We start from the raw sequence: 102,069 nt of genomic DNA, 5'->3' as shown, positions 1-102,069 counted from the left end.
ATTAACCAGTAAGGCTCTGGTTTATAAGTGCCTTGGCTTTTCAGCATCATCGACTGAAAAGAGCGAACCAGATGGAAACCGATAGCGCATGACGGGGTAACTTGGCATGTGATTAAGCAGAAGTCAGCAGACGGCATAGTAGCCCAACGCCCATCGTAATGGTTGGGACATGGTGAAGGCCTGAACATTTAGAAGAAGGAGGAGTCTTGTCAAACTTGTCGATACCCACTACGTCGCCAGACGATTACTATCAGCAGCGTATTGATATGCAACCGGCCTTCAACAGCGATTTATTCCAACAACTGCTCGAACCTGAAAATCTACACCGAGCTTGGCGTCAAGTTAAAGCCAATAAAGGCGCGGCGGGCATCGATGGCATGACCATCGAAGCCTTCCCGCTCTGGATGCAACAAGGCGGCTGGCAACGGTGTAAATCTCAATTAGAGCGAGGTGAATACCAACCCTCAGCGGTCAGGCGCGTAGAGATCGACAAACCCGATGGCGGTAAACGCAAATTGGGGATCCCTAACGTCATTGACCGTGTGATACAGCAAGCTATTGCTCAAATACTCACGCCACTGTTTGATCCATTCTTCTCGACTAACAGCTTTGGCTTTAGGCCGAACAGAAATGCCAAACAAGCGGTACTGCAAGTAAGGGATATCATCAAACAGAAACGCAAATTTGCCGTCGATGTTGATCTGTCTAAGTTCTTTGACCGAGTTAATCATGATCTCTTGATGACTCAACTTAGAAATAAGGTGCAGGATAAGCGTCTGTTGGCGCTTATTGGTAAGTACCTTCGAGCAGGTGTGATGGTCAATGGCCAATTTGAAGCAAGCTTTGAAGGTGTGCCTCAAGGTGGCCCACTCTCGCCATTACTCTCTAACATTATGTTGGATAGTCTGGATAAAGAGTTGGAAAGCCGAGGGCATAAATTCGCCCGCTACGCGGACGACTTCATCATTTTGGTAAAGTCTATTCGAGCAGGAGAGCGGGTACTCAAGAGCATTACTCAATATCTGGCCACTAAGCTAAAACTGGCCGTTAATGAACAGAAAAGCCAAGTGGTTAAGGTAGGTCAAAGCAAGTTTCTTGGGTTTACATTTAACCGAGGCAAGATCCAGTGGCATGCTAAAACATTGCACATTTTCAAACAAAAGATGAGACGATTAACGAACCGAAACTGGGGCGTGAGTATGAGTTATCAGCTGTTTAAAGTGCGGCAATACATGCAAGGCTGGATCAACTACTTTGGCATTGCCAATGCTTATCAAGGATGTGTCGATTTAGACCACTGGATCCGACGTCGTATTCGTATGTGCTACTGGCGTCAGTGGCGAAAGCCACGGACCAAGGTACAAAACTTACTAAAACGTGGCGTCAGGATCCAAGCCGCTGTTGCTTGTGGGATCACAAGTAAAGGCCCTTGGCGTAGCTCTAAAACACCTGGGATACAGCAAGCGCTAAGTAATGAGTACCTTAAGAGAGCAGGATTATATTCATTGAGAGACGGATGGATCGCAGTTCAATATCCTAACCAGAAAGCTAGTTAGGTGTTCTAAATGAACCGCCCTGTGCGGAGCCGCATGCAGGGTGGTGTGGGGGCTGGAGGCTAGATACCTCCGGCTACCCGATTAGGTGACCGGCTTAAATGTAGCTAAACATAAATTATCAGCCGCCTGATCAAACCACCACCAACTAACTAATTCACCAGTAGATAGACACTTGAAAGCAAAAATAGATGCGCCATCATAGTGGCTATGGTTAATATCAACTAGTTCATATAGGCACCCAGAATCAATTTTTCCATTATTAGTAAAATCAGGATTATCCGCTTGAGAGATATATTGATTACCAATAACAAATGGATGATCTCGCCACGTAGAACCACTCATCGACATAATTACACCTAACAGCTTATTAGAGGGCCAAATAAATTTAAAGCCGGCCATTTAAGTTATTGATTAATATCATCCTACATTTACTATCTTATTGATGTAAAGCAGTTTTATTTAACTCCACTGACAAATAAAAGCGAGGTTGCGCGTTAAAAGTGGACTCAATATTCGACAGGAAATAAAAACACATTTATTTCAATACATTACAAAATAAACAAATTATTTATCGTACTACTTTAGTTTACTTATTAGCCGATTTAACTTAAAAACACGCCAAAACCATTACAACTATTTTTATACACAGTACACACTACATAAAGGTGGGCGACATAGCTGATACTGAATATTTATCCGACATTTGTAAGCCAGTTACAGATGAAGTTTAAAGCGGGGCGATCCCCATCGAAAATTATGCGTTTTTCAGCATTTTTCATCTGACATTATTGGCCACTGGCCATATCCAAAAAACTTAATTGGGTCAGGGTAAACTTTTATAAAAAGATAAGTTCTAAGTCATTATTGTCCAAACGCGTAGTTTGTTTGCTTTAAACATCCAAATTCAACTCTTAACTTGAGGGTGTTGAAGACTCTTTATAAAAGAACGCGTGAGCCTGACAAGACGTCAGGCTAGCTTTCGGTGGCCATGGATGGCCTATCGGAAGCGGTAGCATTTTCGAATAAGACCGAGGCGGTCTACAAGAGAGGTCAAAAGCTGGATCAATCCCCATGGCGACCTTTTCGCAGCTGTTGTTTTGTAAAAAGCGAAAATGTTACAGGGCAGCTGGGCTAATTCTTTTATAAAGAGTAAATAGGGAACAGCAGTAGGTTTGCTCTTACTCTGCTATGAGCAAAGCACCACGACGTTAGTGGCCGTAGGCCATAAAAAAGCTGGATTCCGGCTCAAAAAATAATGCCGGAATGACAGCAACATTGGCTCTACTCTATTGGTAAAGCTGCATCTCCGCCCCACACAGCCCAAGAACCATCGTATAAAACCGCTTGATGGTGTCCGGCTACATAGGAAGCTAAAATCAAAATACATGCGGTAATGCCTGAACCGCAACTAAACACTCGTTGAGCATTATTACTGGTATCTAAGGTCGCGAAAATGGTATGCAATTCACGAATCGATTTCATTTTAAAACCATTTAATACCCGCGCAAAAGGCAAGTTGAGCGAACCGGGAATATGACCACTGCGCATGCCCACTCTAGGCTCTGGTGAGGTACCATTAAAACGCCCTGCTGCACGTGCATCAATCACATCAACATTGGCATGACCAAGATGGGTTAACACAAACTCAGTGTCACACATTTTGTGTTGTTGCAAACGACCTTTGAAATCGCCTGAGTGAGTAGCAGATGAGAATTGGCGGATGGTATCTCGTCCTTCTGCTTGCCATTGTGGTAAACCACCATCGAGTACAAATACCTTATCAAAACCCATAGCTTTGAAAGTCCACCACGCTCGCGGGGCAGAATAAATACCTTGATTGTCGTAAATCACTACTGTGCTGTTATGGGTTATTCCCAATGACTGCGCAGCATCAGTAAACTGCTCAGCCGTTGGCATTGCATGAGTTTGTGATGATCGATGATCAAAAAAAAGCTTGTCCATTTGGCATGATAACGCGCCAGGGATAACGAAAAGTTCATCGTATACTAATGGCTCTTTTCCCAGCACAATTTCCATACTAGCATCAAGTAACACAAGCTCAGGATCATCAAGATGTAATGCTAACCAATCAGTTGTCACTAAAGGATTATTCACGATTAACCTCACTGCAATTTGTTTATAAAACAACAATATTGCACTGTCATAACGCAATAGCAAGTCATTCAGCTATTGATAGCAATTAACCTCATTGTGCTCGATTAATATCCATATCTTTATTCGCTGGATAAATGAAATCCTACACCTTAAATTGTGACACTAGCTGGTTTAACTGCTCAGCTAAACGGGCTATTTCAGCACTTGAACTGCGGGTTTGAGTTGAAGCTTGTGAGTTTTCTTCGGCGATACGTTTAACATTAATAATATTCTCATTAATGCTCTCAGCCACTGAACTTTGTTCTTCTGCGGCGCTGGCTATTTGCATGTTCATGTCATTGATCAAATTTACAGCATTCGTAATTGATTTTAGTGCAGTATTGGCTTTACTGGCTTGCGCTACACAATGTTCAGCTTGTGTTTTTCCTTGGCTCATCACAGAGACAGCATTTTCTGTTCCGGCCTGAAGTTGTTCAATAATGGTCTGGATTTCAGACGTTGACCTTTGAGTTCTCTCAGCAAGAGTGCGAACTTCATCAGCCACAACGGCAAAACCTCGCCCTTGCTCTCCTGCTCTTGCGGCCTCAATAGCAGCATTTAACGCGAGTAAATTGGTTTGCTCTGCAATACTTCGAATAACACCTAAAATGGAACTGATGTTTAGGACTTCTTTTTGCACTTCGTGTAATTTCTCTGAGGAATCATTCACACTCGATGACAGAGAATTGATAGAGGTTATTGTTTGGTCCACAACTTGTGAACCTGATAATGATTCAATATTTGCCTGATTAGCGGCATCGGCCGCTTTTGCCGCACTATCTGCAACATCATGAACGGTTGCAGCCATTTCATTCATTGCGGTGGCAACCATATCCGTTTCAGATTCTTGTCGAGAAATCCCATTGGACGTTTGTTCTGTGACAACAGCGAGCTCTTCAGATGCTGATGCTAACTCAATACTGGCGGCATTAATTGTGGTGAGCATCAGTTTTAATTTAGTTGACGTGTCTTGAATAGCATTGAGCAACATACCCGTTTCATCTTTACTGCTACTCTCTAACCGAACCGTTAAATCGCCTAAAGCCAATTGATTTGCCGCATTAACAGCGGTTTGGATGGGCCGAGTAATACTGATGGTAAGAAGATATGCAATAACGAGCCCTATGGCGATTGCAGCAATAGACATGATCAATGTGAACTGAATACTGTCTGCAATGGTGACATCAAGCTCAGAGCCTAATGCTTTTTGCTCATTCATTACTGAGAGTTTGATGTCTTCTGTGGCATGAGCGATTTTAGGGCCATGCACATCTAAAACATTTTTAATTAAGTTATTTCTGCTGACAATAGAATCATGTACCTGATTCATTGATGCTAAGTAAATTTTATGATTTTTTTCAAACTCGAGCATTAAACTTCTTTGCTCGCTTTGATTAAGGTTTTTATCGAGTTGATCGAGCTTAGTGGCCATCAGATTAGTCATTTTCTCAAGGGCTAAGCCAAAATCACTTTCTTGATTAGTTTGCAAATACTTCACCATAAATAAACGCCCCATTAGCAGGGTGTCTTTAACATAACTGGCATAATAAACCGCTTGATTATCTTCATTATCATTTGACGATTGAATAAGACTTTCTATGATGGCAAGCATTCTCTCTCCGCTTGGTACCAGCTGAGTGTCATTGATTTTATGTCTTTGTCGAATCAACTCAACAACCTGCTCAAATGATTGTTGGTAAGTGCGAAATGATTCTTCAACAAAGGTAATCTGTGCAGCTCGCTCAGGCGCCTTGATTTGCTTTTTCGCTTCCTCAAGGTAAGTTTTCATTTTGGTCACATCACTGTTGTACTCGACTAAATCTTCATCAGACTGACTGATGAGATAATCTTTCACCTTAATACGCACCAATAACATATTAGCCTGAAGTCTTCCGGCGATATTCGTGTCTTGTGCTAGTGATTTATAATGAAGAAAACTCGAACCAGATGAGTTAAGTGCGCTAATGCTAGTCACCACAACAATTGCAAGTAGTATGAGCACCAAACCAAAACCGCCACTGATTTTTGCACCGAGCTTTAGATTGTTAAACATGAGTCACCTCAAATAATATCAACTAGCAAAATTATGATTAGCTGAATGTCGCCATCAACAGCTAAAAGGATATAACCAGCAAATATTATTACCAACATCTTGCCAACATATCAATTTAAATAATTGATTTGAAATGCTAAAAACCATATTTATCAACCAATAATAAAACTAAAGGTTTACATAAAAATTGATTGTTAATACTTAAAGCTAGTGTTAAATAAAGAGTAAATAAGAAATACAAAGGTAACTAAACAACAATGAAAACTGAGAAAGTGGCAGGAAACTACTAGGACAATAGTCGCTGGATGAACCATATTTGGCGGCAGTACTCACCACATAAGGGGGGCTAGAAAGGTGTTACTTTTAGCAATATGCTTTTGCATCTATGCTGATATGTTAATCATAAATAAACCGTGAGATCATCCTGCAATCAATTTATCATCTGACTAATTTTGAATCATTTATACACTGTGGTTTAGGGCGAGTAATCACATTCTTTAGCTTGAATACCTACTAATAAAAAGCCCTTTATTAGCAAATAAAGGGCTTTTCAAATCTAAAACCTTAGTGACTATAGAGCAATCCAAGTCGCTTTAAGTTCAGTGTACTTATCAAACGCATGTAATGACTTGTCGCGGCCATTACCAGACTGCTTATAACCCCCAAATGGAGCCGTCATGTCACCACCGTCATAATGGTTTATCCACACCATACCGCTGCGTAGCGCTTTAGCCGTTTTATGGGCTTTACTTAAGTTTGAGGTCCACACACCAGCAGCTAGGCCATAGATAGTGTCGTTGGCAATCTTAATGGCTTCTTCCATGCCATCAAATTCGATAACCGATAACACAGGACCAAAAATCTCTTCACTGGCAATTTTCATGTCATTTTTAACATTACTGAAAATAGTCGGTTGCACAAACATGCCGCCGGTTTCTACCATCACTTGTTTGCCGCCATCAACTAAGGTAGCACCTTGTTCGCTGCCGCTTTTAATATAGTTCAATACATTAGTGAGCTGTTGTTGATCGACCATAGCACCACAAGTGGTTTTAGGATCAAGTGGATGCCCTGGTTGCCAGCCCTGCATTTGTTCAACTATCAACTTGATTAACTCATCTTTAACGCCTGACTCAACCAATAAGCGAGAACCAGCAGTACACACTTCGCCTTGGTTAAACGCAATCGCTACCGCAGCGGCTTCTGCTGCCGCTTTCAAATCTGGTGCATCGTTAAACACAATGTTTGGGCTCTTACCACCAGCTTCCAACCATACGCGCTTCATGTTCGACTCACCCGCATAAATCATTAACTGTTTGGCAATTTTTGTTGAACCGGTAAATACCAAAGTATCAATGTCCATGTGCAACGCCAGCGCTTTACCCACTGTATGACCAAAACCAGGTAATACGTTTAATACGCCGGCTGGAATACCAGCTTCAATGGCTAACTGGGCCATACGAATAGCGGTTAATGGTGATTTTTCTGATGGCTTTAAAATCACACTATTACCTGTCGCTAATGATGGCCCTAGCTTCCAGCACGCCATAATCATCGGGAAGTTCCACGGTACAATCGCGGCAACCACACCAACGGCTTCACGAGTGATCATGCCAATTTCGTTATGGGCTGTTGGCGCTATTTCATCATAAATTTTATCGATTGCTTCACCAGACCAACGGATAGCACGGGCAGCACCGACAACATCAACCCCTTTAGAATGCTGAATGGGCTTCCCCATATCTAGGGTTTCGAGTAACGCCATTTCATCGGCATTGGCTTCAAGTAAATCGGCAAACTTAATCATGACTTCTTTACGTTTTACTGGTGGTAAATTAGCCCAGGTACCCGCTTCGAATACTTCACGCGCATTGGCAACAGCAAGGTTTGCATCGGCTAAATCACAGCTCGCGACTTTGGCAAGAACTTTGCCATCAATTGGGCTGATACAGTCGAAAGTGTCACCAGACACAGCACTTTGATATTGACCATTGATAAATGCACTGCCATTGATTTGTAAACTTGCTGCCAGTGCTTCCCAATCGCTACGACTTGTTGGAGTACTCATTGTGACCTCGAAATAATAAATGGATTGATAAACACCAAAACTAAGAAATAAAGCAGGTGCCAAGACTAATTTGTGCCGTCTAAAATGGATTACTGACACATTTATGTTAATCAATATTGTCACCTGATTATGCTGAACAGCAAGAAATTTTCAATATATTTTACAAAATAGGCACATTTAGTTTAAATAAATGCACAAAACACTTTTATGTTCATTATTTTTGACATAGCATAGCGAATATTCGTCACTCATTATTTAATCAGTTTAAGATGAATCCCTAATAATTGTAGCTATCAATGTAGAGTCAATTTATGAGCGAATATAAGCAAAATGGAATCAGCGATTCATCACAATCTTGGCCAAATATGGCGCACTTTTGGATGCCATTTACCGCCAACAAGCAGTTTAAAGCCAATCCACGTCTCCTTGTTTCGGCACAAGGAATGTATTACACCGATATTGAAGGCAATAAAGTACTCGATGCTACCGCAGGTCTATGGTGTTGTAATGCGGGACACGGAAGGCAAGAGATCTCAGAAGCGGTAAGTAAACAAATTAGCCAAATGGATTATGCGCCGTCGTTTCAAATGGGTCATCCACTTGCATTTGAATTAGCGCATAAACTCAGTCAGCTCAGTCCAGATGGATTAGATAAGGTATTTTTTACCAATTCAGGCTCAGAATCGGTTGATACTGCACTTAAAATGGCACTTTGTTATCACAGAGCCAATGGTCAGGCATCTCGAACGCGCTTTATCGGCCGTGAGCTTGGCTATCATGGTGTCGGTTTTGGTGGCATCTCAGTGGGTGGCATTAGTAATAACCGTAAAACATTCAGCCAACAATTACTGCAAGGTGTTGATCATCTGCCTCACACTCTCGACATTGCCAATAATGCTTTCAGTCATGGTTTACCTCCACATGGCTTAGATAAAGCCGAAGTGCTTGAGCAACTGATTACGTTACATGGCGCGGAAAATATTGCCGCGGTCATTGTCGAGCCGATGTCAGGATCAGCAGGGGTTATTCTGCCACCAGACGGTTACTTAGCGCGCCTGCGTGAAATCACTCAAAAACACGGTATTTTGCTTATTTTTGATGAAGTGATCACCGGCTTTGGCCGTGTTGGTGCTGCTTTTGCCAGTGAACGCTGGCAAGTGACGCCAGACATGATTACCACAGCGAAAGCGATTAATAACGGTGCAATTCCGATGGGCGCTGTATTTGTCAGTAATACCATTCACGATACATGTATGAATGGCCCTAATGAGTTAATTGAATTCTTCCATGGTTACACTTATTCAGGCCATCCGGTTGCCGCAGCGTCAGCACTTGCAACTTTATCAATATATGAAGATGAGCAGTTATTTGAACGCGCTAAGGGACTTGAGGCTTACTTTGAACAAGCCGTTCACAGCCTTAAAGGACTGCCAAACGTCATTGATATTCGCAATACCGGTTTAGTGGCAGGTATCCAACTGGCACCGAGCGATAAAGGTGTGGGTAAGCGAGGTTACGCCATTTTTGATCACTGCTTTAGGCAAGGTGCCTTAGTGCGAGCAACCGCTGACATCATCGCGTTATCACCGCCATTGATTGTAGAAAAATCACAAATCGACGACATGGTTAATCACATAAGCGATGCGATTAACGCGGTTGGTTAATCGTTTTTAAATACCCATTTCTTGAATACCTATTTTGCTTAAAAGGATCCAGTTCATGCTTAACATTACTCATTTTGTCGATGGGCAACACACACCAGCGAGTCAGCGTAATCAAACAATCTATGATCCTGCTACGGGTGAAACCCGTGGCCAAGTATCACTGGCGAGTCATGAAGAAGTGAGCTTAGCGATTAGTGCGGCCAAAAAAGCTTACCAAACCTGGTCACAAGTCACGCCACTCAACCGTGCTCGGGTATTATTTAAATTTAAAGCCTTAGTCGAGCAACATGTTGATAAATTGGCACAATTAATCACTCTTGAACACGGCAAAGTATTAGATGATGCTAAAGGTGAAATCACCCGAGGGCTAGAGGTCGTTGAGTTTGCTTGTGGCATTCCACATTTGCTCAAAGGCGAACATACTCAGCAAGTCGGTGGCGGTGTTGACTCATGGTCAGTTAACCAATCATTAGGTGTGGTGGCGGGTATTTCTCCGTTTAACTTTCCAGTGATGGTGCCAATGTGGATGTTCCCTATCGCGATAGCCTGCGGTAATGCTTTTATCATGAAGCCATCTGAAAAAGATCCAAGTGCAGTAATGTTTATTGCCGAATTGCTTAAACAAGCCGGTCTACCTGATGGTGTATTTAACGTTATCAATGGTGATAAAGAAGCGGTTGATACCTTGTTAACTCACCCTGATATTCACGCTGTCAGCTTTGTTGGCTCAACCCCTATTGCTGAATATATTTACAGTACAGCTTCTGCTCACGGTAAACGTGTACAGGCGTTGGGCGGTGCTAAAAATCATATGTTATTGATGCCAGACGCTGACTTAGATCAAGCAGTCAATGCGTTAATGGGGGCGGCATACGGTAGTGCCGGTGAGCGCTGTATGGCGATTTCAGTCGTATTGGCGGTTGGTGATGTGGCTGACAAATTGGTGGAAGCATTACTGCCACAAATTAGTGCCTTAAAAGTGGGTAGCGGTGTGACGCCAGAAATGGACATGGGGCCGTTAATTTCGGCGCAACACTTAGCCAAAGTACGTGATTACGTTGATGCTGGCGTGAATGAAGGCGCGACGTTAGTGGTTGATGGCCGTGATATCAGCATTAGCGACCACCAGCAAGGTTACTTTTTGGGAGCATGCTTATTTGATCATGTCATGCCAAACATGAGCATTTACCAACAAGAAATCTTTGGCCCTGTATTAGCAATAGTGCGAGTCGATACCTATGCCGAAGCCTTGGCGTTAATTAACCAACATGAATTTGGCAATGGCACCGCCATTTTCACTCAAAGCGGCCAAGTTGCACGCCATTTTTGTCACCATGTTGAAGTGGGTATGGTCGGAGTGAATGTGCCCATTCCGGTACCAATGGCATTTCATAGTTTTGGGGGGTGGAAACGCTCACTATTTGGGCCTCTGCATATGCACGGACCTGATGGAGTGCGTTTTTATACTAAGCGAAAAGCCATTACCGCTCGCTGGCCACAAGCTAAAAGCGACAGTAACGAACCTTCAGCATTTATCATGCCTACGATGAAATAAGTGAATATGATGAACAAAAACATTAGCGATATTACCGTGTTTAGTCGCCAATCAACTGCGGTTGAGTCTTATCACTTGGCCAATGAAAAACTGATAACAGGTAATCCATTACAGTCAGTACAAAATCATTTTGAAAGCCCATGTAAGCAATTTAATGTCGGTATTTGGCAAAGTGAGTCTGGCAGTTGGAACATTAATTATAGCGAATATGAATATTGCGACATTCTCGAAGGCACTAGCATCATCACTGACAGTCAAGGCCAACGCTTAACCGTCAGTACGGGTGATAAATTTGTTATTCCAGCTGGATTTACCGGCACATGGGAAGTGGTTAATCACTGTAAAAAAATCTACGTTATGTTTGAACAACAGTAACGTTTAACCGCCATGCGGTACAGACGAAACCATGACGGTTTTGCTTCTGATAAGTGGCATACGCAGTAGCTAGATAGCTCAATATCAGTCACTGTATTTTATGTAAATGGAGATAATATCGTGTCGAAAACATTTAAAAGAACGCGAATTGCACTGTTAAGCGGATTAACGTTATCAGCTACTCTTCTGGCTCCGTTAGCCACGGCAGAAGTATCTGGTGCGGTCACTGTAACCAACGATTATCGTTTCCGTGGAATATCACAAACCGCTGGGGATCCAGCGCTACAAGCTAATATCGATTGGAGCCATGAAAGTGGTTTTTTTGTCGGTGCTTGGGGCAGTAATGTCGATTTCGATGAGCCAGATTACAATGGCCCTGACGTCGAAATAGACTTGTATGCTGGTTACTATGGTGAACTTAACGACGATACCAGTTATGACTTAACCTTATATCGTTACAACTACCCAGGCGAAAGCGACCTCGATTATTTAGAGATTAGCGCAGGTATCGACTTCAGTGGTTTCAGAGCAGCCTATTGGTATACGAATGACTACGGTGGAAGCGATCTTGATCTGCACTATACCGAAATCAATTATGGCTGGGAGTTTGCCGAAAACTGGAGTTTAGACCTGCATTATGGCTACAACTTTGGTGACGCCATTGATGATGGTGAAGGTTTTGACAGCTATTCAGATTACTCTGTGGGCGTATCAACCGAAGTCTCTGGTTTTGGCTTATCTTTAGCTTATTTAGACACCGACATGAGTGGTGATTACAAAGTAAGCTCTGGGCTATATAAAAACTCAGGCACAGTACTAGCCAGCGTTAGTTACGCATTTTAACCCCTAGGGGTTAATTGCTACGCAACAGCGCTGATCATTGTTTATCGTATTATCACTAGCCCATTGTGGCTCACTATGTACAAGTTGCAATGTGACATGAGTGTTGGCGATTAAACGGTTATCAGCCGGTGTTAAAAACAAAAAACCGCATAATGCGGTTTTTTTTATGGTTAAACCATAAACTAAGATTGGATATTCATTATAAAGGTCATAAAGCAGAAGTTATTTGGTCGACAATCCATTTAGCGATTGCCCTTGGGCTTGCTTTTTAACGCATTGCCAGCCGTCAGCAATATGTTGTAATTGTTCGCGTCGCTGCGGGAATTTATCAGCTAAATCGAGCATTAAAGATGTTTGGATTTCACAGATTTCGGCCCAACGACTAGCATTAGAGAGTGACATATTTAGTCCTTAAATAAGTTATACATCCATTTACATGCACCTGCATCGTCATTAAATGTAGCACATATTCATCGTTTATAAAGCCATTTCGATAACTAAACCAGCCTAAAGATCACCCCCTCAGATATCCATTATGCCCTAGGTTAAATGACAGCAAATTTGCTTTAGGCAGCACTCAAATGACAAAATCATCTTGGATTAATCAATAAGGTCTTAACCATAGAATTTAACTTGGATCTAGCGCATATATTTTAATAAATTAGCATTGCATCCAGAGCGTAGCATAGTATCTTATGGTAATAGCCATCGTATAAATATACGGTTTAAAGGAGCAAACTATGGTTGATACCATCATCAAAGTACTGATTATTGCAGTATTATTTTTTCTGGCCTACAAACTGATTTTTAGTGGTAGCCGTGGATTAACCCTTTTTGAAATGCATTTCAAAGATGGCAAACTCAACAGACATAAAGGCAAAATACCAGAGAAGTTTGAGCGAGACTGCCGTGCAATCGCTAAATCAAACAAACTCACTTGCACTGTTAGAGCGGAAAAGTCAGGTGACGTGCGTTTACATGTTTCGGCCAATATAGGCGATAACCTAGTACAACAGATCCGCAATCAGTTTCCATTTGAGTATTACGATAAAAAACATGTTGATGCGTCTAAGCTTAAAGGCTAATACAGCTTAATGACGAACATAAAAAATGGACTCTAAAGAGTCCATTTTTTATGTTCGCAGAGCACCAGCCTATAGCTTGGTCCGCTAATTAATCAGCTTGCTTAGCAATAACTAAAGTGACCTGAGCAACGGTAACACCAAACTTAATGATGTCACTTTTATTGATAATGGTTTGGTCATCGACTAAAAACATCCAATCATCAAAATGCACTTGATACTCACTGCCATCTACAGCTAATTGCATATCATAGCGCCAGCGTAATGCGCTGCCGCGCGACTCACCCTCTGCAATACCTAATATATCATTGGCTGTGCCTTGGTAAATACCATTACCTTTGTCAGTAATTTTCCATACTCGAGTTTGTTTTTCGCCATCATCGTAAACAAACCATTCGTTAATCACACCTTGCTTACCTTGTGGCGTGTCGGTCCAGTGCGCTTCCATAGTCACGGTAAATTTACGCGTCACCTTGCCAGAAAAATCTTGTACTATGCCTGCCGCCGTTAGCTTACCGTCAAAAAATGTGGCTAAGTCTAACTTAGGCGTCGTTTGTTGATAATCTTCAATCGAGGCTGATGAACATGACATCACACCTAAAAGTAATCCGCTAAACAAACACACATGAGCAAACTTTTTAATCATGCCGCGCGCTGAGACAGATATCTTTTGAGGTATGGATAATAGACTGGTGCGCATTAGTTGACTCCAATTAATTGTTTACGTAATTCGGGGTGACTGGTTTTTTCTGACAACCAGATATCGAGAAAAGCTTCAGGGAACTGACTGTTATTAACTTGATAATATGGCTTATCATTAAGTAAAAATGCTGCATCTTCAGGCGTGTTAACTCTAAACGTGAGTCTATCGCCCTCTTTAACATCAGGCCATGCTTTGACTATCTGTTGACGATAAAGCTCAATATTATCTTTAGTTAACCCCAAATGTTGCCATTGCTCAATTGTCGCATCAACCAAATCACTGGCATCAATATCGCGGTGATATTGGATGTCGAGAGTCATTGGAAATCGATTAGCTTGATATTTACCGTCGATGGAAAATAATTTAGCGCTATATATATCCAGCCACAGAAGACTCATGTCGGCTGTGCCAACTTCAATCAGTGGCACATCAGCTGTGTCGGCTTTAACCAAGGGGGCTGTTGTCGCAATATGTGAAACACTGTCACCATCATTAGCAAAAGCATCACTGACACTCAACATGACAATAAGTGCTAATACCAGTGCGCCCACCACACCAAAGATTAATTCTGCTAACCAGTGCATCGATTGGGGTATCTGCCAATGTGGCTGCGATTTAGCAGCCTTGGTTAAGGTTTTCATCTAGGATTCTCCAAAACGAGAGCCACCGTTGTAATACGGGAGTTTTTTGCTACTGATTATTAACAGTACGGGAAATAAGCCACTCCAGATCAGTGCCAATATCAGTGCACTCCAAGCATCTCCCAATGGCAGCTCAACTGCATCAAATTTAGCGCCAGCAAGATAACTTAAACAACCAAATACCCCACCCAATACTGACTGTAACCACAGAGGGAGCTTTCTGAACACAGATAAGCTGTAGTCTAAACAAAGTGCAAAATAAAGCCATAATAGTCCCAACCAATAAGGGATATTAGCGAATTCAAATACGCCAAACCACACCAATAGACTATCAACCGCGATGCCAATTGCCCCACAAACAACCATAACTAATGCATCATGACGCGCTGATGGTGACAATAAAAAGTGACTAATGATCAATAAAATAGACAGTAATAAGAGTTGATTTTGAGCCAGTACTCCCGCCCACCAAACTAATTGGAAGCACACGGCGTTAATTAAGATAAATAACGTTGGCGGAATACCGTAAGAAGACATAACACCTCACACACAGGATGAGACGTCCCGGTAATATATTACCGGGGATGTAAATAGCCAGAAAACACTATCATTGATTAAGATCGGTATTGAGGACGCACGGCAACTAAATGCACTGTACTTGTAGTACGTTCTAAAAAACCTCCTTCGCAGTAGCTCAGATAAAACTTCCACATACGAATAAAGTCATCGCCATAATTTAAGGCTTTTATTTTGTCGTAAGCGGCATCAAAATTCTCATGCCAATGCTTTAAAGTACGTGCATAGTCTTTACCCATATCATCAATAGACCAGGTGACCATGTCGGTTTTCTTGGCGATGTGACGAGTCATTTCACTCACCGACGGTAAGCAACCGCCGGGGAATATATAGCGCTGTATAAAGTCGACACTCTTGCGATAGCTATTGTAACGTTGGTCGGCAATAGTAATCGCCTGGATAAGCATGCGCCCGTCTGGTTTAAGCATATGCTGAAGTTTTTCGAAAAAACCGCCTAAATATTCGTGGCCGACAGCTTCAATCATTTCAATCGATACGACTCGGTCATATTCACCCGTCAATAAACGATAATCTTGTTTCAACAAGGTAATACTATTTTCAAGCCCTTCTTGCTTCACTCGCGCTAGTGCATAATCGTACTGAGCATCGGAAATGGTCGTGGTAGTAACATGCACGCCATAATGTTTCGCCGCATAAATGGCCAAAGCGCCCCAACCGGTACCAACTTCAAGCAAGGTTTGACCTGGACTTAAATCTAAACGCTCACAAATGGTGTGCAACTTATGCAATTGTGCTTCATTTAGACTGCTATCATCTGCCGGATAAAGTGCACTTGAATACATCATTTCTGGGTCAAGAAACTCTTTATACATGTCATTACCTAAATCGTAATGCGCCAGAATATTTCGCTTAGAGCCGGTTTCAGAATTACGATTAAATACATGTTTAATACGATTGATACCATTGCTCAACCATGAAAAATAACGCTCTATATTGTCTAGCAAGGCTAAGTTTTTAGCAAAAATCTGCACCACTTTGGTCAAATCAGGGCTACACCAATGGCCTTGAATATAAGCTTCACCAGCGCCAATTGAACCGCCAAACACCACTTGACGGTAAAAGTTAGCATGCTGAACCTGCATTGTGGCGTGCACATCGCTTTTAGGATCGCCAAATTCTGAAGTTTGATTACCATCAACAATCGTTAAATGACCTTCAGCAAGATGCGCTAATGCGCGAAGAAGAATTTTCCTTGCCAGGCTGTCAGATAAACTCGCTTGAGTCATGCTACTTTCTGTCACCATATTTTCCATGTCATTTCTCCAGTTCATACACTGTCTTATTCGATCGCTTTATTGGCGTAATGCAACTGTAATACGTGATAACCACTTATTTGGTTTACATTTTTCAATAATGATTAATTCAACTTAACGGTCTGCTTGCCAACAAATGGGATCCGTTTAATAAATAACTTCATAGCTTGCCAATAAATACCCAACATAATTTTGAGCGTCATCAATGGGTAACCCAACATAAATTGGCGTATCGAACTTGAGGTAATCAGTTGGCGTTTTAACACTAAACCAGCATCAAATAGCTTATCGTTGTTGGCATTTCTATTTTCAATAGTCACTTTCAAATGTTTAGCTGGGGGCGTAATACGCCACAAGTAATGCATATCTAAGTTCATAAAAGGCGACACATGAAACACTTTGTCTGTTTGAGTAGTATTGGCAATATCCACCAGATAACAATGACGCTCATTCCAAGGAGTATTACTCACCTCAGCGAGCATATAGATTAGCTCATCTTGATGATAACAAAAGTAAAAATTGACCGGACTAAAATAAAAACCAAAATGGCGTATCTGCCCAGAAAATATCACTTTATCGCATATTTGTGTAGCACCTAAATGCTCAATGGTTGCCAACACGCGATGTTTCAATGCCACAGCATCAGAGCCTACACAAGCTTGGCTTAACGCAAGTTTCTCACCAAATTGCTGCTCAAGCGCATTGAGATAATCGCTAGGCTTAAATTTAAGTGGGGTAAACTTGTCTGTTGAAAACAACTTACTCACCGCCGTTAATGCTGGCAGTTCATCTAAATCAATTGCCATCATCGCAATGTTATAACCGAAACTGTGCACCTTAGGCGTATGACGGCGATGGTTAACCTTGCCACAATAAATGCCACTGTTTAATTGATCATGTTTCATTACCGATGTGGGTTGATTCATAAACTAATCCCAAAAAGATCGCATACTTCAACCGCACTCCGAACGCCGTCTTCATGAAATCCGTTGTGCCAGTAAGCTCCCGCAAAGTAGGTATTGTGTTTACCATTGATAAGCGATCTTTTTGCTTGAGACTTCATGCTGGCATCATTAAATACTGGGTGAGCATAATTAAACTTACGCAAAATTTTACGTTCGTCAATTAACGCCGTTTGATTGAGGGTGACACAGAATGTTGGCGCACTGGCTGGTAAACACTGCAAAATATTCATGTTATAAGTCACACTGGCAGGACGCTGGGCAATATCTTGCTGATTTTTACCATCTAAACGATAATTCCAACTTGCCCATGCCGCTTTGCGTTTAGGCAGCAGATTAATGTCGGTATGTAATACCACTTCATTATTCTGGTATTCCATTGCACCTAACACGTCAATCTCGTCTTGAGTAGCATCAGTTAACATCGCTAATGCCTGATCGCTATGGCAACTTAATACCACATCATCAAAACGCTGCCATTCCCCTTTAGCCACTTGAACATATACGCCATCATCGCTGCGCTTAATACCTGTAACGGGAGAATTAAGCTGAATGCGATCTTTGAAAGGTGCCGTTAAAGCAGGAATATAACTGCGCGAACCGCCTTCAAGTACATACCACTGCGGGCGATCATTAATATTTAATAATCCATGATGTTGGAAAAAACGAATGAAAAATCGCAGTGAAAAACCGCGCATATCATCAATACTGGCAGACCAAATAGCGGCGCCCATGGGTAAAATGTAATGCTCACAGAAAAAGGCAGAAAAACCTTGCTGGTCAAGATATTCACCTAGTGAAGCCGTAGGGTATTTATCTGCCTCATAAATCACTTTACAACCATTGTTAAACCGAACTATCTCGCCTAAAAACTTGTAAAAACTTGGACGAAATAAATTACGGCGCTGGGCAAATAAACTCCACAAATTATGGCCATTATATTCAAGCCCCGTGAGTGCATTGTTAACACTAAAGCTCATTTCAGTGGGTATCGATTTAATCTTAAGTTGCGCCATTAATGTTTCAAAAAGCGGATAAGTACGATCGTTAAACACAATAAAGCCTGAGTCGATTGCGTATTGCTGGCCAGCAACTTCTACATCTATGGTAGCTGTATGACCACCAATATAATCATTAGCCTCAAACACAGTTACCGTGTGTTCCCGGCTGAGTAAGTGGGCACTCGTTAGGCCTGCAATTCCACTACCTATTACAGCAATATTTTTCATTTCGTTAATCCCTGACACTAATACTTTATTGTTGATTGACTTGAGCAAGCTATTTAGGAGCCAATAAAGACACTAATAATTTTTCTGGCAATAAAGAGGCTAATTTAAGTAACCAAGTGAATTTGGTTGGAAAATGGATCTCACATTTCTGGCGTTGCATACCGTTATAAATGGCCACAGCGGCTTGCTGAGGCGAGATTTGCATTGGCATAGCAAAGTCATTTTTAGCGGTTAAGGGGGTTTTCACAAAACCTGGGCAAATCACGCTAACCCCAATCCCATGTTTGGCAAGATCAACTCGTAAACTGCGACCTAAATAAGTAATGGCCGCTTTTGATGCGCCATAGGCTTCGGCACGCGGAAACGGCAGATAGGTGGCGCTTGAACTCATCAGCCCCAGCTGAGCACCACGGCCTAAAAGCGGTAAAAAATGTTCTAGACAATAACCCATAGCAACCACATTGGTATTGATCACTCGCGCAAATAAAGCTGAGTCAAAATGCAATGCATCATCAATGTATTCGCAGCTTCCGGCATTCAATACAACTTGCTGTAGCTGCCAACCATTATGCTGCAATAGTTGCTTAAGCTTAGCGGCGGCGGCTTGTACCTGCTCATTATCAGTAATATCAAATTCTAACGGTGTGGCGCCGGTAATCGCCTCTAATGCTTGAGCATTTCGGCCACAAGCTATTACAGCAATACCTTTTTCAAGGTAATATTCAGCTAAAGCTAACCCAATACCTGAGCTGGCTCCAGTAATTAATACGGCCTTGGAACTCGCGTTAACAGTTGCCATTACTTCGCCACCCTATTTTTAAGTAAGCCGATGAGACCTCCTAAAAAAGGCACTTGCTCATAGAGCATTTGTCCTAGGTCAAAGTAGTCTCTATGAGAAAATATCTTATCGGAAAATTTAAGTTGCGACATGCCTTCAACATTTATTAGCTGGCCTTTACTTAATTTAGGATGTGTATAACTCATGGTCCAATACAAAGCGGCTTGCTGATTATCAGCACTGATGACCACTTCTTTGATATCAAATTCAATGTGGGTGACGTTTTGATACATGTTGGCAAAATAATGCGTTAATGCTTCCATGCCCTGGACATGATGCATCGGATCTCTAAAGCAAATATCATCGCGATAGACTTGACTGAGTAGAAACAAATTATCTTTATTGAGCTGTTGATACATATTAATAAAGGCATCAACAATAGCCGGATGACCACTCACAGACGCAGAATTGTCCGTATTTAATGGTACTGATTGAGTATCAACTATCGATTGTGCACCTTGCATTAACAGACTCCTACCACGCGACCCTAAAAACTCACGGAACATAAATATAACAATGCCTTATGTGACAATCAGATAAAAGCATTTAATGACCGTGAAACAAATAAAAACTTATGGGGGTTGATACGACATACTCGCAAAAGTAGATCAACATGTTAAATGAGCCACACAGCAAAACGCCTAAGCAAAGCTTAGGCGTTAATAAAGTCAGTAATAGTGTGTTTTATTCAGAAACTGAGTAACCTGTTTTGGCCACTGGATGCCAGTATTTATCAACTTCCTGTTGAATAAATGCGTGTTTCGCCTTCATCGCGTCGGCTTCAACAAAGCCAATAGCAGCGTGGGCTTTTTCTTTGGTACTGTAATCTGGGTACTCAACTTCAGTAACTGACATTTGACTTAATATGCGGGCCAATGCTTGACGGGCATAAATAACCTGTTCAGTCGATTTATCCAGTAGTTCAATCCCCTCTTTAGGGTTATGAGCATACATACCATGCGATGCAGTGGCAAAATCCCAACGCCATTGTGAATGACGAATAGCCATAATCGCATCATTCATTTGCGCCCATGTAGCCCCCGCATCCCACGCAGCTTTGGCTTCGTAATGCGCCTTAATCAGCAATGACTCTACATGTCGTGCTTTGGCATCAATAGTAGCTTTGGTTTTATCAAGCTTTTTGGTGATGGCCGCTTTACTGCTATGACAATTTACACAACTACGATCAAAATTGTCTAATGCACCACCAACCTTATGGTCAGTAAATGTAGCGCCTTTTTCATCGGTCGCAGGCGGCATATGACAGGTTATACAGGTCACGCCTTGCTTAGCGTGAGCCGAACGACTCCAATGTTCAAACTCTGGATGACGCGCTTTTAATATTGGGGTTTTAGAAATAGGGTGGATCCATTCGTAAAAGCGACGTGTGTCGTAATACTTTTCAATTTCATCGGCAGTGCTGCCAAAAATCCATGGAATATTAACCTTGTTATTATTTTCAGGCTGGAAATAATAACTCACATGACATTGACCACAAACCTGTGCCCCTTGCATTGTGTGGTTTTGCCTATCAAAAGGCAGTTTAATTTTTGCCATCGCATCTTGTGCATGTGGTCGAGGTAATGCGAGTTTAGCACTGCCATCAACATGACAATCACTGCAGTAAACAACGGATTTGATTTCACGGCCTAAATCGACAAAATTGGCACCTGAAAAACCTTGAATACCCATTTCTTTAATCAATCTAGGGGCATCGGGTGTTTTACAGGTCCAGCAACTGGCTGATAAACCTTTGTCACCTTCAGCTATTGCAACACCAGTTCGCAAGGTATGTGTCACGTCAGCTACAGCAAACTGATGCCCGCGAGGGCTATGATATTCTTTGGCAAATGATGAACCAGCCCATAAAATGATATTGGCAGGATATTGCGCCAGTATATCGTCTCGCTCTACTTGGTCTTCGGTTGCTTGCCAAGAGTCATATTGCTGTGGAAACTTTAGTTGATTAGGATCCACCTCAGCACCTTTGAGCGACCAAGAGGTTAGACTCAACAGAGCTATTGCCCCAAGAATAACACTTAAGCCTATCTTGCTTCGCATCGGCTGCGTAGCCTTCATTATCACCTCGATAAGTAGATCCATCATATTGCTAACCTTTGTTTATTCATCACGTTAATTAATCTTTGAGGAACTAAGCCTAAAGTACTGCTTATCTATAAATGGGTTCACTGGTTATGACACCGTCTGTTTAACTACCTAACCGGGTTATTGCTTAAGTAACTTAATATAAAAGATACAGTGGCCAGATTATCCCGGACGACCATCAAGACGCGGTCGCATTAATATCGGCGCGTAAAACCACACAAATAATCCAAAGCCCATAAACCAACAAACCCCTGCTGCCCATAACCAAATTTGCGTGTATTCAGGCATCAACAAAGGCATAACGGCACGTAACACTGCAGCAAGCGGCACACATAAAAATGCCCAGGTCATGTTAGGTCCTTGGTAGATATTACGACTAGTATGCCCAAGTGAAACTCTTGAAATCATTGATAAACATAATGAAGCGATCCCGCCAATGGCAAACAGATGCAGCAAGGTACGATAGGCATATTCGTTATCAATATTTACAGCCATTAATAACAGTGTGATAGGCAACGAAAAATACGATATATGTAACGACCATAACATCGGCTCTTTTAGAGTTTTATGTGCTTGCCATCGGGCAAAACGGAGTAAATGTAATATGCCTGCAACAACAAGCAGCAGTTGCTCTGCCCCCTTAGGAAGCCAATGAGTGATGGCTTGAATAAACAGTAAACCCATTGCCAATATTAACGTGTTCTCGAGTGCGATAATGGGATCGGGTTTGGGTTGTTTAATTCTCATTGCGGTAAAAAATGGGATCACGCGGCCACCGACTATAGTGATCACCATGGCGAACCACCAAATCATCCCTTGCCATAATTGAGTTGATAACGAGAAGTTACGTTCAGACAGAGCATAGTAACTGACTAAGTTGACCACCAAGGCCACCAGCAATAGCAGCGGAAACCCAATATTTCGCCATTGCTTAACGGGATAAATACAACGCCACAATGCATAAGCGCTCAAGCCTAAAAATAAGCTGTCGAATATTGCCGGTAAAAATAAAGGAATATTCATTGGTAACAGCAGCATCAAGCGAGCAATAAACCAACACCCAAAGATAAGCATTAATGCGCGCCCTTTAATGGTCGGTTGGTTAGTCCACGCCTGAACGGCTGTGAGTAAAAAGCCACATACTATCGCCATGGCAAAGCCGAATAACATTTCGTGAGGATGCCACCATAACGGCACCACGTTAGCCCAAAATTCACTGTTAAATAGGCTAAATTGTGGCGTAAACCAACCCATTAACCACAATGGAATATATAAGGCTGCGATACTCGCCCCACCCAAAAAAAACGGTCTAAAGCCTAAACGCCATATAGCAGGAGTGTTATCAGTTTCCGCAGGATCATCAATATTTAACATAAACAGTTCACTCATTTAGTGGCATAACAGCAACAAGATTTAAACATGCATAAATTTTAAACCTTTAATAAGTCATTCTATGCCGTTAATTGAACTGCTTCAATCAATACTCACCAATCGACCGCTTAGCCAAGCCCATAGTGTGATCTAAGCCCAAAAAAAAGGCCGCTATTATCATAAGAGATAATAGCGGCCTTAAACTGTATTCACCGATTTGCGAACTTAAGCAGTCAAGTTAATCAACTCAATAGCTCGTCAGAAGTGACAATAAATAGGATTAACCACGCTTTAGCGCACTTAACACTTCTATTGCCCGGAGGCGGGCCATCTTGTGTTCAACAATAGGTTTTGGATAACTGTCGTCTTGTGGTGAGGCAAATAAGTCATTAACGTTAACCGTTTTAGGTTCATGGATATCTTTTAACGACCAGCGGGCAACCTCTGGAACGTAACGTTTAATAAAACTGCCATCAGGGTCAAACTTACTACTTTGGGTCATAGGGTTAAATACCCTAAAATAAGGCTGCGCATCGCATCCGGTGCCAGCAGACCATTGCCAACCACCATTATTGGCCGCTAAGTCTCCATCAATCAATTGCTGTCTAAAGTAACGTTCACCCCAGCGCCAATCGACCAATAAGTGCTTGGTTAAAAAACTGGCGACCACCATACGTAAGCGGTTATGCATCCAACCCGTTTGATTTAATTGGCGCATGGCAGCATCAATAATCGGATAACCCGTCTGCCCATCGCACCAGGCGGTAAACTCCTGAGCATTATTTCGCCAAACAATCCCTTTACCCAGCTCATTAAAATTTTGCGCCATTGATAAATGCGGGAATGCCACGAGCAGATGTCGATAAAATTCACGCCAAATAAGCTCATTTAACCAGGTTTTCGCCGCGCAAGTATCATCAACTAATGCTTCTGGGTATCGCGCTAATATTGCCGCAACACATTGACGAGAACTCACCACTCCTATAGCTAAAAAGGGTGATAAGCGACTCGTGCCTTCAAGGGCGGGGAAATCTCGTTCTGCTTGATAATCTGCAACCTGACTTGCTAAAAATTGTTCAAGTATTCGCTTTGCTGCACCTTCGCCAGCAGCCCATTGTTCGCTGTTACGCGAAGGGCAAGTAAACTCAATAGCGACAGGTGATGGCAAGGCTGCCGCAACTGGAGCTGGCACTGCGAGGGGAACTATCGCTTTTTGACTGGCAATGCTTTTCCATTTTTTCGAAAATGGGGTAAACACCTTATACATATCACCAGACAAATTTTGCACTTGCCCACTTGCCAATACACAGTCTTGATCAATTAACGTCAGGGGTAACCCTTGCTCAATTAAGCCACTGTCGCGGCGGCGTTCGTTAATTTCCGGCTCGCTACTGGCAAACACGGCATCAATATTATGCTGCTGCAGGTAATCATTTAACGCGGCCTGAGTATCACTAAACCACTCAAGATGCAGTACGTCCAACGGTATGCCTAACGCGGCAAGTGACTGGGCTAATAAATTGACGTGCCGCTGAATAAAGTTAATTTGTATTGGCGCGACATCATGCTGCGCCCATTGCGACGGAGTCACAATATACACAGCCCTAACCTTACTTTGATGTTGCTTGGCAAATTGACAAGCCGCAACTAATGCTGGGTTATCGGCAACACGTAAGTCTTGCCTGAACCACATCAAGCTATTCATAGAAGTCATTAACACTCGACCTAATAGGCGTAACGAAGCTTTAACGCTTCAGGGTGCGGATTTAAATACACTTGCTCTTCAATATAGGGTGTCGGAAACTCACGCACATAATGATTTATCAAGGTAATAGGAACCAGTAAAGGTAATAGTCCTTGACGATATTTTAAAATCGATTCGCTTAATTCTTCTTTCTGGGCAGCCGTCAGTTTTTTCTTAAAATAGCCCTGAATATGCTGCAAAGTACTGGTGTGATTTTTACGGGTGGCAATAATTTTAAGCGCGGTCATAAAGCCCTCAAAGTATACCTGCGCCGACTGCTCAACATCTTGAATATCAGCCAGAATAGGGCCTAGCTCGCGATACCATTGGGGACTATGTGCCATAAGTAAGTACTTATAACGCGAATGAAACTGCATTAACTTATGCTTAGTTAACCCCGACTGGGTCATTTTACGCCAATCGTTATAGGCAAACACTCGAGTAAAGAAATTCTCTCTCAATGGCAAATCATGTAAACGGCCTTCTTCTTCCACTGGTAATAGTGGATAACGTTCCATTAATTTCTTGGCAAACACGCCGACACCAGTCTTGGTTCCATTATTGGTGCCAATTTTGTACTCGGTTACCCTTTCCATACCGCACGTTGGCGATTTAGCACATAAAATATAACCACCAAGGTAGTCTAACTCTTCTACTTTAGCTTGGGAGTATTCATTCAATTTATCTGTCACGTCTAACGAGCCATCGGCACTGCGGATATGGACAATATCGCCATCTCGCACTTGGCGAATACTTTTACGTGGTGCACCCATGCCAATAGCCATTTCAGGACACACTGTGGTGTATTCAAAAAACGGTTCAATTTCTTGTCTGCAGTAATAGGAGTTTTTGTGGCCGCCGTCAAAACGAACTTGGTTACCCAGCAAACAGCTGCTGATCCCAATCTGGATTTTTTCTGGCACAAATATATCGATATCTGGCATGTTATGCACTCCTGTGGCAAAAGTAATATTCCCAAGGTGGGATTAAAAAAGATAGCATAGTTAACGCATATGTAATTAGACCAAATATACGAATAAAACAAAATTAAGTTCATTGTTTATAGGGATATTTGTGGTTTTGTGCAATATAAGATTAGGGCGGTTAAAGTTTGTTCGCAGCAAACGGTTTTCAATCGCAGTATAAGATGTGCCACTTAGTCATGCTAAACAAAACCTGATAACAAACTCATTGTATCAAGATAACCAAGACCCTTTAGCCGCCCATTTGGATAGCATCCGAGGCCACCTTCTAATGCGTTATTGGCTTGTTATCGAACAACCATTTGCGGCAAAACATAATCAAACATAACACCAACATAAGCTTACTTAAAAATAGCGATAAAAAAACAGAACCTAAGTTCTGCATTTTATTCATATGCAACTTATGGCGTTAACTCAACGCCACAGATTGAAATGTTATATGAGTTTTACGCTCGATTACCCACGCGCTCTAGACCCCAAACCAAACCAATGCCAATCAGCAGACACACTATAGCGACGATCATTTGTGATGACTCACCGGTAATTTGCTCAAACTGAAACGGAGATAAATTTTGCTCAACCAATGGCACTAACTCGCCTTTAGAGTTTTCACGCCAGCTAATCACTTGTTTCCATGGCCAGATTTTACCGAGCGTGCCTAACATCAACCCAGTTAAAAAGAGTAAAGTCGCATCGTGGAATTTACGCAACAATGCTGATAACACATGGCTAAAACTCAATAGTCCCGCAACAGCACCTAAAGCAAAACAGGCTAAATAAACAATATCAAACCCTTTTGCAGCAGCTAACACCGCAGGATACATCCCTAAGAGCAGTAAAATAAAACTGCCCGAAATGCCTGGTAATATCATGGCGCAAATAGCAATGGCACCACAGAAAAAGAAGTTAAGGTAACTCACCTGCATTTCAATAGGGTGCAACACTGTGATTGCCCACGCAAATACGACACCGACAATAAACATAACAACCCGAACAACAGTGAATTTATCCACTTGCTTGAGCATGTGAGCCACAGAAAACAAAATTAAGCCAAAAAAGAACGACCACACAGGAATAGGATGCGTCGCTAATAGCCAAGAAATTAATTTAGCTAAGGTAAAAATACTGGTTAAAATTCCGCCAAACACACACACTAAAAAAGGACCGTTAATGTGTAAAAAAGCACCTTTAATCCCTTTTTGCTTAATCACCCCCACTAACGAAAAATTAATTTTGCGAATACCATCCAACAGCGGGTCTAAAATACCGGTAATAAATGCAATTGTGCCGCCAGACACGCCAGGGACAACATCTGCCGCCCCCATAGCCATACCTTTAAAATAATTTAATATCAGTGAGTCAGTTTTCAAAATTCATCCTTAAAGTGTCTAATCAAGTAAATTATACCTGTGGCCAGTGTAATGAGCGATGGAAAATATTGATCATGACTTCACCGCAGGTTACAACAATGCTAACCTCATCCGACCAGACAACTTACTTACACAATAACCAGAGTCTTTCCAATGGCCCAAACTAAATCTAATAAAGTCATGTCACTATATCAAAAAGTGACCGCGTACCCTTTTGGTAAGCATATATTCTCTAAAATGGTAGCGCGTATGGCGCCCTATTTTGGCACAGTACATCCTTACATAAGCGATTTACGTGTAAACCGTTGTGAATGTTTAATCAAAAAGCGTAAAAAAGTCCAAAATCATATTGGCACTGTGCATGTTATTGCTATTTGTAATGGTTTAGAAATGGCTATGGGCACTATGGCTGAAGCATCGATTCCGGCGCATTTACGTTGGATACCAAAAGGAATGTCGGTCGATTACACCGCAAAAGCGGCGAGTGATATTTTATGTGTTGCAGAGGTAAAACCAGAGCAGTGGCAAGTGGGCGATATGTTAGTCGATGTTAAAGCCTATGATACCAATGGTGTGGTGGTCGTCCAAGGGCACATTAAACTGTGGATTTCACAGAAACCTCAAAAATAATTAACTAAAGGTTGTCTATATCTACAGTTTTTATTGAGTTTTTTATTCAATTGATTGAAAGGCATAATGTTAATAATGCTGTGCGCAAGCCAAAATAAATCATCATAATTGCTATGTTCTATGATGGCTGTAAAGTTCATAGTTAAGGTATATTAGACGAGATTAGTCAGTTTGAATGGCAGAACTTAGTCAAGCATCCTGTTGATTAATAGACAATTATATTTTCATCAGCTCAGAGATTGTTCGAGTCGGAGCTTTAAAAGGCGTCATATAACATGACGCCTTTTTCATTGGTTACACGCTAAGAGTGTGACTTGTCGAATTCCTTTTTAGCCTCATCTTTAGCCATACCATATTTCTCTTGCATCTTACCTTGGAATTTCTCAAGTTTTCCATCGATTTCCTGTAAATCATCGTCGGTTAATTTACCCCAACGCGCTTTTAGTGAACCAGATGCCTGCTTCCATTTACCTTTAATAATGTCGTTATTCATAGTTAAATACTCCTCCATGTGAGAAAAATTCTGGGTCGCCGCAGTAGACATATCCATCTTAAATAATGACATCTTGGACAAAACCCACAGCCGATGATGCGTATTGATGATGTGGCTCGGTATTAAATACACATCAGCGACAGCTATAATTTAGATATATCCCTAATCCGTAGTCCGGCTTTAGAGATTATAACCAAGCATTCAAATACCCCGCCGCAGGGCATTTACACAATGAACCAGTACTAGTTTTTCTGTAACTGTTGCAGAGTTTTCATTTCGTCGTGCATCGATTGCACATCCGCTCGAATATTGGTCAGTATAAGCAATGCCTGACCCTGTTGATTTTTATCGATCGCATCATCCAGCACTTCAAGCACCTTATCTTCAACTTCTTCAAGTTGCTTAATATAGGTGTAGTCTTCATCACTTGAGAACACTGCCACAAATTTGGTGTATATTTTGCGCGACTCTACCGCAAAAGAACTCCCATCTTCAATATCACCTTGCTCAGCAATGGCAAGTGGTTGTAATGCTTGAATCGCTGTGGCTTTTTTCGTGGCCATTTTGGTGAAAGTACTTTTGAGCGCTGGGTTACTGACCTTCTCAATTGCGTCTTGGTAAAACTCGACACCAGCTCTCATAACTTGGATGACATCTGTTACATTCTCTACACTTGTTTTTTGATTTAACATATTCACTCCTGTTTTGACTGTACTACTAACCATTGTTAGCTTACTTTCTTAGATGCAATAAACACCCCAACAATAAAATAAACTTATCAACCTGATTTTATTGAAAAATAAAATCAACCTTGATCTGCTTAATCTATAAAAGATGAATAATTTACAAGGAATATGAAGTTTTTACACACACGGTTGTGGTTTAATTTACTCCCCAATAGAGAACATAAACTTGTCTGATATCTACATGATTGACTCAAGTCATTTAACCAAGCCTTGTGGAGTATTAATGTTTATACCGGAGTGAATAACAGATTAAATAGCGAATTAAGTCGTCAATGTTTATGCAGGTTTGTGGCAGCGCAAAAAGCTCACCTACTTAACTCACTTCAACTCGAGTTAAGTGGTGGGATATGTAAGGAAAAAGACAATATTAGTGGGTACACTTATTACCGCTGGTTTCTTAAACTCTAAGGTACAAGCAAAAACATATAATCCAGAAGTAGATGGCTGCTAACTATGGTTATTTACGAGTAGACGGCGACGAAGAATGTGATGACGACAAAGATGCATATCAAGTATTTGCAGGTTATGGATTTAATCAATACATTGCAGTTGAAGATGGTTACATTGACTTTGGTAACTAGGGCAACGATTTAGCCAATACAGATACTAATGGCTATTCCCTAAATTTAAAATTAGGTTTGCCAGTGTCAGACAACATCAGTCTTTGTGTCCATGGTGGTCAATTGTGCCACAAGACTGATTATTCGGTTCTTGGCGCTCGCGACAGCACTGATGATGAAGGTTTATTTGCTAGTGTTGGTGGTAGTTATCATATCAACGAAAGCTGGACCGCTGAGGTCGACTACACACTATATGACAGTGACTTAAACCTTGATAGTGCAACCGATGATTGTGCAACCGATGACATTGATGATGCTAATTTCTCAACCGATTTAAAATAGGCCTCGGTCGGGTTTGAATATAAATTTTAATCGTAGTGATTCGGGATAAATAGCCCCCATGTTTTTATCCAAAGGTGATTATCAATGGCTTCAACACTAAAATGTGTTGGAGCCTTTTTTAGATAACGATTCAGCCCGTAATATACTTTACGGCCAGTAAGCACATATCTAAATAATCTCTTATACCGTTTTATACAACCATAAAATGAAACAAAGGCGCTGGCCTAACTAAGTGTATTGTAGGTAAGTATTACAGCGCTAATGTAACTATTACACCTTCATTATTAAACACGACTATATTAGCTGTGCCCTGTTGGGCTGTTAGGTAAGAAGAATTGATAGGATAATCGATTAATTTGCTTTAGGGCTAGCGCTGATGCAGTGCATCGGCAAGCTATCCCTATGGCTATGAAGAAAATTTACGTTAATAAAATATGAATTAAACAAACTAATTTAATGACTTACGCTACTTTATTCCCGCTACTTAGTTGGCATAAGGGTTATTTCACGTATATCACATCGCGGATTAGCAGAAATAGCATATATAACAGCATCTGCTATATCGCTAGGGTCTAGTTTGTCAGGTTTAGCCTCATCGAAAAATGGCGTGTTAACCATGCCGGGGCATATCGTGGTACACCGTCCGTTCCATTCAGCCATTTCGGCTGCCAAATTCTGTCCAAACCCGTAAGCAAACCATTTTGAAGCGCCATAAACAGAGCCTTTAAGCGTTATCTTGCCAGCAATTGAACTGGTAATAATAAAGTGCCCCTGCGTTTCTTTTAGCGAAGGTAAACTGGCTTTTGCGGTAAATAATAAAGCGTTAATATTGACGTCGAGCATCGTTTTCCATTCATCTGGATCGCCATTTTCAATGCCAGCAGCATTAACACCAGTACCGGCATTAGCAAAGACAACATCAATTCGACCAAATTTCTCTTTCGCCTTGGCAACGACATTGTTAATCTCATCCAGTTTGGATACATCTGCCGTTACCGCCAAGACCTTGTCTTCGCCCCAACGTTTAGCTATTTCATTAAGTTTATCAGTGCTTCTTGCCGTGATCACGGCTTTGTGTCCGGCTTCTAGTACCTTATCTACGGTTGCGGCACCTATGCCACTAGAGGCACCGGTAATCAATATTATTTTTTCATTTGTCATGAGATTTATCCTTAATTCAAGCATTACTTAACTTGTTGGTTTTTTCTGTGAAATGGTATCGATAAAAACAACAGTAATGCGATATCGCTGCTAGGTATGGTTATAGCTATGCAATACAGATACCACTTTACTCAGTACAAAACTCAACGTTGGGCCTATATAATGGTTTTTTCAAGCTTAAACGCATTATCTAGTTGCATTACAACAGGTGGTTGGTAATCTCTAACAGCGCCTCTTTAATGAATAAAGAGGGTTCATAAATAGCTAATAGCAAAAGGAATTCGGTTATTAACGTTACAACTGACATGGATGAGCAAACTGCTCCGAGTAAACCGATACGTTTGGCTAATCTTGACGCGATTAGAGGGCTTGGCGTATTAGGTATTTTCTTCCTTAATATCTATTTTATGGGCAATAGCTTTTTCGGGTATGCTCCCCATGAAGTTCAACCCAGCTCAGATATTGGCATACTCATTTTTAGCAATTTCTTTTTAGAAGGTCGTTTCTTTAGCCTATTTGCGATGATTTTCGGTGTAGGAATGTTAATCCAATACCAACGCCAGCAAATGGAAATGGATACAGCCACCACTACCCAGAACAATAAACACATAAAAAGCCGCCAATATTGGCTAATTGCCTTTGGCGTAATACACGCCATATTCATCTTTCCCGGCGATATATTATTATCATATGGTGTCGCAGGACTATTAGCTTTTCGCTACATCAGACTCAGTGCCGATGAGCTAATTAGCAAGGCTAAATGGTTTATCTTTTTATCACTAATCCCCATCGCGCTTATTTCACTGATGCCTGACGATCAAGTTTACTCACGCGAATCAGCTTTTTTCACTGAGCAACTGTCGGCTTGGACCGGCAGCTATTGGCAACAACTGAAGCTGCATTTAAGCTTGTTTGCTTACATGTTAGCGGTGATCCCATTAACGTTAATGTGGTATATCGCAGGCTTAATGCTATTGGGTATGGCGTTATATAAACGTAATATATTTATTGATGGGCTGGACAATAAAACCCTGTGGCAATGTGTGTTTTGGGCCGTGGTATTGTCATCATTAGATTCACTGCTGAGTCTTAGCGGTAATCCAATGTGGGAAGCGATATCAGATCTATTATTATGGTTCAGCGCGCTTGCTACTGCTTTGATTTATATCCATATTATTGTAAAGCTATGCAAAAATACTCCCCATAGATTAACTCTGCTGCAGAACGTTGGTAAGCTGGCATTTAGTTTATACATTCTGCAATCAATTGTCGGTATATTGCTACTACGTTATATCGCACCAGAGTGGCTTTACTCGCTAGATAGAATAGGTTACTTATCAATTGCAATTATCTACAGCCTGTTACAGCTGGTGTTAGCCGATGTCTATTTACGTATATTTAATCAAGGTCCGCTAGAAAAGCTTTGGCGTATGCTAGTCTCACGTACCAGCTAATGAATAATCAATACTTATGAGAAAATCGTCTGTAACAGACATTCTGTGCAATATTGCTCTATCTCATCAGATAGATGAACTTACTCTTACTGGGCTGACGCTAGCATGAATAAATTTGCTTGGTTAATGTTACTGCTTATCGGTGCTATTTGGGCTGCAGTCCAGCCTTGGCTTGCTGGAGTATATGGCATAATTAATCTGCTCACATTTACCTTGTACTACCGCGACAAATCGGCGGCTAAACGAGGGAAATGGCGCATAAAAGAAAGTACCTTACAATTTTTTGCCTTAATTGGCGGCTGGCCTGCAGCGCTACTTGGGCAATATCACTTACGCCATAAAACCCAAAAATCATCTTTTAAATGGGTGTTGTGGTGTTGTATCGCACTCAACTCAGCAGGGCTAAGCTTATTGTGTTACCAGCTGTGGCATCCGTTATTAGACGCATACCGTTAACCTCTTAGCTCAATGTTACCTTTAGCTACGTTGAGAAGTATTAGCCCAGCAGTTTTTGCGTTAAACTAGTCGCACTATCTACCCAACAATTCGAGATCAATTATGCGTATGATTTTGGCCGTACTGGTCATTGCGGGCGTTATTTTTTATTTTTTTACTCAATCTAACAATTCTAAAGCCGCGAAAGAAAATATTGAGAAAGGTAAGGTTTTTTTAGCTGAAAATGCTAAACGCGAAGGCGTGATACAAACCTTATCGGGCTTACAATATGAAGTATTAGTCAAAAGCGAAAACACTGAACATCCGAGCGCAAAAAGTAAAGTCACCGTGCATTATCACGGTACACTGATTGACGGTACAGTATTCGACAGTTCTGTTGATCGCGGCGAAACGATCAGCTTTGGCTTAAACCAAGTCATAGCTGGTTGGACCGAAGGTGTACAACTAATGAGTATTGGCGATAAATTCCGTTTTTATATTCCTAGCCAATTGGCTTACGGCAATCGCTCCACCGGCAAAATTGAAGGTGGTTCTGTACTCATATTTGACGTTGAGTTATTTGAGATTAACTAATCAGCACTGAGTATCAGTTTAAACTGAAAATAAAAAAGCCTCCTTGTTGGAGGCTTTTTGTTATGGGTTATTGACTCATTAGGCTTCACTCGATAACAATTTGATTATCATGCTAGATAAAACGGATCATCGATAGACTTCGCCGGCGGTGTAAACCATTTAGGCCCTTGCGCTGTCATATAGAAATGGTCTTCATGACGAATACCAAACTCGCCTGGTACGCATAACATTGGCTCGTTACTAAAGCACATACCAACCGCCAGCGGGGTAATATCATTACCCACCAAATATGGCCATTCATGAATGTCTAAACCAATACCGTGGCCTGTACGATGAGGTAAGCCCGGAACTGCGTAACCGGGACCAAAACCAGCAGCTTCAAGTACTTTGCGCGCAGCAGCATCTACCTCGCCACACGGTGTACCAATTTGCGCCGCCTCAAATGCGGCAATTTGCGCATCTTGTTCAAGTTGCCATAACTGACGTTGACGAGCGTTGGGTTCACCAAATACATAAGTACGGGTGATATCTGAATTATATCCCTGTAACTGACACCCTGTATCAATCAGGACAGTATCATTTAGCGCTAATGCTTTAGGCGATTTAACCCCATGCGGATAAGCAGTATCTTCGCCAAATAGTACGATGCAAAAATACGATCCTTTAGGCGCACCAACGGCAACATGAGCTTGGTGAATAAAGTTTTCAACCTCTATGGTAGTAATACCCTCGTATAATATGCTGGCCGCCGCTTTATGTACTTCAAGGGTCATATCTTTAGCACGTTGCATTAAGGCAATTTCAGCAACCGACTTCATCATCCGACATCCAGCTGTAACCGTTGTGGCGCTGACAAATCGATGCTGTGGAGCGGCTTGGGCTATGCCATCACTGATGAAAAAGGCGGTTGACTCATCAATACCAATTTTGGCTTGGCTCACGCCAATGTTATCTAACACGTCGGCAAATAGCTGAAATGGACTTTCATCCTCATGCCACGTATTCACTTGGCCCTTAATGGTCATATATCCCTGTAACGTATCGAGCTCAAAAGCTGGCGCAATATACTGCACCTCACCCACAGCAGGGATAATCGCACCAACCATACGCTCACTCGCAAACCAACGAGTGCCAGTAAAATAGTACAAGTTAGTGCCAGCATTAACATAAATCGCATCTAAACCGTGTTGTGCCATCAATCGTTGTGCATGTTGAATTCGTCGATTAAATTCATCATCACTTATCAACCCTATGCCATGAGTCATATTAGTGAGTGTGGCTAATGCTTGTTGCGGGCTAACGCCGCCGACACCGATTGTCATAGGTTTTCCTTTAGTTATTTTTATTGTTATTTATCTAGCAATAGAATGATTGAATCAAATCGTCTTATCTTGTCCAAATATACAAGATAGTTACTACCGATAAGAATACCGTCTGCATCGCTTTGTTACCATTGTATACAATATAAGTTTACAATTTTTGTCTGATTGATAAACATTATGTCAGCGACTTCACTTGCCAGTTTGCCGTCACACTTGCGATAATCAGCCTTCATTCTACAGAGCTGAGTTCATCAGTCGCCTCCAATGGAGAAACCATGTCCAATATTATTGCTACGCGCCTTAGCGCCATTCGCCAGCAGCTTGAAGTAAATCAAATAGATGCATTCATCATTCCCCGCGCTGACGAATATTTAGGTGAATACGTACCTGCCCGTAATGAACGTTTACATTGGGCCACTGGCTTTACCGGTTCTGCTGGCATGGCTATTGTGCTAAAAGACCGCGCGGCAATATTTACTGACGGCCGTTACACAGTGCAAGTGCGTCAACAAGTAGACGGTAACTTGTTTGAATATTTAAGTCTGTATGACGATCCACAAATTGACTGGTTAATTGAGACGTTACCTGCTGGCGCGAGTGTCGGTATCGATAGCCGTTTACACACCCTAGCTTGGTATCAACAAACTAAAGCACAATTTGATAAAGCCGACATCAATCTCGTCGACGTAGATAACAACCCAATCGATATAAGTTGGTTAGATCGCCCTGCACCGTCAGCATCAACCATGACGCTATTCAGTCATCAAGGAGCAGGACGTAATAGCGTTGAGAAACGTCAACAAATTGGTGTGCTGGTTAAAAAACAAGGTGCCGACGTCGCTCTAATTGCAGCATTAGACTCATGCTGTTGGTTACTCAATATCCGTGGTAATGATGTACCACGCTTCCCCGTCATTCTTGGTTGTGGATTATTATCAACCAATGGCGACATGACCTTTTTTACCGATTTAGCCAAAGTGCCGCAAAATATTGCCGCGCACGTTGGTACTGGCGTGAGTTTTAAAGATGAAGCAGAGCTGGCTTCTGTGTTGGCACAAATGAAGGGGGTTAAGTTATTAGCTGACCCACATTCTGCTAACGCATACTCGCAACTACTCGCACAAAAAGCTGGCGCAAAGCTGATTGTAGGTAGTGACCCTGTTGCATTACCTAAAGCTCAAAAAAATAGCGCCGAATTAGCCGGTATGCGTGCATGTCATATCCGTGATGGCGCAGCAGTGAGCCGCTTTTTAGCCTGGTTAGACAACCAAGTTGAGCAACACATCATGCATGATGAAGCCCAACTGGCTGACAAATTAGAAAGCTTTAGATTACAAGACCCGCTGTATCGCGAACCAAGCTTTGACACCATTTCAGCTACCGGCGCCAATGCCGCTATGTGCCATTACAACCACAATAATGGCACGCCAAGCACCATGACCATGAACAGCATTTATTTGGTCGATTCTGGCGCGCAATATTTAGATGGCACCACAGACGTCACTCGCACCATCGCCATTGGCAAGGTGACCGATGAGCAGAAGAAAATGGTCACGCTGGTATTAAAAGGTCATATTGCCCTTGATACTGCCCGTTTCCCTAAAGGCACTTCAGGTCAACAACTCGATGCGTTTGCTCGTCAGTATTTATGGCAGCATGGTTTTGATTATGACCATGGTACTGGCCATGGTGTCGGTCACTTTTTAAGTGTTCACGAAGGCCCGCAGCGTATTGGCAAAAACGTCAATGGCGTGGCATTACTGCCGGGCATGGTATTGTCCAATGAGCCTGGTTATTATCGCGCCGACGGTTTTGGTATTCGTATCGAAAACCTGGTTACAGTGCAGCATTGCCAAGCCCTAACGGGTGCAGAGCGTGAAATGTATGAGTTTGATGTGTTAACTCATATTCCAATGGATGCACGCTTAATTGATAAGTCATTATTAACTGATTTTGAAGTCAATTGGTTTAATCAATATCAGCAAAAAGTGCATCAAACCTTAGCGCCATTAATGCAAGGTGATGAGTTAACTTGGCTCAATAAAGTAACTGCTGCGATTTAAGCGTTAACCAATACAACATAACGCGCGAGCACTGAATATAGGGCTTTAGACGAATAACTCGTCTAAAGCCCTTTTAGTGAAATACCATTAAGTTCAAACTAGGTCATAGCACGCTAAGGCACGACATCAGCGGCAATATTTCCCCCATCATCACAAGCATATTTATCGTCAGATTTACCATGAGTTAACCTGTATACATGTATTAACCCGTTTGGATCGTAAAACGTCACTGTCATCTCTACACCGATAATGCGCAATAACAGCATAATGTTGCCAACGTCGACCTTGAACTCACGTCGGTTAATTTGCCTATTCTTGGCAAACGCCACTATTACTAAATAATGGTATTAAATTGCATACCATTATTTAGTAATAGTGGTATTAAATTGCATACCAAGGGCGGCGATCCGTTATTAGTGATAAATGCTCAAAGGGTTATAACTGCAGCGAGTGAATTTTATTGTGAGGTATACAAAACAATCTGTTTTTAGTGCGTTTTTGCCTATATAACAAAAAATGTTAGCCTCTTCCTATTTCCGCATTGTCGATTGTTGTAAACTCCGCGCCAACAAAGGCTATGTTGGTAAGAGTAAATTTTACCAGACATGTGTATAACAAAGATGTTTAGCACAATACTCGCAGGTCACTAACGCTATATGCGCCAAGTGGATCTCTCACCTAAGTGTTTCTTGTTTAGGGCTCTACCTGCCATAGCCGTGTCGCCAATGAATGACCATTGGTTAACTCATAATTTAAGAGATCAAAAGGTATAATCACTATGAAGTCTGAACAGACTCTCTCTAGCTCGACCGCCGCTTCTGATTCATTTTTGGATCGTTATTTCAATATATCTGCCCGAGGTAGTACCTTAAAACGTGAAGTCATTGCTGGCTTAACGACGTTTTTAGCGATGGTTTATTCGGTGATTGTGGTACCAAACATGCTCGGCGCGGCAGGGTTTGATCCTGCTGCGGTATTTATCGCCACTTGTTTAATTGCCGCGTTTGGTTCATTACTCATGGGGCTATGGGCTAATTTACCTATGGCTATAGGGTGTGCAATATCACTCACCGCATTTACTGCATTTAGCATGGTGCTGGGACAGGGAATATCGATTCCAGTGACTCTTGGTGCTATTTTCTTGATGGGTATCGTATTTACACTTGTGAGTGTCACAGGGATCCGTCAATGGGTGCTCACTAACCTGCCAACCGGCATCGCTCACGGTACGGGAATTGGTATTGGTCTGTTTTTACTCCTTATCGCAACCAATAGCGTTAAATTGATTGTATCAAACGATGCCGGTTTACCCGTAAAGCTTGGTGATATTAATAGTTTACCGGTTATCGCAACGATTATTGGTCTTGCTATGACCATAGGGCTTGAGCGCCGGGGCACACCAGGTGGCATATTATTGGTAATAGTCGGACTATCGATTTTTGGGTTAATATTTGATCCAAGCGTGACTTATCAAGGGCTATTTGCTTTGCCGGACTTAATGTCTGATACATCGCTGATTGGTCAACTCGATATTATGGGCGCACTGAATCCAGTAGTACTGCCGATTGTATTAGCATTGGTGATGACCGCCATTTTCGATGCCACAGGCACGATTAGAGCAGTTGCCGGACAAGCGGAACTTCTCGATGATAACGACAATATTGTCGGCGGTGGTAAAGCACTGACATCAGACTCAGTCAGCAGTATTTTTGCTGGCGTGGTCGGCGGCGCTCCTGCAGCGGTTTATATTGAATCCGCAGCTGGAACCGCAGCAGGTGGCAAAACCGGCCTAACGGCAACCATCGTTGGCTTGTTATTTTTGATGATGATATTCTTAGCGCCGTTAAGCTTTTTGGTACCTGCTTATGCGACAGCTCCTGCGCTTATGTATGTTGGCTTACTGATGCTAAGCAACGTCACCAAGCTTGATTTTGACGATAAAGTCGATGCAATGGCGGGCCTAACCTGCGCGGTATTTATCATTTTAAGCTGTAATATCGTTACTGGGATTATGCTTGGCTTTGTTACCTTGGTTATTGGCCGCATATGTAGCGGCGAGTGGCGTAAACTGCGACTTGGGGTCATCTTAATCACCCTAGGTTTAGTCGCTTTCTACATGGGTGGCTGGGCGATTTAACCCAATTGTAAACTCAATTATAAATTCAATATTAAGGCCAGCCATAGAGGCTTAATGCTATTCGGATAAGCATTACTGTTTATATCTAAGTGGATAGCGGCTGGGTACAGAGCACCGAACGTGGATACGTTCGGTGCTTTCTTTTATCAGGAAGGATAAAGTATTTTATATCGGCTCGCATTTGTTTCAGTTTAGCCGGCGATTTTCCATCTGGTGATAAAGCAAGGCACCTAAATTGTGTGTCTATTAAGCTTGTTGCAGCGGTAAAACTGATACGGGTAGGCGCAACTTTTGCTTCTTTTGCTATCGCTGTCATTTCTAAACGAACCAAATTATAAGCACGCCCCACAATTCTTGTTTAACCCCTTCAACAAATTTACTTCGTAATGTCACCTTACTTTGCAGTTGGGTTTGCTGAAGTTCGCCGTATCCTTCTTCTATTTCCCAGCGCTGGTAGCTTGCCCAGCGGATACTTTACGGGGTCGACGAATGAGATAACGAAGCCTTTTATTTCACCTTTAGGCTCTTGATAAGCGATAAAGCGGGCAAGTCATGTGTCAGGAAGCGCGGGATTTTTCTTTCTCGCTTGCGGGGAGACGGGCATATCAATGAGCAAGTCATTATTCGCAAATTCTTCGACGACATCAAAGCGCATCGTTGACTTTATGGGTGTCAGTCAATGTCGCTGTACTCCAGAGCGTTGCCAGTTTACTAACTAGTCAGCAAATAAATAGATGTATTAATGCCCTTGAACGTGACGGTAAAGCTGGACTATTTAGCGGCGCTGATGAAGTCTAGATTGCTATTGATGAAAGAGTTTTTTGTTAAAAGTACGTTGATGTATTGATGTAGGTAATAACGCGATTGGCATTAATCGACTTACATCAAGCCATTAAACAATAATTCATACCTCGATAAACAACAACAGCGTTAGGCGCCAGTCAAAATAAAAAATAAACTGCATTGGATCTTAGATGTAGCATTTAAGAAAGATATTTGCCGTATTAGGGACAGAAAAATGCGAAAAAACAGTTCTAATTATAACGTATGACATTGAACCGATTAGAACAACATCCTCCCAAGTTGGTAAGCAGATAAAAGCTATAAAATAATGATTTTAGTGCTTAATTACTTATTACTCCCAAATTTAATAAATTGAAGTTTCCTCCCAGAATACACCCCAATGGATAATTTATTTAAATACATTCATCTGATATTCTTCAGAAATTATATAGTGAAAATAATATATTAAGTATTTTTACTAATATCTAAATAATTTCACACCAAAATAAATACGTATATTTAGACGACTCACTGTTAAAGGAAAGTTTATGAGAAAAATGCCAAACTGGGATATATTGAAAAAAAACTACCCAGCATTTCCTGCCCCAGCGGTTTTTAAACAGATTGGAGGTAAAGTTGAACTGAATTTTGATATTGGTGTGTTTGGAAATGCATGTGCAACGAGAGTATCTAAAGCTCTTAACGGTTCAGGTGGTTTACATAAGATCCCTTTTTACAAAGCCGTTGGCCCAAACGGAAAACTTGAGGGACAAGTGTCCTCTGGCAGAAATAAAGACTGGTACATTTTTAGAGTAAAAATACTAAAAAATATTTAGCTGAAAACTATGGTGATCCAGAAGCATTCACACCAGAGGAATATGAAAATAAAATTAGAAACCGTAAGGGTATCATTATATATGAAGTAAATGGGTGGTCTGATGCGACCGGGCATGCGGATCTTTGGGATGGCTCAAACTGCGTTTACCAAGGTTATGGGGATGTATCACACAAAATTTATTTTTGGGAAGCATCTAATGATTAAATATAAATTAGCATCACTCCTAATTTGTAGTGCATTAATTTTATTTGGATGTTCTGAAGTAATAAAAAATAAATATCATGCTGATGACTTACTCGATTTCGCTGAGTCTAATTGTATATTTTGGTATTTTAAATCAAAAGATTATGATTTATCTGACATCAAAAAAATAACTTCAGGCATTGTAGAGTTGAGTAACTATTCGGCTGATAAATTTCAACAAACAGCGATATTAGTCAAAGAATACGATCCTGAAGTATCGAGCAAAGAAAATATAGATATTGAGCTTTTGAAGTGTTTTATTCTTAAAAAAGATCAACAGTTCCTGAATAAGCTCGATGATATAAGAAAATTATAGTCAATTGAAATGGCCGACAGCGATGGCACTTTGATATCAGAGGCCATCGCTGTTTAAATTCACTATACTCTCCCAGTTATAACGCTAAAGAACATTCCTTATTACCACAGTGATCCCGGTGATTCTTTGAGGAGATTAGCTTCAAGCAAACTATTATTCCTTAGCCCGGACACAAACTCTAACAATCTCAATAAAATAAATTTAAATGCAAAATCTTCTCTTTTGACACAGATAAAGTTCAGGATTTAAACAAAAGTTTGTTATACTCCGCGGCCGCTTATCGATGGCACTCAATTGGGTGTATCATTCAAGCTTAATGTTTTTCAGCTATCCGAAGACGTTAATCAACCCAGTTAAGCATGAGTTCAGCCATAAATAAGGCTATCGGCCCCAATATTCCAGATTGATGTTGTACAGATAATATTAACTTATCGCAACTAAATCGCTTTGTTTTGATGTACATACAGGAACCGCACCATGAAATTCGAATCTTTTAGCTTCGCCCCAGAAATATTACGCGCGATCGCTGAGTGCGGTTATCAATCTATGACGCCAATTCAACAACAAGCGATCCCGGCAATCCGCCGTGGTGAAGACGTGTTGGCCAGCGCACAAACAGGAACAGGTAAAACTGCGGCTTTCGCACTGCCTATTCTGCAAAGAATGTGTGATAACCCAAAAGAAACGATGCCGTCTAACACTCGCGCCTTAATTCTTACACCAACTCGTGAGCTTGCCGCACAGGTTGCAGATAACATTACCGCTTACAGTAAACACCTCAACTTAACCGTATTAACCATTTATGGTGGCGTTAAGATAGATACTCAGTCACAAAAACTGAAACGCGGCGCCGACGTGATTGTTGCAACGCCTGGTCGTTTACTTGAACACATAGTGGCGTGTAACTTAAGTTTATCTAATGTTGAGTTTTTAGTACTTGATGAAGCCGACCGTATGCTTGATATGGGCTTTAGTGCCGATATTAAAAAGATCCTCCAAGCAGTAAATAAAAATCGCCAAAACATGTTGTTCTCTGCCACCTTCTCTACCGAAGTGAAAAAGCTAGCGAATGAAATGCTTGAAAAACCAAAAGTAATTACTGTGGATAAACAAAACACCACAGCAGCTACCGTAAGCCAAGTTATCTACCCTGTTGAACAACGTCGCAAGCGTGAATTATTATCTGAGCTTATCGGCACGAAGAACTGGCGCCAAGTGTTAGTATTTACCGCGACCCGTGATGCGGCAGACAAGTTAGTTAAAGAATTAAATCTAGATGGTATTCCATCTGGCGTGGTTCATGGCGAAAAAGCCCAGGGTAGTCGTCGTCGCGCGCTACGTGAATTTGTTGAAGGCAAAATTCGTGTATTAGTGGCCACCGAAGTTGCTGCCCGTGGTCTTGATATTCAAAACCTTGAATACGTTGTTAATTACGATTTACCGTTTTTAGCCGAAGATTATGTCCACCGTATTGGCCGTACTGGCCGTGCAGGTAAAACTGGTGTGGCAATTTCGTTTGTAAGCCGTGAAGAAGAACGCACATTAGCTGACATTGAAAAATTAATTGGCCAACAAATTCGCCGTGTTACGGTACCAGGTTATGAAGTGGGTAGCCGTGAAATGCTGCTTAAGCAAATTGAAAAACGTCGTAGTTTTGCCAAAAAGCAACAACGCGGTGATAACGCTGGCGCACAGATGATTGCCGAGAAAAACATGGATGGCCGTCGTGTTAAAGTCGGTAAAGTGAGCAGTACCGTGAAGTACAAAAAAATTAAGTAATCTTTTTGATGCAAACAAAAAGGCGCCTCGGCGCCTTTTTTGCGTATTAATCAAAGTCATTAGCGTGTCATCTGGCGCATTGCTACCAGCAATATCCTTTGTTATCACTAAGGAGCATTCTCAGGATATGACGTCACAACTCGCCTAAGCATAAAGCCGAGCAATAATCGCAAAGAATGTAAATCCTGTCGTGCCATGACTCATAGCTACAACGCATGTAAAATCTAGACTTGTCGTCAAAAAACACAATCTTTCATCACAAAAAACGGTCATATTTGTACTATTTTCGCCATAAAGTGACTTTTATATTGGATTTTTAATAGCGCATCTCGTTACACTGTTCGGCATATAAAAATATCCCTACACAGAGGCTGTACATCATCATGGCGATTCCTACTACATTTGGCACAGCAAATACTCCAGGCACGATTAAGGCGATGCTATTAGGCTGCGGTGAACTCGGCAAAGAAGTGGCTATTGAGCTGCAACGTTATGGTATTGAGGTGATTGGGGTTGATCGCTACCCTAATGCGCCTGCTATGCAAATTGCTCATCGTTTTCATGTAATTAACATGTTGGATGCTGAGGCATTAAAAGCGGTTATTGAGCTTGAAAAGCCTGATTTAGTCATTCCAGAAATTGAAGCCATTGCCACCCAAACCTTAGTGGAACTAGAGCAACAAGGTCTGCATGTCGTGCCGACAGCCAATGCGGCCAAACTGACTATGGATCGTGAAGGAATTCGCCGTCTCGCGGCAGAAACCTTAGCGATTCCAACTTCAAAGTATTTTTTCTGTGACACCCAAGCAGAATTTGAACAAGCCGTAGCCGATATTGGTATTCCTTGTGTGGTTAAGCCGGTGATGAGCTCATCTGGTAAAGGTCAGAGTGTGATTAAATCAGCAGACACTGTTCAGCACGCATGGGCTTACGCTCAAGAAGGCGGCCGCGCAGGCAAAGGCCGAGTGATTGTTGAAGCCTTTATTCCATTTGATTACGAAATTACCTTGCTAACCATTAGCGCTGTTAATGGCATTCACTTTTGTGACCCAATTGGTCACAGACAAGAAGATGGTGATTATCGTGAATCATGGCAACCACAAGCCATGCCAGCTGATGTACTACAAAAAGCTCAAGCTATGAGCCAACGTGTGGTTGAAGCTCTGGGTGGATATGGCTTATTTGGGGTTGAACTATTTATTCGCGGTGATGAAGTGTACTTTTCTGAAGTATCACCAAGGCCACACGACACAGGTTTAGTCACTTTAATCAGCCAAGATTTATCTGAATTTGCTTTGCATGTTCGAGCGATTTTGGGCTTACCAATCAGCAATATTGCCCAACATGGACCCAGTGCTTCTGCAGTGATTTTAGCAACAGGCACCTCGACCAATATTCGTTATCAAGGCATCGCGGCTGCGTTAGCCCCGGCTAACACTCAATTACGTTTGTTTGGTAAACCAGATATTGATGGTCGCCGTCGTTTAGGCGTTGCATTAGCCCGTGATAGCTCGGTGGAAGCAGCGGTCGAAAAAGCTAAAATAGTGGCGAGTAATATCAAGGTTATATTTTAAATAACGCTTATCTCAGTTAAGCAATAACAGCTCAACAAAATGACTTGATAGACAAAATTAAGCCGCCGAATCTGTTACACGTTTCAGCGGCTTATTTTTTGCTTTTTGCTTTTTGTGTTTAAGTGAATGTATACCTTAGCTTGATAACTTAGTTTTTTGCTTTTGGCAGTGACTTACTGGCTAAATGAAAGTGGACTAACATCATTAGACGAAATAGCGCTTTGAGTTTACGTTCCTGATCAAACTTACCCACATTGATCAATTTTCGTAATACGGTGATTTTCATATACAGGTTTTTCACCAACACATCACTTGGCTCATCTAGATATTTATCAAACTCTTTATAACCCTCAATGGTTTTAGCGCTCAATCTAGCTTGCCGAATACGTAAACCTGAGCTCATGGCATGTTCAAACGCTTTGGTTTCTAACCCTTTAATAATTTCAGCGGCGCTGATTTCCTGCGCTAAGCCATCAACGATAAAATGAATATTTGATTCAATCTCAAATTGCAGCGCATGGGTATCATGACGCACGTTATCAAACTTTGTCCGTTCTTTATCAACAAAATCAAACAAGATTTTCCATAGTGACATAAGCGAATATCCGTATTACTGGTGGTAATTAAAAAGCCATTAGCCATTAACCTGATTCAACACTTTACCCTGTTGAAACTGGTGTACATTTTCAACCGCGATGTTGAGTAGATTTTGTCTAGCCTGCAATGTTGCCCAGGCAATATGCGGCGTAATGGTAATATTGGCAGCACTAAGGAGCGGATTATCATGACTTGGCGGCTCAGTTGATAGCACGTCAACGCCAGCAAATCCATGAGCATGGTTAAGCCATTGGGCTAAATCAATTTCATTAATCAAGTCGCCGCGAGCAGTATTAACCAATAAACAACCCGGTTTAAGTAAGCGTAAACTGTCACTGTTTATCATATATTTGGTTGCCGCATTAAGCGGACAATGTAGCGATATAATATCGGCTTGCTTAAGTAAATGGTCACGTTGACACCATTGAATGGCTGCTGGTAAATTCGTTTTCGGTTGCGTAGTGGTTATCAATACATTCATACCGAATGCCACACCTAAATTGGCAACTTGCTGACCAATATCGCCATACCCCACCACCCCTAAAGTTAATCCTTTTAACGAGGTTAATGGACTCAAACTAAAACAAAAATCCCGATTAGCAGCCCATTGTCCAGCTTTAACAGCGTGATCGTGTAAAGCCACCTGCTGATGGTGATGCAAAATATGGGCAAACACCATTTGCGCCACGGCATCTGGGCCATAAGCAGGAATATTGGTGACCACAATCCCCTGCGCGGTTGCGGCATCCATGGCAACAACATTGGTGCCTGTGGCAAGAACCCCAATATAAATTAATCCGGGCAGTTGCTTTAAGGTTGCGGCACTCAACTGGGTTTTATTCGTCAGCACAATTTGCGCACCTTGGCAGCGACTGACGATTTGATCGAGTGGTGTATGGTCGTAAATATCGCACTCGCCTAATGCCTCAAGCGCCTGCCAATTCAAATCACCAGGATTCAGAGTGTAACCATCTAATACCACTATTTTCATCGATTTTTGGCCCTATTAATAACAGCGTGCACAGGCATTGAGCCTATTACTAACGCATTCCACGTGAAGTTTTAATTCGCTCGTAAGCAGCTTGAATATCTTGCGCTTTAGTGTTGGCAAGCTCCATCATTTCTTCTGGTAAGCCTTTTGCAACAAGCTTATCAGGATGATGTTCGTTCATCAGTTTGCGGTAAGTACGCTTAACGTCTTGATCGCTTGCAGACTCTGATACGCCGAGGAGTACATAAGCATCAGTCAGCGGCATTTTATTACCTTGCGGCGACTGATGATGACTGAATTCAGCTTGCCAACGAGCCAGTAACACATCAAGTTGTGCAGCAAGACCAAGCTTATTGGCAATAGCGGATAAAATTTGCTTCTCATTGGCATGTAACTCACCATCAGATAATGCAGTTTGAATTTGGATCTCTAAAAACATCTGCGCTAACTCAGCTCGGCCTTGAGTGGCTTGTCGAAACAACTCAAGCTGCTGTAACAGATCAAAATCAGCTTGGCGCCCTTGGCGAAAAGCTGTTTGCGCATCAATACGCGATTGTCCCGATAACTTCATTTGATCCATTAACATGGCCGCAATACGGATGTCGGTTTCAGTCACTCGCCCAGAGGCTTTAGCTACATGGCCCATGACGGCAAATGTAGCATTGAAAAACATCGCCTGACGCTCACCGCCTTTACGCATTAACGCGCTTAAGCCTTGGCGTCTGTCATAAGCATGGCCTAACCATAAGCCTAAAATAGCCCCAAAGAAACGCCCAAACATAAACCCAATGATAAACCCAAAAACTTTACCCCAAATTCGCATGTTGTTTTCCACTACGGTTAAATAATTAATATGTCGCGCTTTGCATTTAGGCGCGCTCGCATGCCTTAATCTTGAGCCAGTAATCGACTCTGCAGTTGTTCTAGTCGCTCAATCGTCCCGACATCGCACCAATAAGCCTTAAAATGCACACCTTGTATCCGCTGCTGGCTCATTGATTGCTTCAGCACAGGTCCCAAGGCTTGCTTACCTTCGGGTAAGTTTATAAATAATCGAGGATGGTAAATGCCCAAGCCAGCAAAGGTTAACTTTGGCTCATCATCAACCGTTAATTGGCCATTCACATCAATAGCAAAATCCCCCTGCGGATGATGCGCTGGATTATCAACTAACCATAAAAACGCGTCCGCTTCAGCTTGGATAACCTTTCGATAAGCTAACGAGACATCGGGCAAGTAATCGATAAATATATCACCGTTGATGACTAAAAAGGGCTCATCACCTAATAATGGTAATGCGTGCTTGATACCGCCAGCCGTTTCTAACGCCGTGGTTTCATCGCTATAACGGATCTGTACTCCCCAACGACTTCCATCGCCTAATATTTCAGGTAATTTATGCCCTAACCACGCCTGATTGATCACTATGTCACTCACCCCTAGCAAGGCAAGTTTCTCTATGTGATATTCTATTAATGGTTTACCGGCAACGCTCACTAACGGTTTAGGTAAGGTGTCAGTTAAAGGTCGTAAACGCTCTCCACGCCCCGCAGCCAAAATCATTGCTTTCATGCTTCGCTTACCGCCTCATCAATACTTTTACGGTTTACTCGCGGTAAAATCACCTTATTAACCCATTGACTAAATTCAGCAATTTGTGAGTACTGCATACCAATATCAGCAACGTATTGTAAGGTTAATGGAATATCAGCCAAATAACCGCGCTTGGCATCACGATGGTATAAACGTGCAAAAATACCTGCGGCTTTAATGTGGCGTTGTATTCCCATTAAATCAAACCATTGTTGATAAGTTGAAAACGTTACATCGTCACTCATCAATTGATGATCAATTGCCAGTTGATAATGATATCTCATCAACGGATTAACGATATCGTCAGGCCAGCGCACGTAACAGTCACGTAGCAGAGAGACAGCATCATAAGTGACTGCGCCATAGACGGCATCTTGAAAGTCGATCACCGCTAACGCTTGATTATTTATCAGTAAATTACGGCTATGATAATCACGATGCATACCGACTTGAGGCTGTGCAAGGACATTTTCGGTTAACGCATTAAAGGTCGACTCAATCATTGCCTGTTCATTGTCCGTCAACGAGTAATCTAAATGCTCTTTCAGAAGCCAATCGACAAAAATCGCTAACTCTCGCATCACAAAAGCAGCGTCATAATCGGCCAGCGGACCATCTTGGGTCTCAGTCACGGATGCAATAATGGGTAATAAGTTTAATGCGCGCTGATAATAGTCACTCACATTAGCTTTATTCAGCACCGACAAGAGTTGTAATTCGCCCACATCAGTTTGCAAAACAAAGCCATAGTCATCGCAGGTGGCAAGTACTTCGGGTACTAATAACCCAGCATGATGATAAGCTTTTGCAATCGCTACAAAAGGCGCGATAGGCACTAAATCAATGGGCGAATCAGAGACAATATAATGCTTACCTTGATACTGAATACGAAAATAACGTCGAAAACTGGCATCACCACAGATCAAAATAATGGCAACGTTATCGCCGAAATATTGGTTTAACCAGTTACTTAACGCAACAAATCTTGGGTCAGATAAAATCATCTCAATGGCTCTTAACTAAAAATTGCTTTATTATAGCCAGCATAACATTTGGAAACAGCTAAAGAATGGAATGTTTCATCTAGCTGAGTATCTTTTTCTCTCCAAAACTTTCCGGAATCAGAATTCATAAATTATTGACAACAATGCAGATCCGTTATTTTCTGGCACTAAGCCTACTCCCAAATATCGTGTTGGCTGATGAGCCAACAACGACCGAAGCGCCTGCGCTACAATGCGTTGTTGCGCCACCTGTTTCTCGTTCATTCGAAGATCGTGCAGCATTAACCGGTATTTCTGACGATCAGATTGTTATCATTAGTGATCACTCTGCTGTTTCTTATAACGAGCAAGCCGAATTTTCAGGCGATGTTAGTTTCAGCCAAGGGTTTCGTCATATTGCGGCTGACAATGCCGTATTAGATCAAAAGCAACAACGCTTAAATGCTAACGGTAACCTAATATTTAAAGATGAGTTATTTACCGTTACTGCCGATACACTAGAAGCTCAAATGAGTACCAATAACGCCACCTTAAAAGGCGCACAGTATTGGTTGCATGGCCAACAAGTTCATGGCGATGCTGAAAAGTTACAGATTACGTCAGACAATAATTTATTACTGACCAAAACCAACTTTTCAACCTGTCCTCCAGGTGATGAATCATGGCTGCTTGAAGCGGACATGATCAAAATTGACAGTAAAGAAGAATGGGGTGAGATTTGGAATGCCAAACTGCGTATCGCAGACATTCCAGTGCTATATATTCCATATATGACAGTACCGGTATCTGATAAACGTAAAACAGGCTTTTTATTCCCAAGCTTCAGTACCAGTACCACGAATGGTGTGGAAGTCAGCACCCCTTATTATTGGAATATTGCGCCAGAGTTTGATCTTACTTTCACTCCGGATTTCATGTCCTCACGTGGGCTGTATACCAAAACTCAATTTCGCTATCTTGCCGGTGAGCAACAAAACGGCCAGTTCAATGTCGAATACTTAAGTAATGATAGTAAGCTAACCTCAAACGCTGACCGATATTTGTATCATTGGAGTCATCAAGGGGCCATCAATAAAAACTGGCGTGTCAGATCAGACTATACCGATGTGTCTGATAACAATTATTTCAACGATTTAAATTCCGACGTTAACCGTTCAACCGACAACCAGTTATCACGCATTGGTGAAGCCAGTTATTTTGAACGTAACTGGGATTTCAATATGCGCGTACAAGACATTAAAGTACTTGGTGAAGACGAAAAACCCTATCAAGTGATGCCACAGTTAAACTTTAACTATCGTGCTGCCGATATTTTTAACTCTATCGACTTTAAGTTTAACTCTGAACTGACCAACTTTCGTCATCAAGATAATGACTACAATACCGCGACTCGCTTACACTTAGTGCCTAGCTTAATCTGGCCAATTCAAGGGCCTGCGGGCTCGTTTACCAGTGAAGTTAAATTACTGCAAACCCAGTATTGGCAGCAAAATATCGATCCCGATTCAACCTTAGATAACAGCGTAAGCCGCACTATTCCGCAAGCGCGTTTACATGGTCAGGTTAATTTCGAGCGGGCTACCCAAATGTTTGACGAACAATACCGTCAAACCCTAGAACCGCAAATTCAATACCTTTATGTCGGCTATGAAGACCAATCCAATATTGGTATTTATGACACCGCGCAACTACAAGAAGACTATTATGGCTTGTTCCGCGATCGCCAATATTCAGGCTTAGATCGTGTAGCAGATGCTAACCAGTTCACTTTGGGCTTCACCACCCGTTTATTTGACCAAGCTAACCGCGAAAAAATGAAGTTTAGCGTAGGTCAAATCATGTATCTACAAGACTCAAAAGTCAGCATTGATGATACCTATGAAGAAACAACGCAGTCGACGTCGGTATTAGCAGCAGAACTCGATGCTCAGTTATATAATGACTGGTTTATCAGTGGTTCGGTTCAGCACGACACTCAAACAGGTGAGAATAAAAAGAATGAAGTCACCTTGGATTATCGTCCAAGTAATGACAAATTATTACAGTTAAGCTATCGCTTTGTTCCAGACTTACTCAATACCAATACCAATGATAAAGTTGATATTTCTCAAGCAGGCGTAAGAACATCTTGGCCTCTTAGTGACAACTTATATTTTGTTGGTAACTACTATTATGACCTTAATGAATCTCGTAGTATTGAAACTTATACAGGCGTGCAGTATGAGTCATGTTGCTGGGCATTGCGTCTGAGTTATCATTACCGAATTAAAACAAACTACGATGATGATTTGTCAGCCGCCATTGACGGACGTGAAGAGTTTGAGAGCGGTGTTTATCTAAACTTTGTCATTAAAGGCTTAGGCGGATCGGGTCCATTAGGAGTCGACGACATGTTAAATGAAGGCTTATTTAACTACCGTAAACCACTTTACTTGAGGAATTAACAATCTTTTGTGATAGATTGCTGAACCTAGCGATAAACTCATAGTCCAATAACAACAAACATGCTGTTGAGTATGATGTAGTAACCTTATTTTGGCGATCTATTGCCAGTTTATATTGAATCGAATGTGCCAAGGATTTTGTGGATGAAACACAGTAAAAAAATAATTTTTGCATTACTAGCACTGGCTATAAGCAACACCAGTATTGCTGCGCCAATACCATTAGATCGCGTAGCGGTACAAGTTAATGACGGTATCATTCTTGAAAGTGAAATCAGCAACATGATTACCACAGTCAAAGCCAATGCCAAATCGGCTAATCAAACGCTGCCTTCTGATGACGCCTTGCGTACTCAGGTTATAGAACGCCTCATTTTAACCCATTTGCAAATGCAAACAGCTCAACGTATCGGTTTGCAAATTGGCGATTTACAATTAGACCAAACAATTGACAATATTGCTAAAGAGCAGAAAATATCGGTTGCACAGATGCGCCAATCGATTGAGAGCGAAGGCACTAGCTTTAGTCAATATCGGGAACAGTTACGTCAAGAAGTCACCCTAGGTGAAATTCAGCGTATTCAAGTACAACGCCGAATTCAGGTGTCACCGCAAGAAATTACTGGCTTAGTGAAACTGATTCAGGAACAAGGCTTAAAAGATGTTGAGTTTCAAATTGGTCACATCCTGATTGAAGTACCAAGTAACCCAACCAGTGAACAACTTGAAAGTGCTAGTCGCCGTGCAGATATCGTGCTTAAACGCTTAAATGACGGTGATGATTTCCGTAGCACAGCTATTGCATCGTCTTCGGGTCCAAAAGCGCTAGAAGGCGGGATCTGGGACTTTATGAACATCAATGAAATGCCAACCTTATTTGCTGAAGTGGTTAGTACAGCTAAAAAAGGTGACATTATTGGTCCGATTAAATCGGGGTCAGGTTTTCATATTATCAAAGTAGTCGATACTCGTGGCTTACAAACTCAAGAAGTTGAAGAAGTAAAATCACGCCATATCCTATTAAAGCCCTCACCGATTTTATCGGAAGAGCGTGCTAAAGCGATGTTAGCCAACTTTTTAACTCAAGTGCGTGCCGGTGATGCTGATTTCGCTAAATTAGCCAGTCAGTACTCTGAAGATCCTGGTTCTGCAGCTAAAGGCGGTGAATTAGGCTGGGCAGACCCAAGCATGTATGTGCCAGAGTTTTCTCAAACTCTAGCAAGCCTTGAAGAAGGTCAGTACAGTGAACCGTTCCGTTCAACGCATGGCTGGCATATAGTCCAACTTGAAGCTCGCCGTAAAACAGACGCAACAGAACAATTTAATAGCAACCGTGCTCATCAATTAATCTTCCGTCGTAAGTTTAATGAAGAGCTACAAACCTGGTTAGACGAAATGCGTTCAGAAGCGTATATCGAAATCGTTGAGCCAGAAAGCAAACGAGGCTAAGCATAATTAATGACTAAACGTATTGCCATAACACCAGGCGAACCAGCAAGTATTGGTCCAGACTTAGTCATCAAACTCGCTCAACAGGCTTGGCCTGTTGAGTTAGTTGTTTGCGCCGATCCTGATTTGCTCATGACGCGAGCAAAAATGCTTGGATTACCCTTGCAACTTATGCCTTACCAATCATCACAACCACCAAAACCTCAAGCCGCAGGAACATTAACCATTGCGCCTTTTGCATTAGCTGAAGAAGCTAAATGTGGTGTGTTGAATGAAGCAAACAGTGCATATGTAGTAGAAACCTTGCGTTACGCCGGTGAGAGAAATATGTCGAATGAATTCGACGCCGTCGTCACTGGGCCAGTGCATAAAGGCATTATTAACCAAGCGGGCATTCCGTTTAGTGGTCATACCGAATTTTTTGCATTGCAAGCTAACTGTGCTGATGTTGTCATGATGCTTGCCGCTCCAGGCTTGCAAGTGGCATTGATGACGACTCACATTCCTTTAGCGTATGTCGCTAAAGCGATTACCCGTGATAGACTGCATCATATTATTACCATTTTACATCGCGAGTTAGTCAGTAAGTTTGGTTTAGGCTCACCTAAAATTTATGTGTGCGGACTCAATCCACATGCAGGAGAAGATGGCCATTTAGGCCGTGAAGAAATTGATACCATCATACCTGCGCTCAACGAGCTACGGGAACAAGGTATGGATATTGTTGGCCCCTTACCGGCCGATACGCTATTCCAACCTAAGTATCTCGAACAAGCTGACGTGGTATTAGCCATGTATCATGACCAAGGATTACCTGTGCTTAAATCATTAGGATTTGGCAAGTCGGTCAATATCACCTTAGGTTTACCTTATATCCGTACTTCAGTCGATCACGGCACCGCGCTAGAATTAGCCGGCAGTGGCCAAGCGGATAGCGGCAGTTTTACCTGTGCATTAAACAAAGCCATCGAATTGGCCTCAAAAAGTAAGTAACCCATTTTAATGAGTAATAAAGTACATTTAGGCCATACGGCCAGAAAGCGTTTTGGACAAAACTTCTTAACTGATCAAGGCGTGATTAGTAGCATAGTAGGGGCTATTGCACCTGATAATAATCATGTGATGGTCGAAATTGGACCTGGCCTAGGTGCCTTAACTGAACCTGTTGCAGACATGATTGATAACCTCACGGTTGTTGAATTAGATCGCGACTTAGTTAAGCGCCTACAATATCATCCAACACTAAAAGACAAACTGACCATTCACCAAGGTGATGCATTGCAGTTTGATTTTAACCAATTGCAACAAGCTGGCAAAAAAATGAAAGTGTTTGGAAATCTTCCTTACAACATTTCAACGCCCTTGATGTTTCATTTGTTTGAGTTTGCTGAACAAATAGAAACCATGCATTTTATGTTGCAAAAAGAAGTCGTATTACGTTTATCGGCTAGCCCTGGTAACAAGGCATATGGCCGCTTAACGGTAATGGCACAATATTATTGCCAAGTGGTTCCTGTACTAGAAGTGCCGCCAACCAGCTTCACTCCTGCCCCTAAAGTGGATTCTGCAGTCGTCAGATTATTGCCTTATGCAGTCAAGCCTTGGCCATGTCAAAATGTTGATGTATTAAGGCACTTAGTGACAACCGCATTTAATATGCGCCGTAAGACATTACGTAATAATTTAAAAACATTATTGTCAGACGACGATTTTGCTACGTTACAAGTTGATGCTAGTTTGCGGCCCGAACAAATTAGCGTCGAGCAATACGTCACAATGGCTAATTTTCTGTGTGACAAAAAAGATTAAATATAAGGGCATGCGTATTGAGCATGCCCTTTTGCTTTAGGATCTAATATGAGCCAAGTTGAATCACCGATAAAAATTAAAGTCGACACCCAATATTTAGAACAACAATCTGATGTTGCCGATAATAAATACCTCTTTAGCTACACGATAACCATTATCAATCTGAGTGATAACAAAGTAACTCTAAAAGACCGTCATTGGATTATCACCGACGCTGACGGCGATAAAAATGAAGTCAAAGGCCCTGGTGTTGTGGGCGAAACGCCGACCATTGCTCCGAATACCGCATATCAATATACCAGTGGTACTGTAATGGAAACGCCAGTCGGTTTTATGCAAGGTTTTTATGGTATGGAAGATCATAAAGGAGAGCGCTTTTTAGTCGCAATCCCACCTTTTCGTCTAGCGGTTCCTGGGATATTTCAATAACTTATGGCTAACTATTTTGTTGGCGATATTCAAGGTTGTTATTCAGAATTACAACTACTGCTGCAAAAAGTGGCTTTTAATCCGTCTAAAGACCAACTCTGGGCCGTAGGTGATCTTATTGCCAGAGGAACTGAGTCACTTGCAACCCTGCGTTTCTTTCAGTCTTTACAAGATTCTGCAAAAGTGGTGCTCGGTAATCACGATTTACATCTGCTGGCTTTGCACGGAAAATTAAAGCGACCTAATCCCAACGATCATCTTGACGAACTCCTCAATGCACCTGATATTGATAATTTGGTCACTTGGGTTCGTCAACAACCCTTGATTCGAACCCTACCCGAACACAATATCATCATGACGCATGCAGGTGTTCCCCCTCAATGGGACTTGGCCATAGTTGAGCGTGAAGCAAAACAAGTGAGCATAGCTTTACAGCAAGATGATTATTTAAGCGAATTAATTGGCCAAATGTATAGCGACGATACCGAACAATGGTCGCCAGCACTGGCTGGTATAGCTAGGCTACGTTACTGTATCAATGCCTTAACTCGAATGAGATTCTTGCACTTAGATGGAAGTCTTGATTTTAAGTGTAAATTACCGCCCAGCAAACAACACTCATCAGATTTACGCCCATGGTTTGATTTCCCATCGAAAATAGTGCCACAAAACACCTTAGTTTTCGGACATTGGGCAGCATTAATGGGGCAAACAAATAACCAGAAAATTCTGGCATTAGATACTGGTTGTTGCTGGGGAGAGCACCTCACATTATGGCATCTTGAAAAGAATGAAAATATTACCCAAAAAAGGTTAGTTTAACGTTAAACTAAAGTAGCATTTAGCCGATAACTAAATGTAGAATTTGTTACGCTTGCCTGAGAAACAATCACCCTCTAATAAATTCGATATGATGACATGCAACAGCACACACCAGAAAAATCAGGATCAAATAATAATAGCCGGAGTACTGTATGAAAATTAATGTAGCGACCAGAGTCATTGGCGGTTTTACCGTGGTGACGCTGTTATTGATAGTACTCGGTGGTGTAACCATGCTGAGTAATGACAGAATTAAAGATGGAGCGACGATTCTTAACACTATCAGTTTACCTGCGCTTGAAAGAACGAGCATTTTAAGTGAAAACTTAAGCTCGCAACAAATTGAAGCACTACTGGCTTATTACAGTACTCGTTCATCCCAAATTCCTGCCATAAAAAAACAGTTATCAGATTTAGATAACACCTTTAAACAAGACCTCAGTAGCTTAAACAACTTAGTCAGTAAACAGACGCAGCTTTCAGCCCCCTTAGCGGCATTAAATAAAAGCTATACTTTGTATGGTTCCAATGCCACAAAGATGCTTCTTGAACGTCTAAGTGCGCTTACTTTACAAGAACAGTTACTTAAGATGCGCAGTAATCTTGAAAACGCAGCGGATGACTCCTCATCGATTCTGTTAGATATTATCGATCTAGAAACTAGCGAGGACGAAACTGAACGCAGTTTAGCCGCAACCGCCAGTGTAATCGATAGTACATTCATCAATATCATTACCACAATTTATGATTTAGTGGCGACAACTGAACAAAGCAAATATGACTTAATCATTAAAGAACTCGATTACATGGTCAGCGAAGCATCGACCAAATTAGACTTTATCAACACTAGAGGCAACGGTGTTGTAAACAGTTCAACTTTAGAAGATTTAACCGCTGAAAGCGCAAAAGTATTTACTTTGCTAAAGGGTAATGACTCAATTATCGCTTTGAAACAGCAGCAATTAAGTCATGAGTTTGCCGCGGCTAAACAGCTTGTAGAAACTCAAAGTTCCGCCAAAGACGTCAACAAGAAGATGACTGTTTTGGCAAAATCAATCGATACTTTCGCAAGTGACATCAGTAATTCGGCGTTAGATATTATTGATTCCGCAGCGATTAAAACCCTAATAGTGGTATTAATGGCAATTGTCGTCGCTATTATCGTTAGTATTGCGGTTGTTAAACCACTGACTAATTCGTTAGAAAAAGTTAATAAAGCCCTTAATGTATTGGCATCAGGTGACTTAACTCATAAATTAGATGACACAGGTCACGATGAGTTTGCCGAATTGGCTAAAAACTGTAATCGCTTAGTCGACAGCCTACGCAGTCTTATTATTGGTATTGTCGATCGCTCGAACCAATTAGCGGCTGCAGCTGAAGAGACCTCTGCCATTACCTCGCAAACAACGATAGGTATTCAAGAACAAAAAAGCCAAGTCGATCAAGTTGCTGCTGCGACGACTGAGTTGAGCTCAAGTGCACAGCAAGTTTCAATGAGCGCAGATCAAGCACTCAATGAGATTAAGCAAGCTGACAATGAAACCCAGCACATGCGTACCCTTGCAGAAGAAAGCAAAAATACCATTATTGCCCTTGCAGAAGAAGTCGCTAGAGCCGGAGTTGTTATTAATAAGGTTCATTCAGACAGTGCATCGATTGGTTCTATCTTAGACGTAATCCGTGGGATTGCCGATCAAACCAACTTACTGGCGCTAAATGCCGCGATTGAAGCAGCAAGAGCGGGTGAACAAGGTCGAGGTTTTGCGGTTGTTGCTGATGAGGTTCGTAACTTAGCATCACGTACGCAACATTCAACCAGTGAAATTCAGCAAATGATTGAAGTTTTACAAGTCGGCACTCAGGAAGCGGTTGCCGTAATGGAGCAAAGTCGAGGTCAAGCCAACAGTTGCGTTGAAAAGAACGAGCAATCTAATATTGCCCTCGAAACTATCAGTAAGTCGGTTCACCGAGCCTATGATTCGGGTAATCATATTGCCCATGCTGCGCAAGAGCAAAATATCGTTAGCCAACAAGTTTCCGAAAAACTTGAACATATCGCATCGATTTCAGAAGAAACCTCAATCGGTGCCGATCAAACTGCACAATCAAGTCATCAAGTTGCAATGCTTGCTGAAGAGCTACAAGCCTCTGTACGCGAGTTTAAGGTCTAATTGATAACCATTATGCTCAAATTAATAAAAGGTCCCTCTGGGGCCTTTTTTATTGCTATCAATATCAAATGCAAGGTTAACCCTAATCGATGGTAGCGCTGGTTTATCACATTGATTAACCCACTATAGTCGGACATATAACAGTTAAAAATAACCGCAACTGAAGTATAGGGAGCGAGTCAGTAAAGCTTAATAGCAACATTTGGCCTAGCTCTTATCAAACTAATACTCAATGTAGCCTATTGCAAATCAATGCAGCTGGCGAGACTGAGAAGAGTTAGATATATGTTTATATTCCCAACCAAGGTTAAATAGCACACTAAAATGAGCTTTAATCGAAATAACACTCTTAAACTTGCTCATAAATTACCGACATAAAAAATGCCGATAATTACTTATCGGCATTTCTGGTTCGCTTTATGTTACTGCATATTCGGATGATTAATCATCTGACTCAGCACCACCACCAAGACGGTCTTTGATCGCTGTTGTTATTTCGCTTGCATCGTAACCATTGGCAGAAGCCCAATCTAAAATAGCTTTACCGTCAGCTTCTGGAGCAGCAAGATCTGATGATGGCATACGTTTAGCAATAAATTCACCCACATTACCCGCGTTCGACTTGTAGGCAGTACGCAATAAACTGCTGCCATCACAAGAAATACTGGAGTATACGTTACGTAATTTAACACGGCTCTCTTTCATTTTTTTACGTAAGCGGTTTTTATCATCTGATTTCACATAATCACAAATATTTGCAACTAATTGATCTGTATCGGCAATAGCAGGTACTGATACAAAAGATGATCCAATCAGGGCTGCGATAGCTACAGGCAATAGACGCATCTGACACTCCTTTATTTTTTTATAGTTATATAGCTATGTATAGAGATCATATTTTAGATCGCTGTCAAACTAATTCAGGGTTAAACACGCCTAATTTAACACTTTTTATGTAAAGTGTTAAAGCTATATTGCAATCCTTTGTCGTTTGTTGCATTTACTGAATTCTGTAATTGCCAAGATCCATCATCCCAATCAGGAAACAAGGTATCACCATCAACATCAAGATCGATTAACGTAAGATATAAAATATCAGCTTTGGGTAATAATTGTTGGTAAAGCTGACCACCACCAATGACGACTATTTCGTCACAATCGCCAGCGGCAGCAACAGCATCATCAAAGCTTTGAACACAGGTCACGCCATCAATACTCAGCTGGCTGTTACGACTTATGACGATATTATGTCGACCAGGTAATGGCCGCCCAATGGATTCAAATGTTTTACGACCCATTACCACAGGTTTAGACAAGGTCATCGCCTTAAAATGACGTAAATCTTCCGGTAAATGCCATGGCATTTTATTGTCTTTGCCGATAACTCTGTTGTTGGCCATTGCGGCAATCATTGCAATACGCATTGAGGCAGAATCCTTGTGGTTAGATAATCGATCTGGTGCGATAGTAGAGTAAGCTTGGTAACGCGAGCCCAACGGCAAGCGCACCTAAAATAAATACCGTTTTTAAGCCGTTTAAAATGACTTGTGCAGTGAGTTCAGGGCTGACTTGACTTTGGGCGGTCAGTTGAATCAGAGCAATCACGGTATTAAATGCATAAGTACCTGGCACCATAGGGATAATAGCTGCGACAGCATACATTAATGGTGGGGCTAAATGTTGCTTTGCAAACTGAATCGTCACGACGCCCACAATTGCAGCGGCAGCAAATGTCGCCCATTCTATCGGCATTGAAAATTGCATTAGTAAGGTTCGAGAACTGTGACCTATCGCACCAGCAAGGGCGCAATAGAGTAAATATCGTTTAGGAACGTTAAACACCATGGCAAAACCAATTGCGGGTATCGCGGAAAAAAAAGCGTCATGCAATAACAAACTAATCAGCTCAAGCATTAGAAAATCCCCCCCAATTGCATGGCGATGGTGATACCGATAACAGAAGCTAATGTTAATAACGTTGCATGACCCCAGCGAGAAATGCCTACGTTCATATGACCTTTAACCATATCTGAAATAGCATTAATCAACGGAAATCCAGGCACCAGCATTAATACGCTTGCGGCCATTGCCACTTGGGGAGTATGGGTAATTGGCCACATATAACCGGCTTGGGCAACAACAGTAATAATGAATGCTGTAATCGAAAAGTTAACCAATAAATTGAAATGGCGCGATGCTAGAAAAAGCCGCACCATCATGCCAATCGACGAGGCAAAAAATGTGATTAAACATGCCATCATGTCGCCATCGAATAAATGACAGAAACTGGCACATGACAAACCAATCATAGGGACTACGGCGATTGCAGGATAAGTTTTAGGGGTAATATGAGCGAGGCGGCGGCGAACTTCATTGGCACCATAAATGCCTTTTTCTGCCAATATACAAATTCGCTGTAATTCACAAATCACCGTCATATTAATGCCATGAGCACGAATACGACGAGTGGTCGTGACACAGCGACCGTGTACTAAGCTGGTCAGTACTAATGCATTAGATGAAATTGATATCTCAATGCTAGCAAGACCGAGTGCTTTACCTAGGCGCTGGCTAATCTCTTCAACAAGATCAGACTCAGCACCATAAGCCAACAGTAGTTGCGCACAACGCACTACAAGGCGGGTAATTTCATTTTGGCTATCTTCGTACACGATATCCTCAAATGAGTCTATTAACGTTGATAGATCACTTCTACATCATAATCGTCATCATCAAAATCATCGTCAAAATCATCATTATAATCTTCATTAACGACTTCATCTTCAGCGCTATGGTAATTATCCCATTTAAATTCAACATCAGCATCTGGCGTTATTTCTTCGACAATAGCCGGTAAACTTCTGATGTAGTCGAGCATCTTAATGCTTAACTCTTCAGTACCGGTTCGATTGTAAGCAGACATAGTATAAACATCTCCTTGCCAATCTAGCTCTTTAACGATGCGATCGATTTTACCCTGTAACTCTTCGTCAAGCAGCAAATCGGTTTTATTGAAGACTAACCAACGCGGTTTTGCCGCAAGCTTTGGAGAGTACTTCTCAAGTTCACCAACAATAGCGCGAGCTGAATAGACAGGGTCAACACCATCGATAGGTTCAATATCAATAATGTGTAATAACATGCGACAACGTTCAAGATGCTTTAAGAAACGAATACCTAAACCAGCACCTTCTGCAGCGCCTTCAATCAAACCAGGAATATCTGCAATAACAAAGCTTTGACCTGGACGCGGATTCACCACACCAAGGTTTGGTACTAAAGTTGTGAACGGATAATCAGCCACTTTAGGCGTTGCACGTGAAACTGAGCGTATGAAAGTCGATTTACCAGCATTTGGCATACCGAGCAAACCTACATCAGCAAGCAATAAAAGTTCAAGCTTGATTGAACGAACTTCACCTGGAGTACCTAAGGTCTTTTGACGCGGAGCACGGTTAGTACTGCTCTTAAAACGAGTGTTACCTAGACCGTGGAAACCACCTTTAGCAACGAGAAGCTTTTGTCCATGCGAAGTAAGATCGCCAAGTGACTCTTCTGTTTCTTGGTCAATAGCACGAGTACCTACAGGTACTTGAAGAACTAAATCACTGCCGCCATGACCGGTACAATCACGACCACGACCATTGGTTCCGCGCTCAGCCATATGAAAACGAGTAAAACGGTAATCAATTAGCGTATTAAGGTTTTCATTAGCTTGTAGGTATACACTACCGCCATCACCACCGTCACCGCCGTCAGGGCCACCATCTGGGACATACTTTTCGCGTCTAAAACTCACGCAACCGCTTCCGCCGTCACCTGCTTCTACGCGAATATTCGCTTCATCAACAAACTTCATACTGACTCCTGACGCCACTTAATCTGTAATTATAAACCCAAATAACTGAGTTTTGCAGGAAAGCGCTGAAGATAGCATTCATCACGATATCGCCTACTGCATATAAACAAAATCATCAAACTATCCTATAACAGTTTAATGATATAAAAAACACAAAAGCCCCACCATAGGCAGGGCTTTCGAGATCTAGCTTAGAAAGAATTAAGCTTCGATGCTAATAAACTTACGATTATTAGGACCTTTAACTTGAAACTTTACTTTACCGTCTGTTAATGCAAACAAAGTATGGTCACGACCAATACCTACGTTTACACCAGCGTGGAACTTAGTACCACGTTGACGAACGATAATGTTACCAGCTAGAACTGATTCACCGCCAAAGCGTTTAACACCAAGACGTTTACTTTCTGAATCGCGGCCGTTACGAGTAGAACCGCCAGCTTTTTTATGTGCCATGAGTTAGACTCCTAAATTATGCGCTGATCGCAGTGATTTTAACTTCGGTGAACCATTGACGATGGCCCATCTTCTTGTCGTGATGCTTACGACGACGGAACTTGATAATAGTTACCTTGTCGCCGCGACCGTGGCCAACTACTTCAGCTACGACTTTACCGCCAGCAACTAAAGGAGCACCAACATGCACTGTTTCACCATCAGCGATCAATAAAACTTGATCGAATTCTATGGTTTCACCAGTAGCAACTTCTAATTTTTCTAAACGAACTGTATGACCTTCAGCAACACGGTGTTGCTTTCCGCCACTTTGAAAAACAGCATACATGGCTATTTTACTCCAAATGACTAACACACTAACTCATATTATTGACGAGACTAGGTGCTAAAAAACTTTTAATGACAATGGGCGCGGATTCTACGCGAAGAATTATCATCCGGCAAGTGCTAATTCACTATCAAATAAAAAAGACCCTATTACTGCACACTATTCATTAATAGCTAATGTGCCTTCTTTAAAATTTAGTTAACATGTTTGAGTTAATCTATGCCTAAATTTTATAGGTAAATTGGCAATAATCCAGCAAACTATCGCGAAATCAGGATAATGTAAGCGCAATTGTGTAAATACATACTTTGAAAAATAGCACTAATATCCTGTAAGATATGCGCTCTAATTCGATATGACTAATTAAGGGTGCAAAGCCTGTCGCCCAACAACCAGAGACTATTATGGATTTAAACGCCATTCGTCAACTGGCTGACACTGATATGCAAGCAGTCAATCAGCTGATATATAAACAACTTGAATCTGATGTAGCCCTAATTAATCAATTAGGCTTTTACATAATCAATGGCGGTGGTAAACGTTTACGTCCGTTATTATCTGTATTGGCCGCCCGAGCTGTTGGCTATCAAGGCGAACATCACTTAAAACTCGCTGCGATTATCGAATTTATTCATACCGCGTCTTTATTGCATGACGATGTTGTTGATGAGTCAACACTGCGTCGCGGCCGTGAAACTGCCAATGCGTTATTCGGTAATAGTGCAAGCGTGCTGGTTGGCGACTTTTTATATACTCGCTCATTTCAAATGATGACCGAGCTTGACAGCATGAAAGTGCTTAAAGTCTTAGCCCATACGACTAATGTACTTGCTGAAGGCGAAGTATTACAGTTAATGAACTGTAATGATCCCGATACGACCGAAGCAAACTATATGCGGGTTATCTACTGTAAAACCGCTAAATTATTTGAAGCGGCAACTCAATTAGCCGGCGTATTAGCAAATGTCAGCCCGGAACAAGAACAGGCATTAGCCAATTACGGCAAATACCTAGGTACGGCGTTTCAGTTAACCGATGATTTACTTGATTACACGGCTAACTCCGACGAACTCGGCAAAAACATCGGTGATGACCTCGCCGAAGGTAAACCGACGTTACCGCTGATATATGCTATGGAAAATGGGTCTGATACTGCTAAAAAGCTGATTAGAGAGGCGATTGAACAAAGCGACGGTACTAAAGCTATTGATGAGATATTAGTGGCATTGGGCGAGTCTGGTGCATTAGTTTACACCCAAGAAAAGGCGCAAGCTGAAGCACAAAAAGCCATTGATGCACTCGGGGTTTTTCCTGATAATGACTACAAACAGGCATTAATTTCATTGGCTCACTTATCGGTTAATCGCAGTAGTTAGCAATCATCAAGAGCTCAACAATTACCATAAACAGTGGTTTTCTGATGACAAGATTTTATGACTAACGGTATTGAGAAAGGTGTGAATATAAATTCACACCTTTTTTGTTATCACACTTGCCAATTTATCGGTTTATTACCCTGGTTAATTAATAATTGATTGATACTTGAAAAATGATGACAACCAAAAAAACCCCGATAAGCAGATAAGGGCGATGGATGTGGGCCGTTCATTACATGATGATGAGGTGCGGTAATCAATCGACCTTTTTTAATCGCGTGATTGCCCCAACACACAAATATGATTGGTGATGCTTGTTGATCTAAGCACTTCAGCACACTATCGGTAAATGTCTCCCAGCCCGCTTTAGCATGTGAATGAGCTAACCCCTGCTCTACTGTCAACACAGTATTGAGTAACAACACCCCTTGCTTAGCCCAAGCGCTTAAATCACCATGTTCTGGGATCACAAAACCGTCAATGTCATTGGTTAACTCTTTATAGATATTAGCCAATGAAGGCGGTGGTTTTATGCCCTTCTTAACCGAAAAAGACAGCCCGTGAGCTTGATTTGGGCCATGATAAGGGTCTTGCCCTAGTATCACGACTTTAACCGCTGACAAGGGCGTTAAATTAAAAGCAGCAAACACTTCATCATCCGGTGGATAAACAACCTTATTAGCGGCCCTTTGTGAGGCAATAAAGTGCATCAAATCTTGATAATATGGCTGTGATTGTTGTTGTTCAAACAAGGTTTGCCAATGGGAAGTCATCTAATGTATTCCTTCAAAAAATTAGCGATAAATTAGCGAACAGCTCAGTCTTTAGTTTACTATCAACAGATTAATCACTTTTATGCCTAATATGATGCCATTACATAATAACAAAAACACCCCTAAAAATGGTTTTACCCTTATTGAACTCGTCGTTGTTATCATCATACTTGGGATTATCGCAATGATTGCCTTACCAAAATTTGTTGATATCGGCAGAGATGCTAAAATCGCTACGGTAAAAGTCACTGGTGGGGCATTTTCGTCAGCAATAACCCTAGCGCACATGAAATGGGCAGCCATGGGGTATTCTGGCCCGGCAGATAATTTAGCGATTTTCAGTCAAGCTGGAACCGATGGCCAACTTGATATCAACCAATGGGGTTATCCAGCACAGAATTACCCACCTTACGAGGCTTCGCCAAGACTGGATAATAATAATGACTGTCTCTCAGTCTGGCCTACGCTATTACAAGATGGCCCAAGTGTTTCAATTAGTGCAGATAAGGATATATCGGAATATAGAGCTGAATATATCAATCCAGATCAGTGCCGTTATTACTACAATTTACTACCACTGGTGTCCATATACTATGATTCGCGTAACGGCGAGGTCTTGATAGATTCAAATCCTGATAGCTAATTTTTTACCTGAAATTTTCAAACAAAGACGTTACACTCATTGGAAAATTAACTCACCAACAAAGTGGATATGATGTCTGAAGCCAAAACAGAATTAACAATGTATCAAATAGCTGACCAATTTATTGCCTTAGCCAATCAACTTAGCCAACAAGAAAATGATATTGGCAAAGTCGGTACCGCAATGAGATTTGCCTCTGCTCGTTTTAATGCGTTTGAAGCATCGATTAAATCAGCTAATCTTGCTGCGGAAAAAGATCATGCACTCGCTTGGTTTTCTGATGAATTTAAAGCAATGTTAAAAGAGAATTTAGAAGACCACATCGCTAATCCTCCTATTGCTGCAGAGCAACAAGAGCCCGAAAGCGATGACAGCGTGCAAATGTTTAAAGGCGTTTAACCAACATATGACGCATTATAACAATAATGCCTAACAGATTATTGCTAGGCATTATTGTTCATAACTGACTCATTTTGCACCGTCAGCAATACGGTTCATCCTAGCCGATATCATGATGACTATTTATAGTCGCAAAATTCAGATATTACAGCAGAGTATAAATCACCCTCATTGCGAGTAAAATTAACACCACACCTGAAAGCCTATCAATTAATTTGGCCTGATTTCGTAACTTAGGCAACACGGCAGAATGAGACAACAAAAACGCAATAATGGTGTACCATAATCCATCAACGATTAATGGCGTAAACACAATTAAACCTTGGCCAATAGCAGTCTGAGCTGCTAATACAAATTGACTAAATAAAGCCAAAAAGAACAGGAGTATTTTGGGATTAAATAATGAAATAGCCATACCATCTCTTGCTGCAATCCACAGACTTGTGGGTTGACCCGCCGCCAATTTTTGCTGCATTCCGCCTTTAGACCTAAGTGCTTGCATCCCCATCCAAGCTAAGTAAATCGCTCCAGTTACCGCGATGGTATTAAAAATAACCGGCGATGCTTTTAATATTGCTGCCAAACCCAATAGAGTTACCAGAGCATAGACACCAATACCGATTGAATGTGCCCAAGCACAGACGATACCGTGTAATCGGCCACCACCAAGGGTATGCCGCACCACCATGGCTAAACTGGGGCCTGGGGACATCGCCCCCAAACAACATATCGCCAATAATCCCAGCCAAGTACTTAACGTCATAACACTCCTTTACTTGTAGTCACCTAATTTGTGCAAAATGCATTTTAACAACCAGTTAAGCATGCGCTGCTAGTGTAGCGCCGCTGATAAGGATGGGTATGATAACGTATTTACAGGGGAAACCTATGGCGACATTAATGATGATATTACTCTTGGTTATTTTTAGTGCCGTGGTGTTACTCATCAGGGCTAAAATTAAAGGTAAATCGATTCCGACCTTGATTATTGTCATGCTCATTTTTATGGGGATCTGTTTTGCTGGTGTGCTCGCTTTTATTAATAAAGGTGAAAACTATCAAGCTTACCAAATGCTTCGTTGGCAGCCGCTACAGCCCGAAAAAATTGCCTCTTATGTTGCACAGGGCAATATTGTGTTTGTTGATATCACAGCTGATTGGTGTGTGCCCTGCCAGACCAATAAAGCCAATGTGCTTCACCGTGAACAAGTCGTAAACCAATTAAACCAACAGCATATTATCCTCATGCAAGGTAACTGGACCCATGCCGATGCGGTCATAGAGCAATACATGGGGCAACAGGCTGTTGCTGGTACGCCGTTTAATAAAGTGTATGGCCCTAGCTACCCAAAAGGGATTGAGTTGCCTAAAGCGCTCATTATCGATGACCTTTATCAAGCGTTATCTCTAGTCGCCCAGTAAATTATCATCCTTGTGATACTTGAAATAAAAAAGACTGCCGAAGCAGTCTTTTTCGTTATTGTGCCATTAACAACAATGGCAGTTAACTTATATTAGAAGCGATAGTTAACACGGCCGTAATAGAAGCCACCGTTGTAATCGAATGGACCACTTTCGTAGTACACTCCACCTAACTCACCTAATGTGCCATCTTTTAGCTTCTGCGCTTCTTGATCGAAGATGTTATTAGCACCTACAGATACCGTTAAGTTATCAAGTACCGCATAACTCACTTCAAGATCGATAGTCACTGCAGCATCAGCAACCTCAGAACCCCAATCAGAAGTATCATCAGCATGTGTTGCGTAATATTCACCAAAATAGTTAGCACGCACAGACATGCTTAAATCATCCCAGCTTTGGCCCCACGTTAGAGTGGCACGATGTGCTGGAATACCATCTTCTAAACGACGAACTTTACCTGCATCAGTTGTTTCTGGATCATACTTATCAACACTAGTATCAGTCCAACCATAGGCTAAGCTAAACTTGGCATCGCCAGAAAGCATTTCAGTAGTATACGAACCGACAATATCAACACCTTGAGTGGTGGTATCAAAGTCATTGGTATAGAAGGTTACCGCTGAAATCAGTTCAGGGAATTCAACACCAGCAGCTCTTAATGCATCATAATCACTTGCTTTAACCGAAATTTGGCTTGACTGAGCAATACGACCGGTGACTTCAATGTTGTAGTAATCAACTGTTAAGAACAAGTTTTCATATTGATACACCAAACCAGCTGCATAGCTAACAGACTCTTCAGGCTCAAGCACTTCACCGCCATAGAAAGCCGCTAATGGATTTGTTGGTGGCGCAATAAAGGTCTGAATCAAATCACCATTCACAATCGATGTTTGCGTATTAACTACGTTTTCTTGACCGACTGTAGGTGCACGGAAACCGGTGCTGTGTGAAGCACGGAACGATAATTCATCCGTTGCAACATACTGCGCGGTTAACTTGTAGTTTAATGTGTCACCAAAAGTAGAGAAATCTTCGTAACGAAGTGCGACACCTAGTAAGAAGTCTTCGGTTAAATACGCTTCAACGTCAGTATAAATACCAATGTTGCTACGGTCGTTTTTACCAGCTGATTCTGGACCAAAACCTTTAAATCCATGTGAGCCGATGTTGAAACCTTGGTCTGCGTAAGGGCCAGCAATCCAAGAGGCTTCATCACCTTGACCAATTTCAAATGACTCTTTACGCCATTCAGCACCCGCAGCAAAGCTAATGTCTTCAATGCCACCTAAAGTCACAAAACGCGAGAAATCAAGGTTTACCGTTGTTTCAACTTGCTCGTAAGAGCCGGTGTCAAAGTCTGTTGGCGTATCTAAGCCCAACGATGGGTTAAGAGAGTTTTTTAAACCAAAGCTGGCTTTGTTACTACCAGTACCTGCACTGGCATCGTACATCCATTCACCTAACTCGCCTTTAACACCGGCAAAGAAAGACATGTCTTCAATTTTACCGGTAAATTGTGGCGTATACCCACCTGGGCGAATTTGGTTCATCGCAAAACAATTTGGATCGGCGACCATAGCTTGATACTCATCAGTCGCTAGCACATTTGGTACATTGGCAGACACATTACCTACCCACGAACATGATGCTACACCATTTTCAGCTAAACCAACGTCACCTACTAATAGGGTTTCACCACCATCGTTGGAATACACGTTACCGCGGTTATGTGGGTTGCGATAGTAGAAACCACCTGTTGCTTCACGCGAAGATACGTTACCAAAAGCATACAAATGAGTGTCATCATTAATATCAAAACCTGAGTTTATGAAAACGGTATAGTCATCATTAATCTCTGGATTACCCCAAGTTTGAGCAGGGTCTTGAATGTAAGGGTTGCCATCAGTTCCATCTGTACCGTAAGCAATAGCAGCTGCATCTGGACGCTGTACACTGCGACTAGTCGCATCAGCGGTTTTATATTGCGCACTGATGTTAACAAAGCCATCATCAGTTAACGGTAAACCGATGTTACCATCGATAGTAGTTGCTGCGCCGTCACCTTCGTAGTATTCACCTTGACTGACGGTGATAGAGCCACCTTCAGAGGCGTCTTTTAATACAAAGTTCATGACGCCCGCAATCGCATCAGAACCATACTGAGCTGCAGCACCATCGCGTAATACTTCAACTTGCTTTAATGCTACACCTGGAATAACTGAAATATCTGGACCTTGAGCACCATCGTTAATGCCACCACCTTGGAAAGCAATAACTGACGCACGGTGACGGCGTTTGCCGTTAACCAAAATAAGCGTACTGTCAGACGGTAAACCACGTAAGTTAACCGGACGAACTAGCGTTGCTGCGTCACTAATAGGTTGCGCACGAGAGTTAAAAGAAGGCACAGATGTCACTAACATGTCGATCATGTCAGTTGAACCATTTTTCTTTAAATCATCACTGCTGATGATGTCAATTGGAACCGGTGAATCACCAATTGAACGCGGTGCAGCACGTGAACCAACTACTGCGATTTTTTCAACATTTTCTTTGTTTACAGCTTCTTCATCTTCAGCAAAAGCTTGAGAGCTAATTACCGTTCCGGCAAGTGCAAATGAAATGGCTAAGCTTAAAGAGCTAATACCAAATTTAGATTTTTTTGATTGCATCATCATTATTATGTTCTCAACTGCTTATTATTGTTGTTTGTCGACTATGTCTTTTACAAAAATTGCTAAAAAACACGTCACACTATCGAAATAATCCCTATCCCGACTACATTTCTATAACAATTGAATTACAATTGCTAACACTTTTTGGGATAAATAAGCACTTGCTAAAGATTAACCAACACAATAATGATCTAAGCTTTTGATTTTTAGTGACATACATCACAAAACGAATTATTTTCAATAAGTAAATATTTTAAACATAATCACTACAAACCTTAAGTGTAATTATAATTTTACACTTTAAGCTGCATTTTTATCCTAGAAGTTTTTAGAGGATTAACCGAAATAAACAAGCTAATTTCAAATCAATATCAGTGAGGCTTTGCCAATTGATATTGACCCGTGTAGGTTAGTCAACATAATCTAAACGGACGTTTGATTTCTATAATAATAACTCAAACATAAAAGGAGATAGCATGCCTTATGATGCTGATTCAACACTCGACCTAGATCAATACTCATCCATTGTTGATTTAATCGAAACAGCGTGTGAAAAGTTCGCTGGCAATACTGCGTATGCTTGTCTTGGTAAAAGCACCACCTTTAGTGAAATAGAACGTGATTCACGCTATTTTGCCAGCTACTTACAGCATTGCACCTCATTGCAAGCGGGTGACAGAGTCGCAATCCAACTGCCTAATATTACTCAGTTTGTCATTGCGGCGTATGGGGTTATTCGCGCTGGGATGGTGCTCGTGAATACAAATCCTATGTACACAGAACGTGAACTAATTCATCAATTTAATGACTCAGGGGCTAAAGCCTTAATTGTATTATCTGATCTATTACCAACGTTAACTAAGGTTATCGATAACACCGCTATCGAGTTAGTTATTTCAACGCATGCAATGGACCTTATTCAGCCACAAGGCCAGCCAGAAACATCATTTAGTAAAGTAGAATTTATGGCCGTGCTTGCTGAAGGTGCCAAACATCCATATAACCCAATAAAGCCCAACCATGATGACTTAATTGCGCTGCAATACACTGGTGGCACAACCGGTTTGTCCAAAGGTGCTATGCTCAATCATGGCAACCTTTTAGCCAACTCAGGCCAAGTGAAATCGCGAATTGCCAGCACCATGAACGAAGGGCATGATGTATTTGTCGCGCCATTACCGATTTATCATATCTATGCTTTTATGGTTAATTTAGTCCTGTATTTTGAATCAGGTGGTTGCTCAGTATTAATCCCTAATCCTCGCGACATTGCAGGGTTGATCAATACTATGAAAGCTCATCCCTTTACTGGGTTTGCAGGCTTAAACACATTATTTGTCGGTTTATGTCATCAACCCGAATTTAAAGCCTTAGATTTCAGCAGAATGAAAATAACCATTTCAGGTGGTACCGCCTTAACCAGCGCCGCGGCTAATTTGTGGCAACAAACTACTGGTTGTATGATTTCAGAAGGCTATGGTTTGTCTGAAACATCACCTGTCGTCAGCCTTAATGCACCTGGTCATCAGCGTCTTGGCACTATTGGCAAACCCGTTTTGGGCACTGAAGTGCGAGTGCTTGATATGGATGACAATGAAGTGGCTATCGGTCAAGCAGGAGAACTTGCTGTTCGCGGACCTCAGGTGATGCAAGGGTATTGGCATAAAGCCGAAGAAACCGCTAACGTCATGACTAAAGACGGCTTTTTCAAAACCGGCGATATTGGTATTGCCAGTGTTGATGGTTATCACACCATTGTCGATCGTAAAAAAGACATGATTATTGTCTCAGGCTTTAACGTCTATCCTAATGAAGTTGAAGACGTACTTGCAAGCCATGAGCTAGTGCTAGAGTGTGCGGTCGTCGGGGTGGAAGATGAACGTTCTGGCGAAGCGGTAAAAGCAGTGATTGTATTAAAACAGCCGCCAACGGATATTGAGGCAGTAAAACAGACAATTAATGATTATTGTCGAAGCCAACTCACGGCTTATAAAGTCCCACGTATTATTGAATTTACCGAACAACTGCCAAAAAGCACAGTAGGTAAAGTTTTACGTCGTGAATTACGCAAGTCTGCTTGATTAGCAATCGATGGTTTGGAACATTCTCCCTAAGGTGAATGCTTGTCGATAATACCGTGTCCCGTTCATCAATAAACAAGATGCTAAGGCATATAGTTTATTGATGAACGATTAACATACCGAATTAGCCAATCAATTCTGAGCTGATTAAATTGCGGGCTCATCGTTATCCATTAATAACTGTAAGCTAGCAAACTCACGATATAATTCGTTACTGGTCATCAATTCGCTATGGGTTCCGCTGGCAACTAATTGCCCCTTATCGATGACAAAAATCCGATCGGCATTAATCACTGTCGCTAAACGATGGGCAATAATCACTGTGGTACGTTGAGCCATTAGAGAATCAAGCGCCTGCTTAACTTTTATCTCGCTAACTGCATCTAACGCACTAGTGGCCTCATCAAGTAACAGTAATGGCCTATCGGCTAAAATCGCTCTAGCAATCGCTATCCGCTGCTTTTGACCACCAGATAAGCGCACGCCACGTTCACCTAAATAAGTTGCATAGCCTTGGGTAAACTCGCTAATAAACTCGTCGGCTTTAGCCGCAATACAAGCCTGCTTAACTTCTTCATCACTGGCATCTAAGCGACCATATCGCACGTTATCAAGTACGTTCATAGCAAAAATTACCGACTCTTGCGGTACCAGTGCATATTGTTGGCGTAAATCAGCCAATGATAGCGTCGAAATATCAATACCATCTAATAAAATTCGCCCTTGTTTGGGCTGATAAAAGCGCATCATCAATTCGAATAAGGTACTTTTCCCTGCACCACTTGGACCCACTAATGCCACCCGCTCACCAGGAGCAATCGTCAACGACAGCTGGCGGATCACGTCTTGCCCATGATCCGATGGATAAGCAAAGCTCACATTATCAAAACTGAGCAAACCATTAACAGGCAGCACCAATTGCGCTGGTACAGCTTGCTGAGGTATGTCTATTGGGGTGTTAACTAATTCCACTAACCGTTCAGCCGCCCCAGAAGCCCGCTGAATTTCACTGAAGACTTCGCTAATAGTCGCTACAGCACCTGCGACCATCACAGCGTAAAACATAAACGCAGACAACTCCCCGCCAGTGATGCTGCCAGACATAACGTCTTTGGCTCCAATCCAAGTCACAAAGGCAATGGCGGCAATACTTAAGAACATCACGGTTGATATAAGTAGTGCACGATACTTGATACGGCCTTTCGCCACATCCATTACCGCCTCAACACGGTCGGAAAAAAGTTGACGGTCTTTAGCTTCATGGGTATACGCTTGAACGGTATGAATCTCATGTAACGTTTCATCGATATAAGCACCTAGATCGCCTACTCTATCTTGGCTTTTACGCGACAAAGCCCTTACTTTTCGTCCAAAAAAGCTCACAGGACCTAGTACCAAGGGAACCGCTAATAAGACTAATGCAGTCAATTTAACACTGGTAAACGCCATCATAACAATGCCACCAATCACAGTGACACTTGAACGTAATGCCATTGATAAACTCGACCCAACAACGCTTTGTAATAAAGTACTGTCTGCGGTAAATCGTGAAATCACCTCACCAGTTCGCTGGGTGGCAAAAAAAGCTGGCGATAACGCGATTAAATGACTGTAAACCTGTAATCGAATATCAGCACTAACCCGCTCGCCGAGCCATGTCATAAGATAGAATCGGCAAAAAACCGCTGTGCCGCTGACCGCTGTTATCGCAATAATAAACAACATAATCTCATTTAAACGCCCTGCGTTATCGGCAACAAAGCCCTCATCCACCATCAGTCGCACACCTTGCCCAAGCGACAGCCATGCTAGCGATCCAATAAACAAAAAGATTATTGCTGCCACTACCTTCAAACGATAAGGCGATAGAAACTGTAAAATCCAAGGCAGAACAGGATGCGGTGAAGAAGATTTAGTAGGAGAAATTGCCGCGGTTGCAGTAGTCGTTGAATTCGTCACAGTATTAACCAGCATAAATAACTAAGATATTCTGATAGTACCAACAAAACATTGTAGATGCTTTAACTACAAGCACCCAAAACACCTGATTATTGTTCCGCAAAAATAATGCTAAGCGGGTACTGAACCTTGTTGGTTGAAATTTGTTAGTTAACATTCGTTCGGCACGAACAACTTAATGGTTTATTTAGGGATACGACATAAGCCATTACCCTAAAACAAACTAATTTGATGAAAATGCAAGCCGTGTAGCCGCCCACTTGGGCTGCGTTTGTGGCTTCTTGCTGCAGTATTAAAAGCCTTATGCATATAAAATATTGCCACATACTGCGCCAATATTGTTATTGCAAGCTCCCCGCCCTGCTTTTGACTAACAATAATATGAGGAAAAATATAATGAAGAATAGCTTAAGCGCGTCAAGCGGTTTTACATTAATAGAATTGGTTGTCGTGATCATAATTTTGGCCATATTAGCTGTTGTGGCTACAAGTAAATTTATTGATTTACGTACTGATGCAATCGTGTCGACTATGGATGGTATGGAAAAAGCAATGCAGTCAGCGGCAACGTTAACCTATTCCAAAGCCGCTATTGCTGGCGTAGAAAGACTTGCGTCAACGACACTTAATGTTGATGGTGTTGATATTAAGCTGGCGTATGGTTACCCAGATGGAAGTGCTGAGGGGATTGATCTATTAATAAACCCACCACAAGGTGATTGGAACAAACACCCCAGCGTGTTTGCTGGAGCCTGGATATATTGGCATGGTGTTATTGTTGAAGATGCTGGCACCGCAGCATGTTATTTACGTTACCGTCAGGCAACTTCAACCGGTGTTCGTCCCATTATAAATGTTCAAACTAGCGGCTGTTAATCGTCAAATATCATTTAACACACGCATTTATTGCAATCCACAAACATGATTAAGACTCAGGATAGCGTTTTTCAATCGCTTTCAAAGAGCGTAAAAATAAGCCTAAACCACCCACACTAAGTACCAAAATAACAATTAAATCAAATGCACTCATGTAAGAGAATCGAAAATTAATCGAGCTTATTACGCCAAAAATTAATGCCACTAATGAGCCAAATGTCAGTAACCAGCCAAGTATGTTTCTGCCATTATAAAACATAATGCCCACGCCAAACATAAACGGGATCATCACCATACCACTGGTAAGCCCAAAACCACCCAGCTGATATAAATGGCTACTAAAGCCAAATGAACTGGTCACTTTAATGGCATTTAATAACATATAAAAGCCACCACACATCATCACTAATCCAATAAAGAACTGACCTATTCCGCCAGACGTTCCACCAGCACCTTTCATCATTATCCCTTGAAAACCATTATTTTAAGTCAATAGATTGATGTTACTTAACCGTACAATTAATAGCAATCATCGGTATAACATGAACATTTTTACCCAATAATGCTTGATTGCCCTAGCGAGGTACTCTTAGCATCTTGTTTTATAAAAAATCTCCCTTGGCATTTAAATATCAATATCGCCTTAGCGAGAATAGCTGACGGATAAAATAGTAAAACTGAACTCATATTTTTCTTATCAACTTGTTTAAGCCTAAGCCTCGCGCTACTAGGTGTTATCTGAGATAATATTGGGCTATTTTATTGATATTCTTTTTTATTAGGTAACACAGTCATGACAACCCAATTTGCTTGTTCAGGTATAGAGCTTGAGCTTTTTCGTTATCCAAGCCAACAAGCATCCAACTTACAAGCATGGGACGCGGCTGATGAATACCTAATCAAATACCTCATTGATGCAGAAATAACCCCAGGCACAACCGCAATTCTTAATGATAATTTTGGTGCGCTGACATGTGCATTAGCAGCACAAGCTCCAAGCAGTGAGTTAATCGTTGAAACCGACGCAAAAACCAGTTTACTAGGATGTCAGCAAAATTTATTAGGCAACAAACTGGCGCCGACTAATATTCAATGGTTTAACAGTCGCGATACTCTGCCAGACAATATTCAATTAGTGTTGATGAAATTACCGAAGAATCTTCATTACTTTGGCCAGCAACTGGCGCGTTTATCAACCGTGCTTCCAGCGGGAACCCAAATACTGATCGGTGCTAAAGCCAAGTCAATCAACCCCGCATTGCTCGCCAGTATTGAAAAGAATCTAGGTCCTGCATCAGCCAGTTTAGCGTGGAAAAAAACACGGGTAATCAGCTGTATTAGCGATGGTAAACCACGCTCATTAGCGCAAGCGGTGAGTTGGAACGTCGATGAACTGAAACTGACGATGAGCAATCTTGCCAATGTATTTGCTGCCAATAAGCTCGATATTGGCGCAAGGATTATGCTCGATAACATGCCCAAAGGTGAATTCAACCACATCATAGACTTAGGCTGTGGTAACGGTATTTTAGGCTTACATGCAAAGCAATGTTATCCACATGCGCAGATCCACTTTGTCGATGATTCTGATATGGCTATCGCCTCGGCAAAGCATAATTGGCATGCTAACGCCCTAGACGCTCAGTCCCAAGAACTACAGACAGAACAAACGCCACAAGCTTTTTTCCATTGGGACGATTGCCTGAGTAACTTGCCCGCAGATGTTGAACCAGACTTAGTGCTATGTAACCCTCCGTTTCATCAAGGGGAAGCTATTACCGACCACATCGCTTGGCAAATGTTTGTCGACGCACATAAACGCTTAAAGAAAGGCGGTTTATTACATATTGTCGGTAATCGACATTTAGCCTACCACGTTAAAATAAAGCGCATTTTTAAAAACTGCACTACTGTGGCATCCAATGGTAAATTTGTCATTTTACAAGCGATAAAATAAATTGATTGGCCGCTATATAAAAATTTGACAATAATCATAATGGACGAGTTTATTTAATGGACAATCAAGCAAAAGACTATTTAGCGATCAATAAACACGCATGGAACCAGCGAACTCAAATCCATCTTGACTCAACATTTTACGCCTTAGACGCATTTATCCAAGGCAAGTCATCATTAAACCCCATTGAACTTGAACAAGTCGGCGATGTACACAATAAAAGTCTGTTGCATCTACAATGTCACTTTGGGCAAGACAGTTTATCGTGGGCAAGACTTGGCGCTAATGTCACTGGCGTAGACTTATCTAGCGAGTCGATTAAAACAGCCAAAAAGCTGGCCGCTCAATTACACTTACCAGCAACATTTATCAATAATGACATCTATCAGTTTGGTGACCACAATACCGAGCAATATGACATCGTATTCAGCTCTTATGGGGTGTTAGCTTGGTTACCCGATTTAACTCGCTGGGCCCAAACCATTGCGGGCGCATTACGTCCTGGCGGTGAGTTTCATTTAGTTGAGTTCCACCCGTTTAATGATGTGTTGTCTGGTTATGGCTATTTTGCGCAGTTACAAGCGGATATTGAAGCTGAAGTCACCTACACCGAAAACCATAATGACCAAATCGAAACCGTAGTCACTTGGCCACATCCGATAAGTGAAGTGATTAGCGCACTCATTGCGGCGGGCCTAAGCATTGAAGCGTTTAACGAGCACCCTTACAGTCCTTATAACTGTGTCGAGGGTTTGGAGTTTGTGGCAGGCAAAGGATATCAGCTAAAGCATCAAGGCCATCTCATCCCACTTATCTACTCTATTAAAGCTAGCAAAGTGGGATAAAATGAGCCTAAAGCCTATTTAACTAAGCTTAAGCATCCGTTTTAGTTGATGACTGTTGATGTGTTGCAGGCGGTGCAAACAATATCCGCCAACGTTGTTTTAGAGATAATTGGGCTTGGGTAACATCACCCCACATCTCGCGCCATTCACTAAAGGTCACCACTAACGGATTAAAGCTGTTTACCGGTTTAGTAATACCGTAAATCACAGTTTCATTTTCAGGCTCGAATGTACCAAAGAGTTTGTCCCATATAATCAGAACCCCCGCATAATTTTTGTCTATGTATTGTGGGTTACGCCCATGATGAACTCGGTGATGGGACGGTGTATTAAAAATCCATTCCAATGGCCCTAACGACTTAATCGCTTGGGTGTGAACAAAGAACTGCAGCCCTAGATTGAGCAACACCGCAAATACCACCCAGTTAGGATCAAAACCAATCACCACCAGCGGTAACCAAAACAGCCACATTCCTGCCAATGGGTACATCAAGCTTTGTCTAAAAGCTGTGCTGAAATTCATGTTCTCTGAACTGTGATGCACCACATGCGCCGCCCACATCCAACGAATACGATGGCTAGCGCGATGAAACCAGTAATAACAAAAGTCTTGAGCTATGAGCAATAAACCAAAAGTGAATAAGCTCATTTCCATATCAAATAAACGCCAGCCGAAAAAGTGTAAATAGATTTTCGCAATAAATAAGCCTGCAATGATATCCGCCACTTGATGCATACCAGCTAATATAAAATTACACAGCACTTCGGCAGGGCGATATTGAGCATTACTCGGTAATCGCTGGGCGCGAACGCCAAACCACCACTCCAATAAAATGCAGCCGAAAAAGATCGGTGCTAACACCAATAATAACCACTCAGGGTGAGCAATCAGTAAATCCATGTCCATATTGTTATCCATTTCTATTTATTATTATTTTAACAAGGTTTGTACTAGCGCTTCGCTACGCCTAATGCCTAATCAACGCTTTGTTGCGCCAAAGCCATTTTAGTCAACCGCTTCCAATAAGCGCTTTTTAGTTATCCTTTGTTAGTAAACAGTTTTTAGTCATCCGTAAGCCTTAGGCTAAAAAAGCACTCACCTCTTAGATACCATTAGTGTTTATCACCATTTGGCAAAATGGTCTTCAGTTAAGCCAAGCTGATTAGTTAACTTATATTGGTTACCATTTTTATCGCAAATCACGCCACTAAAATAGCCAATATATTGTCTAAAGTTGTTTTTTAACCAAATTAAATTGAGCTTTTCGCTGCGCTGATTTAATGGTCTAAAATGCAAGTCGACATTGCCATCATTAGTCGTGATATGCCATCCATCTTGTTGTGAGTGACGATTAAAATCAAACTGTGCACCACCCAATAAATGACGTTGACCATTAATCCACATTACATTTTCAGTCTGACCAGTTTCGTTAACCCCGGCGGCCAAATTAAGCCCAATAACACCATCGTCGGTTTGAGCATTGATTGAAGCCCAACGCCAACTGGTTTCGCGGCGCATAAATCCAGCTGAAAAGTCATAACCCGCCAATGCATATTGCAAAGGCTGTGGTTCATGATGAATGGTTAATTGTCCAGTGACGGCTAAGCCATTGTGCTTTTGAGTATAGGTCCAACCGTTATAACCCGTTGGGGTACACAAGCAGATGGGTAAGCTTAATGGTGCTGGCTGAATACGCAGATTGGCTTGTATGTCTGCAAGATTAATCTCGACTTGCCATTGGCCGTCGACAATATCAATAACAATTCCTTTGCTTTTCCGGCCAATCTCAGCGCGCCCATGCTTAGGTGAGTCACTTAATTTACAGCCAAGCCCTAATGGGGTTAGCCATTGTGTTTGCGTTAGCTTATTAGCTTTGATGTCATAGAGGTAACAAAAGCCATTAGCAACATAACGAATATCCGCAATCGCAAGTGCAACGATATAATGAGGAGTGATAATACTCACAAATTGGAACTGCTTAAAATCAAAATGCTTAGCCACTGCTGATGCAGGTTTGTCCATTACCGTAGAGTAAGCAAACTGATCAACGTTGAGTGAATCAACAAGCCCATCAAACATGCCAAATACAGGCTGGCCATTGGCATTAATCAATTTATCTGGCGCCAATTGTGGCTGTTTATGTTGCATTGCATTACCTACATAATGTTGTTTATCAAACTTAAGTTGCATAATACTAACCTGAATTGATCAGTGATTAATGTCAACAACCCCGTAAGATTGTTGTCGGCATCTAAATTGAACCTCTGAAACAAGTTATTGATTATTGACTTAGCTATATACCTCGAGGCGTTCATTACCGAATTTATCTTTATAACAACATAACCTTAGCGATGCTGGAAACCCAGACAAATTCTGGTATCATTTATCTACCTTTTGCTTGTTATTGTTGCCTCATGAAGTTATTGATCCCTATTTTACTGTCTACATTATTGCTATCAGGTTGTGCGAGTTATGAGCCAACTCATGTTGGTCTCAATCCCACATTAGGGCCCGTCAAGTTACAAACTGAAGCTGATTATCCGGTAATGGTTGACACCATAGACACCCGCGAAGCCAGTTTTGTGGTACGTTTCAACGAAAAAGGCAAAACGCCGAGATTAGTGAGTGCCAGTGAACCTATCCGCCAACAACTGGACAAATTATTTCGTAATGGGATGATCAAAGCTGGTTATGTCATAGACCCCGCCGCACGAAATTCAGTGCAATTTCAGTTGAATTATTTATTAGCAGATGTCACTGATACCACCTTCAGTTTTGAATCTAAAACACGTTTAGTGATTAATGTACTAGCTAAAAATTCACAGCAAGAATTTACTAAAACATATAATGCTAACGGCTACTTAAAGGGTCCATTGAGCCCTGATTTTGCCACGCTTGAATTAGATATCACCAAGCTAGTGGATAAACTCACGACTGAAATTCTTAACGATGAAGAGTTACACCAATTTATTCAACGTTAATTGACCACGGCTTAGCAGCGATGAGTCACGAAAGATGCCAATAAAAGGATTGCATATTATGTTTAAATGGCTTGCCACTTGTTTATTGTTATTGGCCAGCGTAAGCGCCAATGCTGAAGTCGATATTCAAAAAGACACCCTATATCCACAAGTAGAGTTAGACACGTCTATGGGGAAAATTGTGGTTGAGTTAGATCGAACCCGTGCACCACTTACGGTCGATAACTTTTTAACTTATGTGGTTAAGGGTGAATACGACAATACAATTTTTCATCGGGTAATCGCCGAATTTGTGGTTCAAGGTGGTGGCTTAACCCCTAAACTAGAAGAACGTCCTTCGCTAAAGCCGGTGGTAAATGAGTCGGGCAATGGTTTATCGAACGCTCTTGGCACAATAGCCATGGCTCGAGATAATGACCCCCATTCAGCCACACGACAGTTTTACTTCAACATGGGTGACAATAAGAAATTAGATCCGTCTAAACGCCGCTGGGGCTACACCGTTTTTGGTGAAGTCACGAAAGGGATGGATGTGCTAGAAGCCATTTCATTGATGCCGACTGAACATAATAGCACCCTAAACTGGCCCGATTTTCCGGTAAAAACCGTAATACTAAAAAAAGCCACTTTACTGCCTCGCTAATTTCCCACGACTGATCTATACCTATCGATGGTAATAAGCGCATTACCATCGATATTGTCTTAATGCTTAGTCTCAAAAATTCTTAGTTTCAAAAATATCTGGACCAGCACAAATACCAGTGCATTATGATGTTAACCAACACCAAGGGATGTTTAACATAATCATGCGACTACCTAGCCCCCTACATTTTTACTAGCTTATAAATCAATGAAATAGCACTATAGAATGACAAATATGACTCTTTTTTTAATGCTTATCACGTTAATCGCCAGATTAACGTCTATAATCTAGTTTACTCTTTCAGACAATTAGCTGCGCAACTCTTGGCACCGTACTTCTAATATTCAAGGACGTAAATATTATGACGGCTAATGATTTCATTGAAACCAAAGCCCCACAACTTGCCTATTACGGCAAAGCTTTTTTAGACAATCAATTAGATTACAAAGAAATACAACTGTACATGTGGGATGTATTAGAAGAGTGGCAATTTATATCAAACAATCCCAAGCAATTAACTGAGCAACCCAGTGATACTGAAAAAGTGTTTTGGCACTTATTGTATTGTTTTGATCATTGGTCTGGTTGGGCCATTAAAGGCAATCAATATTTACGCCAACAAGTGCATGACTGTTGCGACTACATCAATATTGGTGGCAATGTGCCACAAAGCTGTATAGGTATCAGACCTTAAGTCAATTATCTGAATTATGGCCTGCATTCTAGTTTAACCTCAAACTGGCTGAATAATCTTTTAGAATGGCTTGAACCTAAACCTCTTGCAACATAAGCTAGAGCCATTCTCCATTATCCAGTTGTCTTATGTCGGTTTTTTTGGCTCGTACCCGTGAAGCATTATCGGTTTATTACCACAAACGAGTATTAATCTTACTCTTGCTGGGATTTTCTGCCGGCTTACCATTAATGCTGGTCTTTTCGACGCTGAGCTTTTGGTTACGTGAGGCCGGCGTTGACCGAGCCGCCATTGGTTACTTTAGCTGGATAGCACTCACCTATGCTTTTAAATGGGCATGGTCACCATTAGTCGACCGTATGTCTCTGCCCTTATTTACGCGTTTTTTAGGCAGAAGACGAGGTTGGATGCTGTTTGCACAATTGTGCTTAGTTGGCGCCATACTTGGTATGTCGATCAGCGATCCTGTGGTTAATCTTGAACGTTTGGCTTTGTGCGCGCTACTACTCGCCTTCGCATCAGCGACTCAAGATATTGTCATTGATGCTTTTCGAATTGAATCTGCTCCAGAAAAAATGCAAGCAGCACTCGCAGCAGCCTATCAGGTCGGTTATCGAGGGGCGATGATCATTGCCACCGCAGGTGCCTTAACCATAGCAGCTTGGGTATCACCAGGTGATGATGCTTACAATCTACAAGCTTGGCAAACAGCGTACTTTGCCATGGCAATGTTAATGGGCATTGGCATTATTACCACCCTATGCAGCAAAGAACCTCAGGTTGATACTAAATACGCTGACGATAAAGAACGGCAACTAAGAGCCGATTTTGCAGCCAAGTATCCAGCCAAAATCGCCGGAACGTTAGCCTGGTTATACAGTGCTAGCGTATTGCCTTTTATTGACTTTTTTAAACGTCACGGCAAAAGTGCCATTCTGATTTTGTTGCTCATTTCATGCTATCGCATCTCCGATATTGTCATGGGCATCATGGCAAATGTGTTTTATGTCGATATCGGTTTCAGCAAAGAGGAAATCGCTTTTATCAGTAAAGTCTATGGTTTAATCATGACCTTAGTCGGCGCCGCTTTTGGCGGAGTATTGCTGATGCGTTATGGCACCATGAAAATTCTATTCTTGGGCGCATTATTAGTTGCGGTAACTAACTTGTTGTTTGCTTGGCAGGCCTATATTGGCTATAACGTGCCATTTTTAACCTTGGCTATCTCGGTGGATAATTTTAGTGCTGGTATCGCGACTGCGGCATTTATTGCCTACTTATCGAGTTTAACCAGTACGGGTTATAGCGCAACACAATATGCCTTGTTATCCTCAATCATGTTGTTGTTTCCAAAATTTATCGCCGGATTTTCAGGCTTATATGTCAATGCTTTTGGTTATATCAACTTTTTCATTGCTGCGAGTTTGATTGGTTTTCCTGTGCTGTTATTAGTGGTGTTGGTTAATCGATCGCAGCTACAAGTGATGGCACAGGCTCAATCATTAGATGGTTCGATTGATGTATCAACAGATGTGGCTAAACCACCTCTTTAGCAACGCTATGATCAATTTTACCTCAACTCGGTAATACTTAGTTGAGGTCATTCTGGTAGCGTTTCTGAGTCAGAATCTGCCTTTATCCTTTTGGGCTGTTAGGTGTTAGCAAACTTCAGTTGGATTTTGGTGACAAGGTTCTGCGCTGGCTAAAGAGAATGGCAAGTCTGATTAATCTCGCCTAATTAACATTGCTTAAGTACACCATGACGTGATTGAAACTAACCGCCTGGTGCAGGCCTAGTGCAGATGATTAAGCGAGACGCCAGCGGTAAATTTTTTACGGTAAGCATCCATGTGGGCGGCGCCAAAATGTCGCGGTTTGAGATGCTCGCCGATTCATCTACACGGGAAATTTCTCTCTTCAATTTAACGTCATGCTTGTCTGCCGCTAAGAGCTCAATAGAAAATCTAATCAAATCTAAGCAACGGACTTACTTTTGGACGAAATGTGTTGTCGTTAACGCCGCAGCTCCTTTAGCTCACCGCTGTGATATTCAAAATGAATAAGCCACTAGGTTGTGGATGGACCACGACGGCATAGCGTTATCGAAGCGTTTAGTGATGTTGAAGGTATTCAACTCGGCATAAAATTACCATGAAATCCTAGGGGCAGATGGTATGGTAGCCATGCTCTTGCAATGGGACCTGAAGATAAATCATTCACTGCAAAGATATTCAAACAAGTACGCTTTGTCGGTACATGTAGCGCGGTACCGATTAAGTAGCCGGTATTTTCGATAGCTTTTGGGCAAACACTAATGTGCTCTTCAACCAAGTAATCTTCCCCAAAATGGTAATGCTGTTCTGCGCCAGTGTCGGTGTTGAGAGATGATAATGTATCACTCCATAGGCTATTGGTTTTAGCTGACAGATGATATAAATAGTGGTTTTTTAAACCGACCACATGATCACACACGCGTGGGAACTCGCTCGTACCTGGCATTATTTGCATACTGTAATGGCCCTCTGTGTGCAGAGTAATCAGCGCTGTTTTTGCTTTTGTACTGGCCTGTTCAATCTTGCCTTGCATAACATTAGACAGCTTATGCAATACATTCACGTCGGGATACAAGCTCGCATCAAAATGAATAGTGCCATTTATTTCTTCCCATGCATTTCCATAATGAAATACAAACCCCGCTGGAAGTTCGTAGTGCTTGATAACAGTTAATGACTGCTTACTAATCACTAACACCCTCATTGGAATGTCAGTATTGTATTTAATTTGTTCAAAATGTCCTTCAATAGATTTATCAGTAAACAGTGATGGCAGAATGATCAGCAGGTGCTTGTCTGTGATGAGGAAATCATGCAGCATTGCGCCACGATATTGAGTGTTAATTACCCCTGCATTTTTGACGTTACCGTTCGCGGCCAAATGGTAGAGCACAATATTACCTGATGGATGCAAACCAAAATTCCAAATATCACCACTAGGATCCACTTTTGGATGAGCAGAAAAAGGCAGCCCTTGTAAAGTGTTGGCGTATTTTGACTCTGCTCCTAAATGAACTTGCTGTTGAAATTGCATTGAATCACGATCTATTTTTGTCGGAGACCCCGCCTCCCAAAGCGCCCAAAGATCATCACCAACAGCAATGATATTGGTATTGGCGGTATTGACTGTGTCAGGAGTCACCACCGGTAGCGCATGGGCAATTTTGGTCTCAGGGCCAGAATAAACAAATTGCTGGGCTTGTTGCTCTTGGCTAAATTTTGGTGTGTTAATAAACTGGCCGCGATGGACGATATTCTGATTTTTTATTTCAAAACGTTGCAACATGCCATCACCTTCAAAGGCATGTTGATATCGGATGGCCCCACGTTCATGTTTTGCTGGGCCATTGCGATAAAATACCCCATGTAAATCTGCTGGAATACGCCCTTCAAGTGAAAGTGTTTGTGGCTCAAAGTTACGTTCTACATTGGCAAAACCAATCAATTCAGGATGAACAGCTAAGGCATCATTAAATAACTGTTTAACATTGACCATAGCCGGAGCTATGGGTGCGGTAAGTAAGGTTGCAGATGCGGGCAATACACTTGATGCACCGACTATAGCCATGCTTTTTAAAAACTGTCTACGTTGCATAATTAGCACCTCCCTATGTTAGTAGATAATGTGGGTTTGATTAATCACGGGATCTTGCTGTTCGGTTACGGTAAATGCCGCATCTTGATAACCAACTGGACCATAATTAGGTTTGGCGTTGTTTGAAAATCCATAACCTTCTGATGGCATTCCAAATAGGTTGGTGTCTAATGTGCCGTTATTATTTTCGTCTTGAAAGAAGCGAATAGCATATTGACCGACAGGAATATTAGTAAAAATGACCTTATTGATACCTTGCTTAGCTTGAAGATAAGTAGCACTAAATGCCTCTCCTTTTGAATAGCTGTCTTGACTATTAAACAGCTGTGCGTAAATCTTACTGGGTTGAGCGTTAACGCCCTCTATTTCAAAAGAGATATCTGCTGCAAAAACCGATGAAGTAAATAATGAACTGCAGAGTATTGAGGTCAGTATGACTTGGGTTAATTTATTGCTGTTAACATTTATTTTCTGGCTGTTGATGCTCATTTTTATATCCTTAGCAAATGGTGTCATTGTGCAGGCACGTTGACTTGTTAAATTGGAATATGCTGGTGAAGTATCACCGTTGCGTCTTGTTAAATAGACGATAGAATGGGCATTAGAAAAGCAACAGCCGCTTTACGTAAAATGGGTTAAAAACTTCGTAAGATGTCACTAAAAAGGAATGTGTACCATTGGCGATTCGTGAAATATCTACTAAAAATCAATCGGTAAACTTTACTTTTAATAAAAGTAAATTACTGCGAGAACTACTTGTTGTAATATCTATAGGACTTTTTATTGGTTTTTTAGCACCGTTTGGCATGCATGAGCTGCCGGTCTTTATGTCGATTAGCTATTGGGTTTTTACGTGTGTTTGTGGTTATTTTATTTATTCACCGTTAATCAATCTAGGGCATAAATATTTATCTGAGAAGTTCAGTGCTCCTTGGCTACGTGTTGCAATATCATCTTTAATAGCAAGTATATTAATGAGCTTAGTTGTGCCATTAATCACCATGATATTTTTTAATTCCCCTATTAATCTCATCAATGACTTTCTTCATTTCCTGCCTAAGACATTAGTGATTGGCGGTGTTATTACCTTTTTTAGTGTGTGGCAGAATCATGTTAAACAACAGCAACAGCTGTTGGAATTATCAACAAAAGTGATTAAAGAGCATGCCTCAACGACTGATACCAAGAGTATTCAAATTGAGCAATTTATGTCGTTATTACCCATCAACAAACGCGGCCAGTTGTTGTGTTTAGAAATGGACGATCACTATTTGAAAGTGCATACCGATAAAGGTAGTCACATGCTATTGATGCGTCTGAAAGATGCTTTACTACAGCTTGAGGGGTTTCCTGGCTTACAAACTCATAGGTCATGGTGGGTGGCAAGTGATGCGGTCGTATCAGTAAATAAACAAAATAGGAAAATGACATTGTTGCTAAGCAATCACCTTGAGGTCCCCGTTTCAAGGACGTTTGTTGATGCGGTTAAAGCAGCAAATATTATTTAGGTATATTGTTCAGAGAAAAACAGCATGCTGTCGCCTAACAATGCTGGTTTCATGTCGATACATCTCAGAACGAGTATATGATTAGTCATCCATGAGGATTGTTGCAATGGATGTCTACCCTCTTGGCGTTTTAAAACAATTTTTCAATATTGGTCATTGGAAGAAATAGATTACCGTCACCATTTTTACAGCCATTGTTGCGGGAAAAATGCCATGACGAACGACAGCCTCGGTCATATTCCTAACAAACTAAAAAAATAATTCGCTTAATTTAATAAAAAAGCCGATAGGATTACCCGTATCGGCTTTTTTTTGTTCAGAATGGCTCTCTTCAGGATTAATCTCTGAAGTTATTGAACTGGAATGGTTGGCCAAGATCAGACTCTTTCGCTAGGCGCATAACAGCTTGTAAGTCATCACGTTTTTTACCAGTGATACGAACTGAATCACCTTGGATAGCAGCTTGTACTTTAAGCTTGCTGTCTTTGATAGCTTTGACTAGCTTTTTAGCAATCAGTGAGTCGATACCTTGTTTAAAATTTACTTTTAAGCTGAAGGTTTTTCCGCTATGAACCGCTTTCTCATCAACTTCCATTGATGATGGATCGACGTTACGTTTACTCAGCTGAATGCGCAAAATGTCGACTAATTGCTTACAAATAAAATCATCTTCTGATTTTAAGGTAACCACATTGTCTTTCAAATCAATGTCAATTTCTTTACCACGTAAGTCAAATCGGCCAGCAACGTCACGGCGGGAATTTTCTACCGCATTGCGTAATTCTTCTTCGTCAACTTCTGACACAATATCCATAGATGGCATCTTGCTTTCCTCTTTGGTTCATCACATATATATTTTGCTATTTTACACTAGGAGTCATTATCGGGATAGTGGAGTGCGACCACAGATGTCATCACGAGGTTATTAATGACTAACTGGTGATTGATTAACAAAAAATCATCAAGCAGCTATTTTTATTGATAATATCACTATAGGGCTTATTTAGACTGAGTTTAACGATGATTAACTTACGATTATCAGCAGTATAAATGGCTCGACTATAACAATTATGACTTTCCAGAGAGGTTAATGAGTGACAATTTTCAGTAGGTTTCTTATTATTAGCCATCTTCTCGCTTCACTAGGCCAATATTACGCTCGTGATCACTTATAAAAATATTTTCAAGCTTGCCTTAGTTGTCGCCATCATTGTGACAAGCTATCTTGTTTTTTCAAAACCAAGTTATCCGCAGACTTTTGCTCATATGGACAAAGTAGGCCATTTAGGTAGCTTTTTCGCGCTTGCTTACCTAGCTCATTACGCTTTTAAACCACGCTGGTATTTTTTGTGTAGCGCTTTGGCGACCTATGCCGTGTTGATTGAGCTGATCCAATCACGTCTTCCCTATCGTAGCGCATCAGCTGCCGATGTTATCGCTGATCTTACGGGTATTGCCCTGTTTTATTTAGTGCATTTTTCGATGATTAAATACCGTAAATTAAAAGCGAATCGCTAAAAAATATGGTAAAAACATCACTATTGCCACCATCATCCACGCACGATAGTCATCGACTGATTGCCATATTAGGCGCGGGTGCAATTGGGCAATTGATGTATCACAAACTGACTGTCTGCTCGTCAACGCCAGAAGTAGACGATGTGATGTTTATTGGCCGAGATAAACAAACTCGGCAACAAAAACTGGATTTTATTGACGATAAGCAGCAATGCCATAAAGCATTAGCGACCATATTGGGCACCGAAGATAACCGCTTAGCCCAGGTTGAATTACTGCTTGTGTGTGTCAAAGCCTATCAAGTTGAACTAGCACTTATCCCCTTGTTAACCAAACTGTCTCCTCAATGCCATATTGTATTACTTCACAATGGTTTAGGCCCCCACTTTTCGGTGGCTGCTGTATTGGCAAAGCATCAAGGATTGACCTTAGGCACAACATCGCAGGCGGCATTGAAACAAAATCAGTGGCAAGTAAAACACAGCGGCTTTGGCGTAACCCAACTGGGGCATTTTAGCGGCCCTCTTATGCCGACAGCATTAAAGATGCGCCTAAATAATCTGCACAGTGACCATCAACCCATTGAATGGCATCAGCCTGTTTTACCCGTGTTATGGCAAAAGCTGGCGATTAATGCAGTCATAAACCCATTAACTGCATTAAATCAGTGTGCTAATGGTCATTTAGCCGCGACTCAATACCAAGCACAGATTGCGGCAATTATTGATGAATTAGTCCAAGTGGCTCAATGTGATGGCATCAACTTAGATAAAGCAGCACTGAGTGCGCGGGTATACCAAGTGATTGCGTTAACCTCAGCTAACTTTTCATCTATGTATCAAGATGTCGCTCACGGTAGACCCACTGAAATTCATGAGATTAATGGCTATATTTGCCAGCAAGCTAAGGTGCATCAGCTTGATGTTCCCCAAAATCAAGCTCTCCTCGAGAGAGTTTTACGACTCAGTAAGCCTAATAATATTAACTCCACATCACTAAAATAGCCGCAATAGCGATTAGCATTAATCCGGCAACATCATTAATTTTCACTTTCTGTTTCAGCCAAAAGGTCGCAATAATCAGGGTGAAAAACACCTCAACCTGACCTAAGGTTTTCACATACGGTACAGCCTGCAACGACATTGCGCTAAACCAGCCAATCGAACCAATACAACTGGAAACGCTAATGGCTAAGGTTAATTTAGGTCGTTGCCACAAGGCTGCTAAAGTCGATTTATCTTTTGCCAGTAAATAACCAATTAGCACTATGGTTTGTAACCCAATAACCCACAGCAATACCCAGGCTGCACGATGCGTAAATGGCCCTTGTAGGGTTAAACTGGCTTCTCTTACCCATAAGGATGTCAACGCAAAAGCACTGCCGCATGCAAGCCCTAATAATACCGTTTTCAGTGATAACTGTTTAAAACCCTGCTTGCTACTGAGCAACATGACTGCCAAACCGCCGATGACAACGCCTATCCAGCCTAGTATTGATAATTGAGTACCAAAAAAGATAACCCCAAGGATAGCGGCTACTAAGGCTTCGCTTTTGGCTAGCCCAGCACCTATGGCATAGTTCTGCATTTTAAACAGCTTCACCATAAGCCCTGTGGCTAAAATTTGCATTGATGAAGCACCAATAACAAAGCCCCAGAAGCTGGCGTTAAAAGTGGGTATTGCAGTAGGGGAATATTGATGCAAACTAAATAGATAGACAGCTGCGATGGGACCAGCCCAAATAAAGCGCGCCAAGGTTACGCCTGCCACACTGACGTCTTTACTCAGCTTGCTTTGAAATGCATTGCGCCACGCCTGCATGAATGCGGCGAGAAAGGTAAACATGATCCACATATTGGTTACTGCTCTAAAAAAGCCCTGAAACTTGGTAAAAAGTCAGGGCTTATACAAGGGCAATTAGATTACTGTTTACGACGATTAAAAGACACTTATAAAGTGCTAAAGTGATTAATAATCAACTTATCGAGTTATTAGTCATCCAATGCTATTAATAATTTACTTGCTGGTATCAATGAACTCGAATGATTTTACTAAGTCATCAACCGCTTTCATCTGGGTTAGGTATTTCTTTAATAAATGCAATGGGAGTGCACATGGGCCATCACATTTTGCATTATCAGGATCAGGATGTGCTTCGATAAATAAGCCTGCTAACCCTAATGCCATACCGCTGCGCGCAAGTTCAGTTGCTTGTGCACGACGTCCACCAGCAGAGTCTGCACGTCCGCCTGGGCGTTGCAGTGCGTGGGTAGCATCAAAGATCACTGGATAACCCGTTTGCTTCATTTCATCCATGCCCAGCATGTCGACAACCAAGTTGTTATAACCAAAGCTACTGCCACGTTCACATAAAATAATATTGTCATTACCCGCTTCATTAAACTTAGTAATGATATGACGCATTTCATGCGGCGCTAAAAACTGCGGTTTTTTAACGTTAATAACGGCACCGGTTTTCGCCATCGCCACAACCAGGTCAGTTTGACGCGCAAGAAAAGCCGGTAACTGAATAATATCAACAACGTCGGCGACTGGTGCACACTGATAGATTTCGTGTACATCGGTGATAATTGGCACATTGAAGGTTGATTTTATTTCTTCAAAAATACGAAGACCTTCTTCCATACCTGGACCACGGTATGAGTTAACCGATGAACGATTAGCTTTATCAAACGAAGCTTTAAACACGTATGGAATACCAAGCTTTTGGGTCACTTCCACATAATGTTCTGCAATCGACATGGCTAAATCACGTGACTCGAGTACATTCATGCCCCCAAATAACACAAACGGTTTATCGTTGGCGACTTCAACATGGTTAGTTAACTGAATAATTTTTTGATCCATTTGATCCTCTTAGCGCATTACGCTGCAACAATTTGTAATAACTGACCACATAGCCAAGCCATGTAAGTACCTAATGCATAACCGAATACTGCCAGCAACACCCCTACAGGTGCTAAGGCTGGGTGAAATGCTGCTGCCACTACGGGAGCTGATGCCGCTCCACCAACGTTGGCTTGGCTACCCACTGCCATATAAAATAATGGGGCTTTAATGAGTTTAGCCACTAATAACATTAACCCTGCGTGCACTAACATCCACACTATACCTACTAAGAAATAAATCGGCGTATCCATTATTTTAGACACATCCATATGCAAACCTATGGTCGCAACCAGAATGTATAAAAATGCCGAAGCTATTTTAGAGGCACCAGACGCTTCAAGATGACGCACTGGAGTAAATGAAAGTCCTAAACCAACGGTAGTCACAATAACCACTAGCCAGAAGAATTTAGAGGTTAAACTATAATCTTCGGTCCATGGATAATGAGCTTCGAAAAACGGTCCCAAGAAATCAGCTGCAAAATGGGCAAAACCAGTGACACCAAAACCAACTGCCACAATCAACATAATATCGCGCAGCGAAGGAATGCGCGAATTTTCGGCGTGATACTTTTCGACTTTCTGTTTCAGCGCTTCAATGGCTGTGGTGTCAGCGCCAGTTCTGGCATCAATCTCTTTGGCTTTTGACGCCATAAAGAGCAACACGGCCATCCAGATATTGGCAACGATGACATCAACCGTCACCATAACGGAGAATATCTCGCCACCAACCTCATAAATTTCTTTCATTGCAGCTTGGTTAGCACCACCACCAATCCAGCTACCCGCTAAGGTTGTCATGCCGCGCCAAACTGCATCAGGACCATTGCCACCTAAAAGTGATGGATCGATGATCGACACTGTCATTAATGCAATCGGCCCACCAATAACAATCCCAAGCGTACCGGTTAAAAACATAATAACCGCTTTAGGGCCCAAACTAAGAATAGCTTTTAAATCAACACTTAAAATCAATAATACCAAACATGCAGGCAGTAAATACCGTGATGCAACAAAATACAATTGTGATGAATGGCCATCAATCACACCAAAGGTATTTAATAATGAAGGTAAGAAATAACACAGTAGTAAAGCTGGAATGTACTTATAAAACTTTTGCCAAAAAGGATGAGTGGACGAGCTTGTGTAAAAAACAAAACCTAAAATAACGGCGAGTATACCCAGGGCGGTGGCATCATTGCTCACCATTGCTGACGTTGACATGTAGAGTTCTCCCTTACAAATACATTATATTTTTAGTTGTTATTGTTATTGTTATTGTTGTTATTTTTGCTGTTATGAAAATCGATGATGATAACTTCTCTGCTGCGCGCTGGTAATCAACTTGCAAGAAGTTCACTGCGAATAAAGCAGCTTTGAGTTAACTCAAAGCTGCCTAGGTTGCAGGTTATCAAATCATTAATGATAAACCTGCATATGTTGACTGAGTTCCTTTAATTGAATCTTAACCAGTTCAATCACAGGATCATGCGGACTCAAATCGATGAAGTGTTGTAAATCCGACATGGCCACTTTAATGCAACCTAACTGTTGGGCAATAAAAGCACGTTCACGATTAAGATGCACATCGTCTGGATGCCATTGTAATAATAAATTACAACATTCCATTGCCTGTTCAAATTTATGACTGACGATACAACCCGCTTTTAGCTCATGTAACATACGGCTAATTAACCGTTTGAGCGTAGCCGTTTTAAGGTGGCTTGGTTTTAATTTAGCCGCATTACCCAGTTCACCACGTACTAACGCATGTAATTGATGACGGCTAAGTTCTTTACCGGTTAGCGGATCATGGTATTTAACCACATCATTCACTTGGCTTTTTAATACCGTATTACCGGGTAATAAAACCGCCTCGAGTGTTAAGTCGAGTTGTTTAGCCAATAAAATTAACAATATTGATAGTGTAGTGCTATTGCCTTGACGCTTTAACACGCAATAGCTTAAATCTGCAGCCTCGACGCTAAAATAGTCGTCTCGAACACAAAAACCTAAATCATTGTAAAACCACTTAAACAGACCTTCAAGGCGCGCTTGTTGGTCAATAACATAGTGACTCAATACTGAACCGGCCATTTCATACCACGCCCACATAGCAGGTTTAGATGTTGAAAAGCCAAGATGTTCAGAGAGCTCAAATGCAGTTTCAGGTATCGAAACTGCATCATCAAGAAGATATTTTGCCATTAAAACCAATTAACCCATGAAGACGACTTGTTTGAAATAAGCCAGTTTGGCCGCTAACACTACCCAACCGATTGCGCCGATAAAAGCAAAAAACTTAAACAGCTTATTACGGTTAGATTTAAGTGCCATCACACCTAAAGCAATATAGGCCGCAACACAGATTATTTTTTCTGTCATCCATGGATCGACAAAAGGATATTGTTTGATCATAAAGCACAAAGTGAAGCCTGATAGTAATAAAAACGTATCAATGACATGTGGTGCTACTTTAACAAACTTTTTTTCCATGATGGGAGACTTGCGTAAATGTAAAACAAAACGCACGATAAAAAAGATCACACTCATGGCAATAAACATCATGTGAGTATGCTTTACCGCTGGATATAAACTATAAAATGTTTCCATTAATTAAGTCTCATTAAAAAAAGGTAAAAATAAAAGGCGCCTAGTTTACTCGATCAACCAGCCGCATACTAATATTTGGATTATTGCTATTTACTTAGCGAGATATATACCTGTAGATACTGAATTACTCATCCATCCATTGCCCAAGCGTGCAGCGGTCATTACTGCCAAAGTCTCGAACGGTAGCCACATTGTGGTAGCCAAGTTCAATCAATTTCTCACGAACTTTAATCGCCTGTTCATAGCCATGTTCAAGCAATAAATAACCACCAGTAAGTAAATGAGCACGCGCTTGCTCAGCAATATAATACAAATCGGCATAGCCTTCATTGCCAGCGGTGAGTGCACTTTGCGGTTCAAAGCGAACATCGCCTAAATGAAGATGTTCATCGGCTTCATCAATATAGGGAGGATTAGACACGATCAAATCAAAATCGCGCTGTTTAACGGCTGAAAACCAATCAGACTGGATAATTTCAACGTCTGGTAAGTTAAGATTACCGCGATTAGCTTTAGCAAGCTCGACAGCCTCTGGAACATTATCAATGGCAGTAATCCGCCATTTAGGTCGTTCAGATGCTAACGCCAATGCAATAGCACCGGTTCCTGTGCCTAAATCTAATACTCTGGCATTGTGACGCACAGATAAGTTCAGTGCGGTTTCAACTAAAATTTCAGTATCAGGCCGGGGAATAAGCGTTGAGTCATTAACAATAAAAGGTAATGACCAAAACTCTCGTTCACCAATAATATGCGCTACCGGAGTGCCATTTTGACGTTTAGCGATCATCTGGCTATAAGCTTTAAATTGCTCACTCGTCAGTTGTCGCTCAGGCCAAGTATATAAAAAACTGCGATTTTTATTCAAGCAATGCAATAGCAATGCCTCTGCATCTACATGAGCAGATTCAGAGGTTGCGGCTAGTTGTGAATAAGCCCATTGAAGGGCTTCAGCAATTGTTGAATACGAAGACTGCGTCAAGAGAACTCCTTAGTCGTCAGCTAACGCGGCAAGCATATCGGCTTGATGTTCTAGCATAATGGGTTCAAGCAAGACATTTAAGTCGCCTTCCATGACTTCATTCAAGCGATATAGTGTTAAGTTGATACGATGATCACTTACGCGACCTTGTGGGTAGTTATACGTTCTAATACGTTCAGAACGATCGCCACTGGCCACTAAACTACGACGGGTAGTTTCTTCTGCACTACGTCTTTTTTCATCTTCAACAGCTTGAATACGCGCAGCCAAAACACTCATCGCTTGGGCACGGTTTTTATGCTGTGAACGTTGATCCTGACACTCAACAATAATGCCAGATGGAATATGGGTAATACGAATCGCTGAATCAGTTTTGTTAACGTGCTGTCCACCGGCACCAGAGGCGCGGAATGTATCAACTTTTAAGTCTGCTGCATTAATCGAAATCGCTTCAGCTTCAGGTACTTCGTGCAATACCACGACTGTACATGCTGAAGTATGAACCCGGCCCTGAGATTCGGTTTCTGGTACACGTTGAACACGATGTCCACCAGACTCAAACTTTAATTTACCGTAAGCACCATCACCACTGATTTTAACAATGATTTCTTTAAAGCCGCCATGCTCGCCTTCGTTGACGTTCATGACTTCTATCTGCCAACGGTTCGCTTCGCAATAACGCGAATACATACGGTATAAGTCACCCGCAAAAATAGCGGCTTCATCGCCACCGGCACCCGCACGAATTTCAAGAAACGCGTTAGTGTCATCATTAGGATCGGTAGGCAAGAGTAAAACTTGTAATTCATCTTCAAGTTTTTCTAACACTTGCTTAGATTGCTTGTACTCATCTTGCGCCATTTCGCGCATTTCAGCATCGTCTTCTTCAAGCATCTCTTTAGCGTAGTCGAAATCTTTTTGAGCTTGTTGAAACGCCTTGAAGCTACTGACTACATTTTCAAGTTGAGAATATTCTTTTGATAATCCACGAAAACGGTCTTGATCCGAAATCACGGTAGCATCACTTAATAATGCTAATACTTCTTCATTACGCTCGAGCAAGCCTTCAAGCTTGCGGATAACGGATTCTTTCATTTAGCTCGCTAACCTTAGTTTTTATCTAAACCAAGCGCAGTTCTTAATTGGCCTAACGTATTCAAATCGCCTTGACGGCTTGCTGAAGTAAGCGCTTGTGTCGGTGCATGTATCAAACGATTAGTTAGCCTATTGGCTAACTCTAGTATCACTTGCTCACTGTCACTGCCATGAGATATTTTATTCAAGGCGCGCTCAACTAATTCATCTTTAATCGCCAAGCTCTGGCTGCGATATTCGCGAATACTGTCGACTGACTCTAAAGACCTAATCCACTCCATAAATAAGTGTGATTGGTCTTCAGTAATTAATTCTGCTTGCTCGGCGGCTTCTTTACGTGAAGCCATGTTCTGTTCAATTATGCTATGCAGATCGTCTACAGTATAAAGGAATGCGTCGTCTAACTCACCGACTTCTGCTTCAATATCTCTTGGAACTGCAATATCCACCAACAACATAGGTTGATGACGACGCTGTTTTAGCGCTTTTTCGACCATACCTTTACCTAAAATGGGCAAAGGACTGGCGGTAGAGGATATCACGATATCGGCTTTAGCGAGAAAATCTGGTATTTGTTCTAGGGTAATGGCGGTAGCGTTAAACTCTTCACACATGGCTTGGGCACGTTCGATAGTGCGATTTGCCACCACCATAGAGGCAACACCATTATCTTTAAGGTGTTTGGCCACCAGCTCAATCGTTTCTCCTGCACCAATGAGTAACACCTTAGTGGTGCTCAATGATGAGAAAATATGTTTCGCCATGCTGACGGCGGCAAAGGCGACAGAAACTGCCGCGGCACCGATTTCGGTTTCAGTGCGCACTTTTTTGGCCACAGAGAAGGTGTTTTGAAACAAGCGATCAATGGTCAATGCAATCGTGCCAGCTTCTTTGGCTTTAACAAACGCTTGCTTTACCTGTCCCAAAATTTGTGGTTCACCCAGTACCAGTGAATCCAGACCCGATGCTACCCGCATTAAATGTTTTACGGCAACTTGCTCTTCATAGGCATAGAGACACGGCATTAAGTCGCTGTGCTCAATACTATGGTAATCCTCCAACCATTCAATAATGTCTTCCTTTTCAGCATTATTGCAATATAGCTCAGTACGGTTACAGGTCGACACAATAACAGCCTCGCCCGTACGGGTGCGACTAGCCAAGCTTTTCATGGCGTCATGAATGCGGTCTGGAGAGAAAGCGACTTTTTCACGCAAATCTACCGTGGCGGTTTTATGGTTTATCCCGATTATTACTAGGCTCATTTGATGGTATCAAGTTCTTTTCGGTGACGTTAATTAGGCTATTCTACTGAATTGAACCGACTAAAAACACAATTGGCTTAACAAAACCGAATAAATGTCTAAATATTTATTTATGGTTCACATAAACATTATGCAAACCCTTACATTAATATCACATTAATTTTGCTAAAAGCATTTTTACATAATGACTTAAGCCCAGTATCATAAGAAAATCTTAAGCAACTGATAGGCAATCCATTGCGATTATCTGCATCTTTCTTTTATACCGCTATTATCACCGCGTTGCTTTTGTTAACCGGTTGTAGTGTGACTCCATCTGAAGATTTTACGCCTATCAATGTGACCAATGCAGCTCAAGCCAATGCATGGGAGCTGCAGGGTAAAATTGCCGTTAAAACAGCGGAAGATAAATTCAGTACTAATCTGTACTGGCTACACCAACCCGCTGCCAATGACTTGCGTTTAACCACAGTATTAGGCACGACAGTATTAACCCTCAAGACAAATCAAGGCATGGCGACGCTTGAAGTAGACGGCAAAACCTATCGCGACAGTAACGCCCAAGATTTACTGACAGGGATTAGCGGCTGGTCAATCCCGCTTGATAGCCTTCCTTTATGGATCACCGGCCAAATTGGCAGCAATGATAAAATTGTCAGCTATAATCCTGATGGCACAATTAAACAAGTCATCAGTTACGATCCTCAGGCAAACTGGTCGGTGAGTTTTATCAGTTGGCAACAACAAAGCGGCGCGCTTGTGCCTAAGTTGTTGAAGATTGAGCGAGAAAATGTGCAAATAAAAATTCAAACTAATCAATGGACAGCTGTAGCAGCCAAAACCCAATAACAATAAATGTTAATTGCTGGCACATTAACAAGGTAGTTAAACAAACATGAAACCAACTCACTTACGTAAATCAGCCGTTTCAACAAGTTGGCCTGCGCCAGCAAAATTAAATTTATTTTTACACATTACCGGCCAGCGAGCTGATGGTTATCACCAATTACAGACCTTATTTCAATTTATTGACCATTGCGATTACCTCGATTTTCATATTACCAACACAGACGATTTAATTTTACACTCTGCTATCTCCGATTCTGTCGCTGACAGCGATAACTTAATTCTTAAAGCCGCAAAGTCACTCAAGCGTTATACCCAATATGAAGGCGGTGCGCATATTTGGTTAGACAAATTACTCCCTATGGGTGGTGGTTTAGGCGGTGGTTCATCGGATGCAGCAACCACATTAGTGGCACTAAATGCCTTGTGGAAAACCAATGTGTCACCCAGTAAACTGGCTGAAATAGGCTTAACACTCGGTGCGGATGTTCCTGTTTTTATTAATGGTTTATCAGCATTCGCCGAAGGTGTCGGTGAGCAATTGATCACAGTAGAACCCGCTGAACCATGGTACTTAGTTATTGTCCCTGATGTGCATGTGTCAACTAAGGATATTTTTCAGCATCCTGATCTACCACGCAACACACCTAAATTGGATATGAACAGCTTAATGACTCAGCAGTGGACCAATGATTGTCAGAAATTGGTCACAACTAAGCACCCTCAAGTTGCCAATGCCTTAAGCTGGCTGGTAGAATATGCGCCGTCGAGAATGACTGGAACAGGCGCATGCGTGTTCGGGGAATTTACACATTCGCAACAAGCACTTGACGCTTTAGCCGAATTGCCGGCTCATATGCGAGGGTTTGTTGCAAAAGGGATGAATAAGTCGCCATTAAAAATACGGCTTGAGCAGCTCTAATTACATAATATCTTCTGGGTCAGTTTTGAGTGACAACACGTAAAATTGATCTAGCCTTTAATCGTAAAGCAAACATCTGAGGTTCATAAAGTGCCCGACATCAAGCTCTTTGCTGGTAACGCTACCCCAAATCTAGCTGCTAAGATTGCCGATCGTTTATTTTGCAAACTTGGCGACGCAGTTGTAGGCCGTTTCAGCGACGGTGAAATCAGTGTTCAAATAAACGAGAATGTACGTGGTGCGGATGTGTTTATTATCCAATCTACTTGCGCACCAACTAACGATAACCTCATGGAGCTTATTGTAATGGTTGACGCGCTTCGCCGTGCATCAGCGGGTCGTATTACTGCCGTTATTCCGTACTTTGGATATGCTCGTCAAGACCGCCGTGTACGCAGTGCACGTGTGCCTATTACAGCGAAAGTGGTTGCAGATTTCTTGTCGAGCGTGGGTGTTGACCGCGTATTGACTTGTGACTTACACGCTGAGCAAATTCAAGGTTTCTTTGATGTCCCGGTTGATAACGTATTCGGTAGCCCAGTGCTACTTGAAGACATGCTCTCCCGGAAATTTGATAACCCTGTTGTTGTGTCTCCTGATATTGGCGGTGTTGTTCGCGCTCGTGCAGTAGCCAAACTATTGGATGATACTGATCTTGCCATTATCGATAAACGTCGCCCACAGGCGAACGTGGCTCAGGTAATGCACATTATTGGTGACGTTCAAGGCCGTGATTGCATCATTGTTGATGACATGATCGACACTGGTGGCACTTTATGCAAAGCTGCTGAAGCATTAAAAGAACATGGCGCTAATCGCGTGTTTGCTTATGCTACTCATCCTGTATTCTCAGGTAATGCAGCTGAGAATATTGCCAACTCTGTTATCGACGAAGTTATCGTAACTGATACTGTGCCATTAAGCCCTGAAATGCTCAAAGTGGCTAAAGTGACTCAGTTAACCATGTCTGCGGTACTTGCTGAAGCGATCCGTCGTGTAAGCAACGAAGAGTCTATCTCTGCAATGTTCCGCCACTAATCTACCCGATTAGGGTCATCAAAAACGCACTCGATTGAGTGCGTTTTTTTATTTGTGTGGAACTCGGTTCATTAAGCAGACAAAGCGTACTTAGGCATAAAAGATGATTGCTGACCTTGCATCATCGCTGGCGTAATATTGGCATGTTGTTGCTGCACTAGAAATGATTTCCCAGCCGCTAAGCCAGTATGATAATCATGCAGTAAATCTGTATCAGCACTGCCAAGCAGTTTACTTTGTAAACTGTTGTCGGCAAAAATTTGGATAATTTCAACATCAGCTGGCGGATTAGCAATAAACGCTAACTCTTGTTGATACGCTTGTTCATGTTGAACTAAGTAATCAATGGTTCTGGGGCAATAACCAGAGACACAAATCCATGATTTTAGCTTATGTACCCAAGCAGATTGCGCCTGAAAGTCTGCATTAACCGTTCGAATGACCACAATTTTACGCGCACCGCGCTGGTAAGCCTCACGAACAGGTAAAGGTGCCGCTAGCCCGCCATCAAGGTAAAAGTCTTCTTGAGGTTGCCCTATAAGCTCAGGTGTTTGATTCGCGGCATGGGTATTTAACCAAGGCGCGAGTTTCACACCTTGCTTGTATAGAAAAGGCAACGCACTCGATGCTTTTAACAACTCGCGCCAATGCTCACCATCGTTGCTAGGACTAAAAAAGTAACCTTGGCGATCTCGTGAATTAGTTGTAGTGATCAATAATTGCCGTTTGCCTAAATATTTTGCTGCAGAGGCGAAATCCAAAGTAAAACTGCCTCGAGTAGTTTTATCAAAATACCAATCGAGATCGACTACGTTTTTACCAACTAAACCTCGGCTTAATTGGTAAAAACGTTTATGACGTGATAATCCTCGAATTAATCGTTTTGCATAGCCTTTTTGGCGCGATAAAAAACTGGTTAAATTTTGCGAACCGGCAGAGGTGCCAATAAACAGATCAAATGGATCAAATTCGGCTTCTAACCAAGCATCTAACACCCCAGCAGTAAAAATCCCACGCTGACCACCACCTTCGGCAATTAACGCCGTCATAGGCTGTGATATATGCTCAGAAAGCATTGGAGGATGAGTTGTTTGGGTGTTCATAGTAAACCTAAGGTTAGTGATTAACTGCATAAGGTAAGTCTAAAGAACTGAAGCGAAGATAGATAATGGATAGAATCAATTGAGTTAATAGAAAAAGGCTATCAATATCGTGCAATATTTAACGTTATAAAAACAAAAAAGCAAAAAGCCCGTCTATTAAGACGGGCTTTTCAGAATTTGGCTGGGGTACCAGGATTCGAACCTGGGGATGCCGAGATCAAAACCCGGTGCCTTACCGCTTGGCGATACCCCAATTAAAACAAATTATGGCAATACAGACTAAAAATCACTTTGAATAAAATTTGATGGTACGGGAAGAGAGACTTGAACTCTCACACCTCGCGGCACCAGAACCTAAATCTGGCGTGTCTACCAATTTCACCATTCCCGCATCAAATTTTAACTTAGAGTATACTCTTTTTATTTCAGAGTAAACTTTGGCTTTACTAGCTAACGTAAGTACAACTCACTCTACCTAGTAAATATGGTAGCAATGGCGGGACTTGAACCTGCGACCCCAGCATTATGAGTGCTGTGCTCTAACCAGCTGAGCTACATTGCCAAAGATGGCTGGGATACAAGGATTCGAACCTTGGAATGCTGAGATCAAAACCCAGTGCCTTACCGCTTGGCGATATCCCAATAATCTTGTCTAACTTTATAAATGGCTGGGATACAAGGATTCGAACCTTGGAATGCTGAGATCAAAACCCAGTGCC

General features: G+C 41.7%; 95 protein-coding genes, 5 tRNA genes and 3 pseudogenes (1 of these 103 only partly in view). 43 read left to right on the top strand and 60 right to left on the bottom strand.

Annotated features, from left to right (window positions below):
* Nucleotides 1–206: 206 nt before the first annotated feature.
* Entirely contained in the window at nucleotides 207–1,556 is a 1,350-nt protein-coding gene (ltrA, locus tag ACED29_RS10450; protein WP_371697612.1) for a group II intron reverse transcriptase/maturase, read from the top strand.
* 81 nt (nucleotides 1,557–1,637) lie between these two features.
* Here ltrA and ACED29_RS10445 read toward each other — a convergent pair whose 3' ends face one another.
* From ACED29_RS10445 to ACED29_RS10430, 4 genes are all read right to left on the bottom strand, one after another.
* The gene (locus ACED29_RS10445; RefSeq protein ID WP_371697611.1) at nucleotides 1,638–1,898 is read right to left on the bottom strand and encodes a hypothetical protein; all 261 of its coding nucleotides are present in this window, start codon (nucleotides 1,896–1,898) and stop codon (nucleotides 1,638–1,640) included.
* Nucleotides 1,899–2,837: 939 nt separating this feature from the next.
* The gene (locus tag ACED29_RS10440) at nucleotides 2,838–3,671 is read right to left on the bottom strand and encodes a sulfurtransferase (protein WP_371697610.1); all 834 of its coding nucleotides are present in this window, start codon (nucleotides 3,669–3,671) and stop codon (nucleotides 2,838–2,840) included.
* 142 nt (nucleotides 3,672–3,813) lie between these two features.
* Nucleotides 3,814–5,763, bottom strand: coding sequence for a methyl-accepting chemotaxis protein (locus ACED29_RS10435; protein WP_371697609.1), 1,950 nt, complete (start codon nucleotides 5,761–5,763; stop codon nucleotides 3,814–3,816).
* A 571-nt stretch (nucleotides 5,764–6,334) separates the two neighbouring features.
* Nucleotides 6,335–7,831 carry an aldehyde dehydrogenase gene (locus tag ACED29_RS10430; RefSeq protein ID WP_182698964.1) on the bottom strand — a complete coding sequence of 499 codons (1,497 nt, stop codon included), beginning with the start codon at nucleotides 7,829–7,831 and terminating at the stop codon, nucleotides 6,335–6,337.
* Between the two features lie 311 nt (nucleotides 7,832–8,142).
* On the opposite strand from ACED29_RS10430, the gene ACED29_RS10425 reads away from it, so the two are divergent.
* The 4 genes from ACED29_RS10425 (at nucleotide 8,143) to ACED29_RS10410 (ending at nucleotide 12,268) form a co-directional block, all read left to right on the top strand.
* Nucleotides 8,143–9,495, top strand: a complete 1,353-nt coding sequence (locus tag ACED29_RS10425) for an aspartate aminotransferase family protein (RefSeq protein WP_124017899.1) — start codon at nucleotides 8,143–8,145, stop codon at nucleotides 9,493–9,495.
* A 55-nt stretch (nucleotides 9,496–9,550) separates the two neighbouring features.
* Nucleotides 9,551–11,050: a CoA-acylating methylmalonate-semialdehyde dehydrogenase gene (locus tag ACED29_RS10420; protein WP_371697608.1), complete on the top strand. Its 1,500-nt coding sequence runs from the start codon at nucleotides 9,551–9,553 to the stop codon at nucleotides 11,048–11,050.
* 9 nt (nucleotides 11,051–11,059) lie between these two features.
* Nucleotides 11,060–11,425, top strand: coding sequence for a cupin domain-containing protein (locus ACED29_RS10415; protein WP_124017897.1), 366 nt, complete (start codon nucleotides 11,060–11,062; stop codon nucleotides 11,423–11,425).
* Between the two features lie 120 nt (nucleotides 11,426–11,545).
* The gene (locus ACED29_RS10410; protein WP_124017896.1) at nucleotides 11,546–12,268 is read left to right on the top strand and encodes a TorF family putative porin; all 723 of its coding nucleotides are present in this window, start codon (nucleotides 11,546–11,548) and stop codon (nucleotides 12,266–12,268) included.
* Between the two features lie 222 nt (nucleotides 12,269–12,490).
* Here the strand turns inward: ACED29_RS10410 and ACED29_RS10405 are convergent, their stop codons facing one another.
* A complete protein-coding gene (locus ACED29_RS10405; RefSeq protein WP_124017895.1) occupies nucleotides 12,491–12,670 on the bottom strand; it encodes a hypothetical protein in 180 nt (59 codons plus the stop codon).
* 338 nt (nucleotides 12,671–13,008) lie between these two features.
* Here ACED29_RS10405 and ACED29_RS10400 point away from each other — a divergent pair, with 338 nt between their 5' ends.
* On the top strand, nucleotides 13,009–13,353 hold the full coding sequence (locus ACED29_RS10400; RefSeq protein ID WP_124017894.1) for a DUF3634 family protein: 345 nt from the start codon (nucleotides 13,009–13,011) through the stop codon (nucleotides 13,351–13,353).
* Between the two features lie 88 nt (nucleotides 13,354–13,441).
* Here ACED29_RS10400 and ACED29_RS10395 read toward each other — a convergent pair whose 3' ends face one another.
* From ACED29_RS10395 to ACED29_RS10335, 13 genes are all read right to left on the bottom strand, one after another.
* Nucleotides 13,442–13,996 (bottom strand): DUF3833 domain-containing protein, encoded by a 555-nt coding sequence (locus ACED29_RS10395; protein ID WP_124017921.1) that lies wholly within the window; start codon nucleotides 13,994–13,996, stop codon nucleotides 13,442–13,444.
* A 53-nt stretch (nucleotides 13,997–14,049) separates the two neighbouring features.
* Nucleotides 14,050–14,694, bottom strand: coding sequence for a chalcone isomerase family protein (locus tag ACED29_RS10390; protein WP_371697607.1), 645 nt, complete (start codon nucleotides 14,692–14,694; stop codon nucleotides 14,050–14,052).
* Nucleotides 14,695–15,231 (bottom strand): DUF2878 domain-containing protein, encoded by a 537-nt coding sequence (locus ACED29_RS10385; RefSeq protein ID WP_371697606.1) that lies wholly within the window; start codon nucleotides 15,229–15,231, stop codon nucleotides 14,695–14,697. It abuts the gene before it with no gap.
* 77 nt (nucleotides 15,232–15,308) lie between these two features.
* Nucleotides 15,309–16,544: a cyclopropane-fatty-acyl-phospholipid synthase family protein gene (locus tag ACED29_RS10380; RefSeq protein ID WP_124017920.1), complete on the bottom strand. Its 1,236-nt coding sequence runs from the start codon at nucleotides 16,542–16,544 to the stop codon at nucleotides 15,309–15,311.
* A gap of 104 nt (nucleotides 16,545–16,648) precedes the next feature.
* Nucleotides 16,649–17,470: a DUF1365 domain-containing protein gene (locus ACED29_RS10375; RefSeq protein WP_182698970.1), complete on the bottom strand. Its 822-nt coding sequence runs from the start codon at nucleotides 17,468–17,470 to the stop codon at nucleotides 16,649–16,651.
* On the bottom strand, nucleotides 17,467–18,735 hold the full coding sequence (locus ACED29_RS10370) for an NAD(P)/FAD-dependent oxidoreductase (RefSeq protein WP_182698971.1): 1,269 nt from the start codon (nucleotides 18,733–18,735) through the stop codon (nucleotides 17,467–17,469). The genes ACED29_RS10375 and ACED29_RS10370 overlap by 4 nt, the downstream gene beginning before the upstream one ends.
* A gap of 49 nt (nucleotides 18,736–18,784) precedes the next feature.
* Nucleotides 18,785–19,534 (bottom strand): SDR family NAD(P)-dependent oxidoreductase, encoded by a 750-nt coding sequence (locus ACED29_RS10365; protein ID WP_182742291.1) that lies wholly within the window; start codon nucleotides 19,532–19,534, stop codon nucleotides 18,785–18,787.
* Nucleotides 19,534–20,037: a nuclear transport factor 2 family protein gene (locus ACED29_RS10360; RefSeq protein WP_220492468.1), complete on the bottom strand. Its 504-nt coding sequence runs from the start codon at nucleotides 20,035–20,037 to the stop codon at nucleotides 19,534–19,536. Before ACED29_RS10360 ends, ACED29_RS10365 begins: the two co-directional genes overlap by 1 nt.
* 220 nt (nucleotides 20,038–20,257) lie before the next feature.
* A complete protein-coding gene (locus ACED29_RS10355; protein ID WP_371697605.1) occupies nucleotides 20,258–21,679 on the bottom strand; it encodes an ammonia-forming cytochrome c nitrite reductase subunit c552 in 1,422 nt (473 codons plus the stop codon).
* Nucleotides 21,680–21,841: 162 nt separating this feature from the next.
* Nucleotides 21,842–23,053: an NnrS family protein gene (locus ACED29_RS10350; protein ID WP_371697604.1), complete on the bottom strand. Its 1,212-nt coding sequence runs from the start codon at nucleotides 23,051–23,053 to the stop codon at nucleotides 21,842–21,844.
* Nucleotides 23,054–23,330: 277 nt separating this feature from the next.
* On the bottom strand, nucleotides 23,331–24,764 hold the full coding sequence (gene phrB, locus ACED29_RS10345) for a deoxyribodipyrimidine photo-lyase (protein WP_371697603.1): 1,434 nt from the start codon (nucleotides 24,762–24,764) through the stop codon (nucleotides 23,331–23,333).
* Between the two features lie 11 nt (nucleotides 24,765–24,775).
* The gene (locus tag ACED29_RS10340) at nucleotides 24,776–25,738 is read right to left on the bottom strand and encodes a DUF523 and DUF1722 domain-containing protein (RefSeq protein ID WP_220487700.1); all 963 of its coding nucleotides are present in this window, start codon (nucleotides 25,736–25,738) and stop codon (nucleotides 24,776–24,778) included.
* A gap of 485 nt (nucleotides 25,739–26,223) precedes the next feature.
* Nucleotides 26,224–27,108 (bottom strand): DUF368 domain-containing protein, encoded by an 885-nt coding sequence (locus ACED29_RS10335; protein ID WP_371697619.1) that lies wholly within the window; start codon nucleotides 27,106–27,108, stop codon nucleotides 26,224–26,226.
* A 192-nt stretch (nucleotides 27,109–27,300) separates the two neighbouring features.
* Here ACED29_RS10335 and ACED29_RS10330 point away from each other — a divergent pair, with 192 nt between their 5' ends.
* Nucleotides 27,301–27,777, top strand: a complete 477-nt coding sequence (locus tag ACED29_RS10330) for a hotdog fold domain-containing protein (RefSeq protein WP_182722487.1) — start codon at nucleotides 27,301–27,303, stop codon at nucleotides 27,775–27,777.
* A 301-nt stretch (nucleotides 27,778–28,078) separates the two neighbouring features.
* Here the strand turns inward: ACED29_RS10330 and ACED29_RS10325 are convergent, their stop codons facing one another.
* Nucleotides 28,079–28,270, bottom strand: a complete 192-nt coding sequence (locus ACED29_RS10325; RefSeq protein ID WP_124017883.1) for a CsbD family protein — start codon at nucleotides 28,268–28,270, stop codon at nucleotides 28,079–28,081.
* Between the two features lie 242 nt (nucleotides 28,271–28,512).
* Nucleotides 28,513–28,962 (bottom strand): PA2169 family four-helix-bundle protein, encoded by a 450-nt coding sequence (locus ACED29_RS10320; RefSeq protein WP_371697602.1) that lies wholly within the window; start codon nucleotides 28,960–28,962, stop codon nucleotides 28,513–28,515.
* A gap of 494 nt (nucleotides 28,963–29,456) precedes the next feature.
* On the opposite strand from ACED29_RS10320, the pseudogene ACED29_RS10315 reads away from it, so the two are divergent.
* Nucleotides 29,457–29,918: pseudogene (locus ACED29_RS10315) on the top strand (outer membrane beta-barrel protein).
* 480 nt (nucleotides 29,919–30,398) lie between these two features.
* Here ACED29_RS10315 and ACED29_RS10310 read toward each other — a convergent pair.
* The gene (locus ACED29_RS10310) at nucleotides 30,399–31,079 is read right to left on the bottom strand and encodes an SDR family oxidoreductase (RefSeq protein WP_182742087.1); all 681 of its coding nucleotides are present in this window, start codon (nucleotides 31,077–31,079) and stop codon (nucleotides 30,399–30,401) included.
* 305 nt (nucleotides 31,080–31,384) lie between these two features.
* Here ACED29_RS10310 and ACED29_RS10305 point away from each other — a divergent pair, with 305 nt between their 5' ends.
* The 3 genes from ACED29_RS10305 (at nucleotide 31,385) to ACED29_RS10295 (ending at nucleotide 33,562) form a co-directional block, all read left to right on the top strand.
* On the top strand, nucleotides 31,385–32,533 hold the full coding sequence (locus tag ACED29_RS10305; RefSeq protein ID WP_371697601.1) for a DUF418 domain-containing protein: 1,149 nt from the start codon (nucleotides 31,385–31,387) through the stop codon (nucleotides 32,531–32,533).
* Between the two features lie 105 nt (nucleotides 32,534–32,638).
* The gene (locus ACED29_RS10300; RefSeq protein WP_182754215.1) at nucleotides 32,639–32,989 is read left to right on the top strand and encodes a DUF1294 domain-containing protein; all 351 of its coding nucleotides are present in this window, start codon (nucleotides 32,639–32,641) and stop codon (nucleotides 32,987–32,989) included.
* 102 nt (nucleotides 32,990–33,091) lie between these two features.
* A complete protein-coding gene (locus tag ACED29_RS10295; RefSeq protein WP_182754212.1) occupies nucleotides 33,092–33,562 on the top strand; it encodes an FKBP-type peptidyl-prolyl cis-trans isomerase in 471 nt (156 codons plus the stop codon).
* Nucleotides 33,563–33,669: 107 nt separating this feature from the next.
* On the opposite strand, the gene ACED29_RS10290 is transcribed toward ACED29_RS10295, so the two are convergent.
* Nucleotides 33,670–34,884: a Xaa-Pro peptidase family protein gene (locus ACED29_RS10290; RefSeq protein WP_182722482.1), complete on the bottom strand. Its 1,215-nt coding sequence runs from the start codon at nucleotides 34,882–34,884 to the stop codon at nucleotides 33,670–33,672.
* Between the two features lie 275 nt (nucleotides 34,885–35,159).
* On the opposite strand from ACED29_RS10290, the gene ACED29_RS10285 reads away from it, so the two are divergent.
* Nucleotides 35,160–36,947 carry an aminopeptidase P family protein gene (locus tag ACED29_RS10285; RefSeq protein WP_371697600.1) on the top strand — a complete coding sequence of 596 codons (1,788 nt, stop codon included), beginning with the start codon at nucleotides 35,160–35,162 and terminating at the stop codon, nucleotides 36,945–36,947.
* A gap of 113 nt (nucleotides 36,948–37,060) precedes the next feature.
* Here the strand turns inward: ACED29_RS10285 and ACED29_RS10280 are convergent, their stop codons facing one another.
* Complete coding sequence (locus tag ACED29_RS10280) at nucleotides 37,061–37,276, bottom strand: hypothetical protein (protein WP_371697599.1); 216 nt, start codon at nucleotides 37,274–37,276, stop codon at nucleotides 37,061–37,063.
* 449 nt (nucleotides 37,277–37,725) lie between these two features.
* On the opposite strand from ACED29_RS10280, the gene ACED29_RS10275 reads away from it, so the two are divergent.
* Nucleotides 37,726–39,084: an NCS2 family permease gene (locus ACED29_RS10275; RefSeq protein ID WP_371697598.1), complete on the top strand. Its 1,359-nt coding sequence runs from the start codon at nucleotides 37,726–37,728 to the stop codon at nucleotides 39,082–39,084.
* Nucleotides 39,085–39,156: 72 nt separating this feature from the next.
* Here ACED29_RS10275 and ACED29_RS10270 read toward each other — a convergent pair.
* A pseudogene (locus ACED29_RS10270) lies at nucleotides 39,157–39,799 on the bottom strand (IS4 family transposase); the annotation flags it as partial.
* Nucleotides 39,800–40,415: 616 nt separating this feature from the next.
* Between ACED29_RS10270 and ACED29_RS10265 the strand changes: the two are divergent.
* From ACED29_RS10265 to purT, 5 genes and pseudogenes are all read left to right on the top strand, one after another.
* The gene (locus tag ACED29_RS10265; protein WP_220492624.1) at nucleotides 40,416–40,703 is read left to right on the top strand and encodes a type VI secretion system amidase effector protein Tae4; all 288 of its coding nucleotides are present in this window, start codon (nucleotides 40,416–40,418) and stop codon (nucleotides 40,701–40,703) included.
* 47 nt (nucleotides 40,704–40,750) lie between these two features.
* Nucleotides 40,751–40,909, top strand: a pseudogene (locus ACED29_RS10260) (T6SS effector amidase Tae4 family protein); the annotation flags it as partial.
* Nucleotides 40,833–41,264 (top strand): hypothetical protein, encoded by a 432-nt coding sequence (locus ACED29_RS10255; RefSeq protein WP_182754796.1) that lies wholly within the window; start codon nucleotides 40,833–40,835, stop codon nucleotides 41,262–41,264. The pseudogene ACED29_RS10260 and the gene ACED29_RS10255, both read left to right, overlap by 77 nt.
* 477 nt (nucleotides 41,265–41,741) lie before the next feature.
* Nucleotides 41,742–43,043, top strand: a complete 1,302-nt coding sequence (locus tag ACED29_RS10250; protein WP_124017872.1) for a DEAD/DEAH box helicase — start codon at nucleotides 41,742–41,744, stop codon at nucleotides 43,041–43,043.
* Nucleotides 43,044–43,426: 383 nt separating this feature from the next.
* A complete protein-coding gene (gene purT, locus ACED29_RS10245; protein ID WP_182722475.1) occupies nucleotides 43,427–44,617 on the top strand; it encodes a formate-dependent phosphoribosylglycinamide formyltransferase in 1,191 nt (396 codons plus the stop codon).
* A gap of 148 nt (nucleotides 44,618–44,765) precedes the next feature.
* On the opposite strand, the gene ACED29_RS10240 is transcribed toward purT, so the two are convergent.
* The 5 genes from ACED29_RS10240 to ACED29_RS10220 all read right to left on the bottom strand — a co-directional run bounded on the left by ACED29_RS10240 (nucleotide 44,766) and on the right by ACED29_RS10220 (nucleotide 48,802).
* A complete protein-coding gene (locus ACED29_RS10240; RefSeq protein ID WP_371697597.1) occupies nucleotides 44,766–45,212 on the bottom strand; it encodes a hypothetical protein in 447 nt (148 codons plus the stop codon).
* 39 nt (nucleotides 45,213–45,251) lie between these two features.
* Nucleotides 45,252–46,205, bottom strand: a complete 954-nt coding sequence (locus ACED29_RS10235; RefSeq protein ID WP_371697596.1) for a D-2-hydroxyacid dehydrogenase — start codon at nucleotides 46,203–46,205, stop codon at nucleotides 45,252–45,254.
* Between the two features lie 49 nt (nucleotides 46,206–46,254).
* Nucleotides 46,255–47,028: a co-chaperone DjlA gene (djlA, locus tag ACED29_RS10230; protein WP_124017868.1), complete on the bottom strand. Its 774-nt coding sequence runs from the start codon at nucleotides 47,026–47,028 to the stop codon at nucleotides 46,255–46,257.
* A 65-nt stretch (nucleotides 47,029–47,093) separates the two neighbouring features.
* Nucleotides 47,094–47,777 carry an N-acetylmuramate alpha-1-phosphate uridylyltransferase MurU gene (murU, locus tag ACED29_RS10225; RefSeq protein WP_182722473.1) on the bottom strand — a complete coding sequence of 228 codons (684 nt, stop codon included), beginning with the start codon at nucleotides 47,775–47,777 and terminating at the stop codon, nucleotides 47,094–47,096.
* Nucleotides 47,774–48,802 carry an aminoglycoside phosphotransferase family protein gene (locus tag ACED29_RS10220; protein ID WP_371697595.1) on the bottom strand — a complete coding sequence of 343 codons (1,029 nt, stop codon included), beginning with the start codon at nucleotides 48,800–48,802 and terminating at the stop codon, nucleotides 47,774–47,776. Before ACED29_RS10220 ends, murU begins: the two co-directional genes overlap by 4 nt.
* Nucleotides 48,803–48,945: 143 nt before the next feature.
* Here ACED29_RS10220 and lptD point away from each other — a divergent pair, with 143 nt between their 5' ends.
* The 7 genes from lptD to ACED29_RS10185 all read left to right on the top strand — a co-directional run bounded on the left by lptD (nucleotide 48,946) and on the right by ACED29_RS10185 (nucleotide 57,929).
* Nucleotides 48,946–51,246 carry an LPS assembly protein LptD gene (gene lptD / locus ACED29_RS10215; protein WP_182698690.1) on the top strand — a complete coding sequence of 767 codons (2,301 nt, stop codon included), beginning with the start codon at nucleotides 48,946–48,948 and terminating at the stop codon, nucleotides 51,244–51,246.
* A 144-nt stretch (nucleotides 51,247–51,390) separates the two neighbouring features.
* Nucleotides 51,391–52,695, top strand: a complete 1,305-nt coding sequence (gene surA, locus ACED29_RS10210) for a peptidylprolyl isomerase SurA (protein WP_371697594.1) — start codon at nucleotides 51,391–51,393, stop codon at nucleotides 52,693–52,695.
* 9 nt (nucleotides 52,696–52,704) lie between these two features.
* Nucleotides 52,705–53,688 carry a 4-hydroxythreonine-4-phosphate dehydrogenase PdxA gene (pdxA, locus tag ACED29_RS10205; protein ID WP_124017863.1) on the top strand — a complete coding sequence of 328 codons (984 nt, stop codon included), beginning with the start codon at nucleotides 52,705–52,707 and terminating at the stop codon, nucleotides 53,686–53,688.
* Between the two features lie 9 nt (nucleotides 53,689–53,697).
* Nucleotides 53,698–54,504: a 16S rRNA (adenine(1518)-N(6)/adenine(1519)-N(6))-dimethyltransferase RsmA gene (rsmA, locus tag ACED29_RS10200; protein WP_124017862.1), complete on the top strand. Its 807-nt coding sequence runs from the start codon at nucleotides 53,698–53,700 to the stop codon at nucleotides 54,502–54,504.
* Between the two features lie 48 nt (nucleotides 54,505–54,552).
* Nucleotides 54,553–54,933, top strand: a complete 381-nt coding sequence (gene apaG, locus ACED29_RS10195) for a Co2+/Mg2+ efflux protein ApaG (protein WP_124017861.1) — start codon at nucleotides 54,553–54,555, stop codon at nucleotides 54,931–54,933.
* 3 nt (nucleotides 54,934–54,936) lie between these two features.
* The gene (locus ACED29_RS10190) at nucleotides 54,937–55,755 is read left to right on the top strand and encodes a symmetrical bis(5'-nucleosyl)-tetraphosphatase (protein ID WP_371697593.1); all 819 of its coding nucleotides are present in this window, start codon (nucleotides 54,937–54,939) and stop codon (nucleotides 55,753–55,755) included.
* A gap of 152 nt (nucleotides 55,756–55,907) precedes the next feature.
* On the top strand, nucleotides 55,908–57,929 hold the full coding sequence (locus tag ACED29_RS10185; protein ID WP_371697592.1) for a methyl-accepting chemotaxis protein: 2,022 nt from the start codon (nucleotides 55,908–55,910) through the stop codon (nucleotides 57,927–57,929).
* Between the two features lie 441 nt (nucleotides 57,930–58,370).
* Here the strand turns inward: ACED29_RS10185 and ACED29_RS10180 are convergent, their stop codons facing one another.
* The 7 genes from ACED29_RS10180 to rplU all read right to left on the bottom strand — a co-directional run bounded on the left by ACED29_RS10180 (nucleotide 58,371) and on the right by rplU (nucleotide 62,572).
* Nucleotides 58,371–58,775, bottom strand: coding sequence for a DUF3718 domain-containing protein (locus tag ACED29_RS10180; RefSeq protein ID WP_124017858.1), 405 nt, complete (start codon nucleotides 58,773–58,775; stop codon nucleotides 58,371–58,373).
* Nucleotides 58,776–58,870: 95 nt separating this feature from the next.
* On the bottom strand, nucleotides 58,871–59,353 hold the full coding sequence (gene folA / locus ACED29_RS10175; protein WP_124017857.1) for a type 3 dihydrofolate reductase: 483 nt from the start codon (nucleotides 59,351–59,353) through the stop codon (nucleotides 58,871–58,873).
* Nucleotides 59,354–59,372: 19 nt separating this feature from the next.
* The gene (locus ACED29_RS10170; protein ID WP_371697591.1) at nucleotides 59,373–59,843 is read right to left on the bottom strand and encodes a threonine/serine exporter family protein; all 471 of its coding nucleotides are present in this window, start codon (nucleotides 59,841–59,843) and stop codon (nucleotides 59,373–59,375) included.
* Nucleotides 59,843–60,601: a threonine/serine exporter family protein gene (locus ACED29_RS10165; protein WP_124017855.1), complete on the bottom strand. Its 759-nt coding sequence runs from the start codon at nucleotides 60,599–60,601 to the stop codon at nucleotides 59,843–59,845. The genes ACED29_RS10170 and ACED29_RS10165 overlap by 1 nt, the downstream gene beginning before the upstream one ends.
* 20 nt (nucleotides 60,602–60,621) lie before the next feature.
* On the bottom strand, nucleotides 60,622–61,788 hold the full coding sequence (gene cgtA / locus ACED29_RS10160) for an Obg family GTPase CgtA (RefSeq protein ID WP_124017854.1): 1,167 nt from the start codon (nucleotides 61,786–61,788) through the stop codon (nucleotides 60,622–60,624).
* Nucleotides 61,789–61,989: 201 nt separating this feature from the next.
* A complete protein-coding gene (rpmA, locus tag ACED29_RS10155; protein ID WP_011638531.1) occupies nucleotides 61,990–62,244 on the bottom strand; it encodes a 50S ribosomal protein L27 in 255 nt (84 codons plus the stop codon).
* Between the two features lie 16 nt (nucleotides 62,245–62,260).
* Nucleotides 62,261–62,572, bottom strand: coding sequence for a 50S ribosomal protein L21 (gene rplU, locus ACED29_RS10150; RefSeq protein WP_124017917.1), 312 nt, complete (start codon nucleotides 62,570–62,572; stop codon nucleotides 62,261–62,263).
* Between the two features lie 404 nt (nucleotides 62,573–62,976).
* Between rplU and ispB the strand changes: the two genes are divergently transcribed.
* Nucleotides 62,977–63,948, top strand: a complete 972-nt coding sequence (gene ispB, locus ACED29_RS10145; protein ID WP_371697590.1) for an octaprenyl diphosphate synthase — start codon at nucleotides 62,977–62,979, stop codon at nucleotides 63,946–63,948.
* A gap of 110 nt (nucleotides 63,949–64,058) precedes the next feature.
* Here the strand turns inward: ispB and ung are convergent, their stop codons facing one another.
* The gene (gene ung, locus ACED29_RS10140) at nucleotides 64,059–64,721 is read right to left on the bottom strand and encodes a uracil-DNA glycosylase (protein ID WP_124017852.1); all 663 of its coding nucleotides are present in this window, start codon (nucleotides 64,719–64,721) and stop codon (nucleotides 64,059–64,061) included.
* 91 nt (nucleotides 64,722–64,812) lie between these two features.
* On the opposite strand from ung, the gene ACED29_RS10135 reads away from it, so the two are divergent.
* Nucleotides 64,813–65,364, top strand: a complete 552-nt coding sequence (locus ACED29_RS10135) for a prepilin-type N-terminal cleavage/methylation domain-containing protein (protein WP_371697618.1) — start codon at nucleotides 64,813–64,815, stop codon at nucleotides 65,362–65,364.
* A 72-nt stretch (nucleotides 65,365–65,436) separates the two neighbouring features.
* A complete protein-coding gene (locus ACED29_RS10130) occupies nucleotides 65,437–65,763 on the top strand; it encodes a DUF3144 domain-containing protein (protein WP_124017850.1) in 327 nt (108 codons plus the stop codon).
* 145 nt (nucleotides 65,764–65,908) lie between these two features.
* On the opposite strand, the gene ACED29_RS10125 is transcribed toward ACED29_RS10130, so the two are convergent.
* Nucleotides 65,909–66,526, bottom strand: coding sequence for a LysE family translocator (locus ACED29_RS10125; protein ID WP_124017849.1), 618 nt, complete (start codon nucleotides 66,524–66,526; stop codon nucleotides 65,909–65,911).
* A 98-nt stretch (nucleotides 66,527–66,624) separates the two neighbouring features.
* Here ACED29_RS10125 and ACED29_RS10120 point away from each other — a divergent pair, with 98 nt between their 5' ends.
* Nucleotides 66,625–67,185 carry a thioredoxin family protein gene (locus tag ACED29_RS10120; protein WP_371697589.1) on the top strand — a complete coding sequence of 187 codons (561 nt, stop codon included), beginning with the start codon at nucleotides 66,625–66,627 and terminating at the stop codon, nucleotides 67,183–67,185.
* Nucleotides 67,186–67,277: 92 nt separating this feature from the next.
* On the opposite strand, the gene ACED29_RS10115 is transcribed toward ACED29_RS10120, so the two are convergent.
* A complete protein-coding gene (locus ACED29_RS10115) occupies nucleotides 67,278–69,866 on the bottom strand; it encodes a TonB-dependent receptor plug domain-containing protein (protein WP_371697617.1) in 2,589 nt (862 codons plus the stop codon).
* A gap of 476 nt (nucleotides 69,867–70,342) precedes the next feature.
* On the opposite strand from ACED29_RS10115, the gene ACED29_RS10110 reads away from it, so the two are divergent.
* Complete coding sequence (locus ACED29_RS10110; protein WP_371697588.1) at nucleotides 70,343–71,947, top strand: AMP-binding protein; 1,605 nt, start codon at nucleotides 70,343–70,345, stop codon at nucleotides 71,945–71,947.
* A 147-nt stretch (nucleotides 71,948–72,094) separates the two neighbouring features.
* Here the strand turns inward: ACED29_RS10110 and ACED29_RS10105 are convergent, their stop codons facing one another.
* A complete protein-coding gene (locus ACED29_RS10105) occupies nucleotides 72,095–73,921 on the bottom strand; it encodes an ABC transporter transmembrane domain-containing protein (RefSeq protein ID WP_347690121.1) in 1,827 nt (608 codons plus the stop codon).
* A 381-nt stretch (nucleotides 73,922–74,302) separates the two neighbouring features.
* Between ACED29_RS10105 and ACED29_RS10100 the strand changes: the two genes are divergently transcribed.
* The gene (locus ACED29_RS10100) at nucleotides 74,303–74,782 is read left to right on the top strand and encodes a type II secretion system protein (protein WP_371697587.1); all 480 of its coding nucleotides are present in this window, start codon (nucleotides 74,303–74,305) and stop codon (nucleotides 74,780–74,782) included.
* A gap of 49 nt (nucleotides 74,783–74,831) precedes the next feature.
* Here ACED29_RS10100 and ACED29_RS10095 read toward each other — a convergent pair whose 3' ends face one another.
* The gene (locus tag ACED29_RS10095) at nucleotides 74,832–75,242 is read right to left on the bottom strand and encodes a hypothetical protein (RefSeq protein ID WP_124017846.1); all 411 of its coding nucleotides are present in this window, start codon (nucleotides 75,240–75,242) and stop codon (nucleotides 74,832–74,834) included.
* 333 nt (nucleotides 75,243–75,575) lie between these two features.
* On the opposite strand from ACED29_RS10095, the gene ACED29_RS10090 reads away from it, so the two are divergent.
* Nucleotides 75,576–76,739 (top strand): methyltransferase, encoded by a 1,164-nt coding sequence (locus ACED29_RS10090; protein WP_371697586.1) that lies wholly within the window; start codon nucleotides 75,576–75,578, stop codon nucleotides 76,737–76,739.
* A gap of 56 nt (nucleotides 76,740–76,795) precedes the next feature.
* Nucleotides 76,796–77,584 carry a class I SAM-dependent methyltransferase gene (locus tag ACED29_RS10085; protein WP_371697585.1) on the top strand — a complete coding sequence of 263 codons (789 nt, stop codon included), beginning with the start codon at nucleotides 76,796–76,798 and terminating at the stop codon, nucleotides 77,582–77,584.
* 28 nt (nucleotides 77,585–77,612) lie between these two features.
* Here ACED29_RS10085 and ACED29_RS10080 read toward each other — a convergent pair whose 3' ends face one another.
* Both ACED29_RS10080 and ACED29_RS10075 read right to left on the bottom strand, forming a co-directional pair.
* The gene (locus tag ACED29_RS10080) at nucleotides 77,613–78,491 is read right to left on the bottom strand and encodes a sterol desaturase family protein (protein WP_347690117.1); all 879 of its coding nucleotides are present in this window, start codon (nucleotides 78,489–78,491) and stop codon (nucleotides 77,613–77,615) included.
* A gap of 216 nt (nucleotides 78,492–78,707) precedes the next feature.
* A complete protein-coding gene (locus ACED29_RS10075) occupies nucleotides 78,708–79,775 on the bottom strand; it encodes a DUF2804 domain-containing protein (RefSeq protein ID WP_371697584.1) in 1,068 nt (355 codons plus the stop codon).
* Nucleotides 79,776–79,999: 224 nt separating this feature from the next.
* On the opposite strand from ACED29_RS10075, the gene ACED29_RS10070 reads away from it, so the two are divergent.
* From ACED29_RS10070 to ACED29_RS10055, 4 genes are all read left to right on the top strand, one after another.
* Nucleotides 80,000–80,566: a YajG family lipoprotein gene (locus tag ACED29_RS10070; RefSeq protein ID WP_371697583.1), complete on the top strand. Its 567-nt coding sequence runs from the start codon at nucleotides 80,000–80,002 to the stop codon at nucleotides 80,564–80,566.
* A 58-nt stretch (nucleotides 80,567–80,624) separates the two neighbouring features.
* On the top strand, nucleotides 80,625–81,209 hold the full coding sequence (locus tag ACED29_RS10065) for a peptidylprolyl isomerase (protein ID WP_371697582.1): 585 nt from the start codon (nucleotides 80,625–80,627) through the stop codon (nucleotides 81,207–81,209).
* 361 nt (nucleotides 81,210–81,570) lie between these two features.
* On the top strand, nucleotides 81,571–81,903 hold the full coding sequence (locus ACED29_RS10060) for a hypothetical protein (RefSeq protein WP_124017839.1): 333 nt from the start codon (nucleotides 81,571–81,573) through the stop codon (nucleotides 81,901–81,903).
* A 128-nt stretch (nucleotides 81,904–82,031) separates the two neighbouring features.
* A complete protein-coding gene (locus tag ACED29_RS10055; RefSeq protein ID WP_124017838.1) occupies nucleotides 82,032–83,456 on the top strand; it encodes an AmpG family muropeptide MFS transporter in 1,425 nt (474 codons plus the stop codon).
* A 577-nt stretch (nucleotides 83,457–84,033) separates the two neighbouring features.
* On the opposite strand, the gene ACED29_RS10050 is transcribed toward ACED29_RS10055, so the two are convergent.
* On the bottom strand, nucleotides 84,034–85,551 hold the full coding sequence (locus tag ACED29_RS10050; RefSeq protein ID WP_371697581.1) for a carotenoid oxygenase family protein: 1,518 nt from the start codon (nucleotides 85,549–85,551) through the stop codon (nucleotides 84,034–84,036).
* Nucleotides 85,552–85,569: 18 nt separating this feature from the next.
* Nucleotides 85,570–86,040, bottom strand: coding sequence for a DUF2141 domain-containing protein (locus tag ACED29_RS10045; RefSeq protein ID WP_182698678.1), 471 nt, complete (start codon nucleotides 86,038–86,040; stop codon nucleotides 85,570–85,572).
* 188 nt (nucleotides 86,041–86,228) lie between these two features.
* On the opposite strand from ACED29_RS10045, the gene ACED29_RS10040 reads away from it, so the two are divergent.
* Nucleotides 86,229–87,059: a LytTR family DNA-binding domain-containing protein gene (locus ACED29_RS10040; RefSeq protein WP_371697580.1), complete on the top strand. Its 831-nt coding sequence runs from the start codon at nucleotides 86,229–86,231 to the stop codon at nucleotides 87,057–87,059.
* A gap of 337 nt (nucleotides 87,060–87,396) precedes the next feature.
* Here the strand turns inward: ACED29_RS10040 and ACED29_RS10035 are convergent, their stop codons facing one another.
* A complete protein-coding gene (locus ACED29_RS10035; protein WP_124017834.1) occupies nucleotides 87,397–87,882 on the bottom strand; it encodes a YajQ family cyclic di-GMP-binding protein in 486 nt (161 codons plus the stop codon).
* A 338-nt stretch (nucleotides 87,883–88,220) separates the two neighbouring features.
* Here ACED29_RS10035 and ACED29_RS10030 point away from each other — a divergent pair, with 338 nt between their 5' ends.
* Both ACED29_RS10030 and ACED29_RS10025 read left to right on the top strand, forming a co-directional pair.
* Complete coding sequence (locus tag ACED29_RS10030) at nucleotides 88,221–88,577, top strand: VanZ family protein (RefSeq protein WP_124017833.1); 357 nt, start codon at nucleotides 88,221–88,223, stop codon at nucleotides 88,575–88,577.
* A gap of 5 nt (nucleotides 88,578–88,582) precedes the next feature.
* Entirely contained in the window at nucleotides 88,583–89,581 is a 999-nt protein-coding gene (locus tag ACED29_RS10025) for a ketopantoate reductase family protein (RefSeq protein WP_371697579.1), read from the top strand.
* Here ACED29_RS10025 and ACED29_RS10020 read toward each other — a convergent pair.
* The 8 genes from ACED29_RS10020 to hemA form a co-directional block, all read right to left on the bottom strand.
* Nucleotides 89,559–90,431, bottom strand: coding sequence for a multidrug transporter (locus tag ACED29_RS10020; protein WP_371697578.1), 873 nt, complete (start codon nucleotides 90,429–90,431; stop codon nucleotides 89,559–89,561). The two genes, ACED29_RS10025 and ACED29_RS10020, sit on opposite strands and share 23 nt — an antisense overlap.
* Nucleotides 90,432–90,593: 162 nt before the next feature.
* A complete protein-coding gene (gene kdsA, locus ACED29_RS10015) occupies nucleotides 90,594–91,445 on the bottom strand; it encodes a 3-deoxy-8-phosphooctulonate synthase (RefSeq protein WP_371697577.1) in 852 nt (283 codons plus the stop codon).
* 17 nt (nucleotides 91,446–91,462) lie between these two features.
* Complete coding sequence (locus ACED29_RS10010; protein ID WP_124017829.1) at nucleotides 91,463–92,710, bottom strand: DUF819 domain-containing protein; 1,248 nt, start codon at nucleotides 92,708–92,710, stop codon at nucleotides 91,463–91,465.
* A gap of 195 nt (nucleotides 92,711–92,905) precedes the next feature.
* The gene (locus ACED29_RS10005) at nucleotides 92,906–93,694 is read right to left on the bottom strand and encodes a tetratricopeptide repeat protein (RefSeq protein WP_124017828.1); all 789 of its coding nucleotides are present in this window, start codon (nucleotides 93,692–93,694) and stop codon (nucleotides 92,906–92,908) included.
* Between the two features lie 9 nt (nucleotides 93,695–93,703).
* Nucleotides 93,704–94,099 carry a SirB2 family protein gene (locus ACED29_RS10000; protein ID WP_124017827.1) on the bottom strand — a complete coding sequence of 132 codons (396 nt, stop codon included), beginning with the start codon at nucleotides 94,097–94,099 and terminating at the stop codon, nucleotides 93,704–93,706.
* 124 nt (nucleotides 94,100–94,223) lie between these two features.
* On the bottom strand, nucleotides 94,224–95,081 hold the full coding sequence (gene prmC, locus ACED29_RS09995; RefSeq protein ID WP_124017826.1) for a peptide chain release factor N(5)-glutamine methyltransferase: 858 nt from the start codon (nucleotides 95,079–95,081) through the stop codon (nucleotides 94,224–94,226).
* Nucleotides 95,082–95,090: 9 nt separating this feature from the next.
* Nucleotides 95,091–96,176, bottom strand: coding sequence for a peptide chain release factor 1 (prfA, locus tag ACED29_RS09990; protein ID WP_124017825.1), 1,086 nt, complete (start codon nucleotides 96,174–96,176; stop codon nucleotides 95,091–95,093).
* A 14-nt stretch (nucleotides 96,177–96,190) separates the two neighbouring features.
* Nucleotides 96,191–97,441 (bottom strand): glutamyl-tRNA reductase, encoded by a 1,251-nt coding sequence (gene hemA / locus ACED29_RS09985; protein ID WP_124017824.1) that lies wholly within the window; start codon nucleotides 97,439–97,441, stop codon nucleotides 96,191–96,193.
* A 225-nt stretch (nucleotides 97,442–97,666) separates the two neighbouring features.
* Between hemA and lolB the strand changes: the two genes are divergently transcribed.
* The 3 genes from lolB to ACED29_RS09970 all read left to right on the top strand — a co-directional run bounded on the left by lolB (nucleotide 97,667) and on the right by ACED29_RS09970 (nucleotide 100,247).
* Nucleotides 97,667–98,290, top strand: coding sequence for a lipoprotein insertase outer membrane protein LolB (gene lolB / locus ACED29_RS09980; RefSeq protein WP_371697616.1), 624 nt, complete (start codon nucleotides 97,667–97,669; stop codon nucleotides 98,288–98,290).
* 46 nt (nucleotides 98,291–98,336) lie between these two features.
* The gene (ispE, locus tag ACED29_RS09975) at nucleotides 98,337–99,209 is read left to right on the top strand and encodes a 4-(cytidine 5'-diphospho)-2-C-methyl-D-erythritol kinase (RefSeq protein WP_182722456.1); all 873 of its coding nucleotides are present in this window, start codon (nucleotides 98,337–98,339) and stop codon (nucleotides 99,207–99,209) included.
* A 90-nt stretch (nucleotides 99,210–99,299) separates the two neighbouring features.
* Nucleotides 99,300–100,247 (top strand): ribose-phosphate pyrophosphokinase, encoded by a 948-nt coding sequence (locus ACED29_RS09970; protein ID WP_124017821.1) that lies wholly within the window; start codon nucleotides 99,300–99,302, stop codon nucleotides 100,245–100,247.
* A gap of 71 nt (nucleotides 100,248–100,318) precedes the next feature.
* Here the strand turns inward: ACED29_RS09970 and ACED29_RS09965 are convergent, their stop codons facing one another.
* The 6 genes from ACED29_RS09965 to ACED29_RS09940 form a co-directional block, all read right to left on the bottom strand.
* Nucleotides 100,319–101,350 (bottom strand): patatin family protein, encoded by a 1,032-nt coding sequence (locus tag ACED29_RS09965; RefSeq protein ID WP_371697576.1) that lies wholly within the window; start codon nucleotides 101,348–101,350, stop codon nucleotides 100,319–100,321.
* 178 nt (nucleotides 101,351–101,528) lie between these two features.
* Nucleotides 101,529–101,603, bottom strand: a tRNA-Gln gene (locus ACED29_RS09960).
* 53 nt (nucleotides 101,604–101,656) lie between these two features.
* A tRNA-Leu gene (locus ACED29_RS09955) sits at nucleotides 101,657–101,741 on the bottom strand.
* A 94-nt stretch (nucleotides 101,742–101,835) separates the two neighbouring features.
* A tRNA-Met gene (locus ACED29_RS09950) sits at nucleotides 101,836–101,912 on the bottom strand.
* Between the two features lie 5 nt (nucleotides 101,913–101,917).
* Nucleotides 101,918–101,992: transfer RNA gene (locus ACED29_RS09945), tRNA-Gln, on the bottom strand.
* A 23-nt stretch (nucleotides 101,993–102,015) separates the two neighbouring features.
* A tRNA-Gln gene (locus ACED29_RS09940) sits at nucleotides 102,016–102,069 on the bottom strand (it continues 121 nt past the right edge of the window).

Origin of the sequence: Shewanella sp. 5S214 (assembly GCF_041439795.1) — a bacterium.
GTDB lineage: Bacteria > Pseudomonadota > Gammaproteobacteria > Enterobacterales > Shewanellaceae > Shewanella > Shewanella vesiculosa.
This window is presented reverse-complemented; position numbering and strand designations above follow the sequence as displayed.

Excerpts from the sequence above, each read along its gene's own strand:
- folA (WP_124017857.1), bottom strand. The coding sequence starts at position 59,353 with ATGCGTATTGCAATGATTGCCGCAATGGCCAACAACAGAGTTATCGGC.
- ACED29_RS10095 (WP_124017846.1), bottom strand. The coding sequence starts at position 75,242 with ATGAAAGGTGCTGGTGGAACGTCTGGCGGAATAGGTCAGTTCTTTATT.
- ACED29_RS10355 (WP_371697605.1), bottom strand. The coding sequence starts at position 21,679 with ATGATGGATCTACTTATCGAGGTGATAATGAAGGCTACGCAGCCGATG.
- ACED29_RS10010 (WP_124017829.1), bottom strand. The coding sequence starts at position 92,710 with ATGTCAACGTCAGCAATGGTGAGCAATGATGCCACCGCCCTGGGTATA.
- ACED29_RS10050 (WP_371697581.1), bottom strand. The coding sequence starts at position 85,551 with ATGCAACGTAGACAGTTTTTAAAAAGCATGGCTATAGTCGGTGCATCA.
- ispB (WP_371697590.1), top strand. The coding sequence starts at position 62,977 with ATGGATTTAAACGCCATTCGTCAACTGGCTGACACTGATATGCAAGCA.
- ACED29_RS10090 (WP_371697586.1), top strand. The coding sequence starts at position 75,576 with ATGACAACCCAATTTGCTTGTTCAGGTATAGAGCTTGAGCTTTTTCGT.
- ACED29_RS10295 (WP_182754212.1), top strand. The coding sequence starts at position 33,092 with ATGCGTATGATTTTGGCCGTACTGGTCATTGCGGGCGTTATTTTTTAT.
- ACED29_RS10265 (WP_220492624.1), top strand. The coding sequence starts at position 40,416 with ATGAGAAAAATGCCAAACTGGGATATATTGAAAAAAAACTACCCAGCA.
- ACED29_RS10000 (WP_124017827.1), bottom strand. The coding sequence starts at position 94,099 with ATGGAAACATTTTATAGTTTATATCCAGCGGTAAAGCATACTCACATG.
- ACED29_RS10370 (WP_182698971.1), bottom strand. The coding sequence starts at position 18,735 with ATGAAAAATATTGCTGTAATAGGTAGTGGAATTGCAGGCCTAACGAGT.
- ACED29_RS10220 (WP_371697595.1), bottom strand. The coding sequence starts at position 48,802 with ATGATTTTATCTGACCCAAGATTTGTTGCGTTAAGTAACTGGTTAAAC.
- purT (WP_182722475.1), top strand. The coding sequence starts at position 43,427 with ATGGCGATTCCTACTACATTTGGCACAGCAAATACTCCAGGCACGATT.
- surA (WP_371697594.1), top strand. The coding sequence starts at position 51,391 with ATGAAACACAGTAAAAAAATAATTTTTGCATTACTAGCACTGGCTATA.
- ACED29_RS10340 (WP_220487700.1), bottom strand. The coding sequence starts at position 25,738 with ATGCCAGATATCGATATATTTGTGCCAGAAAAAATCCAGATTGGGATC.
- ACED29_RS10290 (WP_182722482.1), bottom strand. The coding sequence starts at position 34,884 with ATGACAATCGGTGTCGGCGGCGTTAGCCCGCAACAAGCATTAGCCACA.
- djlA (WP_124017868.1), bottom strand. The coding sequence starts at position 47,028 with ATGCGAATTTGGGGTAAAGTTTTTGGGTTTATCATTGGGTTTATGTTT.
- ACED29_RS10055 (WP_124017838.1), top strand. The coding sequence starts at position 82,032 with ATGTCGGTTTTTTTGGCTCGTACCCGTGAAGCATTATCGGTTTATTAC.
- prfA (WP_124017825.1), bottom strand. The coding sequence starts at position 96,176 with ATGAAAGAATCCGTTATCCGCAAGCTTGAAGGCTTGCTCGAGCGTAAT.
- ACED29_RS10185 (WP_371697592.1), top strand. The coding sequence starts at position 55,908 with ATGAAAATTAATGTAGCGACCAGAGTCATTGGCGGTTTTACCGTGGTG.
- ACED29_RS10325 (WP_124017883.1), bottom strand. The coding sequence starts at position 28,270 with ATGAATAACGACATTATTAAAGGTAAATGGAAGCAGGCATCTGGTTCA.
- ung (WP_124017852.1), bottom strand. The coding sequence starts at position 64,721 with ATGACTTCCCATTGGCAAACCTTGTTTGAACAACAACAATCACAGCCA.
- ACED29_RS10075 (WP_371697584.1), bottom strand. The coding sequence starts at position 79,775 with ATGCAACTTAAGTTTGATAAACAACATTATGTAGGTAATGCAATGCAA.
- ACED29_RS10400 (WP_124017894.1), top strand. The coding sequence starts at position 13,009 with ATGGTTGATACCATCATCAAAGTACTGATTATTGCAGTATTATTTTTT.
- ACED29_RS10330 (WP_182722487.1), top strand. The coding sequence starts at position 27,301 with ATGGCCCAAACTAAATCTAATAAAGTCATGTCACTATATCAAAAAGTG.
- ACED29_RS10395 (WP_124017921.1), bottom strand. The coding sequence starts at position 13,996 with ATGATTAAAAAGTTTGCTCATGTGTGTTTGTTTAGCGGATTACTTTTA.
- lptD (WP_182698690.1), top strand. The coding sequence starts at position 48,946 with ATGCAGATCCGTTATTTTCTGGCACTAAGCCTACTCCCAAATATCGTG.
- ACED29_RS10035 (WP_124017834.1), bottom strand. The coding sequence starts at position 87,882 with ATGCCATCTATGGATATTGTGTCAGAAGTTGACGAAGAAGAATTACGC.
- ACED29_RS10405 (WP_124017895.1), bottom strand. The coding sequence starts at position 12,670 with ATGTCACTCTCTAATGCTAGTCGTTGGGCCGAAATCTGTGAAATCCAA.
- ACED29_RS10020 (WP_371697578.1), bottom strand. The coding sequence starts at position 90,431 with ATGTGGATCATGTTTACCTTTCTCGCCGCATTCATGCAGGCGTGGCGC.
- ACED29_RS10100 (WP_371697587.1), top strand. The coding sequence starts at position 74,303 with ATGAAGAATAGCTTAAGCGCGTCAAGCGGTTTTACATTAATAGAATTG.
- ACED29_RS10365 (WP_182742291.1), bottom strand. The coding sequence starts at position 19,534 with ATGGCAACTGTTAACGCGAGTTCCAAGGCCGTATTAATTACTGGAGCC.
- ACED29_RS10125 (WP_124017849.1), bottom strand. The coding sequence starts at position 66,526 with ATGACGTTAAGTACTTGGCTGGGATTATTGGCGATATGTTGTTTGGGG.
- ispE (WP_182722456.1), top strand. The coding sequence starts at position 98,337 with ATGAAACCAACTCACTTACGTAAATCAGCCGTTTCAACAAGTTGGCCT.
- ACED29_RS10190 (WP_371697593.1), top strand. The coding sequence starts at position 54,937 with ATGGCTAACTATTTTGTTGGCGATATTCAAGGTTGTTATTCAGAATTA.
- ACED29_RS10300 (WP_182754215.1), top strand. The coding sequence starts at position 32,639 with ATGAATAAATTTGCTTGGTTAATGTTACTGCTTATCGGTGCTATTTGG.
- ACED29_RS10305 (WP_371697601.1), top strand. The coding sequence starts at position 31,385 with ATGGATGAGCAAACTGCTCCGAGTAAACCGATACGTTTGGCTAATCTT.
- pdxA (WP_124017863.1), top strand. The coding sequence starts at position 52,705 with ATGACTAAACGTATTGCCATAACACCAGGCGAACCAGCAAGTATTGGT.
- ACED29_RS10120 (WP_371697589.1), top strand. The coding sequence starts at position 66,625 with ATGATAACGTATTTACAGGGGAAACCTATGGCGACATTAATGATGATA.
- ACED29_RS10070 (WP_371697583.1), top strand. The coding sequence starts at position 80,000 with ATGAAGTTATTGATCCCTATTTTACTGTCTACATTATTGCTATCAGGT.
- ACED29_RS10105 (WP_347690121.1), bottom strand. The coding sequence starts at position 73,921 with ATGCTGGTTAATACTGTGACGAATTCAACGACTACTGCAACCGCGGCA.
- ACED29_RS10060 (WP_124017839.1), top strand. The coding sequence starts at position 81,571 with ATGACGGCTAATGATTTCATTGAAACCAAAGCCCCACAACTTGCCTAT.
- ACED29_RS10320 (WP_371697602.1), bottom strand. The coding sequence starts at position 28,962 with ATGTTAAATCAAAAAACAAGTGTAGAGAATGTAACAGATGTCATCCAA.
- ACED29_RS10065 (WP_371697582.1), top strand. The coding sequence starts at position 80,625 with ATGTTTAAATGGCTTGCCACTTGTTTATTGTTATTGGCCAGCGTAAGC.
- ACED29_RS10375 (WP_182698970.1), bottom strand. The coding sequence starts at position 17,470 with ATGAATCAACCCACATCGGTAATGAAACATGATCAATTAAACAGTGGC.
- ACED29_RS10420 (WP_371697608.1), top strand. The coding sequence starts at position 9,551 with ATGCTTAACATTACTCATTTTGTCGATGGGCAACACACACCAGCGAGT.
- ACED29_RS10285 (WP_371697600.1), top strand. The coding sequence starts at position 35,160 with ATGTCCAATATTATTGCTACGCGCCTTAGCGCCATTCGCCAGCAGCTT.
- ACED29_RS10235 (WP_371697596.1), bottom strand. The coding sequence starts at position 46,205 with ATGAAAATAGTGGTATTAGATGGTTACACTCTGAATCCTGGTGATTTG.
- rpmA (WP_011638531.1), bottom strand. The coding sequence starts at position 62,244 with ATGGCACATAAAAAAGCTGGCGGTTCTACTCGTAACGGCCGCGATTCA.
- ACED29_RS10385 (WP_371697606.1), bottom strand. The coding sequence starts at position 15,231 with ATGTCTTCTTACGGTATTCCGCCAACGTTATTTATCTTAATTAACGCC.
- ACED29_RS10350 (WP_371697604.1), bottom strand. The coding sequence starts at position 23,053 with ATGTTAAATATTGATGATCCTGCGGAAACTGATAACACTCCTGCTATA.
- ACED29_RS10435 (WP_371697609.1), bottom strand. The coding sequence starts at position 5,763 with ATGTTTAACAATCTAAAGCTCGGTGCAAAAATCAGTGGCGGTTTTGGT.
- kdsA (WP_371697577.1), bottom strand. The coding sequence starts at position 91,445 with ATGGATCAAAAAATTATTCAGTTAACTAACCATGTTGAAGTCGCCAAC.
- rplU (WP_124017917.1), bottom strand. The coding sequence starts at position 62,572 with ATGTATGCTGTTTTTCAAAGTGGCGGAAAGCAACACCGTGTTGCTGAA.
- hemA (WP_124017824.1), bottom strand. The coding sequence starts at position 97,441 with ATGAGCCTAGTAATAATCGGGATAAACCATAAAACCGCCACGGTAGAT.
- cgtA (WP_124017854.1), bottom strand. The coding sequence starts at position 61,788 with ATGAAGTTTGTTGATGAAGCGAATATTCGCGTAGAAGCAGGTGACGGC.
- ACED29_RS09965 (WP_371697576.1), bottom strand. The coding sequence starts at position 101,350 with ATGAACACCCAAACAACTCATCCTCCAATGCTTTCTGAGCATATATCA.
- ACED29_RS10135 (WP_371697618.1), top strand. The coding sequence starts at position 64,813 with ATGATGCCATTACATAATAACAAAAACACCCCTAAAAATGGTTTTACC.
- ACED29_RS10130 (WP_124017850.1), top strand. The coding sequence starts at position 65,437 with ATGTCTGAAGCCAAAACAGAATTAACAATGTATCAAATAGCTGACCAA.
- ACED29_RS10240 (WP_371697597.1), bottom strand. The coding sequence starts at position 45,212 with ATGTCACTATGGAAAATCTTGTTTGATTTTGTTGATAAAGAACGGACA.
- ACED29_RS10390 (WP_371697607.1), bottom strand. The coding sequence starts at position 14,694 with ATGAAAACCTTAACCAAGGCTGCTAAATCGCAGCCACATTGGCAGATA.
- apaG (WP_124017861.1), top strand. The coding sequence starts at position 54,553 with ATGAGCCAAGTTGAATCACCGATAAAAATTAAAGTCGACACCCAATAT.
- ACED29_RS10250 (WP_124017872.1), top strand. The coding sequence starts at position 41,742 with ATGAAATTCGAATCTTTTAGCTTCGCCCCAGAAATATTACGCGCGATC.
- ACED29_RS10110 (WP_371697588.1), top strand. The coding sequence starts at position 70,343 with ATGCCTTATGATGCTGATTCAACACTCGACCTAGATCAATACTCATCC.
- murU (WP_182722473.1), bottom strand. The coding sequence starts at position 47,777 with ATGAAAGCAATGATTTTGGCTGCGGGGCGTGGAGAGCGTTTACGACCT.
- ACED29_RS10115 (WP_371697617.1), bottom strand. The coding sequence starts at position 69,866 with ATGATGCAATCAAAAAAATCTAAATTTGGTATTAGCTCTTTAAGCTTA.
- ACED29_RS10045 (WP_182698678.1), bottom strand. The coding sequence starts at position 86,040 with ATGAGCATCAACAGCCAGAAAATAAATGTTAACAGCAATAAATTAACC.
- ACED29_RS10170 (WP_371697591.1), bottom strand. The coding sequence starts at position 59,843 with ATGCTTGAGCTGATTAGTTTGTTATTGCATGACGCTTTTTTTTCCGCG.
- ACED29_RS10445 (WP_371697611.1), bottom strand. The coding sequence starts at position 1,898 with ATGAGTGGTTCTACGTGGCGAGATCATCCATTTGTTATTGGTAATCAA.
- ACED29_RS10360 (WP_220492468.1), bottom strand. The coding sequence starts at position 20,037 with ATGCAAGGTGCACAATCGATAGTTGATACTCAATCAGTACCATTAAAT.
- ACED29_RS10275 (WP_371697598.1), top strand. The coding sequence starts at position 37,726 with ATGAAGTCTGAACAGACTCTCTCTAGCTCGACCGCCGCTTCTGATTCA.
- ACED29_RS10425 (WP_124017899.1), top strand. The coding sequence starts at position 8,143 with ATGAGCGAATATAAGCAAAATGGAATCAGCGATTCATCACAATCTTGG.
- phrB (WP_371697603.1), bottom strand. The coding sequence starts at position 24,764 with ATGACTTCTATGAATAGCTTGATGTGGTTCAGGCAAGACTTACGTGTT.
- ACED29_RS10335 (WP_371697619.1), bottom strand. The coding sequence starts at position 27,108 with ATGGCTATGGGGGCGGCAGATGTTGTCCCTGGCGTGTCTGGCGGCACA.
- ACED29_RS10380 (WP_124017920.1), bottom strand. The coding sequence starts at position 16,544 with ATGGAAAATATGGTGACAGAAAGTAGCATGACTCAAGCGAGTTTATCT.
- ACED29_RS10310 (WP_182742087.1), bottom strand. The coding sequence starts at position 31,079 with ATGACAAATGAAAAAATAATATTGATTACCGGTGCCTCTAGTGGCATA.
- ACED29_RS10255 (WP_182754796.1), top strand. The coding sequence starts at position 40,833 with ATGGCTCAAACTGCGTTTACCAAGGTTATGGGGATGTATCACACAAAA.
- ACED29_RS10430 (WP_182698964.1), bottom strand. The coding sequence starts at position 7,831 with ATGAGTACTCCAACAAGTCGTAGCGATTGGGAAGCACTGGCAGCAAGT.
- ACED29_RS10005 (WP_124017828.1), bottom strand. The coding sequence starts at position 93,694 with ATGGCAAAATATCTTCTTGATGATGCAGTTTCGATACCTGAAACTGCA.
- ACED29_RS10025 (WP_371697579.1), top strand. The coding sequence starts at position 88,583 with ATGGTAAAAACATCACTATTGCCACCATCATCCACGCACGATAGTCAT.
- ACED29_RS10085 (WP_371697585.1), top strand. The coding sequence starts at position 76,796 with ATGGACAATCAAGCAAAAGACTATTTAGCGATCAATAAACACGCATGG.
- rsmA (WP_124017862.1), top strand. The coding sequence starts at position 53,698 with ATGAGTAATAAAGTACATTTAGGCCATACGGCCAGAAAGCGTTTTGGA.
- ACED29_RS10080 (WP_347690117.1), bottom strand. The coding sequence starts at position 78,491 with ATGGACATGGATTTACTGATTGCTCACCCTGAGTGGTTATTATTGGTG.
- ACED29_RS10180 (WP_124017858.1), bottom strand. The coding sequence starts at position 58,775 with ATGCGTCTATTGCCTGTAGCTATCGCAGCCCTGATTGGATCATCTTTT.
- ACED29_RS10415 (WP_124017897.1), top strand. The coding sequence starts at position 11,060 with ATGAACAAAAACATTAGCGATATTACCGTGTTTAGTCGCCAATCAACT.